At 69.4% G+C, this 109,996-nt stretch carries 104 protein-coding genes, 1 tRNA gene and 1 pseudogene (2 of these 106 cut by a window edge); 59 read left to right on the top strand and 47 right to left on the bottom strand.

Annotated elements, in window-relative coordinates:
• Window positions 1-671: the 5' portion of a DUF3313 family protein gene (locus tag ACK4YQ_RS13120; RefSeq protein ID WP_409611862.1), read on the bottom strand. The gene continues 88 nt to the left of window position 1, outside the view; 671 of the gene's 759 nt are visible here — the first part of the coding sequence; the start codon lies at window positions 669-671; the stop codon falls past the left edge of the window.
• Between the two features lie 135 nt (window positions 672-806).
• Window positions 807-3,017: a phosphoribosylformylglycinamidine synthase subunit PurL gene (gene purL, locus ACK4YQ_RS13115; RefSeq protein WP_409611861.1), complete on the bottom strand. Its 2,211-nt coding sequence runs from the start codon at window positions 3,015-3,017 to the stop codon at window positions 807-809.
• Window positions 3,018-3,170: 153 nt separating this feature from the next.
• Between purL and ACK4YQ_RS13110 the strand changes: the two genes are divergently transcribed.
• The gene (locus ACK4YQ_RS13110; protein ID WP_409611860.1) at window positions 3,171-3,725 is read left to right on the top strand and encodes a methylated-DNA--[protein]-cysteine S-methyltransferase; all 555 of its coding nucleotides are present in this window, start codon (window positions 3,171-3,173) and stop codon (window positions 3,723-3,725) included.
• On the opposite strand, the gene purQ is transcribed toward ACK4YQ_RS13110, so the two are convergent.
• Window positions 3,722-4,384 (bottom strand): phosphoribosylformylglycinamidine synthase subunit PurQ, encoded by a 663-nt coding sequence (gene purQ / locus ACK4YQ_RS13105; RefSeq protein ID WP_409611859.1) that lies wholly within the window; start codon window positions 4,382-4,384, stop codon window positions 3,722-3,724. The two genes, ACK4YQ_RS13110 and purQ, sit on opposite strands and share 4 nt — an antisense overlap.
• A gap of 99 nt (window positions 4,385-4,483) precedes the next feature.
• Here purQ and ACK4YQ_RS13100 point away from each other — a divergent pair, with 99 nt between their 5' ends.
• Window positions 4,484-5,428 carry an alpha/beta fold hydrolase gene (locus ACK4YQ_RS13100; RefSeq protein ID WP_409611858.1) on the top strand — a complete coding sequence of 315 codons (945 nt, stop codon included), beginning with the start codon at window positions 4,484-4,486 and terminating at the stop codon, window positions 5,426-5,428.
• A gap of 22 nt (window positions 5,429-5,450) precedes the next feature.
• Here the strand turns inward: ACK4YQ_RS13100 and ACK4YQ_RS13095 are convergent, their stop codons facing one another.
• From ACK4YQ_RS13095 to purC, 3 genes are read right to left on the bottom strand one after another with little or no spacing between them, the layout of a single operon-like run.
• Window positions 5,451-5,810 (bottom strand): hypothetical protein, encoded by a 360-nt coding sequence (locus ACK4YQ_RS13095; RefSeq protein WP_409611857.1) that lies wholly within the window; start codon window positions 5,808-5,810, stop codon window positions 5,451-5,453.
• Entirely contained in the window at window positions 5,807-6,046 is a 240-nt protein-coding gene (purS, locus tag ACK4YQ_RS13090) for a phosphoribosylformylglycinamidine synthase subunit PurS (RefSeq protein ID WP_409611856.1), read from the bottom strand. The genes ACK4YQ_RS13095 and purS overlap by 4 nt, the downstream gene beginning before the upstream one ends.
• On the bottom strand, window positions 6,046-6,801 hold the full coding sequence (gene purC, locus ACK4YQ_RS13085) for a phosphoribosylaminoimidazolesuccinocarboxamide synthase (RefSeq protein WP_409611855.1): 756 nt from the start codon (window positions 6,799-6,801) through the stop codon (window positions 6,046-6,048). The genes purS and purC overlap by 1 nt, the downstream gene beginning before the upstream one ends.
• A 248-nt stretch (window positions 6,802-7,049) precedes the next feature.
• On the opposite strand from purC, the gene ACK4YQ_RS13080 reads away from it, so the two are divergent.
• Together ACK4YQ_RS13080 and ACK4YQ_RS13075 are read left to right on the top strand one after the other, a co-directional pair.
• Window positions 7,050-7,373 carry a DUF1476 domain-containing protein gene (locus tag ACK4YQ_RS13080; RefSeq protein ID WP_409611854.1) on the top strand — a complete coding sequence of 108 codons (324 nt, stop codon included), beginning with the start codon at window positions 7,050-7,052 and terminating at the stop codon, window positions 7,371-7,373.
• 529 nt (window positions 7,374-7,902) lie between these two features.
• Window positions 7,903-8,502 (top strand): metalloregulator ArsR/SmtB family transcription factor, encoded by a 600-nt coding sequence (locus tag ACK4YQ_RS13075; protein ID WP_409611853.1) that lies wholly within the window; start codon window positions 7,903-7,905, stop codon window positions 8,500-8,502.
• On the opposite strand, the gene ACK4YQ_RS13070 is transcribed toward ACK4YQ_RS13075, so the two are convergent.
• Both ACK4YQ_RS13070 and ACK4YQ_RS13065 read right to left on the bottom strand, forming a co-directional pair.
• Window positions 8,499-9,104, bottom strand: a complete 606-nt coding sequence (locus ACK4YQ_RS13070) for a 2-hydroxychromene-2-carboxylate isomerase (protein ID WP_409611852.1) — start codon at window positions 9,102-9,104, stop codon at window positions 8,499-8,501. The genes ACK4YQ_RS13075 and ACK4YQ_RS13070 overlap by 4 nt on opposite strands.
• A 15-nt stretch (window positions 9,105-9,119) precedes the next feature.
• The gene (locus tag ACK4YQ_RS13065) at window positions 9,120-9,866 is read right to left on the bottom strand and encodes an SDR family NAD(P)-dependent oxidoreductase (RefSeq protein WP_409611851.1); all 747 of its coding nucleotides are present in this window, start codon (window positions 9,864-9,866) and stop codon (window positions 9,120-9,122) included.
• A gap of 96 nt (window positions 9,867-9,962) precedes the next feature.
• Here ACK4YQ_RS13065 and ACK4YQ_RS13060 point away from each other — a divergent pair, with 96 nt between their 5' ends.
• A complete protein-coding gene (locus tag ACK4YQ_RS13060; RefSeq protein ID WP_409611850.1) occupies window positions 9,963-10,421 on the top strand; it encodes a winged helix-turn-helix transcriptional regulator in 459 nt (152 codons plus the stop codon).
• 169 nt (window positions 10,422-10,590) lie between these two features.
• Window positions 10,591-12,090, top strand: a complete 1,500-nt coding sequence (locus ACK4YQ_RS13055) for a flavin-containing monooxygenase (protein ID WP_409611849.1) — start codon at window positions 10,591-10,593, stop codon at window positions 12,088-12,090.
• A gap of 24 nt (window positions 12,091-12,114) precedes the next feature.
• Here the strand turns inward: ACK4YQ_RS13055 and purB are convergent, their stop codons facing one another.
• From purB to ACK4YQ_RS13040, 3 genes are all read right to left on the bottom strand, one after another.
• Window positions 12,115-13,422 (bottom strand): adenylosuccinate lyase, encoded by a 1,308-nt coding sequence (purB, locus tag ACK4YQ_RS13050; RefSeq protein ID WP_409611848.1) that lies wholly within the window; start codon window positions 13,420-13,422, stop codon window positions 12,115-12,117.
• Window positions 13,423-13,484: 62 nt separating this feature from the next.
• Entirely contained in the window at window positions 13,485-15,017 is a 1,533-nt protein-coding gene (locus ACK4YQ_RS13045; RefSeq protein WP_409611847.1) for a spinster family MFS transporter, read from the bottom strand.
• 134 nt (window positions 15,018-15,151) lie between these two features.
• A complete protein-coding gene (locus tag ACK4YQ_RS13040) occupies window positions 15,152-16,450 on the bottom strand; it encodes a spinster family MFS transporter (RefSeq protein WP_409611846.1) in 1,299 nt (432 codons plus the stop codon).
• 349 nt (window positions 16,451-16,799) lie between these two features.
• Between ACK4YQ_RS13040 and ACK4YQ_RS13035 the strand changes: the two genes are divergently transcribed.
• Window positions 16,800-17,423 carry a glutathione S-transferase family protein gene (locus ACK4YQ_RS13035; protein WP_409611845.1) on the top strand — a complete coding sequence of 208 codons (624 nt, stop codon included), beginning with the start codon at window positions 16,800-16,802 and terminating at the stop codon, window positions 17,421-17,423.
• A 260-nt stretch (window positions 17,424-17,683) separates the two neighbouring features.
• Window positions 17,684-18,124, top strand: coding sequence for a hypothetical protein (locus ACK4YQ_RS13030; protein WP_409611844.1), 441 nt, complete (start codon window positions 17,684-17,686; stop codon window positions 18,122-18,124).
• On the opposite strand, the gene ACK4YQ_RS13025 is transcribed toward ACK4YQ_RS13030, so the two are convergent.
• Entirely contained in the window at window positions 18,125-18,496 is a 372-nt protein-coding gene (locus ACK4YQ_RS13025) for a YbaN family protein (protein WP_409611843.1), read from the bottom strand. It lies immediately after the preceding gene.
• Between the two features lie 134 nt (window positions 18,497-18,630).
• Between ACK4YQ_RS13025 and ACK4YQ_RS13020 the strand changes: the two genes are divergently transcribed.
• Window positions 18,631-19,896 (top strand): aminotransferase class V-fold PLP-dependent enzyme, encoded by a 1,266-nt coding sequence (locus ACK4YQ_RS13020; protein ID WP_409611842.1) that lies wholly within the window; start codon window positions 18,631-18,633, stop codon window positions 19,894-19,896.
• A gap of 3 nt (window positions 19,897-19,899) precedes the next feature.
• On the opposite strand, the gene ACK4YQ_RS13015 is transcribed toward ACK4YQ_RS13020, so the two are convergent.
• The 6 genes from ACK4YQ_RS13015 to ACK4YQ_RS12990 form a co-directional block, all read right to left on the bottom strand.
• A complete protein-coding gene (locus tag ACK4YQ_RS13015) occupies window positions 19,900-20,298 on the bottom strand; it encodes a hypothetical protein (protein ID WP_409611841.1) in 399 nt (132 codons plus the stop codon).
• A gap of 123 nt (window positions 20,299-20,421) precedes the next feature.
• Complete coding sequence (locus tag ACK4YQ_RS13010; RefSeq protein WP_409611840.1) at window positions 20,422-20,787, bottom strand: VOC family protein; 366 nt, start codon at window positions 20,785-20,787, stop codon at window positions 20,422-20,424.
• 193 nt (window positions 20,788-20,980) lie between these two features.
• Window positions 20,981-21,490: an arsenate reductase ArsC gene (locus ACK4YQ_RS13005; protein WP_409611839.1), complete on the bottom strand. Its 510-nt coding sequence runs from the start codon at window positions 21,488-21,490 to the stop codon at window positions 20,981-20,983.
• A 16-nt stretch (window positions 21,491-21,506) separates the two neighbouring features.
• A complete protein-coding gene (locus ACK4YQ_RS13000) occupies window positions 21,507-21,980 on the bottom strand; it encodes an ArsI/CadI family heavy metal resistance metalloenzyme (protein WP_409611838.1) in 474 nt (157 codons plus the stop codon).
• Entirely contained in the window at window positions 21,980-22,330 is a 351-nt protein-coding gene (locus tag ACK4YQ_RS12995) for an ArsR/SmtB family transcription factor (protein WP_409611837.1), read from the bottom strand. The genes ACK4YQ_RS13000 and ACK4YQ_RS12995 overlap by 1 nt, the downstream gene beginning before the upstream one ends.
• 70 nt (window positions 22,331-22,400) lie before the next feature.
• Window positions 22,401-22,733, bottom strand: coding sequence for a c-type cytochrome (locus tag ACK4YQ_RS12990; protein WP_409611836.1), 333 nt, complete (start codon window positions 22,731-22,733; stop codon window positions 22,401-22,403).
• A 78-nt stretch (window positions 22,734-22,811) separates the two neighbouring features.
• On the opposite strand from ACK4YQ_RS12990, the gene ACK4YQ_RS12985 reads away from it, so the two are divergent.
• Both ACK4YQ_RS12985 and ACK4YQ_RS12980 read left to right on the top strand, forming a co-directional pair.
• Window positions 22,812-23,045, top strand: a complete 234-nt coding sequence (locus tag ACK4YQ_RS12985) for a hypothetical protein (protein ID WP_409611835.1) — start codon at window positions 22,812-22,814, stop codon at window positions 23,043-23,045.
• Entirely contained in the window at window positions 23,042-23,461 is a 420-nt protein-coding gene (locus ACK4YQ_RS12980; RefSeq protein ID WP_409611834.1) for a VOC family protein, read from the top strand. The genes ACK4YQ_RS12985 and ACK4YQ_RS12980 overlap by 4 nt, the downstream gene beginning before the upstream one ends.
• On the opposite strand, the gene ACK4YQ_RS12975 is transcribed toward ACK4YQ_RS12980, so the two are convergent.
• Window positions 23,458-24,549, bottom strand: a complete 1,092-nt coding sequence (locus ACK4YQ_RS12975) for a M14 family metallopeptidase (protein ID WP_409611833.1) — start codon at window positions 24,547-24,549, stop codon at window positions 23,458-23,460. The genes ACK4YQ_RS12980 and ACK4YQ_RS12975 overlap by 4 nt on opposite strands.
• A 91-nt stretch (window positions 24,550-24,640) precedes the next feature.
• On the opposite strand from ACK4YQ_RS12975, the gene ACK4YQ_RS12970 reads away from it, so the two are divergent.
• Window positions 24,641-25,381, top strand: a complete 741-nt coding sequence (locus tag ACK4YQ_RS12970; protein WP_409611832.1) for a hypothetical protein — start codon at window positions 24,641-24,643, stop codon at window positions 25,379-25,381.
• Here ACK4YQ_RS12970 and ACK4YQ_RS12965 read toward each other — a convergent pair.
• The gene (locus ACK4YQ_RS12965) at window positions 25,378-26,235 is read right to left on the bottom strand and encodes a class I SAM-dependent methyltransferase (protein WP_409611831.1); all 858 of its coding nucleotides are present in this window, start codon (window positions 26,233-26,235) and stop codon (window positions 25,378-25,380) included. The genes ACK4YQ_RS12970 and ACK4YQ_RS12965 overlap by 4 nt on opposite strands.
• 71 nt (window positions 26,236-26,306) lie before the next feature.
• Entirely contained in the window at window positions 26,307-26,918 is a 612-nt protein-coding gene (locus tag ACK4YQ_RS12960; RefSeq protein WP_409611830.1) for a pyridoxamine 5'-phosphate oxidase family protein, read from the bottom strand.
• 110 nt (window positions 26,919-27,028) lie between these two features.
• On the opposite strand from ACK4YQ_RS12960, the gene ACK4YQ_RS12955 reads away from it, so the two are divergent.
• From ACK4YQ_RS12955 to ACK4YQ_RS12945, 3 genes are all read left to right on the top strand, one after another.
• Entirely contained in the window at window positions 27,029-27,904 is an 876-nt protein-coding gene (locus ACK4YQ_RS12955) for a LysR substrate-binding domain-containing protein (RefSeq protein WP_409611829.1), read from the top strand.
• Between the two features lie 219 nt (window positions 27,905-28,123).
• The gene (locus ACK4YQ_RS12950; RefSeq protein ID WP_409611828.1) at window positions 28,124-28,633 is read left to right on the top strand and encodes a Spy/CpxP family protein refolding chaperone; all 510 of its coding nucleotides are present in this window, start codon (window positions 28,124-28,126) and stop codon (window positions 28,631-28,633) included.
• Between the two features lie 200 nt (window positions 28,634-28,833).
• Window positions 28,834-29,160, top strand: coding sequence for a hypothetical protein (locus ACK4YQ_RS12945; protein ID WP_409611827.1), 327 nt, complete (start codon window positions 28,834-28,836; stop codon window positions 29,158-29,160).
• 6 nt (window positions 29,161-29,166) lie between these two features.
• On the opposite strand, the gene ACK4YQ_RS12940 is transcribed toward ACK4YQ_RS12945, so the two are convergent.
• Together ACK4YQ_RS12940 and radC are read right to left on the bottom strand one after the other, a co-directional pair.
• Complete coding sequence (locus ACK4YQ_RS12940; RefSeq protein ID WP_409611826.1) at window positions 29,167-29,550, bottom strand: DUF488 domain-containing protein; 384 nt, start codon at window positions 29,548-29,550, stop codon at window positions 29,167-29,169.
• Between the two features lie 17 nt (window positions 29,551-29,567).
• On the bottom strand, window positions 29,568-30,227 hold the full coding sequence (radC, locus tag ACK4YQ_RS12935; protein WP_409611992.1) for a RadC family protein: 660 nt from the start codon (window positions 30,225-30,227) through the stop codon (window positions 29,568-29,570).
• Window positions 30,228-30,388: 161 nt separating this feature from the next.
• Between radC and ACK4YQ_RS12930 the strand changes: the two genes are divergently transcribed.
• Window positions 30,389-30,949: a DUF1697 domain-containing protein gene (locus ACK4YQ_RS12930; RefSeq protein WP_409611825.1), complete on the top strand. Its 561-nt coding sequence runs from the start codon at window positions 30,389-30,391 to the stop codon at window positions 30,947-30,949.
• Here ACK4YQ_RS12930 and map read toward each other — a convergent pair.
• Window positions 30,936-31,760, bottom strand: a complete 825-nt coding sequence (map, locus tag ACK4YQ_RS12925; RefSeq protein WP_409611824.1) for a type I methionyl aminopeptidase — start codon at window positions 31,758-31,760, stop codon at window positions 30,936-30,938. The genes ACK4YQ_RS12930 and map overlap by 14 nt on opposite strands.
• Before the next feature lie 203 nt (window positions 31,761-31,963).
• Here map and ACK4YQ_RS12920 point away from each other — a divergent pair, with 203 nt between their 5' ends.
• Window positions 31,964-32,662 carry an alternative oxidase gene (locus tag ACK4YQ_RS12920; protein WP_409611823.1) on the top strand — a complete coding sequence of 233 codons (699 nt, stop codon included), beginning with the start codon at window positions 31,964-31,966 and terminating at the stop codon, window positions 32,660-32,662.
• A 65-nt stretch (window positions 32,663-32,727) separates the two neighbouring features.
• Here the strand turns inward: ACK4YQ_RS12920 and ACK4YQ_RS12915 are convergent, their stop codons facing one another.
• Window positions 32,728-33,180: a group III truncated hemoglobin gene (locus tag ACK4YQ_RS12915; RefSeq protein WP_409611822.1), complete on the bottom strand. Its 453-nt coding sequence runs from the start codon at window positions 33,178-33,180 to the stop codon at window positions 32,728-32,730.
• A 70-nt stretch (window positions 33,181-33,250) separates the two neighbouring features.
• A pseudogene (locus ACK4YQ_RS12910) lies at window positions 33,251-33,553 on the bottom strand (DNA/RNA nuclease SfsA); the annotation flags it as partial.
• Between the two features lie 39 nt (window positions 33,554-33,592).
• Here ACK4YQ_RS12910 and ACK4YQ_RS12905 point away from each other — a divergent pair.
• The 4 genes from ACK4YQ_RS12905 (at window position 33,593) to ACK4YQ_RS12890 (ending at window position 38,002) form a co-directional block, all read left to right on the top strand.
• Window positions 33,593-34,189 carry a recombinase family protein gene (locus ACK4YQ_RS12905; protein WP_409611821.1) on the top strand — a complete coding sequence of 199 codons (597 nt, stop codon included), beginning with the start codon at window positions 33,593-33,595 and terminating at the stop codon, window positions 34,187-34,189.
• Between the two features lie 910 nt (window positions 34,190-35,099).
• Window positions 35,100-35,675, top strand: coding sequence for a recombinase family protein (locus tag ACK4YQ_RS12900; RefSeq protein ID WP_409611820.1), 576 nt, complete (start codon window positions 35,100-35,102; stop codon window positions 35,673-35,675).
• A gap of 207 nt (window positions 35,676-35,882) precedes the next feature.
• Window positions 35,883-36,935: a DNA cytosine methyltransferase gene (locus ACK4YQ_RS12895; protein ID WP_409611819.1), complete on the top strand. Its 1,053-nt coding sequence runs from the start codon at window positions 35,883-35,885 to the stop codon at window positions 36,933-36,935.
• Entirely contained in the window at window positions 36,935-38,002 is a 1,068-nt protein-coding gene (locus ACK4YQ_RS12890) for a hypothetical protein (RefSeq protein WP_409611818.1), read from the top strand. The genes ACK4YQ_RS12895 and ACK4YQ_RS12890 overlap by 1 nt, the downstream gene beginning before the upstream one ends.
• A 1-nt stretch (window position 38,003) precedes the next feature.
• On the opposite strand, the gene sfsA is transcribed toward ACK4YQ_RS12890, so the two are convergent.
• Complete coding sequence (sfsA, locus tag ACK4YQ_RS12885; protein WP_409611991.1) at window positions 38,004-38,759, bottom strand: DNA/RNA nuclease SfsA; 756 nt, start codon at window positions 38,757-38,759, stop codon at window positions 38,004-38,006.
• Between the two features lie 55 nt (window positions 38,760-38,814).
• On the opposite strand from sfsA, the gene ACK4YQ_RS12880 reads away from it, so the two are divergent.
• From ACK4YQ_RS12880 to ACK4YQ_RS12860, 5 genes are all read left to right on the top strand, one after another.
• A complete protein-coding gene (locus ACK4YQ_RS12880) occupies window positions 38,815-39,576 on the top strand; it encodes a competence/damage-inducible protein A (protein ID WP_409611817.1) in 762 nt (253 codons plus the stop codon).
• A 145-nt stretch (window positions 39,577-39,721) separates the two neighbouring features.
• Window positions 39,722-41,023: a glycosyltransferase family 4 protein gene (locus ACK4YQ_RS12875; protein ID WP_409611816.1), complete on the top strand. Its 1,302-nt coding sequence runs from the start codon at window positions 39,722-39,724 to the stop codon at window positions 41,021-41,023.
• Window positions 41,017-41,745 carry a class I SAM-dependent methyltransferase gene (locus ACK4YQ_RS12870; RefSeq protein WP_409611815.1) on the top strand — a complete coding sequence of 243 codons (729 nt, stop codon included), beginning with the start codon at window positions 41,017-41,019 and terminating at the stop codon, window positions 41,743-41,745. The genes ACK4YQ_RS12875 and ACK4YQ_RS12870 overlap by 7 nt, the downstream gene beginning before the upstream one ends.
• On the top strand, window positions 41,742-42,803 hold the full coding sequence (locus ACK4YQ_RS12865) for a hypothetical protein (RefSeq protein ID WP_409611814.1): 1,062 nt from the start codon (window positions 41,742-41,744) through the stop codon (window positions 42,801-42,803). Before ACK4YQ_RS12870 ends, ACK4YQ_RS12865 begins: the two co-directional genes overlap by 4 nt.
• 111 nt (window positions 42,804-42,914) lie before the next feature.
• Window positions 42,915-44,057, top strand: a complete 1,143-nt coding sequence (locus ACK4YQ_RS12860; RefSeq protein ID WP_409611813.1) for an acyltransferase family protein — start codon at window positions 42,915-42,917, stop codon at window positions 44,055-44,057.
• Between the two features lie 3 nt (window positions 44,058-44,060).
• Here ACK4YQ_RS12860 and ACK4YQ_RS12855 read toward each other — a convergent pair whose 3' ends face one another.
• Window positions 44,061-44,672 carry a class I SAM-dependent methyltransferase gene (locus ACK4YQ_RS12855; RefSeq protein WP_409611812.1) on the bottom strand — a complete coding sequence of 204 codons (612 nt, stop codon included), beginning with the start codon at window positions 44,670-44,672 and terminating at the stop codon, window positions 44,061-44,063.
• Window positions 44,673-44,802: 130 nt separating this feature from the next.
• Here ACK4YQ_RS12855 and ACK4YQ_RS12850 point away from each other — a divergent pair.
• Window positions 44,803-44,887: transfer RNA gene (locus tag ACK4YQ_RS12850), tRNA-Leu, on the top strand.
• Between the two features lie 78 nt (window positions 44,888-44,965).
• Here the strand turns inward: ACK4YQ_RS12850 and ACK4YQ_RS12845 are convergent.
• Window positions 44,966-45,271, bottom strand: coding sequence for an energy transducer TonB (locus ACK4YQ_RS12845; RefSeq protein WP_409611811.1), 306 nt, complete (start codon window positions 45,269-45,271; stop codon window positions 44,966-44,968).
• Between the two features lie 277 nt (window positions 45,272-45,548).
• On the opposite strand from ACK4YQ_RS12845, the gene ACK4YQ_RS12840 reads away from it, so the two are divergent.
• The gene (locus ACK4YQ_RS12840; RefSeq protein WP_409611810.1) at window positions 45,549-47,507 is read left to right on the top strand and encodes a methyl-accepting chemotaxis protein; all 1,959 of its coding nucleotides are present in this window, start codon (window positions 45,549-45,551) and stop codon (window positions 47,505-47,507) included.
• A 97-nt stretch (window positions 47,508-47,604) separates the two neighbouring features.
• Here the strand turns inward: ACK4YQ_RS12840 and ACK4YQ_RS12835 are convergent, their stop codons facing one another.
• On the bottom strand, window positions 47,605-48,192 hold the full coding sequence (locus tag ACK4YQ_RS12835; protein WP_409611809.1) for a polysaccharide biosynthesis/export family protein: 588 nt from the start codon (window positions 48,190-48,192) through the stop codon (window positions 47,605-47,607).
• A gap of 380 nt (window positions 48,193-48,572) precedes the next feature.
• On the opposite strand from ACK4YQ_RS12835, the gene ACK4YQ_RS12830 reads away from it, so the two are divergent.
• From ACK4YQ_RS12830 to ACK4YQ_RS12800, 7 genes are all read left to right on the top strand, one after another.
• The gene (locus ACK4YQ_RS12830; protein WP_409611808.1) at window positions 48,573-49,172 is read left to right on the top strand and encodes a transglutaminase-like cysteine peptidase; all 600 of its coding nucleotides are present in this window, start codon (window positions 48,573-48,575) and stop codon (window positions 49,170-49,172) included.
• A 91-nt stretch (window positions 49,173-49,263) separates the two neighbouring features.
• Complete coding sequence (locus ACK4YQ_RS12825) at window positions 49,264-49,884, top strand: hypothetical protein (RefSeq protein WP_409611807.1); 621 nt, start codon at window positions 49,264-49,266, stop codon at window positions 49,882-49,884.
• A 126-nt stretch (window positions 49,885-50,010) separates the two neighbouring features.
• Window positions 50,011-50,697, top strand: a complete 687-nt coding sequence (locus tag ACK4YQ_RS12820) for a hypothetical protein (RefSeq protein ID WP_409611806.1) — start codon at window positions 50,011-50,013, stop codon at window positions 50,695-50,697.
• Between the two features lie 86 nt (window positions 50,698-50,783).
• Window positions 50,784-52,103 (top strand): outer membrane beta-barrel protein, encoded by a 1,320-nt coding sequence (locus ACK4YQ_RS12815; protein WP_409611805.1) that lies wholly within the window; start codon window positions 50,784-50,786, stop codon window positions 52,101-52,103.
• 65 nt (window positions 52,104-52,168) lie between these two features.
• Window positions 52,169-54,442, top strand: a complete 2,274-nt coding sequence (locus tag ACK4YQ_RS12810) for an AAA family ATPase (protein ID WP_409611804.1) — start codon at window positions 52,169-52,171, stop codon at window positions 54,440-54,442.
• Entirely contained in the window at window positions 54,393-55,826 is a 1,434-nt protein-coding gene (locus tag ACK4YQ_RS12805; protein ID WP_409611803.1) for an O-antigen ligase family protein, read from the top strand. The genes ACK4YQ_RS12810 and ACK4YQ_RS12805 overlap by 50 nt, the downstream gene beginning before the upstream one ends.
• Before the next feature lie 314 nt (window positions 55,827-56,140).
• On the top strand, window positions 56,141-56,860 hold the full coding sequence (locus tag ACK4YQ_RS12800; protein ID WP_409611802.1) for a sugar transferase: 720 nt from the start codon (window positions 56,141-56,143) through the stop codon (window positions 56,858-56,860).
• Between the two features lie 61 nt (window positions 56,861-56,921).
• Here ACK4YQ_RS12800 and ACK4YQ_RS12795 read toward each other — a convergent pair whose 3' ends face one another.
• The 3 genes from ACK4YQ_RS12795 to ACK4YQ_RS12785 all read right to left on the bottom strand — a co-directional run bounded on the left by ACK4YQ_RS12795 (window position 56,922) and on the right by ACK4YQ_RS12785 (window position 61,065).
• Window positions 56,922-58,553 (bottom strand): FAD-dependent oxidoreductase, encoded by a 1,632-nt coding sequence (locus ACK4YQ_RS12795; protein WP_409611801.1) that lies wholly within the window; start codon window positions 58,551-58,553, stop codon window positions 56,922-56,924.
• Between the two features lie 142 nt (window positions 58,554-58,695).
• A complete protein-coding gene (locus tag ACK4YQ_RS12790; RefSeq protein ID WP_409611800.1) occupies window positions 58,696-59,775 on the bottom strand; it encodes a glycosyltransferase in 1,080 nt (359 codons plus the stop codon).
• 54 nt (window positions 59,776-59,829) lie between these two features.
• A complete protein-coding gene (locus tag ACK4YQ_RS12785; protein WP_409611799.1) occupies window positions 59,830-61,065 on the bottom strand; it encodes a glycosyltransferase family 4 protein in 1,236 nt (411 codons plus the stop codon).
• Window positions 61,066-61,431: 366 nt separating this feature from the next.
• On the opposite strand from ACK4YQ_RS12785, the gene ACK4YQ_RS12780 reads away from it, so the two are divergent.
• From ACK4YQ_RS12780 to ACK4YQ_RS12750, 7 genes are all read left to right on the top strand, one after another.
• Window positions 61,432-62,928 (top strand): oligosaccharide flippase family protein, encoded by a 1,497-nt coding sequence (locus ACK4YQ_RS12780; RefSeq protein ID WP_409611798.1) that lies wholly within the window; start codon window positions 61,432-61,434, stop codon window positions 62,926-62,928.
• 95 nt (window positions 62,929-63,023) lie between these two features.
• Window positions 63,024-64,493: a hypothetical protein gene (locus ACK4YQ_RS12775; RefSeq protein WP_409611797.1), complete on the top strand. Its 1,470-nt coding sequence runs from the start codon at window positions 63,024-63,026 to the stop codon at window positions 64,491-64,493.
• A 327-nt stretch (window positions 64,494-64,820) separates the two neighbouring features.
• Window positions 64,821-66,713 carry an amino acid adenylation domain-containing protein gene (locus ACK4YQ_RS12770; RefSeq protein WP_409611796.1) on the top strand — a complete coding sequence of 631 codons (1,893 nt, stop codon included), beginning with the start codon at window positions 64,821-64,823 and terminating at the stop codon, window positions 66,711-66,713.
• Window positions 66,710-74,701, top strand: a complete 7,992-nt coding sequence (locus ACK4YQ_RS12765; RefSeq protein WP_409611795.1) for an amino acid adenylation domain-containing protein — start codon at window positions 66,710-66,712, stop codon at window positions 74,699-74,701. The genes ACK4YQ_RS12770 and ACK4YQ_RS12765 overlap by 4 nt, the downstream gene beginning before the upstream one ends.
• Before the next feature lie 5 nt (window positions 74,702-74,706).
• A complete protein-coding gene (locus ACK4YQ_RS12760) occupies window positions 74,707-77,517 on the top strand; it encodes a condensation domain-containing protein (protein ID WP_409611794.1) in 2,811 nt (936 codons plus the stop codon).
• Window positions 77,518-77,563: 46 nt separating this feature from the next.
• On the top strand, window positions 77,564-78,742 hold the full coding sequence (locus ACK4YQ_RS12755; protein ID WP_409611793.1) for a DUF418 domain-containing protein: 1,179 nt from the start codon (window positions 77,564-77,566) through the stop codon (window positions 78,740-78,742).
• 62 nt (window positions 78,743-78,804) lie between these two features.
• Window positions 78,805-80,394, top strand: coding sequence for a hypothetical protein (locus ACK4YQ_RS12750; protein WP_409611792.1), 1,590 nt, complete (start codon window positions 78,805-78,807; stop codon window positions 80,392-80,394).
• On the opposite strand, the gene ACK4YQ_RS12745 is transcribed toward ACK4YQ_RS12750, so the two are convergent.
• The 3 genes from ACK4YQ_RS12745 to ACK4YQ_RS12735 form a co-directional block, all read right to left on the bottom strand.
• Window positions 80,391-81,149: a methyltransferase, TIGR04325 family gene (locus ACK4YQ_RS12745; RefSeq protein WP_409611791.1), complete on the bottom strand. Its 759-nt coding sequence runs from the start codon at window positions 81,147-81,149 to the stop codon at window positions 80,391-80,393. The genes ACK4YQ_RS12750 and ACK4YQ_RS12745 overlap by 4 nt on opposite strands.
• 115 nt (window positions 81,150-81,264) lie before the next feature.
• Window positions 81,265-81,948, bottom strand: a complete 684-nt coding sequence (locus tag ACK4YQ_RS12740; RefSeq protein WP_409611790.1) for a 4'-phosphopantetheinyl transferase family protein — start codon at window positions 81,946-81,948, stop codon at window positions 81,265-81,267.
• 28 nt (window positions 81,949-81,976) lie between these two features.
• The gene (locus tag ACK4YQ_RS12735) at window positions 81,977-82,843 is read right to left on the bottom strand and encodes a glycosyltransferase family 2 protein (protein ID WP_409611789.1); all 867 of its coding nucleotides are present in this window, start codon (window positions 82,841-82,843) and stop codon (window positions 81,977-81,979) included.
• Between the two features lie 323 nt (window positions 82,844-83,166).
• Between ACK4YQ_RS12735 and ACK4YQ_RS12730 the strand changes: the two genes are divergently transcribed.
• The 4 genes from ACK4YQ_RS12730 (at window position 83,167) to ACK4YQ_RS12715 (ending at window position 87,706) form a co-directional block, all read left to right on the top strand.
• Window positions 83,167-84,270 carry a glycosyltransferase family 4 protein gene (locus tag ACK4YQ_RS12730; RefSeq protein ID WP_409611788.1) on the top strand — a complete coding sequence of 368 codons (1,104 nt, stop codon included), beginning with the start codon at window positions 83,167-83,169 and terminating at the stop codon, window positions 84,268-84,270.
• A gap of 133 nt (window positions 84,271-84,403) precedes the next feature.
• Window positions 84,404-84,559 (top strand): hypothetical protein, encoded by a 156-nt coding sequence (locus ACK4YQ_RS12725; protein ID WP_409611787.1) that lies wholly within the window; start codon window positions 84,404-84,406, stop codon window positions 84,557-84,559.
• 111 nt (window positions 84,560-84,670) lie between these two features.
• Window positions 84,671-85,666 carry a UDP-glucose 4-epimerase GalE gene (galE, locus tag ACK4YQ_RS12720; RefSeq protein WP_409611786.1) on the top strand — a complete coding sequence of 332 codons (996 nt, stop codon included), beginning with the start codon at window positions 84,671-84,673 and terminating at the stop codon, window positions 85,664-85,666.
• A 192-nt stretch (window positions 85,667-85,858) separates the two neighbouring features.
• Window positions 85,859-87,706 (top strand): phosphoenolpyruvate carboxykinase (GTP), encoded by a 1,848-nt coding sequence (locus ACK4YQ_RS12715; RefSeq protein ID WP_409611785.1) that lies wholly within the window; start codon window positions 85,859-85,861, stop codon window positions 87,704-87,706.
• Window positions 87,707-87,715: 9 nt separating this feature from the next.
• Here ACK4YQ_RS12715 and ACK4YQ_RS12710 read toward each other — a convergent pair whose 3' ends face one another.
• The 4 genes from ACK4YQ_RS12710 to ACK4YQ_RS12695 all read right to left on the bottom strand — a co-directional run bounded on the left by ACK4YQ_RS12710 (window position 87,716) and on the right by ACK4YQ_RS12695 (window position 91,963).
• Window positions 87,716-87,871: a hypothetical protein gene (locus tag ACK4YQ_RS12710; RefSeq protein WP_409611784.1), complete on the bottom strand. Its 156-nt coding sequence runs from the start codon at window positions 87,869-87,871 to the stop codon at window positions 87,716-87,718.
• Between the two features lie 238 nt (window positions 87,872-88,109).
• Window positions 88,110-90,041 (bottom strand): polysaccharide biosynthesis protein, encoded by a 1,932-nt coding sequence (locus tag ACK4YQ_RS12705; RefSeq protein WP_409611783.1) that lies wholly within the window; start codon window positions 90,039-90,041, stop codon window positions 88,110-88,112.
• A gap of 234 nt (window positions 90,042-90,275) precedes the next feature.
• Window positions 90,276-90,968 carry a TorF family putative porin gene (locus ACK4YQ_RS12700; RefSeq protein ID WP_409611782.1) on the bottom strand — a complete coding sequence of 231 codons (693 nt, stop codon included), beginning with the start codon at window positions 90,966-90,968 and terminating at the stop codon, window positions 90,276-90,278.
• Window positions 90,969-91,159: 191 nt separating this feature from the next.
• The gene (locus ACK4YQ_RS12695) at window positions 91,160-91,963 is read right to left on the bottom strand and encodes an SDR family NAD(P)-dependent oxidoreductase (protein WP_409611781.1); all 804 of its coding nucleotides are present in this window, start codon (window positions 91,961-91,963) and stop codon (window positions 91,160-91,162) included.
• 98 nt (window positions 91,964-92,061) lie between these two features.
• Between ACK4YQ_RS12695 and queF the strand changes: the two genes are divergently transcribed.
• Window positions 92,062-92,517, top strand: a complete 456-nt coding sequence (gene queF / locus ACK4YQ_RS12690; protein ID WP_409611780.1) for a preQ(1) synthase — start codon at window positions 92,062-92,064, stop codon at window positions 92,515-92,517.
• A gap of 370 nt (window positions 92,518-92,887) precedes the next feature.
• Here the strand turns inward: queF and ACK4YQ_RS12685 are convergent, their stop codons facing one another.
• A complete protein-coding gene (locus ACK4YQ_RS12685) occupies window positions 92,888-93,499 on the bottom strand; it encodes a nitroreductase (RefSeq protein WP_409611779.1) in 612 nt (203 codons plus the stop codon).
• 81 nt (window positions 93,500-93,580) lie between these two features.
• On the opposite strand from ACK4YQ_RS12685, the gene ACK4YQ_RS12680 reads away from it, so the two are divergent.
• The 4 genes from ACK4YQ_RS12680 to ACK4YQ_RS12665 all read left to right on the top strand — a co-directional run bounded on the left by ACK4YQ_RS12680 (window position 93,581) and on the right by ACK4YQ_RS12665 (window position 95,889).
• Window positions 93,581-94,189, top strand: a complete 609-nt coding sequence (locus ACK4YQ_RS12680) for an NUDIX domain-containing protein (protein WP_409611778.1) — start codon at window positions 93,581-93,583, stop codon at window positions 94,187-94,189.
• 28 nt (window positions 94,190-94,217) lie between these two features.
• A complete protein-coding gene (gene cysE, locus ACK4YQ_RS12675) occupies window positions 94,218-95,048 on the top strand; it encodes a serine O-acetyltransferase (RefSeq protein ID WP_409611777.1) in 831 nt (276 codons plus the stop codon).
• Between the two features lie 100 nt (window positions 95,049-95,148).
• Window positions 95,149-95,361, top strand: coding sequence for a DUF3126 family protein (locus ACK4YQ_RS12670; protein WP_409611776.1), 213 nt, complete (start codon window positions 95,149-95,151; stop codon window positions 95,359-95,361).
• 84 nt (window positions 95,362-95,445) lie between these two features.
• A complete protein-coding gene (locus ACK4YQ_RS12665; protein WP_409611775.1) occupies window positions 95,446-95,889 on the top strand; it encodes a helix-turn-helix domain-containing protein in 444 nt (147 codons plus the stop codon).
• Window positions 95,890-95,923: 34 nt separating this feature from the next.
• Here ACK4YQ_RS12665 and ACK4YQ_RS12660 read toward each other — a convergent pair whose 3' ends face one another.
• Window positions 95,924-96,703, bottom strand: coding sequence for a PhoH family protein (locus tag ACK4YQ_RS12660; RefSeq protein ID WP_409611774.1), 780 nt, complete (start codon window positions 96,701-96,703; stop codon window positions 95,924-95,926).
• Window positions 96,704-97,004: 301 nt separating this feature from the next.
• On the opposite strand from ACK4YQ_RS12660, the gene ACK4YQ_RS12655 reads away from it, so the two are divergent.
• The 4 genes from ACK4YQ_RS12655 (at window position 97,005) to ACK4YQ_RS12640 (ending at window position 101,221) form a co-directional block, all read left to right on the top strand.
• Window positions 97,005-97,532 carry a gamma carbonic anhydrase family protein gene (locus ACK4YQ_RS12655; protein ID WP_409611773.1) on the top strand — a complete coding sequence of 176 codons (528 nt, stop codon included), beginning with the start codon at window positions 97,005-97,007 and terminating at the stop codon, window positions 97,530-97,532.
• A 73-nt stretch (window positions 97,533-97,605) separates the two neighbouring features.
• Window positions 97,606-98,388: an enoyl-CoA hydratase-related protein gene (locus ACK4YQ_RS12650; RefSeq protein ID WP_409611772.1), complete on the top strand. Its 783-nt coding sequence runs from the start codon at window positions 97,606-97,608 to the stop codon at window positions 98,386-98,388.
• A gap of 135 nt (window positions 98,389-98,523) precedes the next feature.
• On the top strand, window positions 98,524-100,179 hold the full coding sequence (locus ACK4YQ_RS12645) for a choline dehydrogenase (RefSeq protein WP_409611771.1): 1,656 nt from the start codon (window positions 98,524-98,526) through the stop codon (window positions 100,177-100,179).
• 94 nt (window positions 100,180-100,273) lie between these two features.
• On the top strand, window positions 100,274-101,221 hold the full coding sequence (locus ACK4YQ_RS12640; protein ID WP_409611770.1) for an aldo/keto reductase: 948 nt from the start codon (window positions 100,274-100,276) through the stop codon (window positions 101,219-101,221).
• 27 nt (window positions 101,222-101,248) lie between these two features.
• On the opposite strand, the gene ACK4YQ_RS12635 is transcribed toward ACK4YQ_RS12640, so the two are convergent.
• On the bottom strand, window positions 101,249-101,794 hold the full coding sequence (locus ACK4YQ_RS12635) for a PAS domain-containing protein (RefSeq protein WP_409611769.1): 546 nt from the start codon (window positions 101,792-101,794) through the stop codon (window positions 101,249-101,251).
• A gap of 180 nt (window positions 101,795-101,974) precedes the next feature.
• On the opposite strand from ACK4YQ_RS12635, the gene ACK4YQ_RS12630 reads away from it, so the two are divergent.
• Window positions 101,975-102,826, top strand: a complete 852-nt coding sequence (locus ACK4YQ_RS12630) for a hypothetical protein (protein ID WP_409611768.1) — start codon at window positions 101,975-101,977, stop codon at window positions 102,824-102,826.
• 52 nt (window positions 102,827-102,878) lie between these two features.
• Window positions 102,879-103,412: a GNAT family N-acetyltransferase gene (locus tag ACK4YQ_RS12625; protein WP_409611767.1), complete on the top strand. Its 534-nt coding sequence runs from the start codon at window positions 102,879-102,881 to the stop codon at window positions 103,410-103,412.
• Here ACK4YQ_RS12625 and ACK4YQ_RS12620 read toward each other — a convergent pair.
• The 4 genes from ACK4YQ_RS12620 to hfaA form a co-directional block, all read right to left on the bottom strand.
• Entirely contained in the window at window positions 103,409-106,294 is a 2,886-nt protein-coding gene (locus ACK4YQ_RS12620; protein ID WP_409611766.1) for a M16 family metallopeptidase, read from the bottom strand. The two genes, ACK4YQ_RS12625 and ACK4YQ_RS12620, sit on opposite strands and share 4 nt — an antisense overlap.
• A gap of 107 nt (window positions 106,295-106,401) precedes the next feature.
• The gene (gene hfaD / locus ACK4YQ_RS12615) at window positions 106,402-107,637 is read right to left on the bottom strand and encodes a holdfast anchor protein HfaD (RefSeq protein WP_409611765.1); all 1,236 of its coding nucleotides are present in this window, start codon (window positions 107,635-107,637) and stop codon (window positions 106,402-106,404) included.
• A complete protein-coding gene (gene hfaB, locus ACK4YQ_RS12610; protein WP_409611764.1) occupies window positions 107,567-108,571 on the bottom strand; it encodes a holdfast anchoring protein HfaB in 1,005 nt (334 codons plus the stop codon). The genes hfaD and hfaB overlap by 71 nt, the downstream gene beginning before the upstream one ends.
• Window positions 108,561-108,992 (bottom strand): holdfast anchoring protein HfaA, encoded by a 432-nt coding sequence (gene hfaA / locus ACK4YQ_RS12605; RefSeq protein ID WP_409611763.1) that lies wholly within the window; start codon window positions 108,990-108,992, stop codon window positions 108,561-108,563. The genes hfaB and hfaA overlap by 11 nt, the downstream gene beginning before the upstream one ends.
• A 166-nt stretch (window positions 108,993-109,158) precedes the next feature.
• Between hfaA and ACK4YQ_RS12600 the strand changes: the two genes are divergently transcribed.
• A complete protein-coding gene (locus ACK4YQ_RS12600; RefSeq protein WP_409611762.1) occupies window positions 109,159-109,788 on the top strand; it encodes a rhomboid family intramembrane serine protease in 630 nt (209 codons plus the stop codon).
• A gap of 78 nt (window positions 109,789-109,866) precedes the next feature.
• Window positions 109,867-109,996 carry the 5' end (the start) of a CBS domain-containing protein gene (locus ACK4YQ_RS12595; protein WP_409611761.1) on the top strand. 299 nt of this gene lie beyond the right edge of the window, so 130 of the gene's 429 nt are visible here — the first part of the coding sequence; its start codon is at window positions 109,867-109,869; its stop codon lies beyond the right edge, outside the window.

Below are 109,996 nucleotides of genomic sequence, written 5' to 3'. Positions count from 1 at the left end.
GCGCCGAACTGGGCGCAGGGATCGGCGCCGGCCTCGATCTTGCGCCGGGGCGGATCATCGCTCGACATCACCTTGGCGGCCGCGTCGGCGAAGGGTTCGGCGAACTGCAGGGCGTCGCCGATGCGCGAGAGCGACGGATCGTCGGTGCCCACGGCGGTGGCCGTACGCGTCCAGGAGATGGCGGCGATCTGCCGATCTTCCCCATCCAGCATCTCCGCTTCCGCCGCCAGCGCGCCCAAGGCGCCGGGCGCGCGGACACCGATCGGCCCGGGAATGAAGAAGGACGCCGCGGCGGCCGCCGCCGAAGCGGCGCGGCCGGTCGGCTCCACGCCGGTGACGGCGGCGCGCACGCGGGCGTCGGCGTCCTCGCCTTCGGCGATTTCATAACGCTCGGAGAGTTCGAAGCAGAGCTGGGCGTCGATCTCGCGCAGCAGGGCCGTCCGCTCGCCTGCGGACATCCAGGCGCCGCCCTGGGCCAGGCGCGTCGGCTCGATGGCCACGCGCTTGACCAGTTCCAGGCGGGAGGTCTCGCGCCGCTCGCGCGCGGCCGCCCGCAGGGCGCTCTCGTCGTCCGCCATGCCTTCATAGCCGGACAGGAATCCTGACGTGGTGGGGGCGCTGGCGCAGGCGCCGACCAGCAGGGGGAGGGCGAGGACGACGGGAATACGCATGGGCTTTTGGATACTCGATGACGCTTCGGCGGAGCTGGGAGCCGTAGAATAGACGCGGCAATGCGACCTGCGGATGCAGGGCTCACCAGGAAAATCGCTCCGCCGGTGAAAGCTCGCGAGCTGAGCCGCGGCCATTCAGCCGGGCGCGCCGTCCATGAACGCGGGCATCCAACCCTCGTGCGCGGTGCGGACCTTGTCCAGCGGCAGGCTGAAGAGGCCGTCGACCGCCAGCTCCTCGCCCCCCGCTTCGCCGACCACGGCCGCGGGGATTCCGGCCTCGATCGCAGCCTTGAGCACGACGTCCGGATCGGCGACGGCGATCAGGTAGCGCGCCTGGTCCTCGCCGAAGAGCTCCCCGTGCGCGGCTGTGTCGTAGGGAAGCTGAATGCTCGCGCCGACCTTCGACGCCAGGGCCATCTCGGCCACGGCCACGATGAGGCCGCCGTCGGAAAGATCATGGACGACAGACACTTGATTCGAAGAGATCAAGTTGCGCACGAAGTCGCCGTTGCGACGCTCGAGCGCCAGGTCCACCGGCGGCGGCGCGCCGTCCTCCCGCCCGAGGAATTCGCGCAGGTACAGCGAGGCGCCGAGCTGGCCATGGGTTTCGCCCACCAGGACCAGGGCGTCGCCGGCCTTCATGCCGCTGAAGTCGGCGTGGCGGGCGTAGTCGTTCAGGAGGCCGACGGCGCCGACCGTCGGCGTGGGCGGAATCGCCACCCCGTTGGTCTCGTTGTAGAGGCTGACGTTGCCGCTCACGACCGGGAAGTCCAGGGCGCGGCAGGCCTCGGCCATGCCCTCGATGGCGCGCACGATCTGGCCCATGATCTGCGGGCGCTCGGGGTTGCCGAAGTTCAGGTTGTCGGTGATGGCGATCGGCTCGGCGCCGACGGCCGTGAGGTTGCGCCAGGCCTCGGCCACCGCCTGCTTGCCGCCTTCGTAGGGATCGTTCTGGACGTAGCGGGGCGTGCAGTCGCTGGTGACGGCCAGGGCCTTGCGGGTGCCGTGGACGCGCACGATGCCGGCGTCCGCGCCGGTGGCCGAATCCTCCAGGGTGTCGGCCATGACGTGGCGGTCGTACTGCTCCCACAGCCAACGCTTGGACGCCACGTCCGGGCAGGACATCAGCTTGAGCACCGCCTCGCCGTAGTCCACCGGGGCCGGCGCCTGGGCCGGATCGATGTGGGCGGCCGGCGGCGGCGCGACCCAGGAGCGGTCGTACAGCGGCGCGTCCTCGGAGAGCGGCGCCAGGGGAATGTCGCAGACGATCTCGCCCCTGTGCCGAAGCACGATGTGGCCCGTGTCGGTGGTGCGGCCGATGACGGCGGCGTCCAGGCCCCACTTCTTGAAGATGCGCTCGCCGTCGGCCTCGCGGCCGGGCTTCAGGATCGCCAGCATCCGCTCCTGGCTTTCCGAGAGCATCATCTCGTAGGCGCTCATGCCCTCTTCGCGCTGGGGCACGGCGTCGAGGTCCAGTTCGATGCCGACTCCGCCCTTGCCGGCCATCTCCACGGAGGAGGAGGTCAGGCCCGCGGCGCCCATGTCCTGGATGGCGGCGACCGCGCCGGTGGCCATCAGCTCCAGGGTCGCCTCGATCAGCAGCTTTTCGGCGAAGGGGTCGCCCACCTGCACGGTCGGGCGCTTCTCCTCGGAGTCCTCGTCGAACTCGGCTGAGGCCATGGTCGCCCCGTGGATGCCGTCGCGGCCGGTCTTGGAGCCGAAGTAGACGACCGGCAGGCCCGCGGACGGCGCGGCCGAGTAGAAGATCTTGTCGGCGTCGGCCAGGCCCACGCACATGGCGTTGACCAGGATGTTGCCGTCGTAGCCTCGATGGAAGTTGGTCTCGCCGGCCACGGTGGGCACGCCCACGCAGTTGCCGTAGCCGCCGATGCCGGCGACGACGCCGGAGACCAGCCGGCGGGTCTTCGGATGGGCGGGATCGCCGAAGCGCAGGGCGTTCAGCAGGGCGATCGGGCGCGCCCCCATGGTGAAGACGTCGCGCATGATGCCGCCCACGCCCGTCGCCGCGCCCTGATAGGGCTCGATATAGGAGGGGTGGTTGTGGCTCTCCATCTTGAAGACGCAGGCCTGGCCGTCGCCGATGTCGACCACCCCGGCGTTCTCGCCCGGCCCGCAGATCACCCTCGGCCCCTTGGTCGGGAACTTGGACAGGTGCTTGCGCGAGGACTTGTAGGAGCAGTGCTCGGACCACATCACCGAGAAGACGCCGAGCTCCACGAGGTTCGGCTCGCGGTTCAGGCGCTTGATGATGAGGTCGTATTCCTCGGGCTTCAGGCCGAACTCGGCGGCCGTCTCGGCCATGGTCTTTTGGGGCTGGGCGCTCATGGCCGGCCTTCTAGCCGGACTCGGGCGCGCACGCGATAGGGCGGACGCTCCGGGCCGGCGATCGCCTCGACCAGGCGGGCCGATCTCTCATGGCCCGGCCCTGCACGTCCGAATGTCGCCAGCGCCGGCGCGGCGGCGTGATAGCCTTTCTGTATGAGCGCCGCCGTCGGCTACAGCCTGTTTCCCACCGAACTCGGCCTCGTCGGGATCGCCTGGAGCGAGGCCGCGATCGTGGGCGTGCAGCTTCCCGAGGCCAGCGAGGCCGCCGCCCGGGCGCGGCTGGCCCGGCGCCACCCTGCAGCGCAGGAGAGCGAGCCGCCGCCCTCCGTCCGCGAGGCGATCGAGGGGGTGCGCCGGCTCATGGCCGGGGAGAAGCCCAAGCTGCAGGATATCGAGCTCGACTATGGCGCGGCGCCAGAGCTGCACCGGCGGATCTACGCCGTGGTCCGCGCCATCCCGCCGGGCCGGACCATGACCTATGGCGAGATCGCCCGGGCGGTCGGCGAGCCCCACGCCGCCCAGGCCGTGGGCCAGGCCATGGGGCGCAATCCCTGCCCGATCCTGATGCCCTGCCACCGGGTGCTGGGCGCCGACGGGCGGATCGGCGGCTTTTCGGCGCCTGGCGGGGTGAGCACCAAGCGGCGGCTGCTTGAGATGGAGGGGGCGACGTCCGTGGAGGCCCTGCCGCTCTTTGCGGCGAAGGACTAGGCGCTGGCCAGGGCGCTCTGGAAGAGCACCGCGCCGTCGGCGGAGCCGAGCTCGGCCTCGAAGGCGCGGTCCGGATGGGGCATCAGGCCCAGGACGTTGCCCGCGGCGTTGACGATGCCGGCGATGTCGCGGGCCGAGCCGTTCGGATTGTCCTGGTAGCGGAAGACCACCTGGCCTTCGCCTTCCAGGCGGTCGAGGGTGGCCTCGTCGGCGAAGAAATTGCCCTCGCCGTTGCCGATGGTCATGGTGACCGAGCGGCGGCCGGCGTAGCCGGCGGTGAAGCGCGTCTGGGCGTTGGCCACTTCCAGTTCGATCGGCTTGCAGACGTACTTGAGCTTCTCGTTGCGCAGGAGGGCCCCGGGCAGGAGGCCCGCTTCGCATAGGATCTGGAACCCGTTGCAGATGCCCACGGTGGCGACGCCCCGTTCGGCGGCGGCCTTCACCTCCGTCATCACCGGCGACAGGGCCGCCATGGCCCCGCAGCGCAGGTAGTCGCCATAGGAGAAGCCGCCCGGCAGCACGATCAGGTCGAGACCGGCGGGCAGGGCCGTCTCCCCGTGCCAGACCATCGACACCTCGGCGCCCGTCGAGCGTTCCACGGCGACCTTGCAGTCGCGGTCGCAGTTGGATCCGGGGAAGACGATGACGGCGGCTTTCATGGGCCGCGCCCTAGCACCTTTCGCCGCGCCGCGCGAGGGGCCTGGGCGGATTGACGCTGCGCCTGCGCCGTTGAAGGCTGAGGACCTGGGGAGGCGACCATGGGCCGGACTTTGGCGGGGCTGCGCGCCCTGGCGATCATCTGCGGACTGCTGCTGCTCGGCGGGTGCGCCAAGGACGTTCCCTATCCGGTTCTGGAGCAGCGCTACGCCGCCGAGTCCTCACGCTACATGGACCTCGCCGGGGGCGTGCGGGCGCACTACCGCGACGAAGGGCCCAGGGGCGCGCCCGCCATCGTGCTGATCCACGGGTTCTCGGCCTCGCTGCACGCTTGGGAGCCGTGGGTGGCGCGGCTGTCGCCGGACTATCGGACGATCAGTCTGGACCTGCCCGGGCATGGGCTGACGCGGACCCATTCGGGCTATGAGCGGTCGGTCGAGGGCGACGTGGCGGTGGTGGACGAACTTGCGCGGCGGCTGGGCGCGCGGCGGTTCGTCATCGCCGGCAACTCCATGGGCGGGGGCGTCTCGCTCGCCTACACGCTGGCCCATCCGGATCGCGTCCGGGGCCTCGTGCTGGTGGATTCGGCTGGCTGGCCGGACGCGAAGGGCGATCGGCCGCCGCTGGCGTTCGTGCTGCTGGCCAATCCGGTGGGCCGCGCACTGTTGCGCAACCTGGACCCGCGGCCGCTGGCGGAGCCCGGACTGAAGGCCGCCTATGGCGATCCCGCCCTGGTCACGCCCGAACTGGTCGACCGCTATGTCGACTTCGCCCGCGCCCCGGGCCGGCGCGCGCTGCTGACCTCCGGTCGGCGGGGCCGGCCGATCGGCGATCCCGCGGCTTTCGGCCGCATCGCCGTCCCCACGCTGGTCATGCACGGCGGAGCGGACACCATCATCCCCGTGGCCGCGGCCCGGGGCTTCGCCGGCGCCATCCCCGGCGCCCGGCTCGTGGTCTATCCGGATGTCGCCCATGTGCCGATGGAGCAGATTCCGGACCGCACGGCGGCGGACCTGCGGGCCTTCCTGGCGGACCTGCCTGACTGACGCCGAAAGCCGCTGCGGCCGCTCAGTTCGTCCGACGCGCCTGGCTCAGCGACTCAAGATAGGCGAGAAGCTGGTCATATCCCGCCTTTTCGCCATAGCCGCAGCCCGTCGTCCGCCCGCCGGCCTGCCGCACGATCGCCGGGTGGCCCGGCGCACCCTCGCGGGTGACGACATACGAGGTGCGGCCGTCCTCGGCGTTGATGTAGCGGTATGGTTCCCCCGGGGCCTGCGCCTCGACGAACCCTGGCTGGGCCGCGACGGCCTGCACGAGGGCGTCGAAACCCCGGGCGCAATCCAGCGCGACAGGCTGCGGCGGCGCCTCGGCCGCCGGAGCGCAGGCGCCTAGCGCCAGGAGGATCAGGATCGGAGCCCGCCGGCTCACGCCAGCTCGACGCGGTAGCTTTCGATGACGGTGTTGGCGAGCAGCTTCTCGCACATGGCCTTCACCTCGGCCTCGGCGGCGGCCCTGTCGGCGGCCTTCAGGTCGAACTCGATGGTCTTGCCGACACGCACGTCGGCGACATCGCCCCAGCCGAGGCCGTGCAGCGCGTTCTCGACAGCCTTGCCCTGAACGTCGAGCACGCCCGGCTTCAGGAAGACGTGGACCTTGGCTTTCACTAGTGCAGACCTCCTTGGATCACCGTCGGCATCTCCTTCATGATGCCGAGCCGCCGGGCGACTTCGGTGTAGCTCTCGATGACGTCGCCCATGTCGCGGCGGAAGCGGTCCTTGTCGAGCTTCTCGCTCGTCTGGGTGTCCCACAGGCGGCAGGAATCGGGGCTGATCTCGTCGGCCAGGATCACCCGGGCGTAGTCGTTCTCCCAGATGCGGCCGAACTCGACCTTGAAGTCGACGAGCGTGATGCCGACGGCGCCGAACATGCCAGACAGGTAGTCGTTCACCCGCAGGGTCAGGGCCATCATGTCGTCGATCTCCTGGGTCGAGGCCCAGTTGAAGGCGGTGATGTGCTCCTCGGTGACCATCGGGTCGGAGAGCTTGTCGTCCTTCAGGTAGAATTCGATGATCGAGCGGGGCAGGGGCTGGCCCTCGGCCAGGCCGAAGCGCTGCGACAGGCTGCCGGCCGCGATGTTGCGGCACACCACCTCCAGCGGGATGATCTCGACTTCGCGGATCAGCTGCTCGCGCAGGTTCAGGCGCTTGATGAAGTGGTTCTGCACGCCGATGGCGTTCAGCCGCGTCATCACGAACTCGCTGATGCGGTTGTTGATCACGCCCTTGCCTTCGAGCACGGCTTTTTTCTGGGCGTTGAAGGCGGTGGCGTCGTCCTTGAAGTACTGGATCAGCGTTCCAGGCTCAGGCCCCTCGTAGAGGATCTTGGCCTTGCCCTCGTAAATCTTCTTGCGGCGGGTCATCTCTCGCCTTCTCCAGGAGCCAGGGCTTGGCCGGTTGCGGAAGCGACAAAAAACGCGCGCGACGGGGTCCCAGCGCGCGCGGCTCCGACTCGGCCTCCGGCTCGATATGAGGCGCGCGGGAAATTAGCGGAAGGCAGGCGCCGGCGCAAATATCTCGCCGAATGGAGAAAATGGTCCGGCGCGTTTCGATTGCGGCGGGCGCGGGCGCAGAGTATGCAACGCCGACCGTACCGCTTCCCGGGGAAACCATGACGACCTTCGACGATCGTGAGCAGGGCTTCGAGAAAAAGTTCGCGCTCGATCAGGAACAAGAGTTCAGGGCCGGAGCCCGGCGCAACCGCATGCTCGGCGAGTGGGCGGCCGGTCTGATGGGCCTGCAAGGCGATCGCGTGGCCGAGTATTCCCGCGCCGTGGTGAAGTCGGACCTGGAGCTGCCAGGCGACGAGGACGTGCTGCGCAAGGTGTTCGAGGACCTCAAGGGCTCGGGCGTGCAGATCACCGAAGGCGACGTGCGCATGAAGATGGCCGAACTCCTGGCCCAGGCGCGCGAACAGGTGAAGGCGGGACAATAGTCCCGCCGCGGCCTGCGGGCCGCGCTTTCCCAGATCTCAGAAACCTGAAAGAGCGGATGCAAAAAAGGCGACCCTAGGGGTCGCCCTTCGCCGCTTCGATCTATCCGCGCGAGGCAAGCCTCGGAAGCGCCGCGGACCCCCTTGCCCCACGACCCTGACTCAGGGCCGCAAGCTCTCGTTGCGGTTCTTATCGTGCGGCGACGGTTCGACCACAAACGATTTCAGGAAGCTTGGCCGAAAGAAGGCGGCCCCCTGTGCCCTGGCGGACACAGCCGGCGAGCTGCAGCCCGCCGTGAAATGGCCTTTTTGCGGACCTTTCTGCGCCGCACCGGGTGGCGACAAATGCATCGTCGGCCGGTCAGACACCTCGCGCTCCGGATCCTGAACAGCCCCCCAGCCCCTCGGATCGCGATGGGACCGGCCGACTCCCCCCCTTCCCATCGGACACCTGCTCCGCCCCGTGCGGGGCTTTCGCGCGCGCGCAAACTTTGATATCCATCTAATTAGATATCTTTCGAAGGAGCGCGTCGTGGCTGACGAGGATCTTCACACCCTGCTCGCCTTCTTCAAGGCTATGGCGAACGAGAGCCGGCTGCGGATCGTGGGTCTGCTCGCCGAACGCGAGCGCAGCGTCCAGGAATTGGCCGAGACCCTCGGCTTGAGCGAGCCGACCGTCTCGCACCATCTGGCGGCGCTGAAGGCCATCGGCCTGGTCAGCGTGCGTCCGGAAGGGGTGGTGCGCTGGCACGCCCTGGAGCCCGCGGCGCTGGCCGAGCTCAACCGGGCCCTCCTGGAGCCGCGGACCATGAACGCCCTGGCCGCGCCCGCAGAGTCCCGGGACGCCAAGATCCTCTCCGGCTTCATCGACGCCGAGGGCCGGCTGAAGACCATTCCCGCCAGCCGGCGCAAGCGCTGGGTGGTGCTGGAGTGGCTGATGGAGGCCTTCGAGGAAGGTCGGGACTATCCGGAAGCGGAGGTCAATGCGCGGCTGCAGGCGCGCCATTGGGACAGCGCCACCCTGCGCCGGGAACTCGTCGGGCACGGCATGATGACTCGCAACGCCGGCGTCTACCGCCGCGCCCCGTGCGCCGACTGGCGCCCGTTCGACAGGGCCAAGCCCGAAGGCTAGGCGGCGCTCAGGGCCTCCTCGACCTGGCCCAGCCGGTCCTTGCCGAAGAACATCTCCTCGCCGACGAAGAAGGTGGGGATGCCGAAGACGCCGCGGGCCGCGGCGGCCTCTGTGTTGGCCATGAGGGCGGCCTTCACCTCCGGCTCCTGGGTTGCGTCCAGCAGCGCCTGGCCGTCTAGGCCGGCGGCGTCGAGCACGCGGGTGAAGACCTGCGGGTCGTCCATCTTCTGGCCGTCCTCCCACATCGCCGCCAGGACCGCGTCCAGGTAGCGCTGGCCCACCCCCGCCCGCTCCGCGGCGATCATGCCGCGCATGATCAGCAGGGTGTTGACCGGAAAGTGCGGATTGAAGCGGTAGGCGGACAGGCCGTGCCTGGCCACGAAGCGCCGCGTCTCCAGGGCCTCGTACTCCAGCTTTCCCTTCACCGGGCCGAAGGCGACCATCGGCGGCTGGTTGCCGGTGAGCTTGAAGATGCCGCCCAGGAGGCAAGGGACGAGCTTGATCTCGGCGCCGGCGCGCGCGGCGATCTGCGGCAGCACCTTCAAGGCCAGATAGGCGTTGGGGCTGCCGAAGTCGAAGATGAACTCGACGGTTTTCGACATGTCGGGGCTTTCCTCTCACCAGGCCTCGGACCAGGGCCGAAGGTCCATCTCGTGGGTCCAGGCCGAGCGCTGTTGGTTGTGCAGCATCACGTAGCTGCGGGCGATCTCCTCGGGCTTGAGGATCTGGTCGCGGGCCAGGAGGTCCTCGACGTCGGGCCGGTTGGCGCGGGTGAAGACGCCGTCGATGGCGCCGTCGACGACCACGTGGGCCACGTGGATTCCCTTGGGCCCGAGTTCGCGGGCCATGCTCTGCGCGACCGCGCGCAGGCCGTGCTTGGCGGCGGCGAAGGCCGAGAACCCCTCGCGCCCGCGCAGGCTGGCCGTGGCCCCGGTGAACAGGATGCTGCCGCGGCCGCGGGGCGTCATCACCCGGGCGGCCTCCCGCCCCGTGAGGAATCCGGCGAAGCAGGCCATCTCCCAGACCTTGGTGAAGACCCGCGAGGTGGTCTCCACCACGCCGAAGCGCACGTTCGCGCCGATGTTGAAGACCACCACCTCCAACGGGCCGACGTCGCGCTCGATCGCGTCGAACAGGCCGACCATCTCGGCTTCGGACCTGGCGTCGACGCCATAGGCGCGGGCCTTGCCCCCCGACTGGCGGATCGTCTCGGCCAGACTCTGAAGCTGGTCGAGGTTGCGCGCGCGGCGCGTGACGCAGACCTCGTGCCCCTCGGCCGCGAAGGCGCGGGCGATCGCCCCGCCGACCCCGTCCCCGGCGCCCACCACCAGGCAGACGCCCTTGGACCCGGCTGTTCTTTCCACCGGCGACCTCCTGTAAGTTTAGAAACTGGACGGACTATGGTATTGAAACTGGACCCGGTCAATGGGAAGCCAGGGGCGGGGGCAAGGAGCACGGCGATGAAGTGGGACGACCTGGCCAAGGAGCCCTGTTCGGTGGCCCGTTCGCTGGCGGTGATCGGCGACCGGTGGACGCTGATGATCCTGCGCGACTGCTTCCTCGGCGTTCGCCGGTTCGAAGCCTTCCAGGCCCGGCTCGGCATCTCCCGCACCATCGTCGCCGACCGCCTGAAGCTGCTCGTCGAGGAGGGGGTGCTGCGCAAGGTCCCCTACCAGGACGGGCCGGCGCGCTACGACTACCGGCTGACGGACAAGGGGTTCGACCTCTATCCGGTCGTCATGGCGATCGTTCGCTGGGGCGACCGGCACTATGCGGGCGAGGCGGGCCCGCCGATCCTGCACCGGCACAGGGCTTGCGGCCACGACTTCCATCCGGTGACGACCTGCTCGGCCTGCGGCGAGCCGGTGGACGCGCGCGACGTGGAAACCCGCCCGGGGCCGGGCTTTAAGGGCTCCTGACGAACAAGCGTTCGAACGCTCTTGGCGGCGCCTGCGACATTGGTTATCAATGTTCAGTTATCTTGATCTTTATCAAGGTGGCGATCCGCCGAGGCCTGAGAGTTCGGCGGCGAGGAAACCGTCGGCGCTCCGGAACGGGGGCCGGCATCAGGGATGGAACCAAGGGCCGATGACCGCGACCGCTACGCTCGAGAAGCCAGCGCAGACCAAGACCGAACACTTCGACGTCCTCATCGTCGGGGCGGGGATTTCCGGAATCGGGGGCGCCTACCACCTGACAAAGCAGTGCCCCGGCAAGAGCTTCGTGGTGCTTGAGACGCTGGAGAGCTTCGGCGGCACCTGGCTGACCCACAAGTACCCCGGCATCCGTTCCGACAGCGACCTGTACACCTTCGGCTACCGGTTCAAGCCCTGGGTCGGCACGCCGATCGCCACCGCCGACGAGATCCTGAAGTACATGGGCGAGGTGATCGAGGACAACGACCTCGGCCGCCACATCCGCTACGGCCACACCATCAAGGCCGCCACCTGGTCCAGCAAGGACGGACTTTGGACCATCGAGGCGGTGCGCAAGGACACCGGCGAGACGGTCCGCTTCACCACCAACTTCCTCTGGATGTGCCAGGGCTACTACCGCCACTCCGAAGGCTACACTCCGGACTGGGACGGGATGGAGACCTACAAGGGCCGGATCGTCCATCCGCAGACCTGGCCGCAGGACCTGGACCTCAAAGGCAAGAAGGTGCTGGTGATCGGCTCGGGCGCCACCGCCGCGACCCTGGTGCCCAACATCGCCGACGAGTGCGCGCACGTGACCCTGCTGCAGCGCTCGCCCACATATTTCATCCCGGGCCGCAACGCCAACGAGCTGGCCGACACCCTCCGCGAGCTGGAGATCGATCCGGACTGGATCCACGAGATCGTTCGCCGCAAGATCCTGCACGATCAGGCCGCCTTCACCCGCCGCTCCTTCGAGGAGCCCGAGACGGTGAAGAACGAGCTCCTGGCCGGCGTCCGGGCCTTCCTGCCCGAGGACCTGGTCGAAAAGCACTTCACGCCGCGCTACCGGCCCTGGCGCCAGCGCATCGCCTTCATCCCGGACGGCGACCTCTTCCAGGCCGCCCGCAAGGGCAAGGTGTCGGTGGTCACCGACGAGATCGACCGCTTCACCGAGAAGGGCATTCTGCTGAAGTCGGGCGAGGAACTGGAGGCGGACGTGATCGTGACCGCAACCGGCTTCAACCTGAACGTCCTGGGCGACATCGACTTCACCATCGACGGCAAGCCGCTGAACTTCGCCGACACCGTGACCTATCGCGGGATGATGTTCACCGGCGTGCCCAACATGATCTGGGTGTTCGGCTATTTCCGCGCGAGCTGGACCCTGCGGGCGGACCTGATCGGCGACTTCGTCTGCCGGCTGCTCAAGCACATGCAGGACAAAGGCGCGAAGAAGGTCGAGGTGGCCCTGCGTCCCGAGGACAAGGACATGCCGCTGCTCGACTGGATCGACCCGGAGAACTTCAACCCGGGCTATCTGATGCGCGCGATGCACCTGCTGCCCAAGCGCGGCGACAAGCCCGAGTGGCAGCACACCCAGGACTACTGGGCCGAAAAGGACGAGCTTCCGGCGATCGACCTGGACGGGGCGGAATTCCGCTACAGCTAAGCCGTGGCGGCGGCGGCCGGGGCCTCAGCCCCGGCCGAACACGCGCTCGAAGATCACGTCGAGGTTCTTGAAGTGATAGCCGAGGTCGAACAGCTCTGAGAGTTCGGCGTCGGTCAGGTTCGGCCGTACGATCGGATCGGCCTTCAGGAAGTCGAGGAACTGGCCCTCGCCGCGCCAGACCTTCATGGCGTTGCCCTGGACGGCGCGATAGGCGTCCTCGCGGCTGACGCCCTTCTGGGTCAGGGCCAGCAGCACGCGCTGGGAATGCACCAGGCCGCCGAGGCGGTCGAGGTTCCTCAGCATGTTCTCCGGGTAGATCACCAGCCGCTCGACGACGCCGGCCAGGCGGCGCAGGGCGAAGTCCATGTGCACCGTGGCGTCCGGCGCGATGCCCCGCTCCACCGAAGAATGGCTGATGTCGCGTTCGTGCCAGAGCGCCACGTTCTCCATGGCCGGGACGACGGCCGAGCGGATCAGGCGCGCTAGCCCCGTCAGGTTTTCCGTCAGGATCGGGTTGCGCTTGTGCGGCATGGCGCTCGATCCCTTCTGGCCGGGATCAAAGGGCTCCTCGGCCTCGAGCACCTCGGTGCGCTGCAGGTGGCGGATCTCCACCGCCAGCCGCTCGATGGAGGAGGCGACCACGCCCAGGGCCGCGAAATAGGCCGCGTGACGGTCGCGCGGAATCACCTGGGTGGACACCGGCTCGACGGCCAGCCCCATCTTCTCGGCGACGTGAGCCTCGACCCGCGGATCCACGTTGGCGAAGGTGCCGACGGCGCCGGAGATGGCGCAGGTGGCGATCTCGAACCGCGCCATGGCCAGGCGCTCCTTGGCGCGCTGGAACTCGGCGTAGTGTCCGGCGAGCTTGAGGCCGAAGGTGGTGGGTTCGGCGTGGATGCCGTGGCTGCGGCCGACGCAGGGGGTCAGCTTGTGCTCGAAGGCCCGGCGCTTCAGGGCCGCGAGCACCAGATCCACGTCCTCGATCAGGAGGTCGGTCGACCGGGCGAGCTGCACCGCCAGCGCCGTATCGTTGACGTCCGAGCTGGTCATGCCCTGGTGCAGGAATCGCGCCTCGGGGCCGACGATCTCGGTGACATGGGTCAGGAAGGCGATGACGTCGTGCTTCACCTCGCGCTCGATCTCGTCGATGCGGTCGACGTCGAACACCGCGTCGCGGCCCTTCTCCCAGATCGTCTCGGCGGCGATCTTGGGGATCACGCCGAGCTCGGCCATCGCGTCGGCGGCGTGGGCCTCGATCTCGAACATGATATTGAAGCGGGTCTGGGGCGACCAGATCGCGGCGGCGTCGGGGCGGGCGTAGCGAGGGATCATGACGCGCGCCTTGGACTCCGGGCCGGGCCCGGAGTCAAGACGTCACGCCACAGCCTGTCCCCTCAGGCGGCCTCGCCGCGGGCCACGCGAGCCTCCGCCAGCGCCTTCACCAGGCCGAAGGAGCCCAAGAGGTAGTGGAAGGCGGCCCACAGGTAGAACAGGAAGGTCACGATGATGCCCTGGCGCGTGGCGAGGGCCGAGGCGGCCTGACACTGATCGACCAGGGCCTGGGGCGAGCCCTGCGGGGCGATCCCGCCGGGGCAGGCGGCTGTGAAGCTCGCCGCCGTCTCGCCGCCGCCGAACATGCCGGTCAGCGCCGACCAGATGCCGGTCTGCCCCGGATGGGCGAAGGCGTACTGGGCGAACTGGTCGATCAGCCAGCCGGTGAAGGGCGGGCCCCCGCCGAGCGCCAGGAGGTTCAGGAAGAAGAACAGGAGCGCGGTCGCCGTCGCGCGGCGGCGCGTGTCGACCATGTTCTGAACCACCCCGAACGTCGGGCCGAGGTAGGTGTAGTGGAAGATGCCCGGCACCAGGAGGATCAGGGCGGCCATCTCCCAGGTCGATTGGGTGTAGGCCACGATGTAGATCGGCGTGGCGATGGTCAGGCCGATGGCCGGGGTCAGGGGATACCAGCGCGGGCTGCGCCTGGAGAGCCGGTCTGTGAGGAAGCCGCCGACCAGGGTGCCGACCCCCGCCGAGAAGCCGCCGACGAGGCCGGTGATCAGGCCGACCTGGGCGTAGTCGAGGCCGAAGGTGCGGATGAAGTAGGGCGGGGCGAACTGGCCCGCGCCGTAGCCGGCGAAGGAGGCCAGGGTCACGCCCAGCACCATGTGCAGGACCGGCCACTTGCCGAACAGGATGCCGGTGACCGCGGCCATCTCCTTCAGCTCGTTGGCCATGGAGAACTTGGGAGGCGCCGGCTCGTGCACCTCGGCGGCGACGTCTTCGGCCAGGCTCGGGTGCGGTTCGGGCTCCGAATGGCCCCGGGGCGGCTCCTTGATCAGGAGCTTGATCGCCACGGCGATCAGGATGCCCGGCAGGCCCACCAGCATGAAGGCCACCCGCCAGGAGAAGTTCTGCGCCAGCCACCCGCCGGCCACGGCGCCGAACATGGTGCCGAGCGGAATGCCGAAGGAATAGACCGCCAGGGCCGAGGCCCGCTTCTTGGGCTCGTAGTAGTCGGAGATCAGCGAGTGGGCCGGCGGCGACAGGCCCGCCTCGCCGAAGCCCACGCCGAAGCGGTAGGCGGCCAGCATGGCGAAGTTGTGCGCGGTGCCGCACAGGGCCGTGAAGCCCGACCAGATCAGGATCGCCAGGGAGATGATGTTCACCCGGCTGAACCGTTCGGCCAGCCGCGCGATCGGGATGCCGAGCAGAGTGTAGAGCAGGGCGAAGTAGAGCCCGCCGAGAAGGCCGAGCTGGGTGTCGGTGATCTTCAGGTCGACTTTGATCGCCTCGCCGATGGTGGCGATGATCGTGCGGTCGATGAAGTTGAAGGTGTAGGCCGTGACCAGCAGGCCCAGGACCAGGTTCTTGTAGCCGTCGGAATAGACGGGCTTGGGTCCCGCCGCCGTGCCGCTCGCGCCCAACGCCATGAGCGATCCCCCCGTACGCTGATTATCCACTGCAAGGGCGGCGACTGTAGCCGCAAGCCCGTCGCAATGGCGAGGGGGGATTTCGAACGCGCGTTTGGCGCCCGCCCGGCTCGGCGGACGGGCGCCGAAGGCGATCAGCTCTCCATTTCTTCACGGATCGTGCGGCGGGCGATCCAGAACAGGGCGAAGGCGACGACGCCGGCCAGGGTGGACAGGATCAGCGCCCAGCGGACGCCCTCGGCCGAGCCCAGGCCCATGCCCGTGGACAGCACGTCGGAGAGAATGCCCACCGCCAGCGGGCCGAGCCCCAGGCCGATCAGGTTGATGATGAAGAGCAGGATGGCCGAGGCCGTCGCCCGCATGTGCGGCGGCACGATCGACTGGCCCGTCGCGTAGACCGGCCCGTACCAGAGCGAGCCCAGGAGCCCGTTCAGGATCAGGATGCTCATGGCCATCACGGCGGAGGGGGCGAGCATCGCCATGCAGAAGATCGGCACGCCGATCAGCGACGCGATCGCCGGCACCGCCACATAGCCGCGCAGGTCGGTCTTGGAGTAGCGGTCGGCGATGAAGCCGCCGAGCAGGGAGGAGATGGAGCCGGCGATTCCCGCCAGCAGGCCCAGCGCCAACCCCAGGAAGCCAAGGGACTGCAGGCCGAAATTGGACGCCAGGCGCTCGATCTCCGGCCCGTGGTTGCGCAGGAAGAACGAGGCGGTGAAGGGGGCGTGGCCGTAGCCGATGAAGGCCTTGATCGCCGCGCCGAACGCGATGAGCCAGAAGGTCCGCTTGGTGGCGAGCAGCGACAGGGTGGCGCCCAGGCTGGCCTGGTTGGCGTGGGCGATCCGGCGCATCTCGGCCGAGAGCTGCTTGCGCGGCTCGCGCAGGGTGGTCACCGCCAGAATCGCGAACAGAAGGCCGGGCGCCCCGGCGATCAGGAAGGCCGTGCGCCAGCCGTAGGCGTCGGCGATCAGCCCGCCCATCACCAGCCCCAGAAGCCCGCCGAGCGGCGTACCCATGGCGTAGAACGCCAGGGCCGAGGCCCGCTTCTCACGGGGGACATAGTCGGTGATCAGGGAGTGGGCGGGGGGCGTGCAGCCCGCTTCGCCCACGCCCACGCCGATCCGGAACAGGATCAGCTGGACGAAGTTCTGCGCCGCGCCGCAGAGCATGGTGAAGCCGCTCCAGGCGGCGATCGCCGTGCCGATGATCACCGGCCGGTTGCGGCGCTCGGCGAGGCGGGCGATCGGGATCCCGAGCACGGTGTAGAACAGGGCGAACGCCAGGCCGCTCATCAGCCCGAGCTGCCAGTCGGCCAGGCCCAGGTCGTTCTTGATCGGCTCGGCCAGGATGTTCACCACCTGCCGGTCCAGGAAGTTGATGATGTAGATACCGAGCAGCAGGCCCATGGCGTAGCGCCGGTAGCCCGCCGTCATCGAGGCGGGCGTGTGGTCTGGGAGGGCCCCTGCAGCGGCGGGCGCAGGTGCGCCAGCGAGAGCCTCCGTCGGTGCGGCGGGAGCGGTCATCGGCAAAAGTCCTCCACTAATCCAATCACATGTCGCGCATTCGCGCTTATGGCGGTCGTCAATCGGCCACACTAGCCGTGGCCGGTCACGCTCCGCCAATAGCGGGTTCGTGACCGCCGGCCCGGAAGCCGAACAGCCGCCGGGCGAACCAGTGTGGTCGGCCGAATGTGTCAGGCGCATTTCGTGAGGTCGAGAGGCCACTCTCGACAAGGCCGCCCCCCAGGGCCTAGGACGCGGGGCGTCAGCCAGGAGCCCGCCCATGGAACTCGTCATCGGCACCAGGAAGTGGTCGAGCTGGTCGATGCGGCCGTGGCTGGTGCTCAAGCACGTCGGCGCCGATTTTACCGAGACGCTGGTGGAACTGCGAGAGGAGGGGGTGACCCAGCCGGCGATCGCGGCCCATTCGCCCTCGGGTCTCGTGCCGGCGCTGAAGACCGACGGGATCGTGATCTGGGATTCCCTCGCCATCTGCGAGTTCCTGGCCGAGCGGTTCCCGCAGGCGCGGCTCTGGCCGCAGGACCCGCACGCCAGAGCCCTCGCCCGGGCGGCGGCGTGCGAAATGCACTCGGGTTTCCAGTCGCTGCGGGGCGAATGCCCGCTGGCGCTCGACGTCGCCCCCCACCGCCCCAGCCTGTCGCCGGCGACCGAGGCCAACGTCCGACGGATCGTCAGGCTCTGGTCCGATCTCCTGAACCGTTTCGGCGGGCCGTTCCTGGGCGGACCCGACTGGGGTGTGGCCGACGCCTTCTACACACCGGTGGCCAGCCGCTTTCACACCTATGGCGTTCGCCTGAGCGACTACGGCGACCTTGGCGCAGCTGGCGCCTACTGCGAACGCCTGCTGGAAACGCCTGAATTCCAGGCATGGGCGGCGGGCGCCTGAAGGGGCGGCGGGGGCGGGCTTGACGAGGCCGGCGGCGCCGTGACACACGGCCGCACATGGTTCACGCCCTGATCCAGCAGACGCAGCAGCAACGCCGCATGTCGGCGGGCGGCCGCGTGGGCCGGGACTGAGGCGGCGAGCCGACTTCAAGACCCAGAACTCCGCAAACCCCCGCCGGCCCTGGCGGGGGTTTTGGATTCGGCGCGCCGCATCCACGGGCCTCGCCGGGCGCCCGCGCCCTTCCAGAGAGACCCTGACCTATGACCCGCCTCCACTTCACGTCCGATGACGAGGTCGCAGAGATCGCCGACGGCGTGATCGCCCGGACCTTGCCCAAGGCGCGCTGGACCCATGCGGCCCACGTGGCCGCCGCCGCCTGGCTGGTGATGCGCCGCCCCGACATCGCGCCCGAGCGCGATATGCCGGGCCTGATCCGCGCCTACAATGAAGCCGTGGGCGGGGTTAACTCCGACACCGAGGGCTATCACGAGACGATCACCCAGGCCTCCCTGCGGGCGGTCCGCGCCGGGATCGCGTCTCTGCCGCCTGAAACCGCGGTGCATGCGGCCGTTCAGGCCCTGCTGGACGGCGGCCTCGACCGCAGCGACTGGCTCCTGGCCTACTGGTCCAGGGCCGTCCTGTTCTCGGTGGAGGCCCGGCGCGGCTGGGTGGAGCCGGACCTGAAGCCCCTGCCGTTCTGATCAGGACGCCGCCGGGCCGCTGGGGCGGCTGAGCACGAAGGCCGCGCAGGCGGCCAGGGCCGCCCCGACTCCCAGCGCCAGCGGCAGGCCGGGATGGACCACGGCGAAGAAGACCAGAAACCCGAAAGCCATGCCCGCGCAGGCCAGCGCCTTGGCCCTGGGCGGGATGGCCCCGTTCTCGCGCCAGGCCCGCAGGGTGGGGCCGAAGCGGGCGTGGTCGAGCAACCAGGCCTCGAGCCGCGGCGAGGAGTGGGTGAAACAGGCGGCGGCCAGGATCAGGAAGATGGTGGTGGGCATCAGCGGCACGAAGGCGCCGACGATCCCGAGCCCCGTCAGGACCAGCCCCAGCACAAGAAAGAGCCACCGCTTCATAGTTGAGAACCATTCGCGGAAATATGGGGCGTTGGAAAGGCGCCCAGCCGGCCGCTGACGAATAATCTCTACATTGCCGGCCTAGAACCGCGCCATCCTTCGGTTCGCCAGCGCGTGTTTCGACAGGTCCTTCGATGAGCTCCCCCACCCGACGCGCCGTCATGGCCGGCGCGGCCGTGGCGCCCGCAGCCGCCGCCTTCCCCCCGCCCCCCACGCGCGACTGGGCCGCCCTGGCGCGGGACGAGGCGCACTGGGCGAGGGTGGCCGCGCTCTATGACCCCCCGCCGGCAGGGGTGGTGCAGCTTGAGAACGGCCAGTTCGGCGCCATGGCGCGATCCACGCGCGCGGCATACGAACTGGCAACCGCCCGCGTGAACCGCGAGACTACGCTCTACACCCGCGGGCCGGTGGCGGCCGACCTGGCGGCGGTTCGCGCCCGGGCGGCGGCCCTGCTGGGCGTGGCGGTGGACGAGATTGTCTTCACCCGCGGCGCCACCGAGTCGCTGCAGGCCCTGATCGGCGGCTACAACCGCCTGAAAGCCGGCGATGCGGTGCTCTACGCCGACCTCGACTACGACGCCATGCAGGCGGCGATGGAGTGGCTGAAAGCCCGGCGCGGCGTGCGGGTGGTGAAGATCGACCTGCCGGAGCCTGCGACCCGCGAGGCGTTGATCGAGACCTACGACGCCGCGCTCAAGGCCAACCCCGACGTGCGGATGATGCTGCTGACCCACCTCAGCCACCGCACCGGCCTCATCCCGCCGGTGGCCGAGATCGCCGCCCTGGCGCGGTCGCGGGACGTCGACGTCATCCTCGACGGCGGCCATGCCCTGGGCCAGGCGGAGTTCCGCATGGCGGACCTGGGCGTGCCCTTCGCCGGCCTGAACCTGCACAAATGGATCGGCTCGCCCCTGGGCGTGGGGCTGATCTACATCGCCAAGGACCGCATCGCCGACATAGACGTGTCGATGTCGGAGGCGCCGAGCCCGCGGATCGAGGCGAGGGTCCACACCGGCACGGTGAACTATGCGGCGGTGCTGGCGACGGCCCAGGCGATCGAGGCGCACGAGGCGATCGGCATTTCGGCCAAGGCCCATCGCCTGCGCTATCTGCGCGACCTGTGGGCCGAGGCGATCCGCGGCCATCCGGACTACGAGGTCCTGACGCCCCCCGATCCGGCGATGCACGCGGGCCTGACCTCGTTCCGCTTGAAGGGCCGCACCAGCGCAGCCGAGAACCGCGCCTTGCGCGAGCTGCTGTTCGACCGGTTCCGGATCTTCACGATCGAGCGGTTCGGCGTGGCCAGGGGCGCCTGCGTGCGGGTGACGCCCGGGTTCGTGAACACGGCGGCGGACATGGAAAGGCTGGTGGCCGCCCTGAAGGCGCTGCCCGGTCTCTGACGCCTATTTCGCGGCGGCGGGGCGGATCGTCAGATAGCCGCGCTCGACCATGCGGCGCATGGCTTCGTAGGCGGCGGTCAGCTCTTCGTAGGCGCCGCGCAGGCGGGCGAGCTTGGCGGCCTGTTCGGCGCTGATCGCGGGGGTCGCCTCGCTGACGGCCAGGGCCTCGGCCACCCACACCGCGCGCGCATGCGCCGCGGCCACCGCCAGGCGCTGGAACTTGCCGGGATCGGTGTGGCCGATGACGGCGCCGATCACCTCCTTGTTGGAGGCGTAGGCGGTGTAGTCGATCTGTTCGAGAAGGCCGCGCAGGCGCCGTTGAGCCTGGGGATCGATGTCAGCCTCGGGCTCGAAGTGATCAAGCGCGACGCGCCTGAAGTTGGACGTCCGCGTCGTGGACATGCCGGCCTCCCACGCGCTGCCTTTGCGGAAGACGCGCATATGGAGACTAGGGCGTCAGGCTTAATGCATGATTTCCGGGCCGGCGGGGCCGCGCCAGGCCCTGCGGCCCGGCGCGGCGGGCGGTCAGCCCATCTTGAAGACGCAGAGCTTGTTGCCGTCCAGGTCGCGGAAATAGGCGCCGTAGAAGTTCGGCATGCGCTCGCCGGGCGGGCCTTCGCAGGAGCCGCCGTTGGCCAGGGCGGTCTTGTGCACCTCGTCGACGAGATCGCGCGAGGCGGCGGCCAGGGCGATCATCGCGCCGTTGCCGGGGGACGCGGGCTGTTCGTCGTAGGGGCGGCAGACGGCGAGCATGGCGCCGGCCGGGGAGCTGTAGCCCTGCATCCGGTCCGAGCCGAAGGCGCGCTGGCCGCCCAGGGGCGAGAGCACGGTGTCGTAGAAGGCCTTGGCCTTTTCCAGGTCGTTAGAGCCGATCGTGGCGTAGCCGATCATGAGGTTCCTCGAGGATGGTCTTGGCGGGGCGAAGCGCCGCCGCGGCGCGACCCTAGACGAGGCCGAGGCTTCGGTGGAAGAGGCTCGATCCGGACTGGCGAGGGACGCCGATCCGGTGAGCCGGCAGGCCGCGCGCAGAGCCGGGCGGCCGTCCCGTGCGCGTCGGCGGCGAGACGGCGACCGGCCCCGCGGTTCAGGCGCCGGCCAGGGTGTCGGCGCCGCGCCCGATTTCGTCCATCCGCCGCTTGAGGGCCATGCGGTCGAGGCTGGCCATCGGCAGGTTGGTGAAGGCGATCAGGCGGTTGTTGAGCATGCGGTATGTGTCGGCGAAGGCCGCCGCCACCTCGGCCGGCGAGCCGTCCACCGCCGCCGGGTCGGGCAGGCCCCAGTGGGCGGTGACCGGCTGTCCGGGCCAGATCGGGCAGACCTCGCCTGCGGCGTTGTCGCAGACGGTGATGACGAAGTGCAGCTCCGGCGCCCCGGGGCCGGAAAACTCGTCCCAGGACTTGGAGCGCAGCCCCTCCACCGGATGGCCCAGCTTGGCGAGCAGGGCCAGGGCATTGGGGTTCACCTCGCCCCGCGGGAAGGAGCCTGCGGAGAAGGCCGTGAAGCGCCCCGCTCCCATCTTGTTGAGGATCGCCTCGGCGAGGATCGAGCGGGCCGAGTTGCCCGTGCAGAGGAAGAGGACGTTGTAGCGCGTCACGGCCAGGTCTCCGAGGTCAGCAGCAGGCGGTCTTGGGCGCCGGGGCGCCGCAGCAGGCGGTGTTGGCGGCCATCGTCGGCGCGCCCGAGGCCGTGTGCGCCACGTCCTCCGGGCCTTCGCCATAGGTCACGGCCTCGCCGAAGGTGTAGAACGTCTCCCATCGCACGCCGGAGGGGTCGGTGACCCAGGCCTTGTCGGACTTGGCGTAGCAGCAGGTCGTGGCCTCCTGGTCGAGGGTGGTTTCGCCCGCGGCCTTCAGACGGCCGGCCAGATCGTGGAGCTCCTCGGCGGTGTCGACCTGGACGCCGACGTGGTCCACGCCGGCCAAGCCGCCGCGGGCCGAGATGGCGAAGTTCACCCGCGGATCATCGAGCATCCACTTGGCGTAGTCGTCCTTGGTGACGGTCGGCTCGGCGCCGAAGAGGGTGGAGTAGAAGCCGATCGACTTGTCCAGGTCGGCTACGGACACGTGCAGGTGCAGGCGCTTCATCAGGCGGGCTCCGTTTGGGGGGATGCGCAGGCGAGCTGGCGGGCGAGGGGGGCGCAAACCTCCGGGCGGCCCTGGCAGCAGTCCTGCATGAGAAAACCGATCAGCCCGCCGATCCGCTCGTAGTCGGCGGAGTAGATGATCGACCGGGCTTCCCGCCGTGAGTGGACGAGGCCCGCACGGGCCAGGATGGCCAGCTGCGTCGACATGGTGTTGGCGGGAGTGTCGAGCGCGCGCGCGACCTCGCCCGCCGGCAGGCCTTCGGGTCCGGCCTGGACGAGCAGTCGGAACACCGCCAGGCGGCCGGGGTGGGCCAGGGCGGAAAGTCCTTCGATGGCGGCTTCGGTTTCCATGATTCTAAGATAATGGAAATATGGAATCGATCAAGCCCTGCCTCGCCAGACCTGGCGCGGGCAGGTCGGCTCAGTGCGCCGGCTGGCCGTTCAGGTAGGCGACCAGGTCTTCGATCTCGTCGGAATGGACGACGGTGGCCGGCATTTGCGTGTGACCCGTCTCGGCGATCTCGGCGAGACGGCGCTGCAGGGTGAGCTCGGTGAAGCGTCCGGCGAAGGTCGGGAAGGGCGGCGCGGGCGGCTGCGGGCTGGGCTGGCCCGGCTCGAGGGCGTGGCAGGCGCTGCACACCCGCTGCGCCAGCTCGCGACCGCGCTGGGCCGAGGGCGCGGGCGGTTCGGAGGCCCCGGCGGCGGACGCGGCTGAAATCAGGACGAGGGCCGACAGGAGGCGAAGCGGGCGCATGGTGATTCCCCGTGGTCAGGCGGCCAGCATAGCGCGCCGGGCTGCTTGCGCGCCTGTGCGACGTGCTATTAGGGACCCATGAGACACGACGAGGCGCCCGAGGTCGTCGACCTCGACCGATACAAGGCCGCTCACGCGCAGGCCCAGGCCCAGAAGAAAGCGCGCGAGGAGGCCCAGGCCAAGCTGGCCCGCCGGGCGCGGCGGATGAATTCGGGCCAGTCGCTGCTGGGCTCGCGCCCGAAGGCCGGCCTGATCCCGGCCGCGGTGTTGCTGGGTGCGGCCGCGCTCGTTCTGCTGCCGAGATTCCTGTGACCGCCGCGCCCGGCTTTCGCCTGAAGGGGCTCGACCATGTCGTGCTGCGGGTCGAGGACGCCCAGGCCGTGATCGGCTTCTACACGCAGGTGGTCGGCTGCACCCTGGAGCGCGTGCAGGCGGAGATCGGCCTCTACCAATTGCGAGCCGGGTCTGCGCTGATCGACGTGATCCCGGTCGACGGCGCGCTCGGCCGGCGCGGCGGCGCGGCGGCGGGCGCCGAAGGCCGGAACATGGACCACTTCGCCCTGGGCGTGGCTCCGTTCGACGAGGCGGCGATCCGCGCGCACTTGGCGGCTCACGGGGTGGACGTCCTCGAGGCCGGCCCCCGGTACGGCGCCGAAGGCGAGGGGCCTTCGATCTACATCCGCGATCCGGCGGGGAACGTGGTGGAGCTGAAGGGGCCGCCCGCCTAGAGCCCCGCGGCCAGGCCGGCCAGCGCCTGGCGCGTGACCAGCAGGGACTGGCCGGCGACCATGCCCTTCCAGTCCGGCCGGTCGCCGTAGAACGCATCGCGGATCTGAGCCTTGATGGCCGCGGCGTCGGGGCCGGTGGGATCGCCGTGGGCGTGCAGCCAGTTGTCGGCCCGCAGGGCGTAGAGCACCCGGGCCGGGGAGACCGTGCCGTACTCCATGGCGATGCCGGTGACGTCGGCGTGGGAGAGGAGCTCCGGCGCCGCCGCCAGCCCGTCGCCGGACAGCTCTGCCGAGGCGGAGTTCCCGTCCGACACGGACGCCAGCGCCGAGCCGTACCAGCGCGCGGCGCGCTCGTACCGGGGGTGGCCGGCGCTTTCGAGGATGATCTGTTCGGCGAAGCCCCAGGGGCCAAGGCCGGTGTGATAGTCGATGACGCCGATGCGCGATGCCTGGCCGAGATAGGTTTCGTAGATCGCCGTCTGGGTGCGCCGCGCCCAGGTCGGGCCCGCGCCGCCGTAGTAGATCCCCTTGGGATCGCCGTACTGGCCGCTGCTGGCGGCGGCGGCCAAGGCCTTCTGCCCGTGTTCGGCCAGATAGGCGCCGATCACCTTGGCGGTGGCGGCCCGGCTCTCTTCGGTCCATTCGGCCGGGCCGAACGCCTCGCGCAGGGCCTCATAGCCGGGGTTCGCGGGCAGCGGCGGGGCGTCGAAGTCGATCCAGTTTCGGTTGAGGTCGACGTTCTCCTCAGTGACGCGGCGCAGCCAGGCGAAGCCGTAGGGATTGACGGCGTGGACCAGCAGGACCGCCACGCCGCCGGGCAGGCGCTGGGCCTCGCCCCGGGCGAGCCAGTCCACCTGGGCGCCAGAGCCGCAGAACCCCTCCACCCCGTGGGTGCCTGAGATCATCACCAGCACCGCCTCGGCGTCACTTGGGCCGACCCAGGCGACGTCGGTGGACAGGGCCTCGCCGCGGGGGCCGCGGTTCGGGTTGGTGATCCGCTCCAGCCGCGCCCCGGCCGTTTGCGCCGCCGCTACGAACTTGTCGCGGGCTTCGGAATAGTCGGCGCTGAAGCTGGCGGCTGCGTCCATCGGAGGGCTCCTGGTCTGGCGGCCGCCGATGGAGCCTCGAAGCGGCCGGCGGCGCAACCCCCTTGCCCGCAGGTGGAGCGAGGCGTTCACTATGGCGGACGAAGGCTGGGAGGCGGCGATGGCGAAATCTCAGGCGCTTGGACTTGCCCTGGCCGGTGCTGGCGCGGGCGTCCTGCTGGCCGGCGCGGCGTGGGCGGCCGGTGCGGGCGAGGACATGGACTGGCTGGCGATCTGCGCCAGGTGCATCACCCCCACCATCCAGTCGAAATCCGGCGTCGGCACCGCCAATGCGACCGCGACCGCCCGGGTGACTCGGGCCGACGCCGAAGCCTGGTGCGCCAACTGGCAGCCTGGCGACCGCGGCTGCGTGGCGGCCCAGCTCGCCAGCGACGAAGCCAAGACGCTGTACCGGGCCAGCGCCGATTGCACCCGCGGCCGGATCACCCCCGTCGACGGCCAGACCTACACCCTCGCCGGCGTATGGGACGACAGCGACATCGGCGGCGGGCGCACCCGCTGGCGCGACGCCTCCGGCCGCATCGTTGGCCGCGACAACGCCTCCGGCGGGCTCGGCATCTCCCAGCAATGGGAGGTGCTCTGTCCCGGGCCGCTGAAGGTCTCCGCCCCGCCTCCCAGCGCCGCCGCGGCGCCGGCGGGCGCGGTCTACGCTGTGGGCCAGTCGGTCCAGGCGCTCTACATGGGCGGCTGGGTGCCGGCCCGCGTCACCCGGATCTATCCGGCGCGGGCGGGCGGGCAGGTGGAGTACGACGTGGCCCTGGCCAACGGAAAGCGCGGCATCGTCCCGGCGCGGATGCTGCGGCCCGCGCCCTAGGCCCGGCGCGCGCTCACGATCCAGGTGGCCGACGGCTGCATGACGCCGCGATCGGTGACGAAGGGCTTCAGCGCCTGGCGAACCGCGTCCGTCACCGAGTCCTTCAGGTGCGGCTGCTCGCGCAGAACCGCCCCCAGGGGACCGACCCGCAGGGAAAGGCCGACGCTGGTCTCCAGGTCGTTGCCGCCGATCTGCTGGTCGTGCGGCGCGATATCGATGTCGCCGAAGCCTGCGCCCATGAGGATCGTGCGCAGGCGGTCGGCGTCGGCGAAGGCGAAGGGGCCGGGCGCGTGCGGGTCGGCCGGCGGGGGCGGCGGCGAGGGGATCAACGGCAGGGCGGCCGTGAACGGCGTGGTCATCCACGGGTTCTCCTGAAGGCTGCGCCAGCAGACGAAGGCCAGGCGCCCTCCGGGCACGAGCGCCGAGGCGATGTTGTGGAAGGCCGCCCGCGGATCCTCGAAGAACATCACCCCGAAACGTGAAAAGGCCGCGTCGAGCTTTCGCGCGGGGAATGGGTGGGTCTGGGCGTCCGCCTCGAGGAAGGTGACGCGCTCGCTCACGCCCGCCTCGGCCGCCCGTCGGCGGGCGATTTCGAGCATCGGCGCGGAGATGTCCGCCGCCAGCACCGAGCCGGTCTCGCCGACGCGCTCGGCGAGTTCCAGGGTGGTCTGTCCGCAGCCGCAGCCGATGTCCAGGATGCGCTCGCCGGGGCTGGGGTCCAGCGCGGCCATCGCGGCCAGGCCCAGCGGCTCGATCTGCCGGTCGAGCTTGTCCTGCATCGCGGCCCAGGTCTGGCCGGCCTGGGCGTTCCAATAGGCGATCTGATCGGCGTTGGCGGCGGACTGGACGGTCATGAAGGCGGATTCCGGCGGTGAAGGGGGCTTCCAATCTGGCCGGACCCGGCGGCGATGACCAGGGGACTTGCTCACCACATCGTGCGGCGCGCCCGCTCGGGCCATTCGCGGTCGTAGTCCGGACCGCCGACCCGGCCGCGGCTGATTGCGGCCAGGATCTCCCCCGGCGTCGGCAGGCCGGACGGATCGACGTGGCGGGCCGGGTTCCAGAGGTCGGATCGCACGATGGCCCGGGCGCACTGAAAAAAGACCGCTTCGGTGGTCAGAACGACTGCGGAGCGGGGCGCCTGGCCCTCCACCGCGAAGGAGGCCAGCAGCGCCTCGTCCACCGCGACCTTGGCGCGCCCGTTCACCCGCAGGCAGTTGCCCGAACCGGGAATCAGGAAGAGCAGGGCGCAGCGCGGGTCACGCACGATGTTGCGCAGGCTGTCGGCCCGGTTGTTGCCGCGCCGATCGGGCAGGATCAGGGTCCGAGGGTCGGCCACCCGCACGACCGGCCCGGCGTCGCCCCGCGGCGAACAATCGAGGCCTTCGGGGCCGACCGTGGCCAGTGCGACGAACGGCGAGGCCTCGATCATCGCGCGGTAGTGATCCTTGACGTGGTCGAGCTCCTTCACCGTGGAGGCGGCGTTCGGCGGCGGATACAGCGCCTCGAGCTCCTCAAGCGTCTCGATGGCGCGCATATCTCGCCTCCGTTCCGATGGTTCACAGTCGAGGCGAGGTTGCCTCGCCCCTGCGGGCTTGAACAGGGAGTAGACTTCCGCCATTCGTGAGGAATACTCACGGATGACCGATGCGTGACCTGCCGCCGCTGTCGACTCTGAAGGCCTTCGATGCGGTTGCGCGGCTGGGCTCGGTCACCCGCGCGGCCGACGAGCTCGGGCGAACCCACGGGGCGGTCAGCAAGCAGCTTCGGGCCCTGCAGGACCACCTGGGCGCGCCGCTGTTCGACAGGGCCGGGACCGGGCTGGAGCTCAACGCCCGCGGCCGAGCCCTGGCGGCGGCCGTGGCCGAAGCGCTCGATGGCCTCGCCCGCGGCTATGGCGCGATCCTGGCCGAGACGCGTGCGCCGGCTGTGCACGTGGCCTGCAGCGCGACCTTCGCCATGCGCTGGCTCGCGCCGCGGCTGCCCGCCTTCGCCCGCGCCCATCCCGAGGTGCGGGTGCGCCTGTCGATGACGTCGGCGCGCGACATGCGCGGGGAGGACGCCGATGTCCTGATCGCCTGGGACCTCACCACCTATCCCGCCGCCGATCGGGCCCGCGCGGTGCGCCTGGCGGACGTGAGCTTCGGCCCTGTAGCGGCCCCGGGGTGCCGGCTGGAGCGCGACGGCGCGGTGGTGCGCGCAGACTGCCGGATCGTTCACGACTTCACCTCCACCGCCTGGGACGACTGGCAGGCGCGCACGGGGCTGACCGTGGTGGCGGGCGAGGAGCGCTCGTTTCCCCACACCCACCTTTGCCTGGAGGTGGCGCTGGCGGGACTGGGCGTGGCGCTCGTCGAGCGGCGTATGGCGGCCCAGGAGCTGGCTGACGGCCGCCTGCAGGCGCCGTTCGGCTTCGTCCCCTTCGAGGGCGGGCTGATGGCCGTTCCTGCGGCGCGGGGGCTCTCGCGCGGGGCGCAGGCGTTCGTCGACTGGCTGGGCGGCGAGTTGTCCGCCTCGGTCTGAACCGCGTCCTTCCTTTCCATCCGGCGCCAAAGCCGTCGGCGCGGGTCGGCTGACGGGCCCCGGTCCGGCCGGGACGACCCGCTCGGCGCCAGAGCGGATGGCATGTAACAAGCTCGTCGGAATCCTGCGTTTTCGCGTCGCCGGCCGTTTCGCCGTCGAAATATAGGGGCAAATCGCCCTGGAGAGGTTCGAGCCAACAAGAACGCTCGGAGTCTCTCAATGCCTCGTTCCGTCACGATCTGGAGCGGCGTGGTCCTGGCCGCCGCATGCGCCTCGGCCGTGGTGGCCGCAGAGCCTATGGGCCGCGGCCCGGGTGCGCCCCCGCCCCCGGGCGCCGGGGCTGAGCCGCCGGACATGCCGGCCCCGCCCTCTGCGGAGGAGCGCGCCGCCAAGCTGAAGGCGATCCTGCAGCTCTCCGCCAGCCAGGACGCCGCCGTGGCCGAGTTCGTCTCCGCCACCGCCCCGCCCGACCCGGAAGACCTGCCCCTGGCGGACCGTCAGGCGCTGGAGCAGATGACCACGCCGCAGCGGCTTGACCAGATGGCCAAGATGCAGGCCGAGGCCGGGGCTCGGATCGCCAGGGCCGCGGACGCCACGCGCGCCTTCTACGCCGCGCTGACGCCCAGCCAGAAGGCGGCGTTCGACGCCCTGCCGCCGCCGGCGGTGATGGGCTTCGCCGGCCCTGCGGGTCATCCGGCGCCCATGCGCCGGCTGATGATCCGTCCCTAGGGCCAAGGCCCACCAGGATCGGGCGTCGCGTCCACCGCCCCGGACCCAGACGGGGGCGCGGCGCGGCGTCCGGCGCCATCCCGGCCGCAAGTGTCGCAGGGCGGCCGGGATGGCGCGATCTTCCCCACGCGCCGAGCGGCGCGGCTGGACCGCCAGCGCTCCCGGCGCCATCCTCGCGCCCTCCGGTCCCCGAGCGCCACATGCCCCACGACCCGCATCTGGCCGATCTCATGCGCGATGTCGCGGCGCGCCGCCGGGGCATGGTCGAGAGGAGCATGTTCGGCAGCCGGTGCTGGCTGTTGAACGGCAATCTGGTCTGCGGTGCGGAGGTGGGCCGCTTCCTCTTCCGGGTCGGCAAGGCGCAGGAGGCGGCGGCCCTTTCGCGGCCGGGCGCCGAGGCGGTGGTGCTCAGCGGCCGGCGTATGGGCGGGTTCGTCTGGGTCGAGGCGGACGCCTGTCTGGATGGAGGCCTGGAAAGCTGGATCGATCTGGCGGCGGCCTTCGCCGGCGCCCTGCCGCCGAAATAGACCGGTCTAGTCGAGCCGCCCCGTCATCCAGTCGCGCAGCGCCGCGGCGTTGTTCCGGACTTCCGACCTGGCCGCGTAGAGCAGCGTCAGCGGCCCGGCGCGGGCGAGATCCACAAGCTCCTCCGCCGCCGCGCGCGCCTCGCCGCCTTCGAGTTCCGCCGCATAGGCGCGGACGAACGCCTCCCAGCTCGCGGGGGCGTCCGGATAGGCCGGGTCGGCATGCACCCGCCTGCGCAGCTCGTCGCTGGGGGCGGCGGCCTTGGCCCAGCGCTCGATGCGCCCGCTCTCGCGCGAGACGCCTCGCGGCCAGAGCCGGTCGACCAGCACCCGCAGGCCGTCCTCGTCGGCCGGCGGCTCGTAGACACGCTTGATGTGGATGGGGCCCGCCATCGCGCGACTCCTTGCGTCTACATCAGTCCGAGGGATCTGAAGCTGGCCACCCCGTCGCGCCCCACCACCAGATGATCGTGGACGCTGATGCGCAGGGTGCGGCCAGCCTCCACGATCTGTCGGGTCGTGTCGACGTCGGCGGACGAGGGGGTCGGATCTCCGGAGGGATGGTTGTGCACCAGGATCAGCGCGCTGGCCGAAAGCTCCAGGGCCCGGCGCATCACCTCGCGCGGATAGACCGGCGCATGGTCCACCGTGCCGTGGTTCATCACCTCGTCGGCGATGAGCTGGTTCTTCCTGTCGAGGAAAAGGACCCGGAACTGTTCGCGCGGCTCATGGGCGATGGCCGCCTTCACATAGGCCAGGAGCTGGGACCACGAGGTGATGACGGTGCGCTTCTTCACCTGTTCGCGTCCGACCCGCAGCATCGCCTCGTGGACGAGCTTGAGGTCCAGGGCCACGGCTTCGCCCACGCCCTTCACCGACGTCAGTTCGGCGATCGGGGCGCCCAGCACCCCGCCTACCGATCCGAACCGCGCCAGCAGCGCCTTGGCCAGCGGCTTGACGTCGCCCCGCGGGATCGACCGGAACAGCAGAAGCTCGACCAGCTCGTAGTCGGGCAGGGCGGCGAGGCCGCCGGCGCCCGCCCGCTCGCGCAGGCGTTCGCGGTGCCCCAGGTGGTGCGGGCGGGGCTCAGGCGCCTTGCGCCGGGCCTGCGCGCCCCAGAGCGCCGAAAGGTCCGAAACTTCGCCGACGTCCGCCACGCCCTTGCCTCGCGCGATCTCCAGATGGCATAGATGTTCCCCATGTGTTCCGAGTTGGCAAGGCGAAATCCGGGATGAGCGCGCGCATCGCCCTGTTCAGGGCCGTCAATGTCGGCGGGGGAAACCGTGTGGCCATGACCGCGCTGAAGGCCCTCTTCGACGACCTGGGCCTCGGTCCCGCGACGACCCTGCAGGCGGCCGGCAGCGTCGTCTTCCACGGCGAGGGCGAGGCGGGCGATCTGGAGACGCGGTTGGAGGCCGAGGCCGCCGCGCGGCTCGGCCTCGCCAGCGCCGTCTTCGTGCGCGGCGCCGAGGAATGGTCGCAGATCATCGCTGCGAACCCCTTCGACGAGGTCGCGCGGGACGCGCCGAGCCGGCTGATGGTCACGCCCCTCAAGGCGGCTGCCGATCCGGCGGGACCAGCGGCCCTGGAAGCGGCGGGCCGGGACGGCGAACGGGTCGCCGCCGTCGGCCGCTGCGCCTATCTCTACTATCCGGGCGGGGCGGGGACCTCGAAGCTGACGCCCCGCCTGATCGAGCAGAAGCTCGGCTCGCCGGGCACGGCCCGCAACTGGAACACCACCCTCAAGCTGATGCAGATGCTGGAGACTCAGGCCCGGCTCAGCCGGCGATGATCGGCGGCTTGTAGAGGCCGGCGGGCGACAGGGTGAAGATCTCCGCGCCCGTCGCGGTCACGCCGATCGAGTGCTCGCACTGGGCGGACAGCGACTTGTCCCGGGTCACCGCCGTCCAGCCGTCGGAGAGCACCTTCACGGCGTATTTGCCCAGGTTCACCATCGGCTCGATGGTGAAGAACATCCCTTCGCGCAGGACCTCGCCCGTTCCCTTCTGGCCGAAGTGGAGGATGTTGGGCGCGTCGTGGAACACCCGGCCCAGCCCGTGGCCGCAGAAGTCGCGGACCACCGAGCAGCGCTGGCTCTCCACATAGGACTGGATGGCCTGGCCGATGTCGCCGGTGGTGGCGCCCGGCCTGACGGCCGCGATCCCGCGCTCCAGCGCCTCGTAGGTCACGTCGATCAGCCGGCGCGCGCGCGGCGCCACCGCACCCACGCCGTACATGCGCGAGGTGTCCCCGTGCCAGCCGTCCAGGATGACCGTGACGTCGATGTTCGCGATGTCGCCTTCGCGCAGCACCCGCTCGCCCGGAATGCCGTGGCAGACGATGTGGTTCGGCGAGATGCAGACCGTCTTGGTGTAGCCGCGATAGCCCAGGCAGGCCGGCAGCGCCCCGTGGTCGAGGATGAACTCGCGGGCCAGGCGGTCGAGTTCGTCGGTGACGACGCCCGGGACCACGTGCGGGGTCAGCATGTCGAGGCATGCGGCGGCCAGCCTGCCGGCCTTGCGCATGCCTTCGAAATCCTCCGGCCCGTGGATCTTGATGCGGCCTTGCCGGCTCTCGGATTCCAGCGTCAGGGCGTCGTTCATGTCGGCTCCAGACCCGCCCATGTGCCCGGGCGGGACGATGTGTCGGCTCCTATGTCGCAATCCTAGCACGGAACTTCAACGGTGCGCCCGCGGCGCTGGGGTGCGGCGTTCTGGCTTAAGGGGCGTTCCCTAGGTGGACGTTCGGAATTTTCCGGCCGCGGCCTGGGGGCTAATCCCCTCTCCAGTCACTCCTGGAGTTTCCAATGTCCGCCGCCAAAGCCCCCCTCGTCGACCTCAGCGTCCATCATCGGCCCAAGGGCGGGTCCGACCGCTTCGCCCTGGGCGTGACGAAGTTCCTGCGGCTGTTCGCCGACACCTTTTTCGCAAAGCGCTACGGCCACCGCGCCGTCGTGCTGGAGACAGTCGCGGCGGTGCCCGGCATGGTGGGCGCGACCCTGAACCACCTGAAGTGCTTGCGCCGGATGCAGGACGATCGCGGCTGGATCCGCACGCTGATGGACGAGGCCGAGAATGAGCGCATGCACCTGATGACCTTCATCGAAGTCTGCAAGCCGACGGCCTTCGAGCGATTCATGGTGATCGCGGCGCAATGGCTGTTCTACATCTTCTTCTTCGGCCTCTACGTCCTGGCTCCGAAGACGGCGCACAGACTGGTCGGCTACTTCGAGGAAGAGGCCGTGATCAGCTACACCCATTACTTGGCCGAAATCGACGAAGGGCGGTCCGAAAACGTGCCCGCGCCTCAGATCGCCATCCGCTACTGGAACCTGCCCCCGGAGGCGACCCTGCGCGACGTGGTTCTGGTGGTGCGCGCCGACGAAGCCCATCACCGCGACGTCAACCACGGGTTCGCCAACGACCTGGTCGGCCTGCCGGTGGGCGACATCGCTCCTTGCCCGCCGCACAACGAGCTGGCTCCCAACTGGAAGAAGGCGGCCTGAATCTCGGACACGCAGACAACGATGCGGCGGCCCTGGGGACCGGGGCCGCCGTTTCGCATGCGGCTTCAGCGCCGCCTGCTGGCCGCCCGCTCGATCGCCGGCGGCAATTCGTTGCGGTTCACCGCGATGCCGAGCTGCAGCGACTGGGCGATCATTTCGGCCCGGGCGCAGAACAGGTCCGCCGCCGGGGCGGGGCAGAGCTCGCGGACGGTTGTCTCGAACAGATGCAGCCAGCGGGCGAAGTGGTTCTTGCGGATGTCGGGCAAGGCGGCGTGCGCCTGCATCGGCGAGCCCTTGAAGCGGCCGGTCATCAGCAGCACCGAGGACCAGAAGTCGCACAGCTTCGAAAGGTGGGCGTCCCAGTCGTCGATCGCCGCCTCGAAGATCGGCCCCAGCACGCCGTCGCGGCGCACACGCCCATAGAAGGCGCGAACCACCTCGCCGATCATCGCCTCGTCGACCCCCACCGCCGTTCCCGGCGCCAGGGCCCGGCGGCGGGCCTCGATGTTTGAATTCACGCGTCGCGCTCCGGCTACAGGATTCGTTTCATAACCTAGCGCCGCACTCGGTTTCTCGGATTGACCGAGATCATGCCGCCAGGGCGATCCGCCGGGCGAGACGTACGCCCGTGATCGCCACGTCGCAGGCGTAGACCAGGACCTCGACGCCCGCCTCCGCGGCCTCGCCAAGGCCCAGGGCGAAGGCGGGGTCCAGCTCCTTGCAGGCCGAGAAGCGGTCGCAGTCGACCCGCTGCACCACGAACAGCGCAACGGCCCTGTCACCGGCGGCGACCATCGCCGCGAGCTCGCGCAGATGCCGCGTCGAGCGCGCCGCCACGCAATCAGGGAACTCGGCGAGGCCCGGCGTGCGCATCAGGTGGACGTTCTTCAATTAGCCGCGCATTTACACCGCCCCTGTAGAGGGTGACCGATGGCGATTGCCTATTCGTATGCGAGATTTTCGAGCCGGGCTCAGGCGGAAGGCGACACGTTGCGTCGTCAGCTATCCGCTGCCTTCGCGTACGCTGACGAGAACGGGCTGACTCTCGACACCACGCTTCAGGACCACGGCGTGTCCGCCTACACCGGTGCCAACCGTGCCAAGGGCGCACTCAAGAGCTTCATTGATCGGGTCGAGAGCGGGGAGATAGAACGCGGCAGTTATCTGCTGATCGACTCCATGGATCGTCTCAGCCGTCAGGACGTGACGCAGGCGACCCACCAGCTACTTGGCATCGCGCTCGCGGGCATCACCGTCGTCACTCTCAACGATGGTCGGAAGTTCGACCGCTACGCGGAAGGGAAGGGCGATGTGCTGTCGTCCAAGATCACCGCTCTCACTGCCGAACGTGACGACATATCTGGCGCACATGCGTCGGTCGCACGCCGCCGCTCAAGCGGTGATCGACGACATCTTTGCTGGCTCGGCTGGCGATCCCGTCGAGTTGGCGCGACTTCGCAGCCTTCGGTTCTGAGGTGCCGTCTGGATGCGACTTTGGGAGATCACCGGCTCGGGCGCCGCCGCTGAAGTGTGGAAGCAGAATCAGCGGTCTGCGGATGCCCTTCGGACGCTTCGCTCCAAGCAGGAGAAGGCGGCGGACGCAAAGTCTTCCGCTCGCTCACTGCCTCCCGGTCAGGAACGCTCTCGTCGCCTAAAGGCTGCGGATCGGAAGGAGGCCGAGGCCCGGCGCGTCTATGGCGACACCCTCAGCAAAGCGAACGACCGAGCCCGAGACGCATTGGCGAAACGCCCTTGAGGGCTCGGTTCCAAAGCTAAATTCGATCAACGATTTACCATGGAACGATATTCCAAAGTTTTCATCCTCTGGCGCCACCAAGTGACCAAATCTGCGACGCTTGAAGGTGTGGCCATTACAGTCCCGACAGGCGTAGAGGAGCAAACGTCCTTAAGTTCTCCCGCACCTGCCGACTGCGGGGTCACTTCAAACCATGGGGTAGTTTGGGTTCCACTATCGCGAACTGCATATCCGGCTTCGTCTTTTACTTGCACGAAGACCGTTCGATACCGCTCAATCGAGCAATCATACTCGTTTCGCACCGTCCAATAGACACCCCTATCGGGAAGCGGGTCCGCGCAAATGATATATATCCACGCAAGGCGGGTTGTTCCGCTCGCTCGGATCGTGCCGCGATCCAAGACCCGCACCTGCTCCAAATTCCCGCCCACAACAACGTAGGGCTCAGCCGACGCGGCAATGGGGATCGCAATCGCCGCGATGGCTGCGACAAAAAATGACTTCAAACGCATACTCACCACCCCACGGCTCGACGGCTCCATAGCACAGCTTAGGCCGCAATGAACTGGCGTGCCGAGCCGTCGCCAAGCTCTCACTGACCATGGTCTCACGCGACACCGGCAATCTGTCTCACATGACCCATGACTTGACTTTTGAGACAATCCGTCTCACAAAGTCTTTATGTCCACTGAGAATACACATTCCGGCGCCGTGATTGGATACGGACGCACATCGACCGCCGATCAGCACGCGGGTCTTGATGACCAGATTGCGGAACTGAAGGCGGCGGGCTGCACCCGCATTTTCTCCGAACAGGTTTCGAGCGTTGACGCGGCCCGCCCGCAGCTTCAGGCCGCGCTTCAGTTCCTCCGTGACGGCGATGAGTTCGTCTGCACAAAGCCCGACAGGCTTGCGCGCAGCACGACCGAACTGCTCCGCATCGTCGAGGAATTGACGCAGCGCGGTGTCCGGGTTCGGCTGCTGTCGATGAACATCGACACGAACAGCGCGACCGGGAAGCTGTTGCTCACGCTCATGGGCGCCGTGGCTTCCTTCGAGCGCGAGATCATGCTGGAACGCCAGCGTGCCGGGATCGCCAAGGCGAAGGCCGAGGGCAAGTTCAAGGGCCGGGCGCCGACCGCCCGCGCCAAGGCCGCCGAGGTTCACCGTCTGGTCGCGGCGGGCTGCAAGCCTGCGGAGATCATGAAGCTCACCAACATCAGCCGGGCGAGCTTCTACCGAATTGCGAAGGCGTGATGGCCGATTGCTCGCCGGTATGAGGTGGGCGTGACGTTTCTCATATGTTCTATTTTGGTGTACGCATTCGAGCCTCACCCAAATGACGATTCTGGTTCGCCGGGTGAGGCACTGCCAGTGGGTGACTGGTGAATGCTGATTGCCGCGCCGGTACGGTTAGCCCGACAATCACCGCGCGATGCGAATCGGCGGGCAGGACGACGGTATATGCAGGCACTTGATCTCTTTTCTGGTCCCGGCGGCCTGACGCTGGGGATGAAGGCGGCGGGGTTTCATCCCGTTGCCAGCGTCGAGAAAAACAAGGACGCGGTTGCGACCTATGCAGCCCACACCGGAGACACCGAGCACTTCTGCTCTGATGTTCGCGCCATAGATTTCGCACGCTATCGCGGCAAGGTGGACATCGTGTTTGGTGGGCCGCCTTGTCAGCCGTTCTCTACAGGTGGCCTCCGGCGCGGCACGGGCGACGCGCGCAACATGTTTCCCGAGTTCATTCGTGCGCTGCGAGAGGCGCGACCCGCCGGGTTCTTAGCGGAGAATGTTCCGGGCCTCGCGATGAGTAAGCGGCTCGATTACCTCGCCGAATTGATCAACACGTTTGAGGCAGAGGGATACAACGTCTCGTGGAAGGTCGTCGCTGCGGCGGACTATGGCGTTCCGCAGAAGCGTAAGAGACTCATCATCGTTGGTATGCGGGAAGACCGCTTCTGGTTTCCGCGCCCCACGCACGGACCGGAGGCTGACCAGCCTCACGTTGCTTCGGGGACCATCATCTCCAAAGACAAGCCTTTGGGTGAGCCGCCCGAGTGCCCGGTGATCTACGCGAAATTTCCCGACCCGCGTCGCAGTCCCTACGCGGGGCACGTCTACAACGGCGGCGGACGGCCCATTGACCTAAGCGGTCCCTGTCACACGCTTCTCGCATCCGCTGGTGGATACAAGACGCATTGGGTGGATACGTTAGACATCGCCCCAGAGTACACAGCGCACCTGATGGAGGGCGGAACGCCTCGTGATGGTATCGTGCCCGGTGCTCGGCGCCTTACCCTTGAGGAATCGGCCCTCATCCAGACCTTCCCTGCGGGCATGTGGTTCGCCGGTTCTCGCTCGTCGCAATACACCCAGATAGGCGATGCGGTTCCGCCTCTTTTGGCGCGGGTGCTCGGCGAGTCACTGCGCGCCCAGATGGAAGGGAAGGGCGCGAATTCGGCAACGCATGTGGAGCCGAGTGGGCGGCTTCCATTGTTTGAAGCTGCCTGATGGCGCGCAATACGCTCGTTGAGATCACTGTCGATCAAATCCTGACGTGGATCGACAAATTCATTGAGGGCGAGAAGCTCTCCGCACTGCCGAGCGCGGGGGCGAGGGCGGCTGTCGATGCTCAGCTAACCCATTCGTCGAACAGCGTGCGCTTAGCGTCGCTATTCCTCATGTTCTATTCGACGGTTGATGAGAATTGGGATTGCAACAGCATCCCGACCGGCATCCGAGGTCAGTACGGCGACAAGAGGCTGGCGACCGAATTAGGTCTGAGAAACATCACCTTGCACAACGCCATCACGGCGTTCGGCGAGAACCTCGGCTGGAAGGGCAACGTCACCGCCGCGCGCCTGAAGGGCGACAGTCGGTTCGGAGCGTTCGCAACCGCGCTCTCTACTATGCCGAAGCAGGACCGTCAGAGGGCTGCTGAATATATGGCGGCAAGGTTCGCGGAGAGCAGGAAGATCGTGGCGCCGCTGCCACCTGTGGGCGACGATGTTCTGACCTACGCCAGAGCGCGAGCGTTGTTCTATTCGCTCGTCGCCATCCCATCGGAAGGGAACATCCAACAGTTCCTTGTTGCGGCCCTGCTATCGGAACATCGTGCGAGGCACGGTCTCGAAATCCGCACGCATCATGTCCATGCGTCTGACAAGTTTGACACGACTGCTGGTGACATTGAGGAATTTCGCGACGGCGAACTTGTGCGCGCATACGAGGTCACCGTCCGCCCCGATTGGAAAAACCGGGTGGGTGATTTCAAGAAGAAAATGGATGGGGTGGGGCTCAGCAAATACACCATCATCGCTTCTAACGTCCGAGATGACGACGACTTGGCCGCTCCCGCCGAGATGATCAAATTCCTCCTGCCTTACGAGCGAGACATCGCCGTGGTGGACATTCACGAGTTCCTCGATGTGTTCGCAATGGAACTCACGGCGAGCGAGCTACGGCAGGCGGTCAATCAAACCTACTCGTACCTGACCACTCCGAGCCTGTGTGGACGGGCTGACATCATCGAGCGTTTCTCGTCATCGGTTTCTGGATGGCTGGATGACGTGAGTTAGGTCAACTAATTCGGTTCGACAGTTTAATGCCACCTGCGCTGATCTCACAGCCATAGACGTAAAGCTCAACGCCATTGGCAGTGACCCTTTCGAGGGCTGCGGCGAAAGTCGGATCGCAGTCCGCTGCGGCTTTGAAGCGGCTGCAATCAGTACGCTGGACCACGAACAAGACGACGGCGCGGTCACCCTCGCGAACCATTTGCTCAAGTTCGCCAAGGTGCTTTGTAGACCTTGCGGCCACGCAATCGGGAAACTCTGCGAGTCCCGGTGTCCGCATTAAATGGCAGTTTTTTACCTCCAACCACACCTTGTGATCGGGCTTCAGGCGCGCGTTGTAAAAAGGCTGGACATTGTTGATCTCGAGCCAGCAGGCCGGCCGGTCCTCGCCCTGCAGCAGGAAGTCGACGCGGCTGGCCTCGCCGTACTTCACCTCGCGGCGCACGTGGGCGTAGCCGGAAAGCTCGGGGATCGCGTCCGCCGCCAGGGCCTCGGCGACCAGGCGGTTGGGGTGCATGGTGTTGACGCCGACGAGGCCGCCGTCCGCCTCCACCAGCTCCAGGGTATAGGCCAGCTTGCGCTTCGGATCGGGGGATTTCGACAGCCAGACGCCGAGCCCGGGCGCGTTCAGCCCCAGCATCGCGCCGGGATTGGGGCAGTGCGCGGTCAGCTCGGTCCCGTCGTCCAGCACCACGTCGGCGAGGAAGCGCTTGTAGCGCCGAACGAGACGGCCGCGCACGAGCGGTTGCGGGAAGTCCATGGAGCGGGTTAGTCCGATGAAGGAAAGCTCGACGATGTAGGGAAGGCCGGCGCGGATGGATAGGGCGGAAGGTGCGGTCACGGCCGCGGTGCTGATCATCGGCGACGAGATCCTCTCGGGCCGCACCCAGGACACCAACCTGCGCGACATCGCCCGCTATCTCGGGGCGCACGGGATCGACCTGTGCGAGGCGCGCACCGTGCCCGACGTGCACGAGGAGATCGTGGCGGCGCTGAACGCCCTGCGCACCCGCTACGACTATGTCATCACCACCGGCGGCATTGGGCCTACGCACGACGACATCACCGCCGACGCCGTGGCCGCCGCCTTCGGCGTCGAGCTTCACGAGCACCCCGACATCCTGGCCATGATGACGGCCCGCTGGGGCGACGAACTGAACGCGGCGCGCCGGCGCATGGCGCGGGTGCCGGACGGCGGTGAGCTGGTGAACAATCCGGTGCAGGGCCCGCCGGGCTTCACCATCGGCAATGTCTTCGTGCTGGCCGGGGTGCCGCAGATCATGCGCGGCATGCTGCAGGATGTGGGTCCCCGGCTGAAGGGCGGCGCGGTGGTGGTGGCGCGCACGGTGCGGGTCGAAGGGTCGGGCGAAGGGGCGATCGCCGCCCCGCTGGAGGCCGTGGCCAAGGCCCACCCGGCCATGTCCCTGGGCAGCTACCCCTTCTATGAAGCCGGCGGGTACGGCTCCAACCTGGTGCTGCGCGGCCGCGACCCGGACGAGGTCGAGGCCACCGTGCACGAACTGATCGCCGCCCTCCAGGCGGCCGGGATCGCCAACATCACGCGGGTCGAAGGCTGAGGCCGAAACCGGCGCACCTGGATTTTGGCGTTGGGAGCGCCATTTTATTTCGTCTATGCCGTGCGGCGACACAGACGTGCAAAGCAGGGCTGAGAGTTTGGGCGCGCACCTTGGCCGCGCCAGGGATCACGTTAAAGGTCGGCGAATGCTGGACGCCCGCGTAAGAGACGACCCGCGCCCGCAGGCGCCAAAGGCTCGCGCCCCGGAGGCGCCGCTGCGCATCGCCTTCCTGTCCTATCGCTCCGATCCCAAGGTCGGCGGGCAGGGAGTCTACCTGTCCCAGGCCGCCGACGCCCTGGCCAGGCGCGGACACAAGGTGGACGTGCTGTCCGGCCCCCCCTACCCGGAACTCTCGCACCGCGTCCGCCTGGTGAAGATCCCGTCGCTGGACCTCTACGCCCAGCCGCACAACGGCCACCGCGCCCTGCGCTGGCGCCATCTCCTGAGCTGGGCCGACACCGGCGAGTACCTGGCGCACCTGTCGGGCAAGTTCATGGAGCCGTGGAGCTTCGGCCGCCGCGCCGCCCGCTGGCTGAAGGCGCACCGCGGCGACTACGACGTGGTGCTGGACAACCAGTCCCTGTCCAGCGGACTCCTGGCCATCGAGCGTGCGGGCCTTCCGGTGGTCGAGGTGATCCACCATCCGATCCGGCGGGACCTGGAGCTGGCGCTGAAGGCCGAGCCGCGCTGGGGCATGCGCCTGCTGTCGCGGCGCTGGTACGGCTTCCTGAAGATGCAGGAGAAGGTCGCGCCCCGGCTGAAGGACGTGATCGTCGTCTCCGAGGCCAGCGGCCGCGACGTCGCCGAATGCCTGAAGGTCGGCGCGGCGGCGATGAACGTCATCCCGCTGGGCGTCGACCAGGAGGTGTTCAAGCCGCAGCCGGACATCCGCCGCCGCAGCAACCGGCTCCTGACCACGGCCAGCGCCGACGTGCCGCTCAAGGGCCTGGCGGTGCTGATCCAGGCCTATGCGCGGCTCCTGATCCAGCGGCCGGACCTGGAGCTGGTGGTGATCGGCAGGCTGCGCGAGGGGCCGACACGGGACCTCTTGCGCGTGCTGGACCTGACCGATCGGGTGCAGTTCGTCAGCGGCCTGACCCGCCAGCAGGTGGTGGAGGAATACGCCAAGGCGACGATCTGCGTGACGCCCTCCCTCTACGAGGGGTTCGGCCTGCCGGCGGCGGAAGCCATGAGCTGCGGGGCGCCGGTGGTGGCGACCGACGGCGGCGCCCTGCCCGAGGTGGTGGGGGACGGCGGCGTGATCGTCCGCCGCGGCGACGTGGACGCCCTGGCCGACGCCATCGCCCAGCTCCTGGCGGACCCGGCCAAGCGGGCGGCGCTCAGCGAGGCGGGCCGCCGCCGTGCGCGCCAGGCCTTCAACTGGGACCGCGCCGCCGAGGCCTATGAGGCGGTGCTGCGCCGGGCGGTCGCACGGTCCGCATGCTGACCGCGCGTCTGGAGCGCCTGGGGCTGAAGCCCGGGGACTGGGTGCTGGACCTCGGCTGCGGCGAAGGCCGCCACTGCCACGGCGTCCATCTGCTGGGCGGGGTGAACGTCGTGGGTCTGGACATGGACGAGCCCTCGCTGGCCAAGGCCCGCGCGGGCCTGTCGGTTCTGGGCGAGGGCGGCGGGGCCACCAGCTTCATGAAGGGCGACGCCTACCGCCTGCCGTTCGCCGACGCCACCTTCGAGGCGGTGATCTGCTCGGAGGTGCTGGAGCATCTGGCGGACTACCCCGCCGTGCTGGCGGAGATCCGCCGGGTGCTGAAGCCGGGCGGGCGGTTCACGCCCACGGTGCCCCGCGCCTGGCCCGAACGCATCTGCTGGCGCCTGGCCGACGGCCCGGGAGGCTACGCCGACCAGCCGGGCGGTCACGTGCGGATCTTCGACGAGGCCGGACTGGAGGGCGAGATTCGCCGCCTCGGCTTCAGTTATCACGGCAAGCACTACGCCCACGCGCTGCACGCGCCGTACTGGTGGCTCAAGTGCGCGTTCTGGCGCCGCCGGGACGATCATCCGCTGGTCAGGCTCTATCATCGCCTGCTGGTCTGGGACCTCATGAAGCGCCCCTGGTTGACGCGCGCCCTCGAGGCGGTCTGCGATCCGTTCATGGGCAAGAGCGTGGCGTTCTACTTCGAGAAGACGGAAGCCGGGCGGGCCGCGGCGTGAGCTTCGTCCTTCAGCGCCACGGCCGATCCGCGACGCTCAAGTCGCTCAGGGGCGCCGCCGAAGTGATGCTCTGCGCCCAGACCCCGGGCGGCGCGATCCCGTGGTTCGAGGGCGGCCCCTGGGACCCGTGGAACCATGCCGAGTGCCTGATGGCGCTCGCCGCCATGGGCGAGGACGAGGCGGTCGAGCGTGGCTTCAATCATCTCAGCGAGGCCCAGCTGCCCGACGGATCCTGGCTCGGCGAATACGGCAACGCCTTGCCCATGGCCGACCGCCTGCGCCTGTCGCGGGAGCCGGCGCCCGCCTTCAGGGACACCAACTTCGCGGCCTATCCGGCCACGGCGCTCTGGCACCATGTGCGGCTGACCGGCGATGCGTCCGTGGCCCGCCGTCACTGGCCGATGGTGCGAGCGGCGATCGACTTCGTGCTCGGCCTGCAGCATCCGGCGGGAGACGTCTCCTGGTCGGCGGAAGGCCACGGCACGGGCGTGGACGACGCGCTGCTCGCCGGCAACAGCTCCATCTACAAGAGCCTGGACTGCGCCCTGAAGCTCGCCGACCTGGTCGGCGATCCTCAGCCCGGGTGGGAGGCAGCCCAGCGGCGCCTGCGCCGCGCGATCCTTTGCGAACCCGAGCGCTTCGGCCGCGCCCGCAGCGGCGGCTCGGCCTTCGCCATGGACTGGTACTATCCCATGCTGGGCGGCGTCTTCTCCCCGGCCGCAGGCCTGGCGCGGCTGGAGACGCGCTGGCGGGTGTTCGTGAAACCCGGCCTCGGCTGCCGCTGCGTGGACGACCAGCCCTGGGTGACGGTGGCCGAAAGCTGCGAGCTCGCCATGGCCCTGAGCGCCCTCGGCTCCCACCGCGCCGCCGCGACCATGCTCGACTGGCAGTTCGCCCATCGGGGCGCGGACGGCGCTTTCTGGATGGGCTACCAGTTCGAGGAGCAGATCTTCTGGCCCGAGGAGCGGCCGACCTGGACCCAGGCGGCCGCCATCCTGGCCTTCGACGCGGTCAACCAGGTCACGCCCGCCTTCGACGTCCTGACCACGTCCGACTGACCGCGTCCGCCGAGGCATATCCCCGCGCCGCCCGGCTGGCGCCCCCCTTGCAGCCCAGGACCTCTGGAGCCCGGCGTCTGCGCCGCGCCCACCAGACGGATGCGAGGGCCGATGCACGGCGGCGAGCGCGAGCGTTACCACGGACTGGACCTCCTGCGGTTCATCGCGGCCGGATTGGTGGTGTTCTTCCACTTCGGATACCTGTCGTGGGGCGGCCCCTACGCCGCCGAAGCGGGCTTCGGACCGATGCCGCGGTTTCCCGAACTGGCTCAGTTCGCCAGCCTGGGCTGGGTCGGCGTCGAGGTGTTCTTCGTCATTTCGGGATTCGTGATCGCCTATTCGATGGGCGGGGCCGGGCCCGCCCAATTCTTCCGCAGCCGGGCGCTGCGCCTGCTGCCGGCGCTCTGGATCGCTGCGCCGATGACGGCGGTGGCGCTGTGGATGGCCGGGGCCTCGCCAGGCGACCTCGCGCCGCTGCTCGCGCGCTCGCTGGTGCTGTTCCCCAAGGGGCCGTGGGTCGACGGGGTCTACTGGACCCTCTGCCTGGAGGTGATGTTCTACGGCGCTGTCTTCCTGCTGATCCTGGCGCGTCGGGCCCATTGGCTGGAAGGCTTCGCCACGGTCATGGGACTCGTCTCGACCGCCGCGTGCCTCGCCGCCCTGGCGCCGGGCGCGCCCGGCGAGGCCGTGCGCTGGGCGCTGGAGTTCTGGCCCCTGCGGCTCCTGGAGCTTCGCAACGGCGTGCAGTTCGCCCTGGGCGTCATGCTCTTCCTGCTGATCTCGGACCGGGCAAGTCTGCGCCGCTGGCTGCTGGTCGCGCTCTTTGCAACTGGCGCCTTGGCCGAGATCCGCATCTCCGCCGGGCCGGAAGGCGCTTCCAGCGCCGCCGCCATGAGCGTGTGGGCGGCCTGCATGGGCCTGTTTGCGCTGTCGATCCTGCCCGGGGCGTCGGTGATGATCCGGCGGTTGGGGTTGGAGGCTGCCTTCGCCCGCCTGGGGGAACTCACCTATCCGCTCTACCTCAGCCACCAGGTGATCGGCTGGGCCTTCATGTCGGCGGTGTACGCGAGGTTCGGCAGCCGCTGGTTCGCCCTGGCCGCGGGGGTCTGGTTCGCCCTGGCCCTGACGGCGACGATCCTGAGGCTGGAGCCGTACGTGCGCCGCGGCCTGGACGGGCTGCTGCGGCGCAGCCTTCCCGGTTCGATCCCTGCGGGCGTGAGGACCGGCGGCCGGGCCGAGCCCGCGCGGCGGTAGGCCCTAGAGCCGCCGAAGCAGGCGCAGGCTCTTGACCGCGAGGGTCTCCTCGAACAGGTCGCTCGCCAGCGCGCGCTGATAAATCTCGAAGGGCGGGCGTCCGCCGTCCGCTGGGTCGGGGAAGACGTCGTGGATCGCCAGCACGCCCCCCTGCGCCAGGTGCGGCGTCCATCCGCGATAGTCGCCGAGCGCCGCCCCCATCGTGTGGCCGCCGTCGATGAACAGCAGGCCCAGGCGCGCGCCCCAGACGCGCGCCACGTCGGCCGAGCGGCCGACGATCGGCGTCACCACCTCCTCGAGCCCGGCGCGGCGCAGGGTCCGGCGCAGGTGGGGCAGGGTGTCCAGCGCGCCGGCGTCCTCGTCCCAGAGTTCGGGATCGTGATATTCCCAGCCCGGCTGGTTCTCTTCGGAGCCGCGGTGGTGGTCCAGCGAGAAGAGCATGGATCCGGCCTGCTTGCAGGCCGCGCCGATGTAGACCGCCGACTTGCCGCAATAGGCGCCGATCTCCAGGGCCGGCCCCAGCGCCGCCGTGGCGATGGCCGCCTGCTGCAGGGCGCGGCCCTCCGCCGGATCGAGGAAGCCTTTGACGGTGTCGATGTCGAGCGGCAGATCCATGGACGCATCCGGGCGAGGTTGAACAGGCCCCGTCGAGGCCAGACGCCGCGGCTGGCGTCAACCATCTGCATGGATCGCGGGAAACTTCAGGCTCGCCGCCGCGGGGCCCCTGTGGCAGGACAAGCCCCGAGCGGACGTGGCGAAACCGGTAGACGCGGCAGACTTAAAATCTGCTTCCTTCGGGGGTGCGGGTTCGAGTCCCGCCGTCCGCACCATCCGAAACGGCGAATAACGCCCCCGCCCGAAGCACGGGGGCGTTTTCGTCTCAAATCGAAACTCTGTCTCAGGCGGCCTTAGCTGCCCGGGAAGCGCATCGGCACCTTGACCTGACCGGTCTTGGAGCCCATCGGCAGAGCTTCGGCGACGCAGAGCGCGGCCTTATCGAAGCCCTTGCCGCCGGAGCTGTCGCTGACGACCGAGCAGTTGGACAGCTTGCCGTCGGCAGCCGTGCACTCGAGCATCACCGTCGCAGCATCGCGAGTATTCGCGTGCTTGGTCAGGCACTTGCTCATGCTTTCTTCAAAGCTGCCCGCGGACGACGCGCCCACGAGCGAGAGGCTGAGAGCCGCCCCCCCAAACACTGCGATGAACTTATTCATCTCCCCACTCCTTCTGGAACCGAAGTGTGGTGAACATCAGGGATGCAGGTTAAAAGATCGTGATGCGCTGCAATAGATCCAGCGGTCTAGGCCGACAGTTCACCTGACCTGACAGAATGCCGCACCCAATATCGTCCCTGTCATTCTAGACTCTACATGGGCGCGGCCCGGCCGGCGCAAACGCATCCCTGCGTCTCGGTCAGAAACCGTTAGTAACCCCCGTTCATGATGTACACGCGCTCACCGTGCGGGTGGCGGAACTCAATGGGGGTTGGGAGTGAAGCGGGTCAGGCTCGTCGACTTGCCGCTGATCGTGAAAATCGGCTTTGCGCCGGCTTTCGCCTTGATCATGCTGGCTTTCCTCGCGGTGGGGGCGATCGTCCTTCAGCAGGGACAGGCGCGTGAGCTGCGCCAGGTGGTGCAGGTCGATATGCCGAACAGCCTGCGGATGCAGCGCATTTCGGAGCGAATCACCGCCGTTCACGGTCAGCTCTACTACCTGCTGACCCACCAGGGCGCCTCGATCGAAGTGGACAAGATCGAGGGTGAAGCCCAGCAAATGCTGGCCGAGGTGGACGCCATCCGAAAGGAAGTGGAAGTCGCCCGCGCCGCAGCGCCCGCCGAGCAGCGGCCGGCCTTCGACAAGCTGGTGAAAGACCTGAAGGAGACCCGTGAGGCCCTCGACGTGATCGTGGCCATGATCACGGTGGACTTCGGCACCGCCGCCGGCTTCGCCGCACCCTTCGAAGAAACCTATGTGAAGATGGCGAACAACCTGCACGCAATCGTGCAGACGTCGCAGAAAGCCACCGACACCCGCGCCGCCGAAAGCGCCGCCCGGGCCCGGATGGGCCAGATGATGACGGTCGTCGGCGCGCTGATCACCCTGTTCGCCGCCGGCAGCCTGGCGGTGATGACGGTGTTCACCATGCGCCGGGCCGTGCAGCGCATCGCCAGCGCCACCGAGCGCCTGGCCCGCGGCGACAACGGCGTGGATCTCGCCCCGCTCGCCCGCGGCGACGAACTGGGGGCGATCGTCAGCTCCCTGACCGTCTTCCGCGACAACCAGCTCAACCTCGAGCGGCTCAAGCGCGAGCAGGACGCGACCAGCGCCGCCGCCGAGGAGACCCGCCGCAAGGCCGCCGAAGCCGCCGCCGCCGTCGCCGAAGAACAGGCGCTGGTGGTGAACTCCCTGGCCGAGGGCCTGGACCGACTGGCCTCGGGCGATCTCACCTATCGCCTCGATCAGGCCTTCCCCGGCGACTACCTGAAGCTGCGCGACGACTTCAACGGCGCCATGGGCAAGCTGGAGGAGGTGATGCGCGCCATCTCCACTTCCACCGCCACCATCCAGTCCGGCACGGGCGAGATCAGCCACGCCGCCGACGACCTGTCTCGCCGCACCGAGCACCAGGCCGCGACGCTGGAAGAGACCGCCGCGGCGCTCGACGAGATCACCGCCACCGTACAGAAGACGGCCGAGGGCTCCAGCCATGGCCGCGAGGCCGTCGGCTCGGCCAAGGCCGACGCTGAGCGTTCGGGCGACATCGTCGCCCGGGCCGTGACGGCGATGACGCAGATCGACCAGTCCTCGCGCCAGATCAGCCAGATCATCGGCGTGGTGGATGAAATCGCCTTCCAGACCAACCTGCTGGCGCTCAACGCCGGCGTCGAGGCGGCCCGGGCCGGCGAATCGGGCCGCGGCTTCGCGGTCGTCGCCTCCGAAGTGCGCGCGCTCGCCCAGCGGTCGGCCGAAGCGGCCAAAGAGATCAAGGGTCTGATCTCGGCCTCGTCGGAGCAGGTCGCCCAGGGGGTGGAACTGGTCGGCGAGACCGGCAAGGCCCTGCAGCGCATCGTCTCGCAGGTCGCCGAGATCTCCAACGTCGTCGGCGAGATCGCCGCCTCGGCCAAGGAGGAGGCGCTGGGCCTGCAGCAGGTGAACACCGCCGTCAACCAGATGGACCATGTCACCCAGCAGAACGCGGCGATGGTCGAGCAGTCGACCGCCGCCAGTCGCGCCCTGGCTGAAGAGGCCGCCGAGCTGGCCCGCCTGGTCGCCCGCTTCAAGGTGAGCGGCGTCCAGACGATGGCCGCGGCCAAGCCGGCCCCGCGCCGCGACTCTCCGGCCCCGGCTCCGGCCCAGGCGCACTCCCGCCCGGCCGCCCCGGCGACCGCCGGCGCCACGGCGCTGGCCACCCGCGCCGAGCCGCAGGAGGACGGCTGGGAGGAGTTCTAGGCCGGGGGTCCCGGCTGGGAGGAACGCCCAACCAAGAAAAGAAGAAGGGCCGTCGCGTCGCCGCGGCGGCCCTTTCGTTTGGGGTGCTGGCCGCCTCCTAGAAGAAGCGCTCGCCGATCCGGATCGTGTCGCCCGGCGCCACCGGCGTGGTGGAGGTGAGGGGATAGACCTCTTCCTTCGTTTCGTCCGCGCGGCGCACGTAGACCTTCTTCTGGTCGGCGCGATAGGTGAAGCCCTGCGCCGTGGCCACGGCGTTCATGACGGTGAGGGCCGAGGTGTAGGGATACTCGCCCGGCCGGTTCACCTCGCCCAGGATATAGAAGGGGCGATAGTTCAGGACCTCGACGCTGACGCGCGGCTCCTTCAGGTATCCGTCCCGCAGCCGTGCGGCGACCGCCTCCTGGAATTCGCCGACGGTGCGGCCCACGGCCGCGACCTCGCCGATGAGGGGCATGGAGACGTTGCCGGCGCTGCTGACGAAGTACTCGTTGCTGAGCGCTTCCTCGCCGTAGACGATGACGCGGATCTTGTCCCCCGCGCCCATGTGGTAGTCGGGCAGGACGCGCTGCGGCGCCTCGGGCGCCAGCTCCGTCGCGGACGGGGCCTGGGCGAACGCAGCCGGGGCGCCGATGAGGAGCGCCGCACAGGCCGCCAAGCCGACGATCAAGCTGCCAAACCTCTTCACACGATTCTCCTTCGCTTCGGCGGCCCAACAGAAGCCGGCCGTCGTTGAACGACACCTGAACACGGCGGGAGCCTCATTTTGGGACGCTCGGCCCCGCCCGACAACCTCGCCGGCCGGGGTTTGCGGCCCCGGCGCCTGCTTCCGTCGCGTCCTGCAAGTTTTGATCCGCCGCCCCCCGGGTCGTCTGTCACGAGACCGCGAAGGTGTGTTTACTATGATGAAGGGGTTCCTGCTTAGACTCGGGCGGGAATCGGCGGAGTGAGTGAATGGGCGTCTGGGCTCGACGGCTCGGAGTACGGATTGCGGCCGTCCTGGCCGCCGGCGCTTGCGTGGCCGCCCTGGCCGCGCCGGCCAGCGCCGCACGCGTAAGATCGTCCTTCATGCCCGTCGGCGAGGCGGTCGAGCCGCCCTTCGGCTATTTCGACTACTGCCATCGCTTCGGGGCGGATTGCTCGGAGTTCGGCGTCCCTGGGAACGACGAAGCCCAGGCGGCGATCAACACCAGCTACTGGGATCTGGTCTTCAGCAGCAAGGCCGAGGCCCAGCCCGGCGATGAGCGCCTTTCCGTCTCCTGGGCCGTGGCGGACCTGACCAGCGAACAGTGGCGCGAGGTCGCCGAGATCAACCTGCGCGTCAACGAGGAGATCACCTCCGTCGCCGACGCCGTGCAGTACGGCCGGCGCGACTTCTGGTCGGCCCCGTTCCTGCGCCGCAAGAAGACCGAGGGCGACTGCGAGGACTACGTCCTGGCCAAGCGGCGCGAACTGATCGCCCTGGGGGTGCCGGAGGGGGCGCTGTCGATCGCCATCGGCCGGACGCCGCGCCGCGAAGTCCACGCGGTGCTGCTGATCGCCACGCCCGCAGGCGAGTACGTGCTCGACAACCGTTCGCCCTGGGTCTCCCGCTGGTACGACCTGAACTATCGCTGGGAGCGGCGGCAGGTGCCGGGAAGCCAGCGCTGGGCCCGCGTCCGCGCCTGACAGCCCGGGATCGGCGGGCGCTTTGGCAAGAATCTTACCGCCGGCCAAAGATCCACGCTCGTCCGGTGCAAAATCGGGTTAGTCTCCCCGCATGAGCGAGGTTTCGCCCGCTGCAGCTTCCGCCACGGCGCGCACTGTGCGCCCAAGCGTTCAGCCGCGCGTTGCGCTGGCGGCGGCGCTGGCGGCCGCGACGGCGCTCGCGGCGGGCCTCGGCGCCTGGGCCGTGGCCCGGCCCCTGGGCGGGCTTGCGGCGGTGTCGCCCCTGGCCGGCGTGCATGACGCGCGGGCGGCGGCCCACATGAAGGCCATTCTCGGAAGTGAGGATCTCGACGAGGCGGAACGGGAAGCGCGCATGACGCTGGCGCAGTCTCCAGCGCAAGCGTCGGCCTGGGTGCGCCTGGCCTATGTGGAGACCTGGCGCCACCGCAGGGTCACGCCCGAGGCGCTGCGCAACATCTCGCGGTCCTATAAGGTTTCGCCGCTGGGGCCGGACGTCTCCCGCGCGCGGGTCAAGTTCGCGCTCGAAGCCTGGCCGGAGCTGCCTAGGGCGTTGCAGGACCAGGCGCTCGTCGAACTTGAGACCATGCGCTGGCGCAAGCCCGAGGAAGCGGGCAGGCTGGTGCAGGGCATCGTCGACCTTCAGGGGCGGCTGGTGGGTGGCATGGCGCTTGCTGATGCTGACGCCAAGGCGGCCCTTCGCCGGACTCGTTGACGCTTAATGGGACGAATTCGCCCATTGCGTGCATGACTTTGGGGGGCGGGCGCGCGAACGGCTAGTATGGCCAGTTGAGGCTTTTTGCGTACCGACACTTCGCAACTCCAGTTGAAGGCAACGAAGATGAGCAGATGGATGATGGCGGGGCTCCTGGGTGGAGTTCTGGCCGGTGCGACCCTGGCGACGCCCGCCATCGTGGCCGCCACGCCCGCGACGGTGTCGCTCACATCGGCCGAACAGGCGATCGCCGCCAAGCTGGCCGAGTCGATCGTGAAGTCGGTCATGTCGGCCCAGACCGAGACGCGCGGCCTGCCGGAAGCTGAAGCCAAGCTGCGCATCCAGTTGGCGGTGCAGGCGGTGATCCGCAACAGCGGCGCGACGCCGACCGTGGCCGACGCGGCGCTGGAGATGGCGACGGCGCGGCTCAAGTCCGAAGGCTTCCTGGATTGCATCAATCCCAAGGACAAGGAACAGACCTGCACGCCCGCGGGCGCGGCCCTCGCGTCTCTGTCCTCGCTGCTGAAGAGCATCGTGCAGACGACGCCCGCCTCGACCAACACCGCCGGCGGCCCGATCGCCATCACCGCGCCGACCCGTATGACCCCGCCGAACAGCGGCAGCGCCATGCGCTTCAGCGCCGTCACGCCGCCGACTGATCCGACCGATCCGCCGGTGACGCCGACGACCCCGACCACCCCGACGGATCCGACCGACGTGACGCCGCCGAGCGACGGCGGTTCGGTCCCGATCGGCGATCCGGACACCGTGACGCCGCCGAGCGATCCTACCTCGGACTATCGTTCCAACTAGTCTGGCGTCCAGAGTCACGCTGAGATACACGTCGGCCTGGGGATAGAGCGCGACGCACGACAAGCCGCGCCAGATTGGAGTCGAGAATGAAGCTCGGGAAGGTCCTGCTGTGCATCGCAGCGTCGCCGTTCGCCCTGCTCGCGGGGGTTGCGCACGCGCAAGACGAATCGATTAGCGGAGGCCTGAATACGAGCGCCGCCGATCTGTTCGCCCGCAACCGGAACGTCAGCGTCCGGGAGCGCCCGCATCCCGAGTATGAGGCCCTGGGGCTGCGCGCCGGATCGTTCCTGATCTATCCGCGGCTCGAGGCGGCGGTGGAGTCGAACGACAACATCTACGCCACCGAGACCAACGAGCAGAGCGACACGATCTGGCGCCTCTCGCCGAGCGTGAACCTGATCTCCAACTGGAGCCGTCACTCGCTGCAGGCCTATGCGCGCGGCTCGTTCACGCGCTACGCCGACTTCGACGAAGAGAACGCCGACGACTTCGAGCTCGGCGCTCGCGGCCGGGTGGACATCCAGCGCTTCTTCGAGGTCAACCTGGAGGGCAGCCACGCCCGGCTCACCGAGCCGCGGGTGGCCCAGAACACGCCGGACGCCGCCGAGGCGCCGATCGAGTACGACCTCGACCGCGCCCGCATCGGCGCCCGCAAGACCTTCAACCGGATCCGGGTGGGCGGCGACTTCGCCTACGACAAGTACGACTATGACGATGGGCGCACCATCGGCACCGCGACCTCGCCGAGCGTGGTGATCGACCAGGACAACCGCGACCGCGAAGTGATGGAGATCAGCGGCCGCGTCGACTACGCCGTCAGCCCTGACACCGCCGTGTTCGTCCAAGTGTCTCACAACACGCGCGCCTACGACATCGCCTCGACGCCGCTGGTGGCGGCCCGCGATTCGGACGGCTACGAGGTGCTCGCCGGCGCCGACTTCGAGGTCTCCCGCCTGGTGCGCGGCGACGCCGCCGTCGGCTATCTGTCGCAGGACTTCGAGGACGTCCGCTTCCAGGACATCGACGGCTTCGGCGCGCGCATGAAGCTGGAGTGGTTTCCGACCCAACTGACCACGGTCACCGGAAACGTCAGCCGCGTGGTCGAGGATTCGGTCGTGATCGGGGCGGGCGGCTTCCTGTCGACCACGGCGAGCCTGCAGGTCGACCACGAGTTCATGCGCAACGTGATCCTCACCGGACAGGTGTCCTATGCATCTGACGACTTCGAGGGCGTCGACCGCAAGGACGACCGGTGGCTGGGCGCCCTCAGCGGCACCTATCTGCTGAACCGCTACGTCGGTGTCGGGCTGACGTACAGCTACTTCGACCAGGGCTCCGAAGGCCTTGATCGCGGTCGCGAATTCACGGTTCAGAAAGTGGCCCTGTCGTTAGTTCTCCAGCGATAGGAACCTCATGCGACAGGGGGGGCGCATAACGCGCCCTTCCCAGGCGTGGAACCAAAGTGACGCCCATGCCCGACGACAACGCCCCGATTGAACTCAAGCAGCGGCTGGGAACCTTGGCGAACGCTGGCGCGGTGGATGACTGGAAGGTCACGCCTCAGGCGACTCAAGTGCTTGATATCCGGCGGATGGTGGCGGTGTTCCGCCGCCGGATGCGGCTTTTCGCGGCCGTCGGCCTGCTGATCTTCGTGGCCGTGTTCCTGGCCACGATCCAGGCCACGCCGATGTACACGGCCACCGCCAACGTGATGCTGGACACGCGCCAGGAGACCGTCGTCGAGAACGCGGCCGTGCTGTCGGGCCTGCCGGCGGATTCCAGCACCGTCGACACCGAGGTCGAGATCCTGCGCTCGCGGCAACTGGCCGAGCGGGTCGTCGAGACCCTGAACCTCGACCAGGATCCCGAGTTCAACTGGACCCTCGCCAAGCCCAGCGCCCTGCAGCGCCTGATCGGCGGCGTGAAGGGCGTGCTGAGCGGCGTGTCCCCGAACGAGGCCAAGGCGCAGTCCCCCGTCGAAAAGCAGATCGTCCACGAACAGGTGGTCGACGAGGTCCTGAGGCGCCTGTCGGTGCGCCGGGTCGGCCTCACCTATGTGATGAACGTCGGGTTCACCTCGCCCGAGCCGGCGAAGGCGGCCCTGATCGCCAACACCTTCGCCGAGAAGTACCTGCTCGACCAGCTCGAGGCCAAGTTCGAGGCGACCCGTCAGGCCAACCAGTGGCTCAACACGCGCCTGGAAGGGCTGCGCGGGGACGTGCTGCGCGCCGAGGCCGCCGTGGCCAGCTACAAGGCCGCCAACAACCTGCTCAGCGCCTCCGGGGCGACCCTGACGGAACAGGAGATCTCCTCCTACAACCAGGGCCTGGCCGCGGCCCAGGCCGAGGTGGCCGAAAAGCGCGCCCGCCTGAACACCGCCATGCGTCAGCTTGGCGCCGGCTCCAGCGGCGACGACCTCGGCGAAGTGCTGGGCTCGGCGGTGATCACCTCCCTGCGGGCCCAGCGGGCCCAGGTCAGTGGCCGCGTGGCGGACCTGTCGGGCCGCTATGGCCCGCGCCACCCGGAGATGCTGAAGGCGCAGCGCGAGCTGGAGGACATCGACGCCCAGATCCAGGCCGAGATCCAGCGGGTCGTCTCCAACCTGCGGGCCGAGGTCGAGGTGGCCGAGCAGCGCGCAGCCTCGCTCGCCGGCAGCGTCAGCCAGGCCCGCGGCGCCCTGGCCAGCAACAATTCCGCCTCGGTCCGGCTCAACGAACTCGAGCGCAACGCCGAGTCCGCCCGCAGCCTCTACGAGAGCTATCTGAACCGCTTCAAGGAAACGAGCTCGCAGGAGGGGCTGAGCCAGTCCGACGCGCGGATCGTCTCACGGGCCAAGATCCCCACGGGGCAGAGCTCGCCCAACGTGCGCCTGAACCTGATGCTCGGCTTCGTCGTCGCCGTGGCCGCGGGCCTCTTCGCCGTGATCCTCGCCGAGACCTGGGACGTGGCCTTCTCCACCGCCGAGGACATCGAGCAGAAACTCGGCATGCCTTATCTGGGCTGCGTTCCCGAGCTGACGTCGGTGGCTGGCCCCGGCGCCAAGCAGACCTGGCCATTCGACTATCTGCTGGACAACCCGCTCTCGAGTTTCGCCGAATCCGTCCGCTCGCTACGGGCCTCGATCCTCACCAGCCGCGTCGGCCGCCCGGTGAAGGTCGTGACCGTCACTTCCTCGCTGCCCAGCGAGGGCAAGACCACGGCCTCGGTGTGCATCGCGCGCATCTCTTCGCAGATGGGCCAGCGCGTCGTCGTCGTGGACTGCGACATCCGCCGCCGGAACATCAACCGCGCCCTGGGCTTCGAGCCGGAACAGGGGCTGCTGGAGCTGCTGAACGGCCAGGTCAGTCTCGACGAGGCGCTGATCCGCGAGGAGGCCACCGGCACCTGGTTCCTGCCCCTGGCGCGCACCGGCTTCACGCCCAAGGACATGTTCGGCAGCCCGGCGATGGACACCCTTCTGGCCCAGCTGAAGGAGCGCTTCGACCTGATCGTCCTCGACGCCCCGCCGGTGCTGGCCGTCGCCGACGCGCGGGTCCTGGCCCCCAAGTCCGACGCGGTTGTATTCCTGTTGCGGTGGCGCAAGACTCCCGAGAAAGCCGTCCGTTCCAGCCTCAAGTTGCTGGAGGCTTCCGGCGCCGACATCGTCGGCATCGGCTTCACCCAGGTCGACATGAGGCAGCAGGTCAAACACGGCTATGGCGACCCGGGATACTATTACGAGCAGTACCGGACCTACTACAGCTAGGTCCGCCGGCTCCGCCGCCCCGGGCGGCTGGATTCCCGCCCGCAGGCGGTCGCCGCTCAACTGGCGCGAGGTCGCCGTCCTGGCGATCCCGGCCACCGGCCTGTTCGTCGCCTGCGCCCTCTACGGCGGCAACCACGGAGCCGCGCCGCTGACCCTGGCGGCGGCCGAGGCGGCTCTGCTCGGGGGCTGGCTGGCCCTCTCTCCGCGGGGGCGCCGGGCGATCGCCGAGGGCGCGGTGCTCACCTGGCCGGCGATCCTGTTCGCCTTGACCCTGCTGGTCGCGACCTGGTCGCTCACCCCATGGATTCCCGGCGGTCCGCCGCCGGTCTGGGGCTGGATCGACGCCCTGGGGGCGGCCACCCTGGACCGCAGCGCCACCCTCATCGAGATGGTGAAGCTGTGCGGCCTGGCCTGCCTGTTCCTGGTGGGATTCATCCAGGGCGCGCGCCCGAACTTCGCCAGGGCCACCTTGCGGGCGCTGATCGTCCTTGGCGCCGTGTACGGATTCCTCGCGCTGGTCGCCTTCCTCGCCGACGGGACCCACACCTGGCAGGCGCGCCGCCTGATGGGCGGCTTTCTCAGCGCCAACAGCAGCGGCACCTTGTTCGGCGCCCTGACGCTCCTGGGCGTCTCCTGGCTGATCCAGGCGCTCAAGCCGAGGGGACCGGATCGGGCGCCGCGCTCGGCGATGGCCCTGTTCGTCGAAGCCGCGCCCCGCGCCGCGGCGGCGATCCTGTTCGCCGGCTGCCTGCTCCTGACGGCGTCGCGGGCGGCGATCGCGACCACGGGCGGGCTGATGATCGTCTATCTGATCTGGGAGGGCGTGACCGGCGGCCTCAAGGGGCGGGCCGGCGCGGCGATGGCGGCGACCTGGTTCGCCTATCTGGGCGTGCTGCTCGCCGGCGCCGGGGCCGTGGCGGTCACCCGCTTCGACCGCTTCGCCGCCGACCTGGCCGAACGCGGCCAGATGTTCGCCCTGCACTGGGACATGTTCCTGGCCTCGCCCCTGTTCGGCTGGGGGCTGGGGACCTTCGACCTCGTCAACCAGCAGATCATGACGCCCTCCAGCCACGACGTGCTCTGGAAACTGAGGGCCGCCCACAACGTCGTCTTGCAATGGCTGGAAGAGGCCGGAATGATCGGCGCCGCGCCGATGTTCCTCTGCCTCGCCCTCGTCATCGCCATGACATGGGCGGGCCTTAGACAACGGCAGGAGTCGAGATCATGGTTGAGAGCGCTCCTCCTCATCGATGCGCTTTTCCTGATTCACGGCATGAGCGACTTCGCCTTGCAGGTTCCGTCGCTCAGCGCATTCTGGGCCTTCGCGCTCGGGCTGCAGTTGTCGATGGCTCACCCGCTCAGCAGGCGTCGGCCGTCCCGATAAGGGGCGGTCCGTTCGCCGCCGGAGGCGTCGAACGGTTCTCGCACGACACCCGGGGCAGGGATTTTCGCGTTTGGGGGGAAGCGTGTTGCGCTTACGCCCCCGGTTCGGCGTCAAGTGGTTAATGTCGTGGGTGCGTGGCGTTTTCGCTTGCGACTCTATGCGCTTAGCGCGCTTCTGCCGTCGTTCGTCACGGACGTGGCCCGAGGCGCGCAAGCCAGAAGAAATGGGGAGATCAGCCTGATCCTGCGCAGCGGGGGCGCGCAGGCACGCTTTGTGTAAGTCCCGGGTCAGGAACGGGATAAGGGGTTCGTGACGTGTATCATATCGATGCGCCTGAAGAGCAGGTGAAGACGCTCAATGGCGAGACCCTCGATCGAATCCGTGCGTTGTTCGCTCCGTCGGGCAGCCATCGGCGCGAGCCGCAGGAAAGCGTGCTGCTGCGTCTGTTGGATCTGGCCGTAGCGGTCGCTGCACTGATCTTCTTCGCGCCGCTCATGGTGCTGGTGGGCCTGGTGGTCTGGTTGCAGGACGGCGGCCCCATCTTCTTCGCCCAGCGTCGAGTGGGCTTCCAGGGGCGCACCTTCCGCTGCCTGAAGTTCCGCACCATGGTGGTGGACGCCGACCGCCGGCTCGAGGAGCTGCTGCGCACCAGTCCTGAGGCCCGCCGCGAGTGGGAAGCCGACCACAAGCTGCGCAAGGACCCGCGCATCACGCCGCTCGGCGAATTCCTGCGCAAGTCGAGCCTGGACGAGCTGCCGCAGCTGTTCAACGTGCTCCGTGGCGAGATGAGCGTGGTCGGCCCGCGTCCGATCACCGACGCCGAAATTTGCCGCTACGGCCGCTGGTTCCGCTACTACCGGGCCGTTCGTCCGGGCATGACCGGCATGTGGCAGGTCAGCGGGCGCAACCACGTGGACTATCGCCGCCGCGTCGCCCTGGACGTGCTCTACGTCCAGCGCCGTTCGCTGGGCTGCAACCTGATGATCCTGCTGCGGACGATCCCGGCGGTCCTGCTGCGCTCCGGCTCCTACTGAACCTCGCCGAACCCCTGGACGGGCCGGCCTCCCCGCGGCGGCCGGCCCGTTCTGATTCGAGTCAGACGCCCATGGGCAGCGTCGTCAGATACGCCGCAAGCTTGTAGGCCAGGGCCACGATGGTCAGCGTCGGGTTGGCCTGACCGGACGTGGGCATCACCGACGACGACGCCACGAACAGGTTTCCGATCCCATGGACCCGGCAATCGGGGTCCACGACGCCCTGTTTCGGATCGAGCGACATGCGGGTGGATCCGATGTGGTGGCCGCCATAGGCGCCGGCCGTCGAGATCTGGTCGAGCAGCTGGTCGTCTGTGGCGTTCAGCCGCCCCGCGCCGGTGCGCTGCAATTCCTCCGACAGCATCCGGTACGCCTGCAGCACGGTCTCGGTGTCCAGCGGGTGGGGGCGCCAGTGCACCCGCAGGCGCGGCATGCCGAAAGCGTCCTTGGCCGTGGAAAGCCCGACGCGGCTGTCCGGATTCGGCGCCTGCTCCCCGTGGAACTCCAGGGCGTAGCAGTTGTTGGCGGCGGGAAAGGCCACCGATGGCGCCCGGCGGCTCTCCAGGAAGCGCTCGCGCACGATCGTCGCCGCTGCGCGGGCCAGCCGTCCCGGCCGCCGCGCCAGGTTCTGCAGATGGCGCGAGGTGCGCCGTTCGGTGCGCGTCACCTCGCGATAGTTTCGGTCGTAGCGCGGCTCGACGACGCTCTTGTAGAGGTGCAGGGCCGAAAGGATCGGATCGCCGTGCGATGGATCGCCTGGGTCCTGCGGCTGCAGCCGGAAGGCCAGGTTCAGAAGCTTCCGCTCGCGTTGGACTTCGGGGCGCAGCAGCAGGCGCCGGCGGAAATAGACGCCCGTGGGGTCGCGGCTGTGGCCGAACGCCACCGCCTGGGCGCCGCCGTTGAAGGTCACCGAGCCGACGATGGCCGCCAGGTGGCACATGTAGCCGCGCCCCAGCCAGCCGCTGTGATTTCCTAGGCCGCCAGCGCGCTCCTGGTCGGAGGCGAGCAGGAGCCGGGTCGTCTCTAGCCCGCCCATCGCCAGCACGAATCGCCGCGCCCTGACGCGCAGCCTGCGGCCGTCCGGCGCGGCGACCTCGATGGCGGCGACCTGCGCGCCGGACTCGTCGAGGCGGATGTTGGTCGCGCTCGCGTTCAGCACCACCTGCAGGTTCCCCGACCGCTTCAGGAGCGGCGCCCAGCGACGGCCGAAGTCTGTCGGTCGGCTGAAGCGCTCCAGCACCGTGCGGAAGCGCCGGCCCTCCAGGTCGCGGATCAGCGGCGTCGGCGCCTCGTAGTCGAAGGCCCCGGCTTCGCAGGCCTCCTGCGCCTGGCGGTAGTAGGGCAGCAGCGTGTCGAGCCCATAGGGCCAGCCGGGGCCGGGCACCCAGGGGCGCTCTTCGAAATCGATGGGGTCGAGCGGCACGCAGCCGCCGCCCCAGGCGCGGCTCGAACCCCCCAGGGCCCTGAGGCGATAGAGGTGGGGTTCAGGATGCGCCGCGTTCCCGCAGACCTCGCCGCGATAGGCGTCGGAAGCCGCGGCCGATTCGCGGAGTCCGCCGGCTTCCAGCACGACGATTCGCACGCCGCTCTCCGCCAGGGCCGCAGCAAGCGTGAGCCCGGCGGCGCCCCCGCCCACGATGCACAGGTCCGCCTCGATCTCGTCGACGCCAATGTCCTTAATGTCGAGCAGCATCGGTCCGTCTGATCGTGCCTAGGGAATGGCGCCGGCAGGGCGTCGAACAAGCGGGAGTGTCTTCGCCGCTGCTGGCAGGAGCAAGACGAAACAACGCTGCGGCGAGCGCGACGGAGAGGCGGCCCGGGCGGCGGGCGAGCGCTCAGGCGCGCTGCACCAGATCCTGGAAAGCGCGGTCGAAATGTTCGGGGGCGAAGCGGGCCGCCGTGGCGCGCGAGGCTTCCTGGTCGAACTCGGGCAGCCATTGCTCGAGTCGCTCCACACCCTCGATCAGCGAATCGACCGTCGGCTCCTGAAAGAACAGGCCGGACACCCCTTCGCTGACCGTGTCCAGCGCGCCGCCCCGGCCATAGGCCAGCACCGGCCGCCCCGAGGCGATGGCCTCCACGGGCACGATGCCGAAGTCCTCCTCGGGGGTGAACACCAGCGCCCGGGCGCGGGCGTAGGCCGCCCGCAGGTCGTCGAACCCCATCCGCTGGACGAAGGTGATGTTGGGACCCGCCTTGCGGCGCAGGTCCGCTTCCATCTCCCCGGCCCCGACCACGAGCAGCGGCAGCTTGAGCCGGTTGAAGGCGTCGACGGCGAGGTCCGGCCGCTTGTAGCTGGTGAGCTGGCCGACCCAGAGATAGCGGTCCTCGACGTCCTCGCGGGGCTTGAAGAGGGAGACGTCGACCGGCGGATGGATCACCTCGGCCTCGCGCCGATAGTACTTTTCGATCCGCTGGCGCACGAAATTCGAGTTCGCCGCGAAGGCGTCCACGCGCGCCGAGGAGGTCACGTCCCAGATGCGCAGTCCGTTGAAGAACAGCCCCATGCCGAGCTTCGCCAGCGCGCCGGCCGAGGCGCCGTATTGGGCGTGATGGTCCCACAGGTAGCGCATCGGCGAGTGGCAGTAGCAGACGTGCTTGCTGGTCGGCGGCGGGATCACCCCCTTCGCCGGGCCCGACTCGCTGCTGATGACGAGGTCGTAGCCGGTCAGGTCGAAGCTCTCCAGCGCCCGCGGCATCAGGGGCAGGTAGCGCTGGTAGAGGCGGGTGGCGAACGGCAGGTCCTGGATGAACGAGGTCACCACCTTGTGGCGCCGGATGACGTCGGACACCGAGCTGGGGTCGTAGACGTGGGTGAAGATGTCCGCCTGGGGGTAGAGCGAAAGCAGCCGCTCAAGGACCCGCTCGCCGCCGCGCATGCCGACGAGCCAATAGTGGATGATCGCGACCCGCATCTAATTCCCTGGTTCCTCGGTGAGCGGGCGCGATAGTGCGCCGCCACCGCTGAACTAGTCGTTGACGGCGCGGCGGACCTCGGTCCCGAGCGCCGCGTCGTACTCGTCGATGATGCGGTCGATCCAGGCCTCGGGAGAGGGCGAGAGGGAGCGGAAGGCGCCCAGCGCCCGGCGGCTCATGTCCTCCGTGCGGACGTCGTCAGCCGCGAGCGCGGCGATGCGGGCGGCGAAGGCCGGCGTATCCAGGGCGTTGAGGCTTTCGCCGCAGCCGTGCCGCACGAGGTCCTCCGCAAGGAAGGCGGTCTCGGCCGCCAGCACCGGCAAGCCGCAGCCCAGGGCTTCGGGAACCGCAAGGCCGAACGGCTCGGGCGATCGGCTCGATAGCAGCAGCGCGCGGGACTCGGCGGCGATCGGCGCCATCTGGGCCTTGGTCATCCAGCCAGCGAAGCGCACGTTGGGATAGGCCGCTTCCAGGTCCCGTCGCATCTCGCCGTCGCCGACCACGGTCAGGTCCACCCCGGCCGCCGTGGCGGCGGCGCAGGCGAGGTCCGGACCCTTTTCGCGCGACAGCCTGCCGACGAAGAGAAACCGCCGGTTGGATGCGGCGTTCACTGGGGCGGCGGCCAGGGGCTCGGACGGGTTGGGCACCGCCGTCAGCCGGTCGTGCGCAAAGCCCGACGCCTCGAACCTGTCGCGCATCCGCTCGTGAATCATCAGCAGCCGCCAGGGCGCGGCCCGGTCCACCAGGCTGTCGAGCACGAAGCCGCGGGTGACTCGCCAGGCCTTGTCGGCGTAGTTGCGCTTGGAACAGGCCGTGGCGATGCAGCGCAGCGTCATCGGCGTCTGGCCGCAGGGCCGCTGGGTGCGGAAGTTGAAGTAGTTGGCGTTCGGGCAGGTCAGGAAGAAGTCGTGGGTGTGGATGAAGACCCGGTCGGCCACCGGCGCGAGCGCCTCGAACACAGACGGGCTCAGCGCCTTGGACCAGGCATGCACGTGGTAGACGACGTCCGGCCCGTCGTTCTCGGCCAGGAAACGGGCCACGTACGACTTGACCCGGGGATTGTAGATGGCCGCGGTCAGCGAGCCGAGCGCGGCGCGCGGATTGACGCGGCCGACCCCGATCGCGCGCACGTCCACCCCCGCCGAGCCGAGGCCGGAGTCGGGGGCGTCGTCACCAGCTATGTAGGTGACCGGAATTCCCCGCGCGACGAGCAGTTGCGACATCAGCACGGAAAGCGTTTCCGCGCCTCCGTCGGCCAGCGCCGTGTCGCCGAGAATCACCACTCGCATTCGCCGAAGCTCTCCGATGGCCGGCGATCACGCGAGGGGCTCGCTTGCGCCGGCGCCAGACGATCTTCCCTAGGCGAGTGCGCGGCGATTGACTATTGTCAGTTGCCTTCAAGATTGAAACATTTTGCGACAGCGGCCGCCGGTTATTCAGCTTATACAACGCTGTGCGATCCTGGCGGAAGGCGCGCTCCGCCCCGCCGCGCCGGTCTTTCAAAGGGGCGGGGGCGGCCGGGGCCGGATCGTCCCGGGGTCCCACGGCCCTCTGCGGGGCTTGCACGGAACTTGCTCGGCGCGCCTCGTGCCGGCACAGGTCCCATCGGGTTCGGGGCCACGCCGGGGCCGCAACACCAGTGAGACTTTAGATTGATGGCGCAGCCTCCCCCGAGACGTTCGGCCGCTGGTCCGACGCTCTACGCGTTCTCCCGCGTGTGGGCCCAGATCGCGGGGGGCGTCCTTTTTCTGGCCACGTCTGTCCGGATCGGCCCGGCTGAGTTCGGGGAGTTCGCGATCGCCACCTCGATCTTCGGCGCCCTGTCGGTCTTCGTCGGCCAGGGGACCTACGAATATGTGATCAAGGCGCGCGAGTCCGACAACGCCGCGCCGACGGTGTTCTTCGTCAATCTCTTGACGGCCTCGCTGGCCTCGGTGCTCGCCATCGTGGTCGGGCTCGCTATCCCGCACATTGTCCACAGCGAGAGCATCGGCCGTATGCTGATGCTGTTGATCCCGGCCTTCTACCTGCTGTCGATGAACACGCTGATGGAAAGCGTGATCATGAAGCATGGGGAGATCAAGAAGGTCGCGGTCGCCAGCCTGGTCACCGAGACGGTGGCCCTGGGCGTGGCGCTCACCGCGCTCATGAGCGGCGCCGGCGTGCTGGCCCTGGTGTTCCAGCGGATTACGCGGGAAGGCGTGATCATGCTCAGCTATGCGGTGACGAGCCGCTGGAGTCCGCGCATCGCCTTCCACTTCGACGAGGCGGCGAAGGCGCTCGCCTTCGCCCGCAACATCATCGCCACGCGCTTCATCGGCCTGGGATCGGTCGCCGCGGTGGACGTGCTGATCGGCGCGGGCCTGGGGACGGCGGACGCCGGTCTCTTCCGCCTGGTGTCGCGCCTCCTGACCATGGCCAGCGACGTCCTGTTCCAGCCGTTCCGCGCCATGATGTGGGTCAGCCTGCCGCCGCTGCAGCATGATCGCGCCGCCTTCGGCCGCACGTCGCTACAATTGCTGGAGGTGTTCGGCGTCGGATTCTTCGCGCTTATGGCCGGCGCGGCCCTGATCGCGGGGCCGGTGTTCCCGCTCGTCTTCGATCCGGAATGGCACAACGCCGCCTCGATCGTCCTGATCCTGGCCGTCGCCCGCCTGGTCGGCATTCCCGCCTATCTCTGCGAGGTGGTGTTCGCGCTGCAGAACCGCACCGGCACCATGGCCGCCACGGCCCTGTTCGGCGCTGTCCTGAGCGCCGCGGCGGCCTTCCTCGTGGCTCCCTACGGACTGCTGCCCCTGGCCTTCTCCATGGTGGCTGTCGCGATCGTGACCCAGATCTACGTGCTACCGGCCGTGGCGCGCTCCAGCGGCATGCCGATCATGGCCTACCTCGGCCTCGTAGGGCGCCTCAGCCTCAACGCGGCCATGATGACGGCCTTCGTCGGTCCGTGGGTCCTGCTGACGCCGCGCATCGGCCTGTCCGGCTGGGCGCTCGTGGCCTCCGCCGTCATGATCGGCGCGGCGGTCTATGCGGTGGCGGCCCGTCGCTTCACGCCCCATGGCTACGGCGCCTACGAGGGCGCAGTGCTCAGCGGCTTCAACCGCCTGCGCCGGTTGCGGGAAGGCCGGCCTTCGGACCAGCCGGAGGGCTAGGCCCGCGGCCAGCGCCGCGTAAAGACACGTAAATCAAATGGCGCCATAAGGTCCGCGCGCTCGCCGGGCGGCGAGCCGCTCGTTTGGGATTTGCCGTGGAACCGACCTATATCGGCGCGATCGTCCTGCTGGCCGGCTTGATCGCCTTCCGGAAGCAGATGACGGTGATGCTGCTCGTCGTCGTGGTGGCGACGATCTTCGGCGCGGCCTCGGCGGTGAATATGACCGCGCTCGGCGGCTCGTCCATCCAGCCCGCCGTCTTCGCCTTGGCGTTCCTGGCCGCCCGCATGGCGGTCTCGCCCGACCTGCTCTCCAACGGCATGGAGCGCTCGCTCAAGGACAGCCTGCTGTTCGGCCTGTTCGCCTTCTACGGCTTTCTGAGCGCCTATGTGTTCCCGCGGCTGTTCTATCACCAGATCGAACTGCCTCCGACCAAGGTGATTTCGGCCGCTGCGTTCGCCGTCGTGCCCCTGGCGCCCTCGTCGCAGAACATCACCCAGTCGACCTACCTGCTCGGCACCTTCTTCGTGGTCCTGGCCACGGCGTTCATCGCCCGCCAGGAGCGCCGCTCGCGCCTGGTGGCCATGACGCTGATCTACCTGGGGATCGCCCACGTGGTGTTCGGGGTGCTCGACGTGGTGTTCGCCACGGCCGGCCTGCCGATCCTGGACGTGGTGCGCAACGCCAACTACTCGATCGTCGACCAGACCTTCGGCGGGCTTCGCCGGATCCAGGGCACCTTCGCCGAGACCTCCAGCTATTCCGCCTACGGCCTGGCGCTCCTGGTCTTCACCACGGAGATGTGGCTGCGGGGGATCGAGGAGCGGCTGACCGGCTGGACCAGCCTGGCCCTGGCGGTGGCCCTGTTCTTCACCACCTCCTCGTCGGCCTACTTCGGGCTGGGCGTCTACGGCCTGATCCTCGGCGCCCGGACGATCTATTTCCCCTCGCCAATGGCGCAGCGGAAGGGCTTCATCCTCGCCTGCTTCGCTCTGATCGCGGCGGTCGCTGTGCTCACTGTCTGCGTGGCCCTGCCGGCGGTGGCCGAACTGTTCAGCCGCATGCTCGCCGAAATGACGATCAACAAGCAGAAGTCCTTCTCGGGGATCCAGCGCGGCTTCTGGGTCGAAAAGGCGTGGGAAGCCTTCACTTTCTCAAAGGGCGTCGGGGTCGGCGTGGGCAGCTTCCGCTCCTCGAGCCTGGTCAGCGCCGTCGCCGGCGCGACGGGCCTGCCCGGCCTCATCGCCTTCGGCCTGTTCCTCTACAAGGTCCTGCCGCTGCACAAGCTGTCGACCTACCAGCTCACGGGCAACCGCACCGAGGCGGTGGGCGCCGCGGCCGGCTGGGCGGCCATCGTCGGCCTGGCGCCGGCCATGGTCTCGGGGGCCAACCCCGACCCTGGCGTGATGTTCGCCTTCCTGGCCGGCTTGGCGATGGCCTGGGCGCCGCGTGGGCAGGCGGCCCTGGCGGCGGCGTCCTCCGCGCCGGCCGGCGCGGCGTCGGCGCGACCGGAACATGCCATGGCGAGCACCTCGCTTGAGGCGCGCTCGCGGCCCGCGGACTAACCGTCCCGGCGTTCGGCCTGGGGGGCGCCGGCGCGCCTTCAAATCCCTGAGCGCCTGTGCGCCGCGCCTTCCACCCAGGGGTGCGGGCGCGCCCGGTAGGACTCGATTCGAAAAAAGTTCAAACGCGCTCTCTTATTGCGCGAACGAGCACCACTCAGAAAGTAATCCGGAGTAACATAGCTCATGTCGCTTGGGGGAGCGGCGCCATAAACCTCGAGAACTTTCCGCCGGTTCCGCCGGCGCGTGTGGTGTGGGACTGTGGAACTGGGACAAGCTTCATCGGGCCAGACGCCTGCTCGCGTCGGCGCCTATCCGCGCGACGCAACCTTGCATGGTCTGTTCGCCGAACATGCGGCCGCCACCCCTCAGAAGGCGGCCGTCGTTTCCGAGACCGGAAACCTGACCTATGCCGAGCTGGATCGCAGGTCCAACGCGCTGGCCCGCCGGCTGCGGGCGCATGGCGTGCAGGCCGGCGACCGCGTCGCCCTGCTGAGCCACCGTGCGCCGGAGGCCATCACGGCCATCCTGGCGGCGCTGAAGCTCGGCGCCTATTTCACGCCGCTCGACCCCGCCTATCCGGCGGACCGCGTGCGGATGATGGTCGAGGACGCGTCGCCGCGTCTCGTGCTCGCCCAGGCCGCGGAACTGCCGCGGCATACGCCGATCGAGGGCTACGCGGGCAGGGTCCTGTCCCTCGAAGGCGAGATCGCCGACGCGGCGCGGCTGGAGGACGGCGGAGCGCTGCCGCCGGCCGGCGTCGCGGGCGACCCGGCCTATCTGATCTTCACCTCCGGCTCGACGGGCCGGCCCAAGGGTGTGCTCGGCGCCCACCGCGGCGTCGTCCGGGCCGTCTGGCGCAACGCCCTGGCCGGCTTCGACGCCGACTGCGTCACGCTGCACGTGACCGCGCCCTCGTTCGATCCCAGCCAGCTTGAGATCTGGGGGGCGCTGGCCAACGGCGGAACCATCGCCATCCTGCCCGATCCGACCCCCGCCCTGGATCGCATCGCCTGGGCGATCGGTCACTACGGCGCCACCTGGACGTCGCTGACCACGGGCATCTTCCACCTGATGGTCGACCACAAGCTCGAGGCCCTGGCGCCGCTGAGGTGCGTCTTCGCCGGCGGCGACGTGCTGTCGCCGCCGCACGCCAACAAGGCCGTGGCCGCCCTGCCGACGACCCGCGTGGTGAACGCCTACGGACCGACCGAGAACGGCATCGTCACCGCCTGGTTCGAGGTGCCCCGCGAAGGATGGACCGGGGGCTCGATCCCGATCGGCTATGAGGTTCCGGACACGCGGGTCTATGTCCTGGACGAGGACCTGCGGCCGGTGGCCGAGGGCGAGGTGGGGCAGCTGTGCACCGGGGGCGATGGTCTCGCCGTCGGCTACTTCGGCCGGCCCGACCTGACCGCCGAGAGGTTCGTGCGCGATCCCTTCAGCGACGACGCCGATGCGCGGATGTACCTGACCGGGGACCTCGTCCGCCGCCGGCCCGACGGCGCCATAGAGTTCGTCGGGCGAAACGACCGGCAGGTGAAGATCAACAACAAGCGGGTCGAGCTCGACGAGATCGAGAACATCATCCGCGACGATCCGCGCCTGGCGGACGCCATCGTGGTCCTGCGGGAGGACGAGCCCGGCGCGCCGCGCCTGGCGGCCTATCTGAAGCCCAACGCGCCGCTGGAGGCCGCCGACCGGCCGGCCTTCGTCGAGGCGGTGGCGGAGAGCCTGCGCCAGACCCTGCCGACGCACATGCAGCCGGCCGATCTGATGGTGATGGACGCCTTCCCGCTGACCGAGGCGGGCAAGGTCGACCGCAAGGCCCTGCCGCGCCCGCCGTCCCGGGCCGGCGCCCCAAAAAAGGACACCGCCTCGGGCGCGGCGGCCGTTTCCGAGACGGAACGGGTGATCGCGGAAATCTGGAGCGATGTCCTGAAGTTGCCCGCCGTCGGCGTCGACGAGAACTTCTTCGACCTGGGCGGCACGTCCATGCAGCTTGTGCGCGTCCACGCCCAGATCCAGGGCCGACTGGGCTCGGACGTGACGCTCGTGACCCTTTTCGAGCGCCCCAAGATCCGTGAACTGGCCGCCTATCTGAACGCCGGCGGCCGCGACGCCGAGCCGGGCACGGGAGTTGCTAGCGGCCGGGAAAAGGCGGACCGGCGCAGCGAAGCGCTGGCGCGTGCACGGAACATGAGGGCGCGAGCGGGGCGATGAGCAAGGACGACGTCTACGAAGAGCTGAACGCCCCCGACGCCATCGCCGTTGTGGGCATGGCCGGCCGGTTCCCGGGCGCGGAAGGCGTCGACGCCCTCTGGCGCAACGTGCGCGCCGGAAAGGTCTCGATCTCCCGCTTCAGCGACGAGGAACTGGAAGACGACTTCAGCCCTGAGGTCCGGGCGTCGAAGGAATACGTCAAGGCGCGTTCGGTGCTGGAGAACGCCGACAAGTTCGACGCCGCCTTCTTCGGCATGTACCCGCGCGAGGCGGCGCTGACCGACCCTCAGCACCGGCTCTTCCTGGAGACGTCCTGGCAGGTCCTGGAGGACGCCGGCTACGACCCGGCCGCCTACCAGGGCTCGATCGGCGTGTTCGCCGGGGCCAGCATGAGCACCTACTTCCTGCGCAACGTCGTGTCCGATCGCGAGGCGGTGCTCAACTTCACGAGCAACAACCAGGTCGGGTCCTACGCCGAGGCCCTCGGCGCCATGCCCGACTTCCTGTCGACGCGCGTGGCCTACAAGCTCGACCTGCGCGGTCCGGCGATCAACGTTTCAACCGCCTGCTCCACCTCGCTGCTGGCCATCGCCCAGGCGGTGCAGAGCCTGCAGCTCTATCAGAGTGACATGGCCATCGCCGGCGGCGTTTCCGTCACCCTGCCGCAGAAGCGGGGCTACCTGGCCCAGGACGGCGGTCTGGCTTCGCGCGACGGCACGTGCCGGCCGTTCGACGCCGAGGCCTGCGGCACCGTCTTCGGCTCCGGCGTCGGCGCCGTGCTGCTGAAGCGCCTGGAAGACGCCATCGCCGACGGCGACCACATCTATGCGGTGATCCGCGGCGTCGGCGTGAACAACGACGGGGGCGATAAGGTGGGCTTCACCGCGCCCAGCGTCCGCGGCCAGGCTTCCGCCATCAGCCAGGCCTTCCTCGCCGCCGACGTGGATCCGGCCACGGTGGGCTTCGTCGAGTGCCATGGCACGGCGACCCCCCTGGGTGATCCGATCGAGTTCGAGGGCCTGATGCGCGCCTTCGAGCCGGACCCGCAGGCCCGCGGCGTGACGGCCCTGGGCTCGATCAAGGCCAACGTCGGCCACCTGGACGCCGCCGCCGGCGTGACCAGCTTCATCAAGGCCGTCCTGTGCCTGGACCGCGAAGAGATTCCGCCGCTCACCAACTACAAGGCGCCCAATCCCCGGATCGACCTGGCGAACAGCCCCTTCTATGCGCCGCTGGAGCCCAAGCCCTGGCCTGCGGAAGGCGGCGTGCGTCGGGCGGGCGTCAGCTCCTTCGGCGTGGGCGGCACCAACGTTCACATCCTGCTGGAGGAGGCGCCGCGCGCCTATCGCCAGTCCATGGCGCAGGGGGAGGGTACGCACATCCTGCCGCTGTCCGCCCGCTCCGAAGAGGCGCTCAAGCGCGCCCGCCTGCAACTGGCCGACTACCTGGAAGCCGACTCCGCGACGCCGATCGCCGACGTCGCCTTCACCCTGCAGGAAGGCCGGCGCGCCTTCGCCAGGCGGGCCGCCGTGGCGGGACGCGACCGCGAGGAGCTGATCGCGCGCCTGCGGGGCGACGTACGCGCTGAAACTGCGGCCAACGATCCGCCGCGGGTGGTCTTCATGTTCCCGGGGCAGGGGGCCCAGTACCCGGACATGGGCCGCGGGCTCTACGACAGCGAGCCTCTGTTCCGTAAGCTCGTCGATCAGGGCGCCGAGATCCTGAAGGGCCCGCTCGGCCTCGACATCCGCGAGATCCTCTATGGCGAGGCGCGGGGCGATGCGGCCAATCATCCGATCCGCGAGACCCGCTTCACCCAGCCGGCGCTGTTCCTGATCGAGTACGCCGCCGCGCGCCTTTGGATGTCCCGCGGCGTCGAGCCTGACGGGATGATCGGCCACAGCGTGGGCGAGTTCGTCGCCGCCTGCCTGGCCGACGTCATGTCCTTCCCGGACGCGCTGCGCCTGATCGCCCTGCGCGGCCGCCTCATGCAGGAACGCCCCGCCGGCGCCATGCTGTCCGTCCGCCTGTCCGAGGCCGAGGTGCGGGCGCAACTGCCCGAAGGGCTCGACATCGCGGCGGTCAATGCGCCGAACCTTAGCGTCGTGGCCGGGCCGCACGAGGGCGTCGAAGCCTTCGCCGCTGCGCTTGAAGCCAAGGGAACCGCCAGCCGCAAGCTGGTCACCTCCCACGCCTTCCATTCGGCGATGATGGACGCGGCCGTCGCGCCTTTCGCGGCCGAGCTGGCCGCCGTGCGGCTCAACCCGCCCAGCCGCCGCTTCGCCTCGTGCGTGACGGGCAACTGGATCACCGAGGCCGAGGCGACTGATCCTCAGTACTGGGCGCGCCACCTTCGCGCCTGCGTCCGCTTCGGCGAGGGCCTGGCCACCGTGGCCGCCGGCGATCCGCCGGTGCTGATCGAGTGCGGCCCGGGACGCACCCTGGCGACCTTCGCCGCCCAGGGCCTGGCCCGCGGCGCGACCGCCGCGGTGGTGGCCAGCCTGCCCGACCACGAGCGGGCGACCCCCGACGAGATCGTGTTCGGCGAAGGCGTGGGCCGCCTCTGGTCCGTCGGCGCCCTCGCCGACTGGGCGCCCAGCCGCAAGGTGGAGGGGCGGCGTACGTCCCTGCCCACCTATCCCTTCGAACGCGAAAGCCACTGGATCGAGGCGCCCAAGGCGTCCGCCGAGGCCGCCGCTCCCATCGCCGTCGCCGCCCAGGCCCAGCCTGCGGCCGCCGTGGTTCCCGTTGTCAGAGAAGCTGTAATGACCGTGGATAGAAAGCCTGCGCTGTGCGGCGACATCGTCGCCATTCTCGAAGACCTTTCGGGCGAGACCGTCGCGCCGGAGGACTTCGGGGCGACCTTCATCGAACTCGGCTTCGACTCGCTGTTCCTCGGACAGGTCGCCCAGAAGCTGCAGGGCAAATACGGCATCCAGATCACCTTCCGCCAGCTGCTCGGGGACATCCCTTCCATCGACGCCCTGGCGGCGCACCTGGACCAGACGCTGCCGGCCGAGGCCGCGCCCGCGGCGGCCCCCGCGCCGGTCGCCGCCGCCCAGCCTGCGGCCGCCGCCGCGCCCGCCCCTGTGGTGGCCTTCTCGCCCGCGCCCGCGGCCCCGATCGCCCCGGCGGGCGACGTGACTTCGCTGTTCCACGCCCAGGCCCTGGCGATGCAGCAGCTCTTCACCAGCCAGATCGCCGCCCTGCAGGGCGGGGTCGCCGCCACGCCCGCCGCGCCCGCCGCCGCGCCCGCCGCCCCGGCCGCCGCGCCGCCGGTGCCGGTCGCCGTGCTGCGTCCGGCCCCGGACGCCGGTCCGCCGCCGCTGAAGCTGGCGCCCGGGACCGAGGAGGAAGAGACCGGCGGCCGCTTCAAGGTCTACCGCTCGGGGGCCGGCGCGCAGCGCGCCGAACTCTCCAACGCCCAGGCCGCGTTCATCGCCGACGTCGTCAAGGCCTACAACGACAAGACTCCGGGCTCGAAGGCCTATACGGCCGCCAACCGCCCGGTGCTGGCCGACCCGCGCGCCGCCAACGGCTTCCGCCAGGAGTGGAAGGACCTCGTCTATCCGCTGGTGGTCGAGCGCGCCAAGGGCTCCAAGCTCTGGGACGTGGACGGCAACGAGTACGTCGACCTCGTCAACGGCTTCGGCCAGACCGCCTTCGGCCACAGCCCGGACTTCGTGGTCGAGGCGGTCGAGGCGCAGCTCAAGCTCGGCTTCCCGATCGGGCCGCAGTCTCCGCTGGCCGGCGAGACGGCCAAGCTGATCGCCGACATGGTCGGCATGGAGCGGGTCACCTTCTGCAACACCGGCTCCGAGGCGGTGATGGCCGCCATGCGCGTCGCCCGCACGGTCACCGGCAAGTCGCGGATCGTCTGCTTCAATAACGACTACCACGGCCAGTTCGACGAAGTGCTGGTGCGCGCCGGGGGCAAGGCCTCGACCCGCGCCCTGCCGGTGGCCCCGGGCATTCCCAACGAAGCCGTCTCCAACATGGTGGTGCTGCCCTACGGCCGGCCCGAAAGCCTGGAGTGGGTGCGCGAGAACGCCAAGGACCTGGCCGCGGTCATCGTCGAGCCGATCCAGAGCCGCCATCCGGAGCTGCGCCCGGTCGAGTTCCTGAAGGGGCTGCGCGAGATCACCGCCAAGGAAGGCGTCGCCTTCGTGTTCGACGAGGTGGTCACCGGCTTCCGTGTCCATCCGGGCGGCGTGCAGCACGTGTTCGGCATCAAGGCCGACCTCGCCACCTACGGCAAGGTGCTGGGCGGCGGCATGCCCGTGGGCATCCTGGCCGGCTCGGCGCGCTTCATGGACGCCCTGGACGGCGGCCAGTGGAGCTTCGGCGACGACTCCGTCCCCGAAGTCGCCCCGACGTTCTTCGCCGGCACCTTCGTGCGCCACCCGCTGGTGCTGGCGGCGGTCCGCGCCTGCCTGCGCCACATGAACGAGCACGGGCCGGCGCTCCAGGAAACCCTCGCCCGGCGCACCGCCGCACTGGTGGAACGGCTCAACGCCGACTTCGCCCGGCGCGGCCTGAAGTCCCGCGCCGAGACCTATTCGAGCTGGTTCATCCTGAACTTCGGCGACGAGGACCGCCTGGGGTCGCTGTTCTACGCCTACGCCCGCCTCAACGGCGTGCATGTGCTGGAAGGCTTCCCCTGCTTCCTGACCACGGCCCATTCGGACGCCGACATCGACAGGATCTACAAGGTCTTCACCGACGCCCTGGACGCCCTGCAGGGCGTGGGCATCCTGCCGCCGGTGTCCGCGCCCGACGCGCTCGCCGCGAGCGCGCCCGCCGCGACGGCCGCCGGCCTGGCTGAAGCGCCGCTCACCGAGCCGCAGACCGAGATCTGGATGGCCGCCCAGATGGGGGAGGGGGCGTCCTGCGCCTTCAACGAGTCCCTCAGCCTTCGGCTTGAGGGGGCGCTGGACGAAGCCGCCCTCAAGGGGGCGCTGAACGACGTGGTCGCGCGCCACGACATCCTGCGCGCCACCTTCGCCCGCACCGGCGAGAAGATGGTCTTCGCTCCGCAGCTCTCGATCGACCTGCCGGTCCATGACCTCTCCGGCGAGGCCGATCCCCAGGCCTCCCTGGCGGACTTCCTGCAACTGGACGCCTGCACGCCCTTCGACCTCGTCGACGGCCCGCTGGTGCGCGCGGCCCTGGTGCGGCTGGGCCCCACGTCCGCCCAGCTCGTCCTGACGGGCCACCACATCGTGTGCGACGGCTGGACGCTGAACATCATCGTCGAGGATCTCGCGGCGTTCTACAGCGCCCGGGTCGAGGGCCGCACGGCCAGCCTGCCGGCGACGCTGCCCTATTCGCGCTATGCGGCGGACAAGGCGGCCAAGGCTGGCGGCGCCCCCGAGGTCGAGGCCTACTGGCTCAAGCTCCACGAGACCCCCGCGCCGCTGGCCGAGCTTCCCACCGACCGTCCGCGCCCGGCGCAGAAGACGTTCCGCGGCGCCACGTACGTCGACCGCATCGACGCCGATCTCTACCGGGCGGTGAAGAAGGCCGGCGGCAAGCAGGGCGCGACCCTGTTCTCCACGCTCTTCGCCACCCTGCAGGTGCTGTTCGGCCGGCTCTCGGGCCAGGAGGACATCGTGCTGGCGGTGCCGACGGCCGGCCAGAGCCTTCTGGGCGACCAGGTGCTCGCGGGTCACGCGGTGAACTTCCTGCCCCTGCGCGCGCCCTTTGACCCGGCCGCGCCCTTCGCCAGCCATCTCAAGGCGGTCCAGGCCCACACCCTGGAAGCCTTCGACCGCCAGGACTTCACCTTCGGCACCCTGGTGCGCAAGCTCGGCCTGCGCCGCGATCCCAACCGACTGCCGCTCACCGAGATCCAGTTCAACCTGGAGAAGCTGAGCGACGGCGTGAAGTTCGCCGGCCTGGACGCGCGGCTGACGCCGAACCCCAAGGCCTTCACCAACTTCGACATCTTCTTCAACGTGATCGAGTCGAAGGACGGCCTGCGCCTGGAGCTCGACTACGCCACCGACCTCTTCGACGAAGAGACCATCGCCCGCTGGGTCGGCCACTTCCGCACCCTGCTCGCTGCGATCGCCGAGGACTCCTCGGCCGCGATCCGCGACCTGCCGCTGCTGGACGCCGCACAGCGCCAGTGGCTGCTGCACGGCCTGAACGAGACGGCCTTCGCCTATCCCAAGGACCGCTTCCTGCACGAGCTGATCGCCGAGCAGGCGGCCCGCACGCCGCGCAAGGTCGCGGCGGCCTTCGACAACGTCGAGATCACTTACGCTTCGCTGGACGCCTCCTCGAACCGGCTGGCGCAGCATCTGCGCGGCCTGGCGCCGACGCCGGGCGCACGGGTGGCCGTGGCGGTCGAGCGCTCGCTCGACATGCTGACCGCCCTGATCGCGGTGATGAAGGCGGGCCTGGCCTATGTGCCCGTCGACCCGACCCAGCCGGCCGCGCGCCTGACCCAGGTGCTCGAAGCCGCCAAGGTCTCGGCCGTCATCTGCAGCGATGACGCCATGGCCGCCCTGGCCCCGGCCGGCGCGCAGGTGGTGCATCTGGAAAAGGACGCCGCGGCCATCGCCAAGCTGGACGCCACGGCGCCGTCCCCGCTGGCCCGCGACACCGAGGCGGCCGCCTATGTGATCTTCACCTCCGGCTCCACCGGCACGCCCAAGGGCGTGGAGGTGTCGCACCGGGCGCTGGTGAACTTCCTGTCGACCATGGCGCAGACGCCCGGCTTCACCGCCGACGACGTGGTGATGGCGGTGACGACCATCTCCTTCGACATCGCTGGGCTCGAGCTGTTCCTGCCGCTGATCCGCGGCGGCAAGGTGGTGATCTGCGCCCGCGACGAGGTGCGCGACGGCTTCGCACTGGTGCAGAAGATCGAGGCGGCCAACGCCACCATGATCCAGGCCACGCCCTCCCTGTGGCGCATCCTGCTGGAGGCCGGCTTCATGGCCCGTCCCGGCCAGAAGATGCTCTGCGGCGGCGAGGCGCTGCCGCGGGACCTGGCCGACGCCCTGATCGCCACCGGCGGCGACCTCTGGAACGTCTACGGCCCGACCGAGACCACGATCTGGTCGTCCGCCGGCCGCGTGGCCCCTGAAGGCCCGGTGACCATCGGCGAGCCGATCGGCAACACCCAGCTCTACGTCGTCGACAAGTCCGACCGCCTGGCTGCGCCCGGCATCACCGGCGAGTTGCTGATCGGCGGCGACGGCCTGGCCAACGGCTACTTCGACCGACCCGACCTCACCTCGGCGGCGTTCGTCACCCTGGAACTGGAGGCCGGCGTTCCGCAGCGCCTCTACCGCACCGGCGACATGGCCCGTCGCCTCGCCGACGGCCGCATCCAGCATCTGGGTCGTCGCGACCACCAGGTGAAGGTGCGCGGCTTCCGCATCGAGCTGGAAGAGGTCGAGACCATGCTGCGCCGCCAGCCCGGCGTGGCCGAGGCCGCCGCGGCGGTCCACCAGGGCCCGGACGGCACCGGCCGGCTGGTCGGCTACTATGTTCCCGCCGGCGGCGCGGCCAACCCCGCGAGCCTGGCCGATGGCCTCTCCGGCGCCCTGCCGGAGTACATGGTGCCGACCCTGTGGGTGAAGCTGGACGCGCTCCCGCTCACCCAGAACGGCAAGCTCGACCGCAAGGCCTTGCCGGCGCCCGACGTCGCGGCCGCTGACGCCGCCCGCGAGATCGTGGCCCCGCGCAACGCCTTCGAAGAACAGCTTGCGGCCATCTGGCGAGACGTGCTCAAGGTCGAAGCCGTCGGCATACACGACAACATCTTCGCCCTGGGCGCGGACTCCCTGCACGTCTTCCGCATCGCTGCGCGGATGATCCAGCAGGGGCTGGGCTTCGAGGCGAAGGACCTGCTCAAGCATCCGACCATCGCCGAGCTGAGCGCGGTCAAGGATTCGGGCCAGGCCGGTTCGCCGCTCGCGTCAGGCCCGTCCCTGCGGGACTTCCGCGGCGGCGCGAGGCGGCAAAGAGGGTGAATAGCGTGGCGTTAGTGGCAGAAGACATCAGCCAGGTCGCGGTGGAGGAACCCACGCTCGACGTGTTCCCCTGCACGCCGCCCCAGCAGCGTTGCTGGTTCCTGGATCAGCTCGAGCCGGGCAACCCGGCGCTGAACGTCGCGATCCGCTGGGAACTCACCGGGCGGTTCTCGCGCGACAGCATCGAGCGGGCGTTCCGCATGATGATCGAGCGGCACGAATCGTTCCGCACGCGCTTTGTTGAGCTCGACAGCGGGCCCGCCCAGCAGCCCCTGCCGGAGGCGGAGTTCAAGCTGGACGTCGTCGATGTTGGCCATCTGGCGGGCGAAGGCTTCGACGCTCAGGTCATGGAGCTCTGCCGACGCGAGGCCCGCCGCCCCTTCGACCTGACCCAGGCGCCCCTGGTGCGCGCGACCCTGTTCGAGATTGAGCCCGGCCGCGCCCTTCTGCTCATCGTGATCCACCAGTCGGTGTTCGACGGATGGTCGATCCGCGTGCTCGGCCGCGATCTTGGGACCACGATCGACGCCGTGGAGGCGGGGCGCGTCCCCGACCTTCCGGACCTGCCGCTGCAGTACGCCGACTATGCGCTCTGGCTGGACGAATACTACGCCAGCGCCGGCTTCGAGGCCGAGCAGGCCTATTGGCTGAAGCGCCTGCAGAACCTGCCCTATTTCGAGATTCAGCCCGACCATCCGCGGGCGGCGGAGCGCACCACGCGCGGCGAGATCGTCTCGGCCCTGCTGTCGCCGGAAGTGAGCGATCTGTTCGATGGGCGCGCCCGCGAACTCGGCAGCACCACCTTCAGCCTGGGCAGCGCGATCATCGCCGCCACCCTGCATCGGTTCTCCGGCGGCGTCCGGGACGTGGTGTTCGGCACCCAGGTGGCCGGGCGCCCGGACGTGGACCTCGAGAACCTGATCGGGGTGTTCATCAACAACCTCGTCCTGCGCATGGACGTGGCCGACACTGCGTCCTTGAAGTCGCTGGCGTCGCAGGCTCACGCCACGGTGCAGGACGCGCTGATCAATCAGCGGATGCCGTTCCACAAGCTGGTGGAACTGCTCAATCCGCCTCGCGACCTCAGCCGCACCCCGCTGATCTCGATCAACGTCATCATCCAGCAGGCTTTCCTGGAGGACGCGGTCTACGGCGACCTGACCCTGAAGGGGGTGCCCTCGCCGTCGCCGGGCGCGCTCTACGACCTGAACTTCCAGATGATCCGCCGGCAGGACGGTTGGCGGATGAGCCTTGAGTACAACGCCGACCTGTTCGAGCGCTCGACCGCGCAGGACCTGCTCGACCTGTGGCGCGCCACGTTCGAGACCTGCCTTGCGTCCCCCGAACTGACTTTCGACAAACTGCCTCAGCCGGCCGCGCGCAATCTGCCCCCTCCGCCCGCGGCCGCGCCCGGCGCGGGGGACTTCGCCGCCGCCGAGGCCGTGCTGCGCGCCCACCCGGCGGTCGAGGAGGCTGCGATCTTCGAACGTGACGGGCGCAGGCTGGCGGCGGTGACGCCGCGGCGCGACTACGCCGGCGCCCTAGAAGCCCTGCCGGAGGCGGTGCTCGAGCACGCCTTCGCCAACCTGTCCGAACGGGCGGCGCCGCAGATGGTCAGCGTGGTCCTGTCGCTGCCGCGCCGGGCCGACGGCGCGGTGGACAAGGCCGCGCTGCCGTCCCCGGCCGTGCGCAGCGTCCCCCGGCAGGCCGCGCCTGCCGCGGCGCCGGGCGGCCAGCATCCCGCGGTGGCGGACGCCGAAATGCGCATCGCCCATGTCTGGCGCGACGTGCTCGGCGTGACGGAAGTCCGGTCGGAATCGAACTTCTTCGAACTGGGCGGGCATTCGCTGCTTGCGGCGCGCATGCTGGCCCGGATCGCCCCGATCCTCGGCTATCGCCCGCCAATCTCGGTCCTGTTCAAGTCGCCGACGCTGGGGGGCTTCACCCGGGCCGCCGCGGCCGATCCGGCGGCCAGCCTGGACATCGGCGCCGTGGCCGCGCCCCAGGCGAAGGACTGGAGCATCATCGACTACGGCCTGTCCGGCGCCGCCCCGGCGCTGATCGGGATCAACCACCCGATGCTCTTCTATCGCCTCGGCCATACGATGAACGGCCAGCGGTCCGTCATGGACGTCCAGATCACGGACCCTACCGCCGAGAAGTTCGCCGGCCGGACCTTCGAGGAGATCGTCGGCGGCTGCGTGGCCGAGATCCGCGCGGCCCAGCCGCAGGGTCCCTACGCGCTCCTCGGCCTGTGCGTGAACGGCACGGTCGCTCTGGAGGCCGCCCGGCAGCTCACGGCCCAGGGCGAGACCGTCGCCTTCGTCGGCCTGATCGATTCCTGGAAGCCGGGCTACTATCGCAGCCGCCCGCGCTGGCAGTTCGAATGGTGGCGCGTCATCGACAAGGCCCGCCGGGCCTTCCACCTTGTTTCGCGCACGGCGACGGGCAAGGCGCCGCTCAGCGCGCTGCTGCGCTCCTACGACTTCACCTTGAATTTCATGGTCAAGTTCGCCGGGTGGGAAGGCCGCAGCGAGGAGGACGTCGCCAACGGCGACGTGACCGACGTGCTGGTCGAGGCGGCCCGCAACTATCGTCCCGGGCCTTATGCCGGCAAGGTCGTGCTGTTCAAGAGCGAGACCTCGGACGAGCGTAGCGTTCGCCACCACTTCGGCTGGGGCGGGATCGTCGACCCGGCGACGCCGATCGTCCCCATCGAAGGCTGGCACGAGGATGCGTTCACGGCGAACGGCCTGAAGACTATGGCCGAGGTCGTCCAAGCGGAGCTCTCCGGTCGTGCGCCCGCGCGCGACTGATCTCCAGAACGCTCGAAGAAACCTGTCGGTGGGGCGGCCTCAACCCATGAACGCGGCGCCCGTCACGGAGCGCATCGAGGCCATCGACGTGCTTCGCGGCGTCGCCGTGCTGATGATCTTCGCCGTTAACATCAAGGCGATGGCCGTCCCGCCGTCCTACTACTTCTCCCCGGAAGCCTGGGGGAATCCGCTGGACGCGGCGATCGGGCGTGCGCACCGGCTGCTGATCGATGAAAAGTTCTTCACGATCTTCACGGCGCTCTTTGGATGCGGCCTCGCGATCTTCTGCGACCGCGCGCGCGCGGCCGGCCGCTCCGGGGTGCTGATCTATCGCCGCCTGGCCGCGCTCTTCGCGATCGGCCTCGTCCACGGCTACCTGATCTGGTTCGGCGACGTGCTGGCGCTCTATGCGGTCGCCGGCCTGGTCGCCGTCCAGTTCGTGCGGGCCTCGCCGCGCACCCTCTATCTCGCGGCGCTGGGCTTCCTGGCGCTGCGCATGGCGGCGGAATTCTCGCCGGCACCGGGGCTGCTGTCGGCGGCGATCTTCGGAACCCAGCCGGCGCCGCCGCCCGACGTGGCCGACGCGCTGGCGCGTGCGGCCTATCTGGGGGGCTGGGGCGCCCAGCTCGCCGCGCGGGCGGACACCTTCAGCCGCATCATGGTGGTCCACCTAGTCGTCGACGCGCCAAGGGTCGTGGCGATCATGCTTGCGGGCCTGGGGCTCTATCGACAGGGCTTTCTGTCGGCCCAATGGCCCGTCCGCGCCTATCTGGCGGCGATCATCGCCGGCGCGGCGGCCGTCGTGGCGCTGCGCTGCGCCTCCGCCGCCGGCTCGGCGGCGACCGGTGAGACCGTCGTCTGGGCCACCCTGCGCATAGGCGCCCATTTCGTGCAGGCCTTCGTCTACGCCGCCGTCGTCATGGGCGCGGCTCGCGCCGGTCTGAGGTTGCGCCCGCTCGCCAACGCCGGCCGGATGGCCCTCACCAACTACATCGCCTGCTCCTTGATCGGCACCACGGTCTTCTACGGCCATGGTCTTGGGCTTTACGGCGCCTTGTCGCTGGCGCAGATCATGGGGGTGGTCGCGCTCGTCTGGCTGCTGCTGGTGGCCCTTTCGACGATTTGGCTAAGGCGGTTCCGCTTCGGCCCCCTTGAATGGGCCTGGCGTTGTTTGACCTATAGAAGATGGGAGCCGCTGCGACGGCTCGAGGGGCGCGCCGGCTAGGCGTGATCGGGAAGGAACGTGTTCGTGTGTCTGGGGCACTTAGAGCGGGCGCGAGCGGCGTCGTGAATCCGCTCCGCGTCGGGATCATCACCGCGGCGCCGCATTCGGCGGAGCCGTGGGAGCGCCAGCTTCTGAAGCGGATCAGCGAGGATGACCGCCTGCAGCTCGCCGCAGTCATCGTCGCCGAAACCGCGCCGGCGTCCGAAGCGGGCGGCGCCTACGGCCTCATCCGGCGGCTGGACCGCAAGGTGTTCGGCCGCGCCCCCGCCGCGCCTGGATATGACGACTTCGGCCGCGACGTCCCGCACATCGCCTTCGCCGACGCGCTGTCCGACCCCGCCGCGCTGGCGCTGGACCTGGTGATCGAGGCCGTGGACGCCTCCGGCGCGGAGGCTCTGCGCGACGCGGTTCCCTATGGGGGCTGGACCTTTGACTTCTGTCTTATCGACGCTGTGAAGGCTGACGTGACGGGGTTCTGGGAAGCTTTCGGCCGGGCCGAGCTGACGCCGGTCTCGGTGATCCGTCGACGCGACGGCGAGGCCCGGCTGGCCGCCAGGACCGCGTTCAACACCAAGTTCAGCGGGGCCCGCAACGCCGCCTACCTGAAGGTCCGGGCGGTGAGCCTCATGGTCAAGGAACTGCGCCGGCTGTCGGCGGAGCGCAGCCTCGACGCCGCAGCGCCCGTCTACGCCGCGGGGCCAGCCCGTCGCCCCGGCGCGGGGGCTGCGATCGGATACGGCGTCGGCGTGATGCGCGAACTCGCCCGGCGCGCGGCGATGGAGGCCTGGGCGCGGCTGGGGCTGCGTTCGGACATGTGGGCGATCCATGTGGGCCGGGGCGGCGCGCCCTTCGTCTCGATCGACGACACCCGCAAGATCGATCCATTCCTCGGCGAGCTGTGGGCCGACCCGTTCCTCTGGCGGCGCGATGACGGGCTCTACGTCTTCTTCGAGAACTTCTCGTACCGCACGAGGCTTGGCCGCATCTCGGTAGGCCGTCTGGAGGACGACGGGCTGCGCTTCCTCGGCGATGCGCTCGACCTGGAGCACCACCTGTCCTACCCCTTCATCTTCAGCCACGGCGACCAGATCTACATGATGCCCGAACGCCACCAGGCGGACCGGGTGGAAGTCTGGCGCTGCGTCGACTTTCCGCTGAAGTGGGAGCTTCACGCCACCGCGCTGGAGGGCCGCTCGCCGGCGGACAGCCTGCTGCACTTCGACGGGGAGGGCTGGTGGCTGTTCACCAATCTCGCGGACAAGCTCTACCCCGACCACTGCGCCGAACTGCACGTCTTCAAGGTGGATGGCCCCGACCTGAAGTCAGTGACTGCGCATGAAGCCAACCCGGTCGTCATCGGCAGCGAACTGGCGCGCAACGGCGGACGGATCTTCGCCCGCGGCGGCAGGCTGTTCCGCCCGGCCCAGATCAACACCCACGGCGTCTATGGCTACGGCCTGAACATCATGGAGATCTCCGACCTTAGCCTGGACCGGTACACCGAGCGGCTCGTCCACCGCATCACCCCGGAGGGCTCGCCCGACCTGCGCGGCTGCCACCACATGGACGTCGACGGCGAGGTGTTCGTCATCGACGTCTGTCACCGCCTGGGGGGACGCGGCCGTCCCGCCGCGCCGGTCGTAAGGTTCTAGATCGCCTCGAACACGAACCCCATGCTTCGCGAGGGCCCAAGCTCGGGGTGGGTGGGGATCACGTGACTGAGCGAGGGAATGTCCCACTGGTCCAGTTGCCGGTAGCCCGCCGTCTCGATGCCGGCGATGAAGCCCTTCAACTGGCGGATCTGGTAGGGCACCCACGACGGCCCGATGCGGGACAGGGTGACGATGGGAGCGCCGTCGCGCACCGCCACCTTGTTCAGGATCAGGTGGCGCGGCTTCTCGGGCAGTTCGCCGACCAGGCGCGAGGTCTCGTGCGGATAGTACTGCAGCAGGCCCGAGGCCAGCAGGATCTCGGCCGGGGGCAGGCGCGTGATGTCGTGTTCGAACCCGATCGGCAGGCCGTCGGCCTTCGCCCGCTTCTCGCCGGCCCGCACGATCGCCGGCAGGTCGTAGACCACCCAATCCGGCGCGTCGCTCAGGTCCAGGACCTTGCTGAACGCCCGGTACTTGGTCCCCATATGGCCCCCGGCGTCGATCAGCGTCCTGGCCTGCGGCATCAGCCGCTGAAGCCAGAGCATGACCGGATAATCCCAGACGGTGACCTCGCACATCCGCTCGAATGAGACCTCGGCGACCTCGTCGTGGTCGTATCCCACCATCCGGCCCGCGGGCTGGCTGGCCAGAGCGGCTTCATAGGTCGGGAACGCCCCCTTGAACTCGAGCCGCAGGGGCAGGTGCTGGCGCAGCCGGCCCGCGGCGACCTTCATCGGCTTGCTGGCGCCGGCCATGCTGGCTCCAAGGGCGCGCGCAACCTTGCGGGCGTGCGTCTTTAGCATGAGGCTTCCGATGTCCTATTCTGACTGATCTCAGCGGGCTTCGCTGCAAGCGCGGCGCCGCGCCGCGTCAGGCGCGCGAGCGCCAGTGCAGATCCAGCCGGGCCCCGCGGCTCTCGACCGCCACGGCGCCGACGGCGTCGGGCGCGGGGTCGAAGTGGGCCAGCGCCCAGCGGCTCGGCGCCCCGTCGTCCCCCTGGCGCCAGAGCAGGCGCGCAGGCTCCCCTGGCGCGAGGCTCACGGCGAACGAATCCAGCGGGATCGACAGGCCGTCCCCGAGCGCCTTCACCATCGCCTCCTTGCGCGTCCAGCACCGATGGAAGCCGGCCAGCCACTGGTCCTCGGGCAGGTGCGCCAGCGCCGTGCGCTCCGGGGCCGAGAAGTAGTGGTCCGGCATGTCCTTCTCCACCGGACGCAGGCCCTCCACGTCGACGCCGATCTCCACCCCCCGGGCGATTCCCAGGGCCGCCAGACCCTCAGTATGACTGAGGTTGAACCTCAGGTCGCCCGCATTGAAGAGCTCGGGCTTTCCGTTATCGCCGTAGGTGAAGGTCAGGGCGGCGGGCTCGGCGCCCAGGTAGCCGGCGAGGATCTCGCGCAGACGGCCGCGGCCCACGGCGAAGCGCCGCTGATGCCGCTCATGGACGAAGCGCGCGGCCCTGGAGCGCTCTTCCTCGTCGAGGTGGGCCTCGACGCGGTCGAACAGGTCCGCGTCGTCGAGCGACCAGGTCCACAGCTCCACGACGATGCTCATCGGCGATCTCCGCGGCGCCGGGGGACGGCTATTTGAACTCCAGGATCTTCCGCGGATCCAGGCGGCCGAAGATCAGGTCGCCGGCCGCCAGCACGTTGCCCCAGAGCCTGCCGCGACGGTCCACCCAGGGCTCGGGCGCGAAGCAGCGGCCGACGTTGGCCATCATGTTGCGGCTCATCATCTTCCAGGCGTAGCGCTTGGATAGGGTGCCCTTGCGGACCATGTGGACCGGGTTGGCGATCTGCGAATAGCCGAAGCGCACGCCGGAGTTGCGCCCCTGCTTGGTGCCCATGTGGACGCCGCGGCACAGGTTGGTGCGCACGACCTTGCCGTAGCGCGCGATCTGGCGGCTGAAGTCGAGATCCTCCAGCCAGCCGTAAAGGGGCAGGGCCTCGTCGAACCTGAGGTCGTGGGCGTAGATCGGCGCGGCCCGCATGGCCATGTTGCAGCCGTAGCCGCCGTAGGTCTCGCTCAGGGACTCGCTCTCAGGGCGAAGGTCCGCGGCGATCAGCGCCTTGGCTTCCTCCAAGGCGATGCCCGACGTCTTGATGCCGTCGGCGATGACCGTTCCGGTCACCACGACCACCTCGGGATCGCGCTCGAACACCCCCACGCACTGGGCGATGTAGTCGGCGGCGGGGACGAAGTCGTCGTCGAAGAACAGGATGATGTCGGCCGAGCCGGCGGCCCGGAGGATGGTGTTGCGCTGGGCGGGCAGTCCGCGGTCCCCGCGCACCACCTGGACGGGATAGGGCTTGCCGAGTTCCGCGCCGGGCTCCAGGTCGCCGTCGCCGCCCGGGCTCAGGAGGACGAGGTCGGGCAGGCGCGTCTGCGCCGCCAGTTCCTCAAGGAGCTTCGAGACGATCTCCTTGCGGCCCACAGTGGCGATTCCCACGGCCACTTTCATATCGCGTCCCCTCTGCGCCCGCCGCAGGCCGTTGACGACCTGTCCGATGATCGGTCTGCGTTTCGAGTTTGATGGAAAAGCCCATTAATTCTTGAAGACACAGTAAAATCCGGGCCCGCAATCGCCGCCGATCCGCCTTGGCGGCGCCGCACGGACCTGTTTGGTGAATCTTAGCGACTGCGCTATGACAATGCCGCGGTCGCGGCTTCACTCCGACTACGCGCGCGATTCAGTCTCAGCAGGATCGGCAGCGAAGCCAAGCGCCGTGCATCCGTGCGGCGTGCATGTGGCAGGGGCACATCGAGGGTTCATTGAGCGGCGAGCGCGTGGTCTTCAATGGCAAGTTCCTGTCGGGAGCGACCAAGACCGGGGTGCATCGCGTCGCCCTGGAGCTGATCGTCGCCCTGGACCGCCTGTTGGAGCAGCGCGACCTGGAACGGGACGTCGATTGGGTGCTCATGTGCCCCCGCGACGCTGACCCGCCGCCGCCCTTGAAGCGGTTCAGGGTGAAGGTGGGCGGCTGTTTCACCTGGCAGCTCTGGGAGCAGTTCGACCTGCCCCGGCTGAGCGGCGGGGACCTGCTCGTGAACCTCTGCAACCTCGCGCCGCTTTCCAAGCGCCGCTCGATCGCGATGATCCACGACGCCCAGACGTTCCGCTCGCCGAACTCCTATCCCAAGAGCTTCGCCGCCTACTACCAGTTCGCCCTGCCGATCATCGGCCGCAGGGCCGCGCGGGTGCTGACGGTCTCGGAGTTCTCCAAGCAGGACCTGGACCGCTACGGGGTGGCCGATCCGGCCAAGACCACGGTGATCTACAACGGGGTCGACCACGTGGCCGCCGCCGAACCGGATGGGGCGGTCATCGACCGGCTGGGCCTGGAGGGGACCGGCTTCGCCGTCGCCTTCGCGAGCCTGCAGGCCTACAAGAACGTCGGGGTCCTGTTCGAGGCGTTCGCCCGGCCGGAGCTGGCGGACTTCAGGCTGGTCTTCGTGGGCCGGGGCGAGGCTTCGGAATTCGCCGCCGCCGGACACGTCGTGCCGCCCAACGTCATATTCGCCGGGCGCGTCAGCGACGCTGAGCTCGCGGCCCTTTTCGATCGCGCCGTCTGCCTGGCCTTTCCCTCCACCACCGAAGGCTTCGGCCTGCCGCCCCTGGAGGCCATGGCCAGCGGCTGCCCGGCCGTCGTCGCCCCCTGCGGCGCGGTGCCCGAGGTGTGCGGGGACGCCGCCGCCTACGCCCCGCCGCATGACGCCACAGCCTGGGCGGCGGCCATACGCCGCCTGGCGTTCGAGCCGGGGGAGCGGGCGGCGAGGGTGCAGGCCGGACGCCGGCAAGCGGCCAAGTACACCTGGGATCGCAGCGCCGAGCGGCTGTTCGAGGTGATCCAGGAAGTTCGGCGGCAGAGGGGCTAGGGGCCGCGGACGCCGCGTCGCGCGGCGAATCTTAGCCGCGAGTATCAGAATCTCGGCCGCGTCAATCCATTCTTAGGCATCCCCCGCCCAGGGTGCTCTTCGGCTGCTTGCTGCAAGCAGATGGAAGAGTTCTATGGACCACGCCGTACCCAGCGTTTCGGGCATGACCCGCGCCGATCGCGCCTCCGCCAAGGGGGTTCGTCCGAACTGGCGGCTCATGCTGGCGCTCGGCGTCAACATGGCGATGTGGGCGGCCATCGTCGCAGGCGTGCGGGTCCTGATCGACTGACCGGCGGGCGCCCGGCGTCCCCCAAAAGCGTGATCCAAAACCCTGGCCCATGGCTTGCACGTGGGCGAGACGACGGGCGATAAAGCCCGGGTCAGGCGCGGGCGGAAGACGATGCAGACGGTACTTGTGACAGGTGGCGCGGGGTATGTGGGCTCGCACGTCTGCCTGCGGCTCGCCGAAGCCGGCTTTCAGCCGGTGGTCTACGACAATCTCTCCAACGGCCACGCAGAGTTCGTGAAGTGGGGCCCGCTTGAGGTCGGCGATATCCGCAATCCGGCCCGCCTGGACGCGGTGTTCGCCGAGTACAAGCCCGTGGCCGTCCTGCACTTCGCCGCCCTGATCGAGGTCGGGGAATCGGTGAAGGAGCCGGGCCGCTTCTACGACAACAACGTCGCCGGCGCGATCTGCCTGATCGAGGCCGCTCGGCGGGCGGGGGTCAACGCCCTTGTCTTCTCCTCGACCTGCGCCACCTACGGGGCGCCCGAGCGCGTCCCGCTGGACGAGACCCATCCCCAGGCGCCGCTCAATCCCTACGGCCGCACCAAGCTGATGGTGGAGCAGGTGCTGCGCGACCTGGACCGCTACGCCGGCTTCCGCTCGATCAGCCTGCGCTATTTCAACGCCGCCGGCGCCGATCCCCAGGGCCGGATCGGCGAGCGCCACGAACCGGAGACCCACGCCATCCCCCTGGCGATCCGGGCCGCCATGGGCCTTGGCGCCAACTTCCGCCTGATGGGCGAGGACTATCCGACCCCGGACGGCACCGCCGTGCGCGACTACATCCATGTGCTGGACCTGGCCGACGCCCACGTCCTGGCGCTCAAGCGCCTCCTGGCGGGCGGCCCGACCGACGCGTTCAATCTTGGCACAGGCGCCGGCACCAGCGTGCGCCAGCTGATCGCTTCGATACAGCGCTCCAGCAACATCGCCTTCGAGGTCGAGCGCGCGCCGCGGCGCGAAGGGGACGCCCCGGTGCTCGTGGCCGACAATCGCAAGGCCCGCGAGATCCTGGGCTGGACCCCCAGGTTCAACCTGGACGACATCATCGACTCCGCCTGGCGCTGGCACCGGGCCGAGGCGTCACGGGCGATGCAGGCCGCCGAATAGGCGCGCCGGCCCAGGTTTCGCCGGAATCCTGAGCACCAAAACCCTCCGCACGCGTTGTCATTCCGCAACGTGAGTCTGGCGCGGGGCTTGCAGCCGGGCCATAGAACACAGGACTATTGTTCATTCGAGACAAAGGCGCTGACCAGGCTGCGAGAGCGGCATGCCGGCGTCGTCGCGGACGAGGAGCAGACGATGAGCCAAACGATTTCCCCGCCCGGCCTTGAGCCCGCCCCTACCAACCACGAGGCGCTGAAGGCCTGGGTCGCGGAGATCGCCGCCCTGACGAAGCCGGACCGCGTCCGCTGGTGCGACGGCTCGGACGCGGAATGGGCCGAACTCACGTCGGAGCTCGTGGCCGCCGGCACGCTCAAGGCGCTGAACCCGGACAAGCGCCCCAACTCGTTCTACGCCGCTTCCGACCCGCGCGATGTGGCGCGGGTGGAGAGCCGCACCTTCATCTGCTCGCAGGACCCGGCCGACGCCGGGCCGACCAACAACTGGACCGACCCGGCCGAGATGCGTGCGACGCTCAACGGCCTGTTCGACGGCTGCATGCGCGGCCGCACCATGTACGTGGTGCCCTTCTGCATGGGCCCGCTCGGCTCAAAGATCAGCGCCATCGGCGTCGAGATCACCGACAGCGCCTATGTGGCCATCTCGATGCGGGTCATGACCCGCATGGGCAAGGCGGCGCTGGAGCAACTGGGCGAGGACGGCTTCTTCGTACCGGCGGTCCACTCGGTGGGCGCGCCGCTGGCCGAAGGCGAGGCGGACGTGGCCTGGCCGTGCAACGACGAGAAGTACATCGTCCACTTCCCCGAGACCCGCGAGATCTGGTCGTACGGCTCCGGCTACGGCGGCAACGCCCTTCTCGGCAAGAAATGCTTCGCCCTGCGTATCGCCTCGGTGATGGCGCGCGACGAGGGCTGGCTGGCCGAGCACATGCTGATCCTCAAGCTCACCTCGCCGCAGGGCGAGGTGCACTACGTCGCCGCCGCCTTCCCGAGCGCTTGCGGCAAGACCAACATGGCGATGCTGCAGCCGACCCTGGCCGGCTGGAAGGCCGAGACCATCGGCGACGACATCTGCTGGATGCGCTTCGGCGAGGACGGACGTCTCTACGCGGTCAATCCCGAGGCCGGATTCTTCGGCGTCGCGCCCGGCACGGGCGAGGAGACCAACCGCAACGCCGTCGCCGCCCTGCACGCCAACTGCGTCTACACCAACGTGGCCCTGACCGATGACGGCGACGTCTGGTGGGAGGGCCTGACCAAGACCCCGCCGGCCAGCTTGACCGACTGGCGCGGCCAGCCCTGGACCCCCGAGAGCGGCCAGCCCGCGGCGCATCCGAACGCGCGCTTCACCGTTCCGGCGGCGCAGTGCCCGGTGATCGCCGACGAGTGGGAGGACCCGCGCGGCGTGCCGATCTCGGCGATCCTCTTCGGCGGCCGTCGCGCCAGCGCCGTGCCGCTGGTGACAGAGGCGTTCGACTGGGCCCACGGGGTGTTCATGGCCTCCAACGTCGCGTCGGAAGGCACCGCCGCGGCCGAGAACAAGATCGGCGAGCTTCGCCGCGATCCCTTCGCCATGCTGCCGTTCTGCGGCTACAACATGGGCGACTACTTCGCCCACTGGCTGTCGATGGGCGAGCGCGCGGATTCGGAGAAGCTGCCGCGCATCTATTTCGTCAACTGGTTCCGCAAGGACGGCCGCGGCCGCTACGTCTGGCCGGGCTTCGGCGACAACAGCCGTGTGCTGAAGTGGATCGTCGACCGGCTCGAGGGCCGCGCCTCGGCGGTGGATACGCCGATCGGCCGTCTGCCCGCCGCGTCCTCGCTGGACGTGAGCGGCCTGGACCTCGCCGCTTCCGACCTGGAACTGCTGCTGACGGTGGACGCGGACGTCTGGCGCGAGGAGGCGGCCCTGATCGCCGAGGCCTACGAGAAGTTCGGCGACCGGCTGCCGGCCGAACTCATGCGCCAGCACGAGGCGCTCGCCCGGCGGCTGAAGGCGGTGCGCACGGTGGTCGCCGCCGAATAGGCGGCGGCTTCAGAAATAGCGCATGCACGCACGCGCCACGGCGATCCAGACCAGCAGGCAGAAGACGATCGCCGCCAGGCGCGCGTAGGATATGCGCCGCCACCAGGGCGGGCGCGGCCGCGACTCCCGGCGTCTGGCCTCCAGGTGGTCTGGTTCAAGACTCAATGCCGCTGTCCCGCACTTCGCCGGGCGTCGGTGCAGGGCGCCGGCCCGCCGGTCATGGCGGATCGGGGCCTCGCACCGGGCCTGGGCGTCGTCTAACTGATCTTGGGTCGATCACTCGCCTTGCGCCCCGCCGCTCGCTTGAGAGGCGAAACACAAGTGCAGGATGGGGGCGCAGGCGTGTTCGCGCAAAGGGAGGGCGCCCCAAATTGGGGCGCGGCGCAGCGACGCGGACGATAGATCAGGAGCGGTTGGCCACCACGCGGAGGGCCGGCGCCGTGCTCGGACGTTCGCCGCGGATCTGAGCCACCAGGTCGAACAGGGCGCGGCGCACCGCCGCCGTGTCGCCCTTTTCCGCCAGGGTCTCCAGATCGAGCAGATGGCTCGGCGTGATCCGCAGGGCGGAGTTGGAGATCACCTCCATCACCTTCGACGCGCAGGGGATCGAGCGCTCGGTCTCGTCCAGCAGCGACTCGGTGAGCTTCTCGCCCGGGCGAAGGCCGGTGATCTCGATCTCAATGTCGCGGCCGGGCACGCGGCCGGACAGGGCGATCATCTGCCGGGCCAGGTCCATGATCCGCACCGGCTTGCCCATCTCCAGCAGGAACAGGCGCGAGTGCGTGGCTTCTCCCTCCGCCGACGCCGCCGTGGCGTGCAGCACCAGCTGCGCCGCCTCGGGGATGGTCATGAAGAAGCGTTCCATGTCCTGGTGGGTGACCGTCACCGGCCCGCCGCGTTCGATCTGCGACTTGAAGATCGGCACCACCGATCCCGCGGAGGCGAGCACGTTGCCGAACCGCACGGCCGAGAACCGCGTCCCTTCGCCGGTCTGCTGGCCGGCGATCACCGCTTCGGCCAGGCGCTTGGTGGCGCCCATGACGTTGCTCGGGTCCACGGCCTTGTCGGTGGAGATCAGCACCATCTGGGCGGCGCCGCTGACCCGGGCCGCCTCGGCGACGTTCCAGGTGCCGATGACGTTGGTCATCACGCCTTCGCACGGATGGCGTTCGACCATGGAGACATGCTTGAGGGCCGCGGCGTGGAACACAAGGTCCGGGCGCTCCTCCATGAAGGCGTTGGCCAGGCGCGAGGCGTTGCGCACGTCGCACAGCACGGCCCGCCGCGACATCGTCGGATAGGTCTCGCCCAGCTCCCGGTCGATCTCGAAGAGGGCGGTCTCCGAATAGTCCAGCAGGGTGATGTGAGCGCACTGGAACTTGGCCACCTGCCGGCACAGTTCCGCGCCGATGCTGCCGCCGGCGCCGGTGATCAGCACCCGGCGATTGCGGATCAGCCCGCCGATCGCGGTGCGGTCCAGTTCGATCGGGTCGCGCGCCAGCAGTTCCTCGACGCTGATCTCCCGCATGGGGACCAGGGTGACGCTGTCGTGCTGCTTCAGGTCGACGATGCTCGGCAGGCGCAGAAGCCGGATGCCGTCCGTCTTCAGGCGGCCGAGCTGGTCGGCGGTCAGGCCCCGCAGCCGCGCCGGCTCTTCCAGGAACAGCACGGCCCGCGGATAGCGGTTCCAGCGGCGCAGGTCGGCCAGGGCCTGGTCGAGATTCTCCAGGCTTTCGATGATGCAGACGCCGCGCACCTGCTGGCCCACGTCCCGCGGGTCGGTGCCGACGATGCCCACCGGCGTGTAGTTGCGGTTGTGGCTGCGGGCGGCGTCGCGCAGATAGGTGTCGGCCAGGGACGGCGGGCCGATCAGCAGCAGCGAGGGCGCCTGGGCGATCCGGTCGGTGACCGTCTTCAGCGGCGCGAAGCTGTCGAGGGCATGTTCATGCAGGGCCCGGCGCGCCACGCGCAGCCCCATGGAGCCGACCGCCTGGAAGAGCGGGGCCATCACCAGGGCCGAGCGGGGCAGGGCGCTAGCCCGCTCCAGGGCCCAGTCGGCCAGCAGGAACGAGCCGGCGGTGAGCACGGCGATGCGCGCCAGGACCATGGCGTCCGGCACCGAGGCGTAGCGCCACGGGGACAGCTCGCGCCAGAACAGGGCCGTGAACGCCCCCGCGAAGGCGGCGTAGAGCAGCGTCAGCTGCACCACGTTGAGCGAGGACCCCACGTGCGCGCTCAGGTCGGGGATGCGCGTCGGGGAAAAGTAGTAGGCGAGAAGGAAGGCTATGGCTGCGATGACCACGTCGGCGACAATGGTCTGGGCTCGGAAAGCCATTCGCTCCATGGGCCGCGCTCCGCTCTTCCGTCGAGTCGCCAACATAGACGTGCGAGTGCGACCGTCCAATTAAACTCGGAACCTCGACGATTGGCTCCACATAGATCGCAATAAAAGCGACTTTTTTGCGCCCTGCTTCGCCGCGGAGACCTCCGATGACCTGCCGCGAGCGTCGCAATTAGAAAAGCCGCCGCCCGAAGGCGGCGGCTCTGTAACACGAAGCCCTGAAGGACCTTAGAACGAGGCCTTCACGCCCAGGACGACGCGGCCTTCGCCGATCTCGCCCAGGAGGTCTTCCTCGTCGGTGTCGTGGTAACGCAGGTCGAAGCCGATGTGGTCGTTCACGGCCAGGCCGACGCCCAGGTTCCAGGTGTTGTAGTCGATGCCTTGATCGACATCCTGGTGGCCGATGGCGCCGCTCACGCTGATCTTGTCGGTCAGCGAGGTCGAGGCGTTCACTTCATAATAGAGGGCTTCGCCCGTCTCGCCGAAGAACTCCGGCGAATAGTACATGGCCGCGCCGATCTCGGCGGGGCCGGCGGGCACCGAACCGGCGGCCTTGAACTCCCAGTAGCCGTAGTTCGAACCGCTCGGGGCGTTGACGTAGCCGTAGTAGATCGCCGCGAAGTCCAGCGACACCGGACCGGCGGTCGGCGTGATGCCGACATAGGCGTCGACTTCGGCGTCCGTCGAATCGCCGAAATCGACGTTCGACGCCCACACGCCCGCGTAGAAGATGCCGGAGCTCAGGTCGGCGCCGCCGTAGATCTGGGCGTTCTCATCGGTCTGGCTGACGCCGCGGAACACGTAGTCAGAGGCCGCGCCAATGTTGAAGGAAACGCTCGGGCCTTCGTCCTGGGCGAAAGCGGCGCCTCCCATGGCGACCGTGGCGGCCGCGGCCAGAAGCGCGATCTTAACTGATTTCATCGTTTATCCCCTTGTTCTCCGACCAGGACTAAGCCCGACCGTCGAGCGAGCACGCCACGGTGTGGACGGACAGATCAACGCGGGCAGTTCCAGCCATGAGGCCTTGCTAGACGCTGATCGATTCTTGAGCGTTAACGTGGGTGGCCGCTGAAATGATAGGCGCCGCCATGTGCCTTCGGCGCCACATATCGTTAACGCGCGCCCAGCGGGGAGAGATTCAGGTGGGTTCCGGCGTCCACCAGCAGGGTCTCGCCGGTGATGTGGCGCGAGGCGGGGGAGGCGAGAAACACGGTGGCGGCGGCCACGTCCTCGGCCGTCGAGGCGACCTTCAGCGGCGTCGAGGCCGCCGTCGATTCCCTCAGCCGCTCCACCCGCTCGGCGGGCATGCCTTTGCCGAACCAGGGGGTGTCGATGAAGCCCGGGCAAATCGCGTTCATCCGGATGCGCGGCGCCAGCGCCCGCGCGAGCGACAGCGTCATGGTGACGAGCGCGCCTTTGGAGGCGGCGTAGGGCACCGAGGAGCCGATTCCCGTCACCCCGGCGATCGAGGCGGTGTTGACCACCGCGCCCGGTTGCGGTGCGGCCTCCAGCAGGGCTCGGGCGGCGCGCACCATCTGGAAGGCGCCGACGACATTCACGCCATAGAGGCGCAGGAAGTCCTCGCCGGACACCGCGTCCAGGTCTGCGTGGTTCGGCGCGAAGGTCGTCGTTCCGGCGTTGTTGAACAGGGCGTCGATCCGGCCGAACGGCTCGGCCGCCGCCGCGATCTTGCGGCAGTCCTCATCGGAGGCGACGTCGCCCTGCACCAGGATCGCGCGCGAGCCGTGCGCCTCGACCTGGCGGGCGGTCTCGGCGGCGTCGTCGGCGCTGCGGGCGTAGTTCACGATCACCGCCTCGGCCCCGCGGCTGGCGACTTCCACGGCGATCGCCCGTCCCAGCCCCGTCGAGGCGCCGGTCACCACCACCACGAACCCCTTGAAATCGTCGCCGGCCATATCCTGGTCTCCTCCCTGGCGTTGTGGACCTTCTGATAGCCGCCGGCGGCCGGCTTGTCTCGGTTGCCCGCCCGGCCAGGGGCGTCTAAAGCCCGCGGATGCAGGAGACCTCCCTCACCCAGCTCGGCCAGGACGTGCGCGGCTTCGCCAGCCCCGAGGACGCCGTGCTCGAGCGCGTGCCCAATCCCCAGGCCGACACCCTCTATCTGGCGCGCTTCATCGCGCCGGAGTTCACCTCGCTGTGCCCGGTGACGGGGCAGCCCGACTTCGCGCACCTGGTGATCGACTACGCTCCCGCCGGGTGGCTGATCGAGTCCAAGTCGCTGAAGCTCTATCTCGGATCCTTCCGCAACCACGGCGCCTTCCACGAGGACTGCACGGTCGCGATCGGCCGCAGGATCGTCGAGGTGGCCCAGCCGCACTGGCTCAGGATCGGCGGCTACTGGTATCCCCGTGGGGGAATTCCCATCGACGTCTTCTGGCAGTCCGGACCCACGCCGGACGGACTATGGGTGCCCGACCAGGGCGTCGCCCCGTATCGCGGCCGGGGCTGATCGCCCCTCGGGCGAGCGGCGCTGGCCGGCGCGCACGCCCACGGTTGCAAGCGGCCTCGCGGATTCGCACGTTTCGGTGAAGGCCCGAATACTTGGCGACGGCGGCGCGGTTCGCGGCAACACTGTATTGTCGCGCTCGCCGCGACCTGTTCGGGTGGAAAAGCTGAGCAATGCCGCTTGCTGAGCTTGCTTGAGGCGGTGTGGCCGAGCGCCGCCAAAGCGTTCGCGCGCTAGCGAAAACCCTGAAAATGGCCTATATCCAAACTGCCCAAACTCTCCTCGGGCGTGTCACCTCAGGCCGGGCGGCGCGCGAAGCGCCGTCCGGCCGTCGTGTGTCTGGACTCCGCGTCGGCCAGGGCTCCATGGGCGCTCACGGTCTCCAGGCGGTGACGAGGCTGTTCACCACCGGGCGCTCGCGCTCCAGGGGCGCCTCCTTTGCGGTTCCCATGAAGATGAATCCGGCGACCTTCTCTTCGGGCTGCAGGCCCAGGATCGCCTTGGCCTCTTCATCGTAGGCGTACCAGTCGGTGATCCAGTTGGCGCCGTAGCCGAGCGCCTGGGCCGCATAGAGCAGGGTGGTGCAGACGGCGCCGGCGGAGAGAACCTGCTCCCATTCGGGGATTTCGCCGCCGACCGTGCGGGAGACGACCGCGACGCCGAGCGGCGGCGCCTTGAGCTTGGCGAGCTTGGCCGCGGCGCGCTCGTCCCCCCGGGAGCGGGCCAGCGCCTCCAGGCGGTCGGCGTAGGCGCCCTTGTTGGCCGGATCGAGGACAATGAACCGCCAGGGCGAGAGCTTGCCGTGGTCGGGGGTGCGGGCCGCAAGGCGCAGAAGGGCGGACAGTTCGTCCTGGCTGGGCGGCGGTTCGGCCAGCATCACCGCCGACGTCGACCTGCGCCGGGCGAGGAACTCCAGCACGTGGGGGATGGGCGTCTGCGGGACCGGAGCGCCGAACTGCGGTTCAGGCGGAAGGGTGGACTGCACGGGGGGCGCCTCTTCGGCAAGAGCGGTTAAGGTCTCTCCTTTATGGGAGCGCCCGAGCGTTCCGCAAGGTCAGTTGAGAACATGTCGCAAAAACCGGGGTGGCTGAAGACGCACGGCGCGCCGTGGGAGCGGGGCGAGGCGAAGGTCGTCTACGACAATCCCTGGATCCGGGTGACCGAGCATCAGGCGCGCGCCCCGACCGGCCAGCCGGCGCTCTACGGCCTCGTCGGCTTCAAGAACCTCGCCCTGGCTGTCCTGCCCGTCCATGACGACGGCTCGATCGTGCTCGTCGGCCAGAGCCGCTTTCCGGCGCAGGACTATAGCTGGGAGCTCCCGGAGGGCGGCGGCCCGCTCGATGCCGACCCCCTGGAGGGCGCCAAGCGCGAGCTGCGGGAAGAGGCAGGGCTGGCCGCGGCGCACTGGCAGGTGATCCTGCAGACCCAGCTTTCCAACTCCGTCACCGACGAGCGCGCCATTGGCTATCTGGCCACCAGCCTTACACCCCTGGAGCCCGATCCGGACGAGACCGAGCTCCTGGCGCTGGAGCGGGTTCCCTTCCGCGAGGCGCTCGAGGCCGCTATGGCCGGTCATCTGAAAGACATGCTTACGGTGGCGATGCTGCTGCGGGGCTACCATATGGCTCGTGAAGGGGCTTTGCCGGCCGCGCTTGCGCGCGCCATGCTAGGGTAAGGAGATCGCCATGGGGCGGGAGGAACCTATGAGCCAGCGCCTTGAGGTCATCGATCCCAGTGCGCCGCCGCCTGTCTGGGCGTCGTTGCGCAACGAGGCCGAGCGCGCGGCCAAGAGCGAGCCCGGTCTCGCCTCGCTGCTGAACGCGGTGATCCTCAGCCACGCCACCTTGGGCGACGCCCTGTCCTACCAGCTGGCGCGCAAGCTCGGCGACCAGGAGCTGCGGGCCATGAGCCTGCGCGAGATCGCCGAGGAAGCCTACGCCGAGCGGCCCAGGCTGGTGGACACGGCCGAAGCCGACCTTCGGGCGGTCTTCGAACGGGATCCGGCCTGCAAGGGCTACGTCCAGCCGTTCCTGTTCTTCAAGGGCTTCTTGGCGCTGCAGACCCAGCGCGTGGCCCACTGGCTTTGGGAGGAGGGGCGCGAGACCATGGCCTTCTATCTTCAGAGCCGCACGTCCGAGATCTTCCAGGTGGACATCCACCCGGCCACCCGCATCGGCTCCGGCGTGTTCGTCGACCACGGCACCGGCATCGTCGTCGGCGAGACCGCGGTGATCGGCGACGACGTCTCCATGCTCCAGGGCGTGACCCTGGGCGGCACCGGGGCCGAACGCGGCGACCGCCACCCGAAGATCGGCAACGGGGTCCTGCTCGGCGCCGGGGCCAAGATCCTCGGCAACATCACCATCGGTGATCACGCCAAGGTCGCGTCGGGCTCGGTGGTCCTGAAGCCGGTTCCCCCCGGCTGCACCGCCGCCGGCGTCCCTGCGCGGCTGGTCAACTGCCCGACCTGCGACGAGCCGGCGCGCACCATGGACCAGACCCTGCCCCAGGGACTGGACGACTACGTCATCTGAGCGGAAGCCGGGCCGCGGCCTGGCGCTTCGGGCGAGAACACGGCTTCCACTGAGGGCGATCGCCCTCTAGGTTCGCGCCGTTGAATCAAGGAGCGCCGTCGTGGACGAGAAGATGATACGCAAGATCGAAGGTCACCTGCGCGGCACCTTCGCCAACGCGCGCATCAACCTTGTCCCGCGGCCCAAGCAGAAGGACTCCGCCGAGGTGTACATCGGCGAGGAGTTCGTCGGCGTGGTCTTCGAGGACGAGGACGAGGACGGCTCGTTCATGTTCGAGATGGCGATCCTTGCCGAGGACCTTCCCGGCCGCTGACCCACGGCGCCCGCCTTGGGCGCTCCGGGGACTCCACTCCCCAGCCGTTCGCGTGCACACTCCATCGGAAAGGTGGGCTTAGGCATGGCGACAGCGGGCGGCGAGGCGGGGGCTCACCGCTTGGACGTGGCCCTCGGGGCGCGCATCAGGCGGTTCCGCAAGGCCCGGAGCATGTCGCAGGAGCGGCTCGCCGAGGCCGTGGGCGTCACGTTCCAGCAGATCCAGAAGTACGAGCGTGGGGCCAACCGGGTCAGTTTTTCACGGCTGGCCCTGATCGCCGACGCCCTTGGCACGCCTCTGGCCGAGCTGATCGCCGGCATCGGCGCTCCGAAGGCGGGCGCGCCCGACCCGCAGGCCGGCCTGGGCACGCCAGGCGCGGCCGAACTGGTGCAGGCCTATGCCGCCATCCGCGGCGAAGCCGTGCGCAGGTGCTTGGTCGAACTGGTGCAGGAACTGGCGCGGGAGGCGTCCGGTCCGGATCCGCGCGACACCTCTGGGACGGACGCTCCGCGCGAGCCGGCGCCCTGATCGCGCCCCGACCGCCTCCGGCGCGCCGCTGTTCCTAAAGGACGCCCAGCATTTCGGCGACGAGCGGATGGCGCACGATGTCGCGGTCCGCCAAGCGGACCACCGCGACGTTCTCGACCGCCTCCAGCTTGGCCGCCACCGGCCCCAGCCCCGACAGTTCAGGCAGCAGGTCCGACTGGGCCGGGTCCCCGGTGACCACCATGGTGGAGTGCCAGCCGAGCCGGGTCAGCAGCATCTTCAGCTGCACGTAGGTGCAGTTCTGCGCCTCGTCGATCACCACGAAGGCGTTGTTGAGCGTGCGCCCGCGCATGAAGCCGACCGGGGCGATCTCGATCGCGCCCTCGGCCATCAGGGCGCGGACCCGCTTCATCGACAGGCGATCGGACAGGGCGTCGTAGAGCGGGCGCAGGTAGGGCGCGAGCTTGTCCTCCATCTCGCCGGGCAGGAAGCCGATCGATTCCCCGGCCTCCACGGCCGGGCGCGACAGCACGATCCGTCCCACGCGGCCGGCCTCCAGGGCCTCCACCGCCTTGGCGATGGCGATGTAGGTCTTGCCGGTGCCGGCGGGGCCCAGCGCCAGGACGAGATTCTTGCGGTCGGCGGCCTCCATCAGCTGCTGCTGGCCGGGGGACTTGGCCTTGATCGTCTTCAGATAGCCCTGCTCGCGGTCGTCGTTGGAATGGGCGAGCGGAGACCAGCCCCGGTCGACGGGCAGGCGGCGGACTTTGGCGTCGTCCTCGAACTGGCCGGCGTCGAACGCGCCTTCGCGCAGCTGTCGCTTCAGGGCTCGCTTGCTCGTCATCAAAGCCTCCATGGGGGCATGAAAAAAGGGCGAGTCCGGATCGGACCGCCCTTCGGAGAAATTGGGATTCGACAGTTGCCGGGGATTGCGGCCCGGCGGCTCGCTTGCGGTTCGTGATCCAGGCGGGCTGTCCCGCCGAAGCGCAACACGCGGCACTTAGGTCTCCGTTCATTCGGGAGACCGCGAACCGGTCGCCGGCCCGCGGCGAGACGCGAGAGGGCTTTCGCCCCGTCGAATCGCCCGACTACAATGATCCTACCCAGCTTTATGAACGGTTAACTACACGCTAGGTTTCAAGAAACGGGGTGTACGGATGAGTGTCTATAACTTGGGCGGCGTCGCCCCGGAATTGCCCAGCGAGGACGAATACTGGATTGCGCCCAACGCCGCCGTGATCGGGCGTGTGATTCTAAAGAAGAACGCCTCGGTCTGGTTTGGCGCGACCCTGCGCGGAGACAATGACCCTATCGTCATCGGCGAGAATTCGAACGTCCAGGACGGCTCTGTACTTCACACCGACGCCGGCTCGCCGCTCACCATCGGCTCGAACGTGACAGTCGGTCACATGGTGATGCTGCACGGCTGCACGATCGGCGACAATTCGCTCGTGGGCATCGGCTCGATCATCCTCAACGGCGCGAAGATCGGGAAGAACTGTCTGATCGGCGCCAACTGCCTGATCACCGAGGGCAAGGAGATCCCCGACAACTCCCTGGTCATGGGCGCTCCCGGCAAGGTGGTGCGCGAGGTCAGCCCCCAGCAGGCCCAGGTGCTCGCCGGCTCGGCCCTGCACTACGTCGAGAACTGGAAGCGCCACCGCCGGGGCCTGGTCGGCGCCTGACCCACGCCGGACCGGCTTGACGGACGCAGCGGCGCCCTTGGACTGTCCCTGCAAACGCCAGGGAGGAACGCCGATGGCCTACGAATTCATCAAGGTCGACCGCGAGGGGCCGGTCACCATCTTCACGCTCAATCGGCCCGAGGTGATGAACGCGCTGCACTCGCCGGCCCACTTCGAGCTGGACGAGGCCTTCAACGCCTTTGCCGCCGATCCGGACCAGTGGGTGGGGATCGTCACCGGGGCCGGGGACCGCGCCTTCTCCGCCGGCAACGACCTGAAGCACCAGGCCGGCGGCGGCAAGATGGGCAGCCCGCCCTCGGGCTTCGCCGGCCTCACCTCGCGCTTCGACCTCGACAAGCCGCTGATCGCGGCCGTGAACGGAGTGGCCATGGGCGGAGGCTTCGAGATCGCGCTCGCCTGCGACCTGATCGTGGCGTCCGAAGCGGCCACCTTCGCCCTGCCTGAGCCGCGGGTGGGCCTGGCGGCCCTGGCCGGCGGGCTGCACCGCCTGCCGCGGATGATCGGCCAGAAGCAGGCCATGGGCATGATCCTGACCGGCCGGCGGGTCAGCGCGGCCGAGGGCCTGAACCTGGGCTTCGTCAATGAGGTGGTCCCCGCCGCCGAGCTGATGGCCGCGGCCAAGCGCTGGGCGGCCCAGATCTGCGAACTGTCGCCGATGTCGATCCGCGCCTCGAAGCAGGCGGTCTACAAGGGCCTGGACGAGCCCAGCCTGCAGGCGGCCATCGAGGGCCAGATGAAGTACCCGGCGGTTCGCGCACTGTTCTCCTCGGAAGATTTCAAGGAGGGCCCGCTCGCCTTCGCCCAGAAGCGCGCGCCCCAGTGGAAGGGGCGCTGAGCGCGCTCCGGCCGGCGTCACTTAGCTGACGCCGGCGTCATTTTTTGCCGCGCCTGGGCCCCGGCGGCCTTGTCTCGCCACGCCGGATTTGTAAGGTCGCCGGCATCTAAACAACGTTCAGGGCAGGGGCCGCGCATGGATCGCTACGACTACATCATCATCGGCGCAGGCTCTGCGGGCTGCGTCCTGGCCAATCGCCTCACCGAGGACGGCAAGTCGAAGGTGCTGCTGCTGGAGGCCGGCGGCAAGGACAACTCCCTGCTCGTGCGCATGCCCGCCGGCGTCGGGCAGCTGTTGCCCAACAAGGGCGTCTACAACTGGGGCTTCTGGACCGAGCCGGAGCCGAACCTGGAGAACCGCAAGCTCTGGTGGCCCCGCGGCAAGGGCTGGGGCGGCTCGTCCTCGATCAACGGGATGATCTACATCCGCGGCCACGCCCGCGACTACGACCAGTGGCGCCAGATGGGCCTGGCCGGCTGGGCCTACAAGGACGTCCTGCCCTACTTCAAGCGGTCGGAATCCCTTGAGGGCGGCGGCGACGCCTGGCACGGCGGCGACGGCCCGCTGAAGGTCTCCAAGGCCTCGACGCCCAACCCGATCTACAAGGCCGCCATCGAGGCCGGCGCCCAGGCGGGCCATCCGGTCACCAAGGACTTCAACGGCTACCAGCAGGAAGGCTGGGGGCCCTATCAGATGACGATCCACGACGGCGAACGCTGGAGCGCGGCCAAGGGCTACCTGCATCCGGCGCTCAGCCGCCCGAACCTCACCTGCCTGACCGGCGCGCGCACCAGCCGCATCGTCATCGAAAACGGCAAGGCCGTCGGCGTCGAGTACATCGACGACAAGACGCAGCAGAAAAAGGTCGTCCATGCGGGCAAGGAGGTCCTGCTCTGCGCCGGCGCGGTCCAGTCGCCGCACATCCTGCAGCTCTCGGGCGTCGGCGATCCCGAGGAACTGGCCAGGCATGGCGTGCCGGTGGTCCATGCGCTGAAGGGCGTGGGGCAGAACCTCCAGGACCACCTGGATTGCACCCTGTCCTGGGAATGCCCGCAGCCGATCACGATCTATTCGCAGCGCAAGGGCATCAAGACGCTGTTCGTCGGGCTCAACTACCTGCTCTTCAAGCAGGGGATCGGCCGGCAGAACTTCCTGGAATCCGGCGCCTTCCTGAAGTCGCGTCCGGACCTCGACCGGCCGGACCTGCAGATCCACACCGTTCTGGCGATCATGCAGGACCACGGCAAGGTGGCGGTGGAGAAGGACGGTTTCACCTTCCACGTCTGCCAGCTCCGCCCCGAAAGCCGCGGCCGCATCGGCCTGCGCTCGGCCGATGCGAACGACGATCCGGCGATCTTCGCGAACTATCTCTCCGCCGAGGAGGACAAGCGGGCGATGCGCGAGGGCGTGAAGATGATGCGCAAGGTCGCCGAGCAGCCGGCCCTTGCGCCCTACCGCTCGGTCGAGTTCTCGCCGGGCAAGGACGTGCAGACCGACGACGAGATCGACGCCTGGATCCGCCGCACCGCCGAAACGATCTATCACCCCGTCGGCACCTGCAAGATGGGCGTCGAGGGCGACCCCATGGCCGTGGTCGACGCCGAGCTGAAGGTCCGCGGCGTCGCGGGCCTGCGCGTGATCGACGCCTCGGTCATGCCGACCCTGGTGGGCGGCAACACCAACGCCCCGACGATCATGATCGCCGAAAAGGCGTCGGACATGATCCTGGGCAAGCCGGCCCTGCCGGCCGACGACGCCCCGGTCTACGAAGGCGGGGCCGCGGCGGCCTGAGGCCCCTCCCTAAGGCGCGGTCGGGCGCCTATTGTCTTGAGCGAGCCGCCGCGCGCGGCTCGCATTCATTCAGGACATTTCAAGGGAGGCGTTCATGGAACTGCGCAGGCTGGGTCGTTCGGACCTTCGGATCGCGCCGCTGGTGCTGGGCGGCAACGTGTTCGGCTGGACGGCGGACGAGGCGACCTCCTTCGCCATCCTGGACGCCTTCGTGGACGCCGGCTTCAACTGCGTTGACACCGCCGACGTCTACTCCCGCTGGGCGCCCGCCGGGGGCGGCGCCTCCGAGACCGTCATCGGCAAGTGGCTCAAGGCCAGCGGCAAGCGCGACAAGGTGGTTCTGGCCACCAAGTTCGGCATGGAGATGGGGGAGGGCATGAAGGGCCTGTCCGCCCGCTATATGACCGAGGCGGTCGAGGCCTCCCTCAAGCGCCTGCAGACCGACTACATCGACCTCTACCAGGCCCACCGCGACGATCCCGACACCCCCCAGGAGGAGACGGCCGAGGCCTTCGACCGCCTGGTCAAGGCCGGCAAGGTGCGGGTGATCGGCGCCTCCAACTTCGAGCCCGCGAGGCTGAAGTCGGCGCTGGAGATCAGCGGGGCCAACGGCTGGCCGCGCTATGAATCCCTGCAGCCGCTCTACAACCTCTACGACCGCGCCGGCTTCGAATCCGGCCTGCAGGCGCTGTGCGTCGAGCAGGAGGTGGGCGTCATTCCGTTCTACGGCCTGGCGTCGGGCTTCCTGACCGGCAAGTATCGATCGGAGGCCGACTTCGGGAAGAGCCCGCGCGGGGGCCGGATGTCCAACTATCTGAACGACCGCGGCCGGCGCATCCTCGGCGCCCTGGATGAGGTTTCGGGGCGGCGTGGCGCTTCGCCCGCCCAGGTCGCCCTGGCCTGGGTGATGGCCCAGCCGGGCCTCACGGGGCCGATCGCCAGCGCCACCACCGTCGCCCAGCTTCAGGAACTGACCGGCGCGGCCGAGCTCAAGCTTTCCGGCGAGGACCTCGCCGCCCTGGACGCGGCCAGCGCACCCTGATCGCTGCGCTGCGCCGCCGGCCGCCGATCAGGCGATGCGGCGGCCGTCCAGCGCGGCCAGGCGGATCCGAGGGGCCAGTTCGTTGGCGGGGCCGGCGCTGCGGATGATCTGCACGTTGAACTCGCGGGCGGGCTGGCCCCGCAGGCGCGCCACCATGGACAGCGGCTGGTAGAGCCCGAGGAACCGGTCGGGCCCGTCCTCGGCCCCGGCGAGCGGGGCGAACAGAATCTCCATGCCGATGGCGCCGGCGTCGGTGCGGACCCCGACGGTGGCGACGATCGGCTCGGGCTTGCGCCGGGCCATCTCCAGGGCCGCCTGCAGCCCCAGTCGGTCGGCGTGGCTGAACAGCGACAGGGCGTTCTGCCGGCGCAGGTCGCGCTGGTGCAGGTCGCGGACGAATGCGCCGGCCAGGCGCACCGGATAGATCCCGGAACACACCCGGCCGACGACGAAGGTCTGCGGCGCCAGGGGCGCGAAATCGGCTGGATCGATGCTGGCGCGGGTCGGCAGGCGCCCGTCCAGGGCCCGCGCACGCCAATAGTCTATCAACTTGTGTGTGCTCGAATGGAACATCGACATCGCCTGCGCGGCGTCCGACGCGGCCCTGAGCGGCCGCACGGGGCTTGCAGAAGCTTTCGGGCCAGCCGCCTTGCGTCCCCGTTCGGGACAGGGGCGGCGCCGATTTTCGGAGGCGGCGTTCGCGCGCCGCCCCCGGTGGGTTTTGAAAGGCCGACCTTGAGGAGAGGGCTGTCCATGAAGGCGCGTTCGACCCTGCTGGGCTTGTTGCTGGGCTTGGGCTTCCTTCTGTTCGGCGCCGGCCTGCCGGCGACGGCCCTGGCGCAATGCTGCACCCCCCCCACGCCGCCGCAGTGCTGCACCACGCCCACGCCGCCCCCGTGCTGCACGACGCCGACGCCGCCCACGTGCTGTCACTCGGTCAATGTGCCGGGGGTGAACGTCAACGTCGCCTCCACCGTAGTGGTCAACGCCAACGCCTCGGCCCTGGCCAGCACCCGCGCGGGCGCCGGTGCGGCGGCGGGCGTGGTGGTCTTCGGCGGCGGCGGCGGCGGCGGCTACTATTCGCCGCCCACGCCGACCGGCCTCGTCCAGCTCAACGTCGAAGGCGGCAAGCGCATGAAGAAGGTGGCCTACCAGGCCAGCCGTTCGCGCACCCGCCGCGTCGTCATTCAGGCCGTCTGCATCGACGACCGCCAGGTTCCGCACCCCGCCTCTCAGGTCCGGCCCGACCGCGACGTCGCCGACGGCTATGACGGCGAGCTCTATCGCTGCATCGCCGGGACCTGGCTGCAGGCGACCATCGCCGACTTCGACGGCAAGATCGACTTCTCCGGCGGCCAGACCCTGGCCTGCGCCAAGGGCGACGCCCTCTATCACGCTCCGGGCGGCAAGGTGGAATGCCGCCGCCAGAAGCCCGCCCGCGACTGCAACGAACGCTCGCTGCTTCGCCGCTTCGGCGCCGGCGTGAAGATCCTGACGATCACCACGACCGAGACCTACACCGCTTATCGAGAGGAGGAGGAGGCGTCCGAGACCTACGCCTCCAGCATGAGCCTCGACGGCGGCGTCGGCGGGATCGCCTACTAGCCGGGACTTCCGTGGCTTGGGCCGGCGCGCAGCCGGCCCTATACGCAAAGCCATGCCGCAGCCTTCCGTCATCGTCGATCTGGCGGGCCCCGCCGACCTTCCCGCCCTGCACGCCCTCGTAGAGAGCGCCTACAGGGGCGATGCGGCCCGTGCGGGCTGGACCCACGAAGCCGACCTCCTCCAGGGCCAGCGCACGAGCCTTGAGTCCCTGGCCGCGGCGGTGGCCGATCCGTGCGAACGCATCCTGCTGCTCAGGCTCGACGGCGCGCTCGCCGGCTGCGTGCAGGTCTCCGACAGGGGCGGAGGTCGCGCCTATCTTGGCATGCTCGCCGTCGACCCGGCCCGCCAGGCCGGCGGATTCGGCCGCCGCCTGATCGCCGAGGCCGAGCGCCTGGCGGCCGAGACGTTCGGCGCGACGTCCATCGAGATGACCGTAATCGACCGCCGCACGGAGCTCGTCGCCTACTACCTGCGCCGCGGCTACGCCGAGACCGGCGAGACCCGGCCGTTTCCGACCGTGACCGATCCGCCCCTTCGCTTCACCGTGCTGGCCAAGGCCATCGGCGCGCCCGCGCCGACCGCCTAGCGCTCGGGGCGGACCTCGAGGGTCCAGGCCCGATCCTCACGCAGCCAGGCCTGGGCGGCCTTTCGCACGTCGGCGGCGCTCACCCGCTCGGTTCCCGGAAGGGCGGCGCGGATCGCGTCCAGCCGGCGCGGATCGTCCTGCGCGCCGGAAAGCTCGGAGAGCCAGTACTCGTTGGTCTGCCGGGCCTTTTCGATCCGTTCCATCCGCGGCGCCTTGGCGCGCTCCAGTTCGTCGGCGCTCACCTCCTTGGCGGCGAGGTCGGCCGCGATCTTGCGCGCGTCGGCGAAGAAGGCGGGCAGTCTCTCCGGAGGCACCTCGACGCTGGCGGCCACATAGCCCCACCCCGGCCACACCAGGCTGTGGCTGTAGTTCACTGAGGGCGAGTAGGTCGCCCCCTGCGCCTCGCGCAGTTCATCGGTCAGGCGCAGGCGCATGACCTCGGCCATCACGGCGGTGTCGCGCGCGCCCTGGGGGTCGGTGAAGAAGTCGGTGGTCGGCCAGGCGATGTAGCCGATCGCCTGGTCCTTGCGGCCCTTGTGGATCAGCGCCACCGGCGCGGCGGCCCCTGCGGGGAAGCCGACCTGGCTTTGGGCGGCCGGCGGCGGCTGGTGCTGCGGCCGCGGGGGCAGGGCGCCGAAGGTGCGCGCCACGGCCTCGATCGCCTTCTCCACCGTGACGTCCCCGACCACCACCACCTCGATCGGCCCGTCGGACAGGGGGCCGGCGATCTGCGCCTTCAGGTCGTCCAGGCTCGCCTGGGCGATCTCGGTGCGGCTGGGGAAGGTCCAGCGGCGGTCCCGGCCATGCAGCAGGCCGGCGAGGTCGCGGGCCAGCACGCCGCTGTCGGTGGCCTCGTACTGGTCGTGGATCGTGGCGCCGGCGGTCTTGATCCGCTGAAACGCCTGCGGCCGCCAGCCCGGCTCGGCCAGGTAGGCGGCCAGGACCTCCAGTTGGGTGTCCAGATGCTCCGGCCGCGTCGAGCCGGACATGACGAACGCGTTGTCGGTGACGCCGAAGCGCGCGCCGTAGACCTTCGACGCCAGCACGCGCTCCATGTCCTCGGCGCTGATCTTGCCGAGGCCGCCTTCGGTGAAGGCGCCGGAGGCCCAGGCCATGCTCTGGCGCCCGGGCGGAAGGTCTAGCATGCCGTCGGCTACATTCACCCGCACCAGCACCTCGTCGTCGCGGAAGTGAGTCGGCTTGACCGTCAGGCGCACCCCGTTCTCGAAGCGCACGAGTACGGCGTCCATGTCGGCGACTTCGCGCTCCTCGGCCACCTTGCCGGGCGCGCCGAAGCTGGCGTAGGGCCACTCGAGCTGGCTGGGGGCGGCCGGCGGGGCGACGGCGACCTTGCGGGATTCCTCGAGCGCGCCGAGCACGGTGCGCTCGCCGCCTTCGATCGCCGCCGGCGAAGTCATGAACAGCAGGGGGCCGTCGCCGTCGAAGGCCTCCTTCAGCGCCGCCGAAACCTGCTCGGCCCTGAGGCCCTTCACGGTCTCCTCGAAGAAGGCCAGGTCCTGGGCGGGACTGGTGACCACCTCGTCCTCGTCGAGGGAGGCGACGATCTCGCCGGCGATCGCGGCGGGCCGGCGGGTCGCCGCACCGGCGGCCTCGGCCCGCAGCGCGGCCCGCAGTTCCTCGACCTCGCGATCCAGTTCGTCCTGGCGAACGCCGTAGCGCACCGCGCGGCGCTGTTCCTGGTCGATCGCCTGCAGCGCCTGGCGCCAGCGGTCCTGCTGGACGTTGACGGTGATCATGGTCACGCGGGCGGCGTCGTATTCGTCGCCCTTGAACGCGGCCGCGCCCAGGAACGGCGGTTCGGCCGCACGACCCAGGCTGGAGAAGCGGCGGTTCAGCACCGAAAAGCCGAGGCGTTCAATCAGGTCCCGGCGGCGCTTGGCGGCGGTGTCGGCTGCGCGGTCCGGCGGGCCCACCCAGGCGAGCTGCAGCGAGGGCGGCGCGCCGGCCTCCACCACCAGCTCCGCTTCGGCCTTGCGCGGGGCGACGGGCCCCAGCTCGGGATCGCCGCCCGCCGATCCGGCGCCCTGCCAGTCGCCGAAGGTCTTGCGGATCTTGGCTTCCATGGCGTCGACGTCGAAGTCGCCGACGGCGACCAGCACCGCGCGCTCGGGCCGGTAATAGGCCTTGTAGAAGTCGGTGATGCGGGCGGCGGGCGCCGACTCCAGCACCTCGACCTTGCCGATCGGCAGGCGCTCGGGCGGCAACTGGCCGCGCAGCAGGAAGGCCTGGCGCTGCTTGTAGACGCGATAGGCCGGCGTATCGCGGGCGCGCTCCTCGGACAGCACGACGCCCCGCTCGCGGTCCACCGCGCCCTGTTCGATCAGGAGGTTGCCGGCGGTCTCGCGCAGCAGCATCAGGCTGGTGTCCACGGTCTCGTCGTCCGTGCGCGGCAGGTCGAGCTTGTAGACGGTCTCGTCAAAGCTGGTGGAGGCGTTGGTGTCGGCGCCGAACGCCAGGCCCAGGCGCTCCAGGATCTTGACCATGTCGCCTTCCGGCACGGCCTTGGAGCCGTTGAACGCCATGTGCTCGAGGAAGTGGGCGAGACCCTGCTGGTCGTCGGCCTCCATCAGCGAGCCGGCGTCGATGCGCAGGCGCAGCGCCGCCTGTCCCGGCGGCGTGGCTTGGCGGCGGATGGCGTAGCGCATGCCGTTGGGCAGGGCGCCGAAGCGGATGTCGGGGTCGGCGGCGATGTCGGAAACCGCCTGCGGCCATTGGCCCGGGGGAAGCTGGGCGGCGGCCGGCGCGGCGCCCAGGCTCGGCAGGGAAAGCTTGGGCAGGCGCGGGGCGCCGTGGGCGGCGAACGCCACGCAGACGGCAAGAGCCGCGGCGAATCCGGCCGCCGCGCGCTGGGTACGATTCATCGACAGGTCCTGGAGGTTTCCGACAAGCGCGCACCATCGTCGCACGGCGTGGCTATCGCAAGGCGGCTTGATGGCGCGCGGCCGGGGTGTCGGCGGCGCGCCGCGGCTCAGGAGCCGGGCCGCGTCATGTAATAGGTGGCGGTGTTGCCGACGGCCGTGGCGACGCCGTTCACCGAGCGGGCGTAGCCGTTGACCGTCACGGTGCTGGAGGCGCCGACGTCGACGTTGTTGGTCTGCCGGCTCTCCACGTCCATGCCAGAGCATTGGCCGCAGGCGTAGCCGGTGGCGGCGTTGCCCATGGCGGTGGAGGAGACGGTGGCGTCGTAGCCCTGGCTTCCGGTGAAGGCCGCGACGGACTCCACGCCGCCGCCGTCGTTCACCTGGGTGTTGTCCAGCACCAGCTCGCCGTTCAGGTCTCCGGCCAGCACCGAGTTGCCGAGCGCGTAGGCGCTGACGTGGGTGTTGCTGAACAGGTAGCTGGAGTTCTCCGCCTGGGCCCGTGTGTAGGCCTCGTTCGTCTGGCTGTTGGTCAGGTCCAGCAGCGGCCCGTCGTTCACGGCCGAGACGTTGTTGCCGCTGGCGGTGGCCGCGGTGGTGGCCAGATAGGAGTTGCCGAAGGCGGTGAACTGGGCTGCCTGGGTCACGCCCGAGGCGTTGCGCTGGTTGACGATCATCCGCTCGGCGGCGCTCATCGACCCGGTGCTGGTGACGTTGTTGGCGGTCGTGGTGGCGGCGAACACGCTGGTGCCGGTGGTGTGGCCGATGACGCCGCCGCCGTCGGAGGAGACCTCGGCCGTGTTGGTCTGGTTCACGCGGACGCCGGTGGAGGCGTAGCTGGGGGCGAAGCCCTGGCTGTTGCCGATCGCCTGCACGGTGGCGTTGACGTCGCCCATCTCGGCGTCCGGCGCCTCGATGTGGCTGTGGCCGTAGATGGTCACGGGGCCGGTGTTCTGGGTGAAGACGCCGGTCATGGACGCCGCGCCGGACACCGAGGCGTCGCCCGTGTTGCCGGTGGCCGCCGTGGTCAGGCTGGTGGACGGGCCGCCGTAGAGGCCGACGTCCAGCCGCGTGTCGGCGCTGACGTCCCCCTGCAGGGTCTGGTTGGAGCGGACGTCGGCGTTCGCCCCGTCGGTCCCGAACGCGTAGGCGTTGCCCGTCGCCGTGGTGACGGCGGTGGTGGACTCCAGCACCTCGACCACGTCGAGGCTCTGGTTGGACAGGACGTCGCCGACCTGGACCTGGTCGTTCAGGACGAAGTCCGGCGCTTCCTGGCTAGTAGCGGCCCCGCACTGAAGCGTCGCGGCGAGCGTTCCAGCGAGAAGGGTCTTCGCGGGTCTTCGCATTGTTGGTGTCCAGGTTGTTGTAGGCCGGCACATAGGCGCCGGTCAGGCCCACCGTGCTCGTCGCGAGCGGGTCGTAGCTGAGGCAGCCGTCCGGGCCGGGCATGCCGTAGAGGTTGGCGGTCATTTCCACGACCGCGCGCTCCACGAGCGAGCGCACCGCCAGTTGCATCGGCTCCAGGGCGCCGGTGCCGGCGGAGACGTCGAACACGTTGCCGTTCAGGAAGTCGAAGAAGCCGACGCCGACTTCGCGGCCGATCACCTGCTTCTGGTAGGAGATGACGTCGACCACCTCCAGCGTCCGGGTGTTCACCAGGCGCAGGTCCAGGCCCACGTTCATGATGAAGAGACGCCCACCCGCGGTGCCCTTCAGGTCCTCGGCGTCCAGGTCGCCGCCGGCCAGGTCGAAGCCGGAGGAGCGGATGTTGAAGTTCAGCTCGGTGATGCCGCCGGCGATGTAGAAGTCCGAACCCGGCACCTGGCCCGCCAGGATCCGGCGGTACTCGGCCGGCATGTTCGGCTGGGGATTGGGGGCGTCGGAGATCAGCTTGTTGTTGGCGTACTTGAGCTCCAGTTCCGAGACGCTGGTGTCGAACCGCTCCACCAGCGGCACGCCGGCCTTGGCGAAGGCCGACATGGCCATCAGCGAGGCGCCCTGGGTGACCTTGCGCCCGCTGCCGTCGGCCTCGGCCTTGCCGGTGTAGTCGGCGATGCGGCCCACCGCGATCCGCGGCGCGGCCACGTGGTTGGCCCGGGCGTAGCCGGCCAGGCAGACCAGGGCGGCGGAATAGGGCGTGGGGTTGGCCGTCACCGGCGCGCTGCCGATGCTTCGGGCGTAGTTGCCGCCCGGGCCGGCCACCGGGGTGGCGCAGCCCGCCAGCGCCATGGCGGCGGCGCTAACCAGGGCCGCCGTCCTGGCCATCCGGTTATTCTTCATTCCCGACCCCCGAATTCACGTTCGTCGACGCAGAGACGTTCCCGTTGTTGATCTGGGTGGAGTCGACGATGACGGTGTTGTTGCTGCCCTGGGTGATCACCACCAGGTTGTTGCCGATGGCGCTGGCGCCGCCCTGGGCGCCGACCCCGGCGTAGGCGTCCGCCGCGCCCCAGGCGCGCGAGAAGCTGGACTGGTCCTCGCCGGTGAGGATCAGGCCGTCGACGATGACGCGGTTGCCGTTGGCGTCGCGGGTGGAGACGTCGACCGGACGGTTCTCCTCGCCGGCGACACGGCCGTATCCGGCGTTGAAGGACGCCGAATTGGCCGACATGCTCTGCGCCTGAGCGCCCGCGGCCAGCGCCAGCGACAAGGTGAAGGACGCGCCTGCCCGAAGAGCAAGGATGCGAATTGGGACGGTCATCGGACTTGTGGACTCCGCGCGTCGCAGGCGAAAAGGCCTCGCCCGACGCACGGCGGCGTCGCGCCGAAGCCGGACAAGGCCTACTAAGCGCTGACAACTCTCGCGATTTGGTTAAGGCCGGGGCGGCTGCGACCATTCTCGCCATCCCTGCCCGCAGGAGCCCGCCTTGACCGCCGAGCGCGAACCGATCTTCAACGCCCCCTGGCCGGTGCTCGCCCTGGTGGCGGCCATCGTCGGCGGCTACGCCCTGCAGGGGCTGGCGCCGCAGGACTGGCTGTTCGCGCGCTACGGGTTCTCGCCGGCGGGCTTTGCGGCCGGAGAGCGGGTGGGGCTCGTCTCGGCGCTCTTTCTCCACGGGAGCTGGGGGCACGCCCTGCTGAACGCGGCCGGGCTGCTGGCCTTCGGCTCGCCGGTGGCGCGGCTGTTCGGGCCGAGGGCTGGCGGCGTGCTCGCCTTCTTCCTCTTCTATCTAGTGTGCGGCGCGTTCTCGAGCTGGACCTACGCCCTGCTCCACCCCGGGGAGGCGGTGGTGCTCGTAGGCGCCTCCGGGGCGGTGTCGGGCCTGATGGGCGCGGTCTCGCGGCTGTTGGCCGGCCGCGGACAGCTCGGCCCCTTCTTCAGCCGCACGGTGATCGGCATGGCCGCGGCCTGGCTGATCGTGAACCTGATCGTGGGCCTGCTCGGCTATGCGCCTGGGGTCGGCGAGACGCCGGTGGCCTGGGAGGCGCACCTGACAGGCTACGCCGCGGGTCTTCTTCTTATAGGGCCGGCGGCGCGGATCCTGCGCCGCGCCTGAGGCGCGCACGGCCTAGTGCATTGATTTCCCCTTCTTCCTGCGTAACGCTGCTATTCGGGGATAGGGAGGAGTTGATCGATGCTGGTTTCCCAGATCCTGAAGACCAAGGGCGACCTGGTGTTCACGGTGACGCCGAACGACACCGTCGCCGCCGTCGCCGCCCTGCTGCACGCCCGGCGGGTGGGCGCGCTGGTCGTGCTCGACGGCG

This window comes from Phenylobacterium sp. (genome assembly GCF_046291545.1).
Taxonomy (GTDB): Bacteria; Pseudomonadota; Alphaproteobacteria; order Caulobacterales; family Caulobacteraceae; genus Phenylobacterium.
Note: the sequence above shows the minus strand (reverse complement) of the source record. Positions and strands in the feature narration are given on the sequence as shown.

Excerpts from the sequence above, each read along its gene's own strand:
- purL (WP_409611861.1), bottom strand. The coding sequence starts at position 3,017 with ATGAGCGCCCAGCCCCAAAAGACCATGGCCGAGACGGCCGCCGAGTTC.
- ACK4YQ_RS13110 (WP_409611860.1), top strand. The coding sequence starts at position 3,171 with ATGAGCGCCGCCGTCGGCTACAGCCTGTTTCCCACCGAACTCGGCCTC.
- purQ (WP_409611859.1), bottom strand. The coding sequence starts at position 4,384 with ATGAAAGCCGCCGTCATCGTCTTCCCCGGATCCAACTGCGACCGCGAC.
- ACK4YQ_RS13100 (WP_409611858.1), top strand. The coding sequence starts at position 4,484 with ATGGGCCGGACTTTGGCGGGGCTGCGCGCCCTGGCGATCATCTGCGGA.
- purC (WP_409611855.1), bottom strand. The coding sequence starts at position 6,801 with ATGACCCGCCGCAAGAAGATTTACGAGGGCAAGGCCAAGATCCTCTAC.
- ACK4YQ_RS13080 (WP_409611854.1), top strand. The coding sequence starts at position 7,050 with ATGACGACCTTCGACGATCGTGAGCAGGGCTTCGAGAAAAAGTTCGCG.
- ACK4YQ_RS13070 (WP_409611852.1), bottom strand. The coding sequence starts at position 9,104 with ATGTCGAAAACCGTCGAGTTCATCTTCGACTTCGGCAGCCCCAACGCC.
- ACK4YQ_RS13060 (WP_409611850.1), top strand. The coding sequence starts at position 9,963 with ATGAAGTGGGACGACCTGGCCAAGGAGCCCTGTTCGGTGGCCCGTTCG.
- ACK4YQ_RS13055 (WP_409611849.1), top strand. The coding sequence starts at position 10,591 with ATGACCGCGACCGCTACGCTCGAGAAGCCAGCGCAGACCAAGACCGAA.
- purB (WP_409611848.1), bottom strand. The coding sequence starts at position 13,422 with ATGATCCCTCGCTACGCCCGCCCCGACGCCGCCGCGATCTGGTCGCCC.
- ACK4YQ_RS13045 (WP_409611847.1), bottom strand. The coding sequence starts at position 15,017 with ATGGCGTTGGGCGCGAGCGGCACGGCGGCGGGACCCAAGCCCGTCTAT.
- ACK4YQ_RS13040 (WP_409611846.1), bottom strand. The coding sequence starts at position 16,450 with ATGACGGCGGGCTACCGGCGCTACGCCATGGGCCTGCTGCTCGGTATC.
- ACK4YQ_RS13035 (WP_409611845.1), top strand. The coding sequence starts at position 16,800 with ATGGAACTCGTCATCGGCACCAGGAAGTGGTCGAGCTGGTCGATGCGG.
- ACK4YQ_RS13030 (WP_409611844.1), top strand. The coding sequence starts at position 17,684 with ATGACCCGCCTCCACTTCACGTCCGATGACGAGGTCGCAGAGATCGCC.
- ACK4YQ_RS13025 (WP_409611843.1), bottom strand. The coding sequence starts at position 18,496 with ATGAAGCGGTGGCTCTTTCTTGTGCTGGGGCTGGTCCTGACGGGGCTC.
- ACK4YQ_RS13020 (WP_409611842.1), top strand. The coding sequence starts at position 18,631 with ATGAGCTCCCCCACCCGACGCGCCGTCATGGCCGGCGCGGCCGTGGCG.
- ACK4YQ_RS13015 (WP_409611841.1), bottom strand. The coding sequence starts at position 20,298 with ATGTCCACGACGCGGACGTCCAACTTCAGGCGCGTCGCGCTTGATCAC.
- ACK4YQ_RS13010 (WP_409611840.1), bottom strand. The coding sequence starts at position 20,787 with ATGATCGGCTACGCCACGATCGGCTCTAACGACCTGGAAAAGGCCAAG.
- ACK4YQ_RS13000 (WP_409611838.1), bottom strand. The coding sequence starts at position 21,980 with ATGAAGCGCCTGCACCTGCACGTGTCCGTAGCCGACCTGGACAAGTCG.
- ACK4YQ_RS12995 (WP_409611837.1), bottom strand. The coding sequence starts at position 22,330 with ATGGAAACCGAAGCCGCCATCGAAGGACTTTCCGCCCTGGCCCACCCC.
- ACK4YQ_RS12990 (WP_409611836.1), bottom strand. The coding sequence starts at position 22,733 with ATGCGCCCGCTTCGCCTCCTGTCGGCCCTCGTCCTGATTTCAGCCGCG.
- ACK4YQ_RS12985 (WP_409611835.1), top strand. The coding sequence starts at position 22,812 with ATGAGACACGACGAGGCGCCCGAGGTCGTCGACCTCGACCGATACAAG.
- ACK4YQ_RS12975 (WP_409611833.1), bottom strand. The coding sequence starts at position 24,549 with ATGGACGCAGCCGCCAGCTTCAGCGCCGACTATTCCGAAGCCCGCGAC.
- ACK4YQ_RS12970 (WP_409611832.1), top strand. The coding sequence starts at position 24,641 with ATGGCGGACGAAGGCTGGGAGGCGGCGATGGCGAAATCTCAGGCGCTT.
- ACK4YQ_RS12965 (WP_409611831.1), bottom strand. The coding sequence starts at position 26,235 with ATGACCGTCCAGTCCGCCGCCAACGCCGATCAGATCGCCTATTGGAAC.
- ACK4YQ_RS12960 (WP_409611830.1), bottom strand. The coding sequence starts at position 26,918 with ATGCGCGCCATCGAGACGCTTGAGGAGCTCGAGGCGCTGTATCCGCCG.
- ACK4YQ_RS12955 (WP_409611829.1), top strand. The coding sequence starts at position 27,029 with ATGCGTGACCTGCCGCCGCTGTCGACTCTGAAGGCCTTCGATGCGGTT.
- ACK4YQ_RS12950 (WP_409611828.1), top strand. The coding sequence starts at position 28,124 with ATGCCTCGTTCCGTCACGATCTGGAGCGGCGTGGTCCTGGCCGCCGCA.
- ACK4YQ_RS12945 (WP_409611827.1), top strand. The coding sequence starts at position 28,834 with ATGCCCCACGACCCGCATCTGGCCGATCTCATGCGCGATGTCGCGGCG.
- ACK4YQ_RS12940 (WP_409611826.1), bottom strand. The coding sequence starts at position 29,550 with ATGGCGGGCCCCATCCACATCAAGCGTGTCTACGAGCCGCCGGCCGAC.
- ACK4YQ_RS12930 (WP_409611825.1), top strand. The coding sequence starts at position 30,389 with ATGAGCGCGCGCATCGCCCTGTTCAGGGCCGTCAATGTCGGCGGGGGA.
- map (WP_409611824.1), bottom strand. The coding sequence starts at position 31,760 with ATGAACGACGCCCTGACGCTGGAATCCGAGAGCCGGCAAGGCCGCATC.
- ACK4YQ_RS12920 (WP_409611823.1), top strand. The coding sequence starts at position 31,964 with ATGTCCGCCGCCAAAGCCCCCCTCGTCGACCTCAGCGTCCATCATCGG.
- ACK4YQ_RS12905 (WP_409611821.1), top strand. The coding sequence starts at position 33,593 with ATGGCGATTGCCTATTCGTATGCGAGATTTTCGAGCCGGGCTCAGGCG.
- ACK4YQ_RS12900 (WP_409611820.1), top strand. The coding sequence starts at position 35,100 with ATGTCCACTGAGAATACACATTCCGGCGCCGTGATTGGATACGGACGC.
- ACK4YQ_RS12895 (WP_409611819.1), top strand. The coding sequence starts at position 35,883 with ATGCAGGCACTTGATCTCTTTTCTGGTCCCGGCGGCCTGACGCTGGGG.
- ACK4YQ_RS12890 (WP_409611818.1), top strand. The coding sequence starts at position 36,935 with ATGGCGCGCAATACGCTCGTTGAGATCACTGTCGATCAAATCCTGACG.
- sfsA (WP_409611991.1), bottom strand. The coding sequence starts at position 38,759 with ATGGACTTCCCGCAACCGCTCGTGCGCGGCCGTCTCGTTCGGCGCTAC.
- ACK4YQ_RS12880 (WP_409611817.1), top strand. The coding sequence starts at position 38,815 with ATGGATAGGGCGGAAGGTGCGGTCACGGCCGCGGTGCTGATCATCGGC.
- ACK4YQ_RS12875 (WP_409611816.1), top strand. The coding sequence starts at position 39,722 with ATGCTGGACGCCCGCGTAAGAGACGACCCGCGCCCGCAGGCGCCAAAG.
- ACK4YQ_RS12870 (WP_409611815.1), top strand. The coding sequence starts at position 41,017 with ATGCTGACCGCGCGTCTGGAGCGCCTGGGGCTGAAGCCCGGGGACTGG.
- ACK4YQ_RS12860 (WP_409611813.1), top strand. The coding sequence starts at position 42,915 with ATGCACGGCGGCGAGCGCGAGCGTTACCACGGACTGGACCTCCTGCGG.
- ACK4YQ_RS12855 (WP_409611812.1), bottom strand. The coding sequence starts at position 44,672 with ATGGATCTGCCGCTCGACATCGACACCGTCAAAGGCTTCCTCGATCCG.
- ACK4YQ_RS12845 (WP_409611811.1), bottom strand. The coding sequence starts at position 45,271 with ATGAATAAGTTCATCGCAGTGTTTGGGGGGGCGGCTCTCAGCCTCTCG.
- ACK4YQ_RS12830 (WP_409611808.1), top strand. The coding sequence starts at position 48,573 with ATGCCCGTCGGCGAGGCGGTCGAGCCGCCCTTCGGCTATTTCGACTAC.
- ACK4YQ_RS12825 (WP_409611807.1), top strand. The coding sequence starts at position 49,264 with ATGAGCGAGGTTTCGCCCGCTGCAGCTTCCGCCACGGCGCGCACTGTG.
- ACK4YQ_RS12820 (WP_409611806.1), top strand. The coding sequence starts at position 50,011 with ATGAGCAGATGGATGATGGCGGGGCTCCTGGGTGGAGTTCTGGCCGGT.
- ACK4YQ_RS12815 (WP_409611805.1), top strand. The coding sequence starts at position 50,784 with ATGAAGCTCGGGAAGGTCCTGCTGTGCATCGCAGCGTCGCCGTTCGCC.
- ACK4YQ_RS12810 (WP_409611804.1), top strand. The coding sequence starts at position 52,169 with ATGCCCGACGACAACGCCCCGATTGAACTCAAGCAGCGGCTGGGAACC.
- ACK4YQ_RS12805 (WP_409611803.1), top strand. The coding sequence starts at position 54,393 with ATGGCGACCCGGGATACTATTACGAGCAGTACCGGACCTACTACAGCT.
- ACK4YQ_RS12795 (WP_409611801.1), bottom strand. The coding sequence starts at position 58,553 with ATGCTGCTCGACATTAAGGACATTGGCGTCGACGAGATCGAGGCGGAC.
- ACK4YQ_RS12790 (WP_409611800.1), bottom strand. The coding sequence starts at position 59,775 with ATGCGGGTCGCGATCATCCACTATTGGCTCGTCGGCATGCGCGGCGGC.
- ACK4YQ_RS12785 (WP_409611799.1), bottom strand. The coding sequence starts at position 61,065 with ATGCGAGTGGTGATTCTCGGCGACACGGCGCTGGCCGACGGAGGCGCG.
- ACK4YQ_RS12780 (WP_409611798.1), top strand. The coding sequence starts at position 61,432 with ATGGCGCAGCCTCCCCCGAGACGTTCGGCCGCTGGTCCGACGCTCTAC.
- ACK4YQ_RS12765 (WP_409611795.1), top strand. The coding sequence starts at position 66,710 with ATGAGCAAGGACGACGTCTACGAAGAGCTGAACGCCCCCGACGCCATC.
- ACK4YQ_RS12755 (WP_409611793.1), top strand. The coding sequence starts at position 77,564 with ATGAACGCGGCGCCCGTCACGGAGCGCATCGAGGCCATCGACGTGCTT.
- ACK4YQ_RS12745 (WP_409611791.1), bottom strand. The coding sequence starts at position 81,149 with ATGGCCGGCGCCAGCAAGCCGATGAAGGTCGCCGCGGGCCGGCTGCGC.
- ACK4YQ_RS12740 (WP_409611790.1), bottom strand. The coding sequence starts at position 81,948 with ATGAGCATCGTCGTGGAGCTGTGGACCTGGTCGCTCGACGACGCGGAC.
- ACK4YQ_RS12725 (WP_409611787.1), top strand. The coding sequence starts at position 84,404 with ATGGACCACGCCGTACCCAGCGTTTCGGGCATGACCCGCGCCGATCGC.
- galE (WP_409611786.1), top strand. The coding sequence starts at position 84,671 with ATGCAGACGGTACTTGTGACAGGTGGCGCGGGGTATGTGGGCTCGCAC.
- ACK4YQ_RS12715 (WP_409611785.1), top strand. The coding sequence starts at position 85,859 with ATGAGCCAAACGATTTCCCCGCCCGGCCTTGAGCCCGCCCCTACCAAC.
- ACK4YQ_RS12705 (WP_409611783.1), bottom strand. The coding sequence starts at position 90,041 with ATGGCTTTCCGAGCCCAGACCATTGTCGCCGACGTGGTCATCGCAGCC.
- ACK4YQ_RS12700 (WP_409611782.1), bottom strand. The coding sequence starts at position 90,968 with ATGAAATCAGTTAAGATCGCGCTTCTGGCCGCGGCCGCCACGGTCGCC.
- ACK4YQ_RS12695 (WP_409611781.1), bottom strand. The coding sequence starts at position 91,963 with ATGGCCGGCGACGATTTCAAGGGGTTCGTGGTGGTGGTGACCGGCGCC.
- queF (WP_409611780.1), top strand. The coding sequence starts at position 92,062 with ATGCAGGAGACCTCCCTCACCCAGCTCGGCCAGGACGTGCGCGGCTTC.
- ACK4YQ_RS12680 (WP_409611778.1), top strand. The coding sequence starts at position 93,581 with ATGTCGCAAAAACCGGGGTGGCTGAAGACGCACGGCGCGCCGTGGGAG.
- cysE (WP_409611777.1), top strand. The coding sequence starts at position 94,218 with ATGAGCCAGCGCCTTGAGGTCATCGATCCCAGTGCGCCGCCGCCTGTC.
- ACK4YQ_RS12665 (WP_409611775.1), top strand. The coding sequence starts at position 95,446 with ATGGCGACAGCGGGCGGCGAGGCGGGGGCTCACCGCTTGGACGTGGCC.
- ACK4YQ_RS12660 (WP_409611774.1), bottom strand. The coding sequence starts at position 96,703 with ATGGAGGCTTTGATGACGAGCAAGCGAGCCCTGAAGCGACAGCTGCGC.
- ACK4YQ_RS12655 (WP_409611773.1), top strand. The coding sequence starts at position 97,005 with ATGAGTGTCTATAACTTGGGCGGCGTCGCCCCGGAATTGCCCAGCGAG.
- ACK4YQ_RS12650 (WP_409611772.1), top strand. The coding sequence starts at position 97,606 with ATGGCCTACGAATTCATCAAGGTCGACCGCGAGGGGCCGGTCACCATC.
- ACK4YQ_RS12645 (WP_409611771.1), top strand. The coding sequence starts at position 98,524 with ATGGATCGCTACGACTACATCATCATCGGCGCAGGCTCTGCGGGCTGC.
- ACK4YQ_RS12640 (WP_409611770.1), top strand. The coding sequence starts at position 100,274 with ATGGAACTGCGCAGGCTGGGTCGTTCGGACCTTCGGATCGCGCCGCTG.
- ACK4YQ_RS12635 (WP_409611769.1), bottom strand. The coding sequence starts at position 101,794 with ATGTTCCATTCGAGCACACACAAGTTGATAGACTATTGGCGTGCGCGG.
- ACK4YQ_RS12630 (WP_409611768.1), top strand. The coding sequence starts at position 101,975 with ATGAAGGCGCGTTCGACCCTGCTGGGCTTGTTGCTGGGCTTGGGCTTC.
- ACK4YQ_RS12625 (WP_409611767.1), top strand. The coding sequence starts at position 102,879 with ATGCCGCAGCCTTCCGTCATCGTCGATCTGGCGGGCCCCGCCGACCTT.
- ACK4YQ_RS12620 (WP_409611766.1), bottom strand. The coding sequence starts at position 106,294 with ATGAATCGTACCCAGCGCGCGGCGGCCGGATTCGCCGCGGCTCTTGCC.
- hfaD (WP_409611765.1), bottom strand. The coding sequence starts at position 107,637 with ATGCGAAGACCCGCGAAGACCCTTCTCGCTGGAACGCTCGCCGCGACG.
- hfaB (WP_409611764.1), bottom strand. The coding sequence starts at position 108,571 with ATGAAGAATAACCGGATGGCCAGGACGGCGGCCCTGGTTAGCGCCGCC.
- hfaA (WP_409611763.1), bottom strand. The coding sequence starts at position 108,992 with ATGACCGTCCCAATTCGCATCCTTGCTCTTCGGGCAGGCGCGTCCTTC.